General features: G+C 56.4%; 76 protein-coding genes and 5 pseudogenes (2 of these 81 running past the window's edge). 54 read left to right on the top strand and 27 right to left on the bottom strand.

The features are described 5' to 3' along the window. The 5 genes and pseudogenes from HLAC_RS18190 to HLAC_RS19655 all read left to right on the top strand — a co-directional run. A protein-coding gene (locus HLAC_RS18190; protein WP_015911619.1) for an RNA-guided endonuclease InsQ/TnpB family protein crosses the window boundary here: on the top strand, positions 1 to 1,216 show its 3' portion. 89 nt of this gene lie to the left of the window's left edge; the window shows 1,216 of its 1,305 coding nt (coding positions 90-1,305); its start codon lies off the left edge, out of view; it ends in the stop codon at positions 1,214 to 1,216. 348 nt (positions 1,217 to 1,564) lie between these two features. Continuing rightward, entirely contained in the window at positions 1,565 to 2,593 is a 1,029-nt protein-coding gene (locus tag HLAC_RS15855; protein ID WP_015911617.1) for an LLM class flavin-dependent oxidoreductase, read from the top strand. A 93-nt stretch (positions 2,594 to 2,686) separates the two neighbouring features. Next, positions 2,687 to 4,198 (top strand): annotated as a pseudogene (locus HLAC_RS19660) (IS701 family transposase). Positions 4,199 to 4,789: 591 nt separating this feature from the next. Continuing rightward, complete coding sequence (locus HLAC_RS15850) at positions 4,790 to 5,647, top strand: ParA family protein (protein ID WP_015911616.1); 858 nt, start codon at positions 4,790 to 4,792, stop codon at positions 5,645 to 5,647. A 22-nt stretch (positions 5,648 to 5,669) separates the two neighbouring features. After that, a complete protein-coding gene (locus HLAC_RS19655) occupies positions 5,670 to 6,023 on the top strand; it encodes a DUF7970 domain-containing protein (RefSeq protein WP_241211150.1) in 354 nt (117 codons plus the stop codon). A 170-nt stretch (positions 6,024 to 6,193) separates the two neighbouring features. On the opposite strand, the gene HLAC_RS19360 is transcribed toward HLAC_RS19655, so the two are convergent. The 8 genes from HLAC_RS19360 to HLAC_RS15800 all read right to left on the bottom strand — a co-directional run bounded on the left by HLAC_RS19360 (position 6,194) and on the right by HLAC_RS15800 (position 20,022). Further along, complete coding sequence (locus tag HLAC_RS19360) at positions 6,194 to 6,430, bottom strand: hypothetical protein (protein WP_049933872.1); 237 nt, start codon at positions 6,428 to 6,430, stop codon at positions 6,194 to 6,196. A 604-nt stretch (positions 6,431 to 7,034) separates the two neighbouring features. Continuing rightward, positions 7,035 to 8,177, bottom strand: coding sequence for a tyrosine-type recombinase/integrase (locus HLAC_RS15835; protein WP_015911613.1), 1,143 nt, complete (start codon positions 8,175 to 8,177; stop codon positions 7,035 to 7,037). A 287-nt stretch (positions 8,178 to 8,464) separates the two neighbouring features. Then, positions 8,465 to 9,895: a hypothetical protein gene (locus HLAC_RS15830; protein ID WP_015911612.1), complete on the bottom strand. Its 1,431-nt coding sequence runs from the start codon at positions 9,893 to 9,895 to the stop codon at positions 8,465 to 8,467. Positions 9,896 to 10,488: 593 nt separating this feature from the next. Then, positions 10,489 to 13,965, bottom strand: coding sequence for an AAA family ATPase (locus HLAC_RS15820; RefSeq protein ID WP_015911611.1), 3,477 nt, complete (start codon positions 13,963 to 13,965; stop codon positions 10,489 to 10,491). Continuing rightward, positions 13,962 to 15,266, bottom strand: a complete 1,305-nt coding sequence (locus tag HLAC_RS15815) for a metallophosphoesterase family protein (protein WP_015911610.1) — start codon at positions 15,264 to 15,266, stop codon at positions 13,962 to 13,964. The genes HLAC_RS15820 and HLAC_RS15815 overlap by 4 nt, the downstream gene beginning before the upstream one ends. 271 nt (positions 15,267 to 15,537) lie before the next feature. Then, a complete protein-coding gene (locus tag HLAC_RS18170; protein ID WP_015911609.1) occupies positions 15,538 to 15,987 on the bottom strand; it encodes a hypothetical protein in 450 nt (149 codons plus the stop codon). Positions 15,988 to 15,994: 7 nt separating this feature from the next. Then, positions 15,995 to 18,562 carry a DEAD/DEAH box helicase gene (locus HLAC_RS15805; RefSeq protein ID WP_015911608.1) on the bottom strand — a complete coding sequence of 856 codons (2,568 nt, stop codon included), beginning with the start codon at positions 18,560 to 18,562 and terminating at the stop codon, positions 15,995 to 15,997. Between the two features lie 2 nt (positions 18,563 to 18,564). Further along, positions 18,565 to 20,022, bottom strand: a complete 1,458-nt coding sequence (locus HLAC_RS15800) for a ribonuclease H-like domain-containing protein (RefSeq protein WP_015911607.1) — start codon at positions 20,020 to 20,022, stop codon at positions 18,565 to 18,567. Between the two features lie 399 nt (positions 20,023 to 20,421). On the opposite strand from HLAC_RS15800, the gene HLAC_RS15795 reads away from it, so the two are divergent. Further along, positions 20,422 to 20,865 (top strand): hypothetical protein, encoded by a 444-nt coding sequence (locus HLAC_RS15795; protein ID WP_015911606.1) that lies wholly within the window; start codon positions 20,422 to 20,424, stop codon positions 20,863 to 20,865. A gap of 133 nt (positions 20,866 to 20,998) precedes the next feature. Beyond that, positions 20,999 to 21,946, top strand: a complete 948-nt coding sequence (locus HLAC_RS18950) for a hypothetical protein (protein ID WP_015911605.1) — start codon at positions 20,999 to 21,001, stop codon at positions 21,944 to 21,946. Here HLAC_RS18950 and HLAC_RS18945 read toward each other — a convergent pair. Beyond that, positions 21,927 to 24,122: an argonaute/piwi family protein gene (locus tag HLAC_RS18945; RefSeq protein WP_015911604.1), complete on the bottom strand. Its 2,196-nt coding sequence runs from the start codon at positions 24,120 to 24,122 to the stop codon at positions 21,927 to 21,929. The two genes, HLAC_RS18950 and HLAC_RS18945, sit on opposite strands and share 20 nt — an antisense overlap. A 249-nt stretch (positions 24,123 to 24,371) precedes the next feature. On the opposite strand from HLAC_RS18945, the gene HLAC_RS15780 reads away from it, so the two are divergent. Together HLAC_RS15780 and HLAC_RS15775 are read left to right on the top strand one after the other, a co-directional pair. Next, positions 24,372 to 26,960: a PD-(D/E)XK nuclease family protein gene (locus HLAC_RS15780; protein ID WP_015911603.1), complete on the top strand. Its 2,589-nt coding sequence runs from the start codon at positions 24,372 to 24,374 to the stop codon at positions 26,958 to 26,960. After that, a complete protein-coding gene (locus HLAC_RS15775; RefSeq protein ID WP_079892130.1) occupies positions 26,957 to 29,446 on the top strand; it encodes a UvrD-helicase domain-containing protein in 2,490 nt (829 codons plus the stop codon). Before HLAC_RS15780 ends, HLAC_RS15775 begins: the two co-directional genes overlap by 4 nt. Before the next feature lie 33 nt (positions 29,447 to 29,479). Here HLAC_RS15775 and HLAC_RS15770 read toward each other — a convergent pair whose 3' ends face one another. After that, entirely contained in the window at positions 29,480 to 30,739 is a 1,260-nt protein-coding gene (locus HLAC_RS15770; RefSeq protein WP_009486680.1) for an RNA-guided endonuclease TnpB family protein, read from the bottom strand. A 1-nt stretch (position 30,740) separates the two neighbouring features. Further along, positions 30,741 to 31,133: an IS200/IS605-like element ISHla19 family transposase gene (gene tnpA, locus HLAC_RS15765; RefSeq protein WP_009486679.1), complete on the bottom strand. Its 393-nt coding sequence runs from the start codon at positions 31,131 to 31,133 to the stop codon at positions 30,741 to 30,743. A gap of 193 nt (positions 31,134 to 31,326) precedes the next feature. On the opposite strand from tnpA, the gene HLAC_RS15760 reads away from it, so the two are divergent. After that, a complete protein-coding gene (locus HLAC_RS15760) occupies positions 31,327 to 31,647 on the top strand; it encodes a PD-(D/E)XK nuclease family protein (RefSeq protein ID WP_049933864.1) in 321 nt (106 codons plus the stop codon). Between the two features lie 255 nt (positions 31,648 to 31,902). Next, on the top strand, positions 31,903 to 40,182 hold the full coding sequence (locus HLAC_RS18165) for a DUF5797 family protein (protein ID WP_015911602.1): 8,280 nt from the start codon (positions 31,903 to 31,905) through the stop codon (positions 40,180 to 40,182). A gap of 51 nt (positions 40,183 to 40,233) precedes the next feature. On the opposite strand, the gene HLAC_RS18160 is transcribed toward HLAC_RS18165, so the two are convergent. The 5 genes and pseudogenes from HLAC_RS18160 to HLAC_RS15740 form a co-directional block, all read right to left on the bottom strand. Beyond that, positions 40,234 to 40,914: an IS6-like element ISHla13 family transposase gene (locus HLAC_RS18160; RefSeq protein ID WP_015911601.1), complete on the bottom strand. Its 681-nt coding sequence runs from the start codon at positions 40,912 to 40,914 to the stop codon at positions 40,234 to 40,236. A 98-nt stretch (positions 40,915 to 41,012) separates the two neighbouring features. Next, a pseudogene (locus HLAC_RS18155) lies at positions 41,013 to 41,386 on the bottom strand (hypothetical protein); the annotation flags it as partial. Then, entirely contained in the window at positions 41,387 to 43,369 is a 1,983-nt protein-coding gene (locus HLAC_RS15750) for a prenyltransferase/squalene oxidase repeat-containing protein (RefSeq protein ID WP_015911600.1), read from the bottom strand. A gap of 91 nt (positions 43,370 to 43,460) precedes the next feature. After that, on the bottom strand, positions 43,461 to 46,085 hold the full coding sequence (locus HLAC_RS15745) for an efflux RND transporter permease subunit (protein WP_015911599.1): 2,625 nt from the start codon (positions 46,083 to 46,085) through the stop codon (positions 43,461 to 43,463). 452 nt (positions 46,086 to 46,537) lie between these two features. Next, positions 46,538 to 47,017 carry a hypothetical protein gene (locus HLAC_RS15740; RefSeq protein WP_049933861.1) on the bottom strand — a complete coding sequence of 160 codons (480 nt, stop codon included), beginning with the start codon at positions 47,015 to 47,017 and terminating at the stop codon, positions 46,538 to 46,540. 239 nt (positions 47,018 to 47,256) lie between these two features. On the opposite strand from HLAC_RS15740, the gene HLAC_RS15735 reads away from it, so the two are divergent. Both HLAC_RS15735 and HLAC_RS15730 read left to right on the top strand, forming a co-directional pair. Continuing rightward, positions 47,257 to 47,991 carry a hypothetical protein gene (locus HLAC_RS15735; protein WP_015911598.1) on the top strand — a complete coding sequence of 245 codons (735 nt, stop codon included), beginning with the start codon at positions 47,257 to 47,259 and terminating at the stop codon, positions 47,989 to 47,991. A 302-nt stretch (positions 47,992 to 48,293) separates the two neighbouring features. Further along, the gene (locus tag HLAC_RS15730; RefSeq protein ID WP_015911597.1) at positions 48,294 to 52,190 is read left to right on the top strand and encodes an Eco57I restriction-modification methylase domain-containing protein; all 3,897 of its coding nucleotides are present in this window, start codon (positions 48,294 to 48,296) and stop codon (positions 52,188 to 52,190) included. Positions 52,191 to 52,202: 12 nt separating this feature from the next. On the opposite strand, the gene HLAC_RS18940 is transcribed toward HLAC_RS15730, so the two are convergent. Further along, positions 52,203 to 52,532, bottom strand: a complete 330-nt coding sequence (locus tag HLAC_RS18940; protein WP_169304937.1) for a hypothetical protein — start codon at positions 52,530 to 52,532, stop codon at positions 52,203 to 52,205. A gap of 167 nt (positions 52,533 to 52,699) precedes the next feature. Here HLAC_RS18940 and HLAC_RS15720 point away from each other — a divergent pair, with 167 nt between their 5' ends. The 5 genes and pseudogenes from HLAC_RS15720 (at position 52,700) to HLAC_RS15710 (ending at position 58,513) form a co-directional block, all read left to right on the top strand. Beyond that, entirely contained in the window at positions 52,700 to 53,704 is a 1,005-nt protein-coding gene (locus HLAC_RS15720) for a Cdc6/Cdc18 family protein (RefSeq protein ID WP_015911595.1), read from the top strand. A gap of 530 nt (positions 53,705 to 54,234) precedes the next feature. Continuing rightward, positions 54,235 to 55,077 carry a CARDB domain-containing protein gene (locus HLAC_RS18935; RefSeq protein WP_015911593.1) on the top strand — a complete coding sequence of 281 codons (843 nt, stop codon included), beginning with the start codon at positions 54,235 to 54,237 and terminating at the stop codon, positions 55,075 to 55,077. Positions 55,078 to 55,487: 410 nt separating this feature from the next. Next, on the top strand, positions 55,488 to 56,654 hold the full coding sequence (locus tag HLAC_RS15715) for an ISH3-like element ISHla1 family transposase (RefSeq protein WP_009486633.1): 1,167 nt from the start codon (positions 55,488 to 55,490) through the stop codon (positions 56,652 to 56,654). 208 nt (positions 56,655 to 56,862) lie between these two features. Then, positions 56,863 to 57,111, top strand: a pseudogene (locus tag HLAC_RS20040) (N-acetylneuraminate synthase family protein); the annotation flags it as partial. 64 nt (positions 57,112 to 57,175) lie between these two features. Continuing rightward, positions 57,176 to 58,513: an ISH6-like element ISHla10 family transposase gene (locus HLAC_RS15710; protein ID WP_012659191.1), complete on the top strand. Its 1,338-nt coding sequence runs from the start codon at positions 57,176 to 57,178 to the stop codon at positions 58,511 to 58,513. A gap of 563 nt (positions 58,514 to 59,076) precedes the next feature. Here the strand turns inward: HLAC_RS15710 and HLAC_RS15700 are convergent. Beyond that, on the bottom strand, positions 59,077 to 60,243 hold the full coding sequence (locus HLAC_RS15700) for an ISH3-like element ISHla1 family transposase (protein ID WP_009486633.1): 1,167 nt from the start codon (positions 60,241 to 60,243) through the stop codon (positions 59,077 to 59,079). Positions 60,244 to 60,971: 728 nt separating this feature from the next. Between HLAC_RS15700 and HLAC_RS15695 the strand changes: the two genes are divergently transcribed. The 5 genes from HLAC_RS15695 to HLAC_RS18140 all read left to right on the top strand — a co-directional run bounded on the left by HLAC_RS15695 (position 60,972) and on the right by HLAC_RS18140 (position 62,907). Continuing rightward, complete coding sequence (locus tag HLAC_RS15695; protein WP_014053198.1) at positions 60,972 to 61,208, top strand: hypothetical protein; 237 nt, start codon at positions 60,972 to 60,974, stop codon at positions 61,206 to 61,208. 247 nt (positions 61,209 to 61,455) lie between these two features. Next, on the top strand, positions 61,456 to 61,947 hold the full coding sequence (locus HLAC_RS15690) for a hypothetical protein (protein ID WP_014053199.1): 492 nt from the start codon (positions 61,456 to 61,458) through the stop codon (positions 61,945 to 61,947). A gap of 2 nt (positions 61,948 to 61,949) precedes the next feature. Beyond that, complete coding sequence (locus HLAC_RS15685) at positions 61,950 to 62,252, top strand: hypothetical protein (protein WP_241211149.1); 303 nt, start codon at positions 61,950 to 61,952, stop codon at positions 62,250 to 62,252. Between the two features lie 312 nt (positions 62,253 to 62,564). After that, positions 62,565 to 62,729, top strand: coding sequence for a hypothetical protein (locus HLAC_RS19355; RefSeq protein WP_014053201.1), 165 nt, complete (start codon positions 62,565 to 62,567; stop codon positions 62,727 to 62,729). Beyond that, a complete protein-coding gene (locus HLAC_RS18140) occupies positions 62,722 to 62,907 on the top strand; it encodes a hypothetical protein (RefSeq protein ID WP_014053202.1) in 186 nt (61 codons plus the stop codon). The genes HLAC_RS19355 and HLAC_RS18140 overlap by 8 nt, the downstream gene beginning before the upstream one ends. A gap of 140 nt (positions 62,908 to 63,047) precedes the next feature. Here the strand turns inward: HLAC_RS18140 and HLAC_RS15680 are convergent, their stop codons facing one another. Further along, positions 63,048 to 64,214, bottom strand: a complete 1,167-nt coding sequence (locus tag HLAC_RS15680; RefSeq protein WP_009486633.1) for an ISH3-like element ISHla1 family transposase — start codon at positions 64,212 to 64,214, stop codon at positions 63,048 to 63,050. A 79-nt stretch (positions 64,215 to 64,293) separates the two neighbouring features. On the opposite strand from HLAC_RS15680, the gene HLAC_RS15675 reads away from it, so the two are divergent. The 7 genes from HLAC_RS15675 to HLAC_RS15645 all read left to right on the top strand — a co-directional run bounded on the left by HLAC_RS15675 (position 64,294) and on the right by HLAC_RS15645 (position 79,877). After that, positions 64,294 to 65,055, top strand: a complete 762-nt coding sequence (locus HLAC_RS15675) for a hypothetical protein (RefSeq protein ID WP_014053203.1) — start codon at positions 64,294 to 64,296, stop codon at positions 65,053 to 65,055. Positions 65,056 to 65,106: 51 nt separating this feature from the next. Then, a complete protein-coding gene (locus HLAC_RS15670; RefSeq protein WP_014053204.1) occupies positions 65,107 to 67,695 on the top strand; it encodes a PD-(D/E)XK nuclease family protein in 2,589 nt (862 codons plus the stop codon). After that, positions 67,692 to 70,538, top strand: a complete 2,847-nt coding sequence (locus HLAC_RS15665; protein ID WP_014053205.1) for a UvrD-helicase domain-containing protein — start codon at positions 67,692 to 67,694, stop codon at positions 70,536 to 70,538. The genes HLAC_RS15670 and HLAC_RS15665 overlap by 4 nt, the downstream gene beginning before the upstream one ends. Positions 70,539 to 70,922: 384 nt before the next feature. Then, positions 70,923 to 71,762, top strand: coding sequence for a BrxA family protein (locus tag HLAC_RS15660; RefSeq protein WP_014053207.1), 840 nt, complete (start codon positions 70,923 to 70,925; stop codon positions 71,760 to 71,762). After that, positions 71,762 to 75,481 (top strand): hypothetical protein, encoded by a 3,720-nt coding sequence (locus HLAC_RS15655; protein ID WP_015911588.1) that lies wholly within the window; start codon positions 71,762 to 71,764, stop codon positions 75,479 to 75,481. The genes HLAC_RS15660 and HLAC_RS15655 overlap by 1 nt, the downstream gene beginning before the upstream one ends. Further along, a complete protein-coding gene (locus HLAC_RS15650; protein ID WP_015911587.1) occupies positions 75,478 to 76,068 on the top strand; it encodes a BREX protein BrxB domain-containing protein in 591 nt (196 codons plus the stop codon). Before HLAC_RS15655 ends, HLAC_RS15650 begins: the two co-directional genes overlap by 4 nt. After that, a complete protein-coding gene (locus tag HLAC_RS15645) occupies positions 76,065 to 79,877 on the top strand; it encodes a hypothetical protein (RefSeq protein WP_015911586.1) in 3,813 nt (1,270 codons plus the stop codon). Before HLAC_RS15650 ends, HLAC_RS15645 begins: the two co-directional genes overlap by 4 nt. Positions 79,878 to 79,997: 120 nt before the next feature. On the opposite strand, the gene HLAC_RS15640 is transcribed toward HLAC_RS15645, so the two are convergent. Together HLAC_RS15640 and HLAC_RS15635 are read right to left on the bottom strand one after the other, a co-directional pair. Continuing rightward, positions 79,998 to 80,432, bottom strand: a complete 435-nt coding sequence (locus tag HLAC_RS15640) for a PIN domain-containing protein (protein WP_015911585.1) — start codon at positions 80,430 to 80,432, stop codon at positions 79,998 to 80,000. Beyond that, positions 80,433 to 80,684, bottom strand: a complete 252-nt coding sequence (locus HLAC_RS15635; protein ID WP_014053212.1) for an AbrB/MazE/SpoVT family DNA-binding domain-containing protein — start codon at positions 80,682 to 80,684, stop codon at positions 80,433 to 80,435. It lies immediately after the preceding gene. 209 nt (positions 80,685 to 80,893) lie between these two features. Here HLAC_RS15635 and HLAC_RS15630 point away from each other — a divergent pair. Continuing rightward, a pseudogene (locus tag HLAC_RS15630) lies at positions 80,894 to 81,754 on the top strand (BREX-5 system adenine-specific DNA-methyltransferase PglX); the annotation flags it as partial. 9 nt (positions 81,755 to 81,763) lie between these two features. Here HLAC_RS15630 and HLAC_RS15625 read toward each other — a convergent pair. Next, on the bottom strand, positions 81,764 to 82,702 hold the full coding sequence (locus tag HLAC_RS15625) for a transposase (RefSeq protein WP_015911568.1): 939 nt from the start codon (positions 82,700 to 82,702) through the stop codon (positions 81,764 to 81,766). A 40-nt stretch (positions 82,703 to 82,742) separates the two neighbouring features. Between HLAC_RS15625 and pglX the strand changes: the two genes are divergently transcribed. Genes pglX through HLAC_RS15610 form a run of 3 tightly spaced genes read left to right on the top strand, consistent with a single transcriptional unit; the run spans position 82,743 to position 91,309 of the window. Then, a complete protein-coding gene (gene pglX, locus HLAC_RS15620) occupies positions 82,743 to 86,192 on the top strand; it encodes a BREX-5 system adenine-specific DNA-methyltransferase PglX (protein ID WP_154018587.1) in 3,450 nt (1,149 codons plus the stop codon). Positions 86,193 to 86,194: 2 nt separating this feature from the next. After that, the gene (pglZ, locus tag HLAC_RS15615) at positions 86,195 to 88,393 is read left to right on the top strand and encodes a BREX-5 system phosphatase PglZ (protein ID WP_015911583.1); all 2,199 of its coding nucleotides are present in this window, start codon (positions 86,195 to 86,197) and stop codon (positions 88,391 to 88,393) included. A 6-nt stretch (positions 88,394 to 88,399) separates the two neighbouring features. Continuing rightward, positions 88,400 to 91,309: a helicase-related protein gene (locus tag HLAC_RS15610; protein ID WP_015911582.1), complete on the top strand. Its 2,910-nt coding sequence runs from the start codon at positions 88,400 to 88,402 to the stop codon at positions 91,307 to 91,309. A 360-nt stretch (positions 91,310 to 91,669) separates the two neighbouring features. Here the strand turns inward: HLAC_RS15610 and HLAC_RS15605 are convergent, their stop codons facing one another. Next, a complete protein-coding gene (locus HLAC_RS15605) occupies positions 91,670 to 93,028 on the bottom strand; it encodes a DUF790 family protein (protein WP_014053217.1) in 1,359 nt (452 codons plus the stop codon). Then, positions 93,028 to 94,428 carry a DEAD/DEAH box helicase family protein gene (locus HLAC_RS15600; RefSeq protein WP_015911581.1) on the bottom strand — a complete coding sequence of 467 codons (1,401 nt, stop codon included), beginning with the start codon at positions 94,426 to 94,428 and terminating at the stop codon, positions 93,028 to 93,030. The genes HLAC_RS15605 and HLAC_RS15600 overlap by 1 nt, the downstream gene beginning before the upstream one ends. Before the next feature lie 232 nt (positions 94,429 to 94,660). On the opposite strand from HLAC_RS15600, the gene HLAC_RS15595 reads away from it, so the two are divergent. The 18 genes and pseudogenes from HLAC_RS15595 to HLAC_RS15515 all read left to right on the top strand — a co-directional run bounded on the left by HLAC_RS15595 (position 94,661) and on the right by HLAC_RS15515 (position 112,881). Further along, positions 94,661 to 95,224 carry an IS1096 element passenger TnpR family protein gene (locus HLAC_RS15595; RefSeq protein WP_014053219.1) on the top strand — a complete coding sequence of 188 codons (564 nt, stop codon included), beginning with the start codon at positions 94,661 to 94,663 and terminating at the stop codon, positions 95,222 to 95,224. 107 nt (positions 95,225 to 95,331) lie between these two features. Next, positions 95,332 to 95,798: pseudogene (locus HLAC_RS18925) on the top strand (ISH6 family transposase); the annotation flags it as partial. A 53-nt stretch (positions 95,799 to 95,851) separates the two neighbouring features. After that, entirely contained in the window at positions 95,852 to 96,097 is a 246-nt protein-coding gene (locus HLAC_RS19350) for a hypothetical protein (RefSeq protein WP_169304936.1), read from the top strand. A 159-nt stretch (positions 96,098 to 96,256) separates the two neighbouring features. Further along, positions 96,257 to 96,526: a hypothetical protein gene (locus tag HLAC_RS15585; RefSeq protein ID WP_014053222.1), complete on the top strand. Its 270-nt coding sequence runs from the start codon at positions 96,257 to 96,259 to the stop codon at positions 96,524 to 96,526. Positions 96,527 to 96,540: 14 nt separating this feature from the next. Beyond that, positions 96,541 to 97,026, top strand: coding sequence for a pilin (locus tag HLAC_RS15580; RefSeq protein ID WP_014053223.1), 486 nt, complete (start codon positions 96,541 to 96,543; stop codon positions 97,024 to 97,026). Between the two features lie 52 nt (positions 97,027 to 97,078). Beyond that, positions 97,079 to 98,839 carry a DUF8186 domain-containing protein gene (locus HLAC_RS15575; RefSeq protein WP_049933856.1) on the top strand — a complete coding sequence of 587 codons (1,761 nt, stop codon included), beginning with the start codon at positions 97,079 to 97,081 and terminating at the stop codon, positions 98,837 to 98,839. Then, the gene (locus HLAC_RS15570) at positions 98,836 to 99,723 is read left to right on the top strand and encodes a hypothetical protein (protein WP_014053225.1); all 888 of its coding nucleotides are present in this window, start codon (positions 98,836 to 98,838) and stop codon (positions 99,721 to 99,723) included. The genes HLAC_RS15575 and HLAC_RS15570 overlap by 4 nt, the downstream gene beginning before the upstream one ends. Beyond that, positions 99,723 to 100,919 (top strand): TrbL/VirB6 family protein, encoded by a 1,197-nt coding sequence (locus HLAC_RS15565; RefSeq protein WP_014053226.1) that lies wholly within the window; start codon positions 99,723 to 99,725, stop codon positions 100,917 to 100,919. Before HLAC_RS15570 ends, HLAC_RS15565 begins: the two co-directional genes overlap by 1 nt. 6 nt (positions 100,920 to 100,925) lie before the next feature. Continuing rightward, entirely contained in the window at positions 100,926 to 104,183 is a 3,258-nt protein-coding gene (locus HLAC_RS15560; protein ID WP_014053227.1) for a VirB4 family type IV secretion system protein, read from the top strand. Next, on the top strand, positions 104,176 to 105,303 hold the full coding sequence (locus HLAC_RS15555) for a DUF8128 domain-containing protein (RefSeq protein WP_014053228.1): 1,128 nt from the start codon (positions 104,176 to 104,178) through the stop codon (positions 105,301 to 105,303). The genes HLAC_RS15560 and HLAC_RS15555 overlap by 8 nt, the downstream gene beginning before the upstream one ends. After that, positions 105,296 to 108,325 carry a TraM recognition domain-containing protein gene (locus HLAC_RS15550; protein WP_014053229.1) on the top strand — a complete coding sequence of 1,010 codons (3,030 nt, stop codon included), beginning with the start codon at positions 105,296 to 105,298 and terminating at the stop codon, positions 108,323 to 108,325. The genes HLAC_RS15555 and HLAC_RS15550 overlap by 8 nt, the downstream gene beginning before the upstream one ends. Positions 108,326 to 108,682: 357 nt before the next feature. Beyond that, positions 108,683 to 109,936: a phage NrS-1 polymerase family protein gene (locus HLAC_RS15545; RefSeq protein WP_015911577.1), complete on the top strand. Its 1,254-nt coding sequence runs from the start codon at positions 108,683 to 108,685 to the stop codon at positions 109,934 to 109,936. A gap of 74 nt (positions 109,937 to 110,010) precedes the next feature. Beyond that, on the top strand, positions 110,011 to 110,451 hold the full coding sequence (locus HLAC_RS15540) for a DUF8030 family protein (protein ID WP_015911576.1): 441 nt from the start codon (positions 110,011 to 110,013) through the stop codon (positions 110,449 to 110,451). Positions 110,452 to 110,670: 219 nt separating this feature from the next. Then, entirely contained in the window at positions 110,671 to 110,961 is a 291-nt protein-coding gene (locus tag HLAC_RS15535) for a DUF8069 family protein (protein WP_015911575.1), read from the top strand. Beyond that, positions 110,961 to 111,290: a DUF7558 family protein gene (locus tag HLAC_RS15530; RefSeq protein ID WP_014053107.1), complete on the top strand. Its 330-nt coding sequence runs from the start codon at positions 110,961 to 110,963 to the stop codon at positions 111,288 to 111,290. The genes HLAC_RS15535 and HLAC_RS15530 overlap by 1 nt, the downstream gene beginning before the upstream one ends. 230 nt (positions 111,291 to 111,520) lie before the next feature. Beyond that, positions 111,521 to 111,850: a DUF8158 family protein gene (locus HLAC_RS15525; protein ID WP_014053108.1), complete on the top strand. Its 330-nt coding sequence runs from the start codon at positions 111,521 to 111,523 to the stop codon at positions 111,848 to 111,850. Positions 111,851 to 111,946: 96 nt separating this feature from the next. After that, on the top strand, positions 111,947 to 112,315 hold the full coding sequence (locus HLAC_RS15520) for a lipase chaperone (protein ID WP_014053109.1): 369 nt from the start codon (positions 111,947 to 111,949) through the stop codon (positions 112,313 to 112,315). Further along, positions 112,312 to 112,881, top strand: a complete 570-nt coding sequence (locus HLAC_RS15515; protein ID WP_014053110.1) for a hypothetical protein — start codon at positions 112,312 to 112,314, stop codon at positions 112,879 to 112,881. The genes HLAC_RS15520 and HLAC_RS15515 overlap by 4 nt, the downstream gene beginning before the upstream one ends. Before the next feature lie 2 nt (positions 112,882 to 112,883). On the opposite strand, the gene HLAC_RS15510 is transcribed toward HLAC_RS15515, so the two are convergent. Continuing rightward, complete coding sequence (locus HLAC_RS15510; RefSeq protein ID WP_014053111.1) at positions 112,884 to 113,144, bottom strand: PhiH1 repressor; 261 nt, start codon at positions 113,142 to 113,144, stop codon at positions 112,884 to 112,886. 121 nt (positions 113,145 to 113,265) lie between these two features. Here HLAC_RS15510 and HLAC_RS15505 point away from each other — a divergent pair, with 121 nt between their 5' ends. Then, positions 113,266 to 113,526 carry a HalOD1 output domain-containing protein gene (locus tag HLAC_RS15505; protein WP_014053112.1) on the top strand — a complete coding sequence of 87 codons (261 nt, stop codon included), beginning with the start codon at positions 113,266 to 113,268 and terminating at the stop codon, positions 113,524 to 113,526. A 376-nt stretch (positions 113,527 to 113,902) separates the two neighbouring features. Here the strand turns inward: HLAC_RS15505 and HLAC_RS19650 are convergent, their stop codons facing one another. Continuing rightward, positions 113,903 to 114,202 (bottom strand): transcriptional regulator FilR1 domain-containing protein, encoded by a 300-nt coding sequence (locus HLAC_RS19650; RefSeq protein WP_049933854.1) that lies wholly within the window; start codon positions 114,200 to 114,202, stop codon positions 113,903 to 113,905. Positions 114,203 to 114,221: 19 nt separating this feature from the next. Continuing rightward, positions 114,222 to 114,701, bottom strand: a complete 480-nt coding sequence (locus HLAC_RS19645; RefSeq protein ID WP_015911573.1) for a helix-turn-helix domain-containing protein — start codon at positions 114,699 to 114,701, stop codon at positions 114,222 to 114,224. Between the two features lie 173 nt (positions 114,702 to 114,874). Between HLAC_RS19645 and HLAC_RS18130 the strand changes: the two genes are divergently transcribed. After that, positions 114,875 to 115,343 carry the beginning of a hypothetical protein gene (locus tag HLAC_RS18130; RefSeq protein ID WP_014053114.1) on the top strand. Its footprint extends 569 nt past the window's final position, so the window shows 469 of its 1,038 coding nt (coding positions 1-469); it begins with the start codon at positions 114,875 to 114,877; its stop codon lies beyond the right edge, outside the window.

The following is a 115,343-nucleotide window of genomic DNA, read 5'->3' as shown; positions in this document are numbered from 1 at the left end:
CTCGAAACTCTGGAACATCGCACGCTGGACGTGCAACCGTATCTGGAGCGAGACAGGGACAATCCCCGAGGATGGCCCACTCAAGGCATATCTAAAGAACCACGAACGCTACGCCGACCTCAATTCACAGTCGAGTCAGCGAGTCATTGAAGAACTCGCTGAAGCGTTCCACGGGTGGTATGCCAAACGCCGAAACGGGGACGACCGCGCAAACCCACCGAAGTATCGCAAGAACGGCGACAATCATCCACGGTCGACGGTTACGTTCAAAGAAGACGGCTTCAAACACGACAGCAAGAACAACCGGATACGCCTCTCGAAAGGCCGCAACCTCAAAGAACACTGGTCAGATTTCATTCTCTGCGAGATCGAAACCCGGCCAGATGTTGCTGTCGAGAATGTTCGTCAGATAAAAGCAGTCTGGAATGGAGACGAATGGGAACTTCATATCGTCTGTAAACATGAGATCGAGGCTGAGTCTCCCGGCGACGAAACTGCCGGGATCGACCTCGGTATCTCGAACTTCGCCGCCGTCTCGTATTCCACAGGCGACCATGAGTTGTATCCGGGGAACGTTCTCAAGACTGACGAACGGTACTTCGCCAAGGAGATAGCGAAGTGCAACTCCTCCCGGTCAAACAAGGCACTCCGACTCCGGCAGAAGCGTTCCGAGCGTCGGTCGCACTACTTACACGCTGTCACGAAACACATCGTTACAGAGTGTGTTGAACGAGGTATCGGAACAATTGCTGTCGGCAACCTCGGAGGCATACGTAAAGACGACGAGACTGGTGAGCCTCGGAACTGGGGCGACCGTGGAAACAAAGGCTTGCACGGATGGGCGTTCGACCGCTTCACGACTTTACTCACCTACAAGGCGAAAGCCGAAGGGATCGCAGTGGTCGTAGTGAGCGAACGAGACACGTCGAAGACGTGTTCGTGTTGTGGACAGAAACGAGACGCAAACCGTGTAGAGCGCGGCTTGTACGTCTGTCGTGGGTGTGAAGCCGTGATGAACGCCGACTCGAATGGTGCAGAGAACATTCGGCGTCGGTTAGACCAAGCACAAAAGGTAACTCCGAGTCCCCGATCATCCGGGGATAGGTGTAGCGGGCGTGTGGCACGTCCAGTAGTCAACCTGTTCCGTCGTGGAGAACACGACCCCAGCTGTGGACAGGGGACGTTCGCTCAACAGGCGAGCATCTGCAAACGATAAATATCCCAACTGCGGCAGGGAAGCCTCGCCGTTTACGGCGAGGAGGATGTCACCGAGCAGCAAACCTTCCAGTTTACCAATATGATGTCGACGATCCTGTTCATTGTGTTGCTAGTCTTGTCAGTCGAGATTATCAGCCAGCGAACACGGTCGTATCTTCGTGAAGGAGACAATGAGGAACAACTGAGCCTCTATCAGCGAATTGTCGGCTTCCCAAAACGGATGTCCAACTCACTCCTCAAATAACGGTGAATAAGTGCTACTGAGGGAATACTTGAACGGATATCAAAGTGCCTAATCAGATCCGGTCACACAAACTGTAATGGCTTCCATCTATTGAAATGAGATATGGAACTTTCTATTGTAGATCTCTCTCCAGTTCCCGACGGTGGGACTGCGACTGAGGCCTACTCGAACACGGCCACAGCTGCTCAGCAGGCCGAAAGGCTTGGATACTCCCGATTCTGGGTTGCTGAACACCACGGGATGGCACACTCTCTTGCAGGGACGACTCCTGAGGTACTCCTCGGTCACCTCGCTGCTGAAACGGACTCGATTCGACTGGGATCTGGGGCCGTCCTACTCAACCACTACAGTCCATTCAAAGTCGCAGAGCTCTTCGGAACGTTAGATGGACTCGCACCGGGTCGTATCGACGCTGGACTGGGTCGGGCGAACGGATCACCAGCCGTCGACCGTGCTCTGGGAACGGACCGCCGCGTCGAGAATCCAGACAAGGACCACGCCGAAAAGATTACCGCGGTCATTAATCATCTCTATGAGACCTACCCAGATGAACACGCCTACAGCGAGGTGGAAATCCCATGCTCATCTAAGGAGCGACCAAGGCCATGGACCCTTGGGTCGAGTCCATCGAGTGCAGCACTCGCAGCCGAGCTCGGCGTCCCCTACTGTTTTGCGGCGTTCATTCGGCCACAGTTTGCCACTCGTGCATTCGAAGAGTATCACACGCAGTTCCAGCCATCACAACAGGCTGGAAGGATCGCTGAACCACAGGGGATGGTCGCGGTCAACGCAGTGTGTGCAGAAACAGACGAGAAGGCAGCACGGCTCCGCGCCTCTGCCGAGGCATCGTTCAAGCGTATGCAACGGGGGGTCGTTGGGACTGTTCCGTCGGTCGAAGAGAGTATCGAAGAACTTGGATATGTCCCCGAGCCAACGCCAGCAACGCTTGATCCCAACGAATGGCCCAGAGCAATCTCGGGGAGCCCGGAAACGCTCGCTGGTCTACTTGAGCAACTCACAGACCGAGTGGGTGTCGAGGAAGTCATGATCCAGGATGTCATTGCCGACCACGACGACACGCTTCGATCCCACAAACTCTTGGCGGAGGGTGTCGGGCTCACAGATCGCTGAGGAACTCACAATCAAGAATAAAAATAGCCGCTCTTACCACTACTTCTGCGGTTCAGCGGCGGTGCTATCTCTGTTCATGCTCTATAGATCTGTATGAACGGTATCTCGTTCGGTATACGAACTCCAAAAACCGCCATCCGGCGGTTCCTTGCTCCCCTTCGGGGCGCGTTCACGACGCGCCCCGATGGGTCTACCTGGTCGCGTGCAGCTAACACGTGGAACGTTGCTCCAGCCTACGTTGAAGGTCTGATCCGTCCAGGCAGCCACAAAACTTTTCGAGGAATCGGAAAACGGCTTGCAGTTAACGAACACCGCGTAAGGCGGTTCATTAGCGAAAGTCCATGGGGATATGAGGCCGTCCAAAATCATCTCAATCAACAGATCCCAGAGACGATCGCATCGCCTGCGGCGATGCTGATCGTCGACGATGTTGATATGCTCAAACAAGGTCATCATAGTGTGGGTGTCAACCGTCAGTACGCCGGATCAATCGGGAAGATTGCTTCCTGTCAGGTCGGCGTTGATCTTGTAGCGGCAGTTCCGGGCGAGAGTGGTCTGCACCACGTTTGAATACTTGAGTTCTCGTCCATTGAACGATCGGTCTCCGCTGGCCTGTTACTGACGCCAGACCGTTCAAAGGTTACGCCAACCACTCAGGCCCGGAACGCCGACCAGCTCACGTGGCCGCTTGGATTCGAGTTGTATCTTCCCCGCAAGTGGATTGAAGATGATGAATTTGAAGACCGACGACAGCAGTGTGATGTCGCTGAGAACATTGGTTTCCGAACGAAGCCGGAAATTGCAATTGACCTCGTTTCACGAGCCAGGCAAGCGTCGGTCCCCCACGCCTGCGTGGGGGCCGACTCAGGGTATGGAAAGTATCTCTCGTTCCGTACACAACTCAGAGAATGGAACGAACCCTACATCCTTGGCATCAGACCTAAAACACTACCTGTTATTCCAGAATCAACACCAATAGAGGAGCCTGGACGGGGGTCGGATCGTGGCCGACCCCCGTCCGAACCACGATATCCTGAGGACGTGATTTCCCAGTCCGCTGTAGAGATCTGTGCTGACCTTGATGATGAAGATTGGAGGGAAGTAACGTGGGCAGAAGGAACGAAAGAACCGCTTACTGGGCGGTTCTTTCGCACTCGTGTTCGTGTTGTGAAGAGCGTAGCAAAACGGCGAGTTTCAGACGAAACAGTATGGCTTCTGATTGAGGATGCTGAAGATAAGTTGCGAGCGTGGTTGTGCTGGGGAGTTGACGAGTGGAACTTAGGAGAGTTAGTGAGATATGCCCACCTTCGGTGGGCAATCGAGCGTTTTCACGAAGACACCAAACAGGTACTCGGATTGGATCAATTCGAAGGCCGTACGTGGAAAGGATGGCATCACCACGTGACGATTGTCTTACTCACGCATGCATTCATTGCATCCGAGCGGGCCGCGCGAAGCGCGACCGCTCGGCTCCCTTCGTTTCCCGAAGTTGCTCGAGAACTGGTCTATGAGATGGCTACACAGATTGCAGAACACAAAGGACTGAGACGAGAGAAAGCGAGAAACCTCGGTGCAGCCATGGTGAGGGGGTTGACTGACTGGTGATCAACCGCAGAAGTAGTGATAAGAGCGTACAGCTTTAACCAACAAAGAGAATTCATCGCCTTCTTTGTTGGTAAAGTCTTATCGCTCTTATGTAGAGCTGTGGAAACAGGTCGACCCCTGCTGAGAGATATCTGCGTGGAGTGCGGTGTGAAATCCGATATCGACAGAATCCAATTCCCAGAGAAAACATTCCCAGAGGCACTCTACTGCGATTTTCCACGTTTCTACATAAGAGCGAGATTGAAGCGTCTCGCATCCACCCCTTGCCGTGGAGATCAAGATGAGCCATGCTGTGTGACTATGTCTGTAATTAAGCCGAGTCCCATCCGACTAACCAGCGAATAGAACAAATAGAATGGAAAGAAAGGATAGAACGAATAGAAAGAATAGGTTAAATAGGTTAGATAGATTTGAATTTCATCACCACCAGAATGGTTTTGTAGGCCGTCTGTCTCGGGTATAATAAGAGACATCAATGAAAGGGTTTGACCGAAGTAATCGAAAGAATAGAATGGAAAGAAAGGATAGAACGAATAGAAGGGATAGGTTAGATAGGCCAGATAGTCCCAACTCAATCAGCGAGGTCGACCAATGACTGTCGGCGAACCACGAGCGGTCGCCGTCTCGCTGACGAAAGGCGGCGTCGGAAAGACGGCAGTCGCAATCAATCTCGCCGACCGGCTCCAGCAGCGTGGTCGGACACTCCTCGTCGACATTGATCCAGCAGGTAATGCCACCGAGGGAGTGGGTGAGGCCGATGCCTACGACTTGGAGGACCACATCGGCACATACCTCAAAGAAGCCGCCATGGCTGATGACGACGAAACGGTAGACCCGTCGCTCGACGACATTATCATCGAACGTGAGGGCTTCGACCTCATCCCATCTAGTGCCGATCTCGCAACGTCGGAGTCAATCATTGACGCCGAGAACCGCTTTGCCATCCTCGTCATCAAACAGCAGCTCCTCGATATTGTACTCGGAGACCGCTACGATTACGTCGTCTTCGATACACCCGGCGATTCAGATTCGCTGTTTCGAGAGGCCGCAATCTTCGGAGCGGGTAACGTGATCGTCCCGATGACGCCTGCTGAAGAGTCGGTTCGGGGCTTCGAGACCTTATTAAAAACCGAAATCGTCCCGGCCCGTGACCACACTGATGTCGACATCCTCGCTATTGTCCCGAACATGATGCTGTCGGATAACGAGTCTCAGTGGCTCTGCGACGAACTCAACGAATCGTTTGGCGACCTCTTGCCTCCGTTCGGCCACCCGTCGCTGTTCGACGACGACGAGGAAATTGATCCGGGTATCCGACAACGAATTGCGTTCAAACGTGCGTGGCGTGAGGGCGTCCCACTGGCAGAGTACGACCCAGACAGTGATATGATCGATAGGCTTGACGAACTCGCCGATATCGTCGTCCGAGGTGGGATCAATGGGGAGTGACCGGTTTAGCGAGCTTTCGGATATGGAAGCACAGTCTCGCCAGCAAGATGACGACGACGACCTAGAGCCCGAAACAGAATCAAAATCGGAGCCGACCACGTCCGAACCTGAACCAGAGTCACAGCCTGACGCAACCGGCGATATTCACGAGACGGCGTTCAACTACGATGAAGCCAAGCAGTCGCCGATCTATGCGCGCCCGTCGACGTGGGACGAATACGATGATGCCCTGGAACTAGACATCGAACGGTCGCTCAGGAAGCAAGACGTACGGAATGCCTCGAAGCGAGAGCTGCATGATGCAACCCTTCGGCTGGCCGCCGAGAATCCCGAACTGGTCGCCGAAAAGTTGCTCGAAGCGCGTCGACAGGGGTAAAAAAAGTTTACTGCAATCATAAGACATTCTTACTACACGTTTTGAAACATCGAATCGGTCCTTGATTGCGCGGGCTCGCTGTGGTCCGATGTCGTGGATTCGTCTGAGGTAGTCTTCGGTGGCATATTTGATTTCAGTAATGGTATCGTAGCGTTCGGCAACCGCAAAGCTCAGTTCGGTGCCGATGCCGTCGATCCGTTCGACCGCTGTCGGAATCTTCGTCGCTTTGGGGTCTTCGTGGACATCGACGTGGCGAGGATGATCTGGTTGGTCGCATACAGCCACTCGACGTGGTTAGTCGTCCCTTCAGGTGGTTTGGGGTCCAGTCGGTCGCGGATAGTGTCGACCGCGTAGACGACCGCCATAGCGAGGACCACACCGACCGAAAGCAGGTCGACGGCAATCACTCAGGCTCACTACTCCCGTATCGCGTCGGTTCGTGAATCTCGTGGGCGACGAGCTGTGTCGAACCGCGTTGTAGTCGGCCTCGAACTCCGAAGCTACCTTCTTGAGCGAATGGTTCGCACATAGTCGAAGACTGCCTTTCATTCGATCGTTGTATCAGATTCAATACCCAAATACTCAGAATCGGTATGTTGACTAGTCTGATATTTTACGCACGCATGCGCGTGGACTATTGAGAGCACCCCTTGGGGGTCCAGACTGTCGCAAACACTAAGCAGGAGACGTTCGTGTAAGTTCTGTCCCGAATGGTGAAACTCAGGGGCAAAAGAAAATATCAGGAGACAGACTATGAATAGAATACAACATCTGGTGTCGCAGTATCCCGCAGCCACAATCATCGTAATCGGTTTAGTTGGTGTATTTGTGTGGGCAAAGACAGGCGACCGGTTGAAGGGCCAACCGAGAAACGAAGGCGAGTACGGTGAGAATCGGACGACGCGAGTAAAGCGGGCGACCTTCTATATCGGCGTCATGGCGATGATCGGACTCGCAGTGGCGTTCGACCGAGGGATCGTAGCTCTTGGAGGGCTGTTGTCGGGCGTGTTGTCACCGCTCGTCCCTGAAGACCTCACTCACGTTCTCGGCGTTCTCGCTGGTCTCGATGTGTGAGTACATCTCGGAGGTCGTCTTCGGATCGGCGTGTCGGAGCGTCCGTTGAGCGGCTGCGGCCCCACGTTCCCGATACAGTTTCTCGCCCACTCCACGCCGTGCACCGTGTAGTGTGAGATACTTGTCGTCGCCGTCGACGTCGATATCCCCATCCTCGCAGAGTCGCTTCAACACTGATCGAGCGCCGTTTGTCGAGAGTGCTGGCGGCACAACCCCAAGAGTCCGACAGTGGTCTAGTAGGCTCTGCTCGTCGTTATCAGGCCGTTCGAACCCGTCGGGCAACACACCGTACATTGAGGGCGCGTGTAGCGAGACAAACACCGGCCAGTCGTCCGAAGCTGGGTCGACGGCGCGTTTGAGTTGTTGGAGTGGCCGATGGGTCTGTTCGGGCAGTGGTGCGGGCTCGCGCTGTTGGTTCTTGCCGAGGATTGTGATTTGGTTGTCTTCGATGTTAACGTCGGCCCACCGAAGCCCCACTCGGCGGTCGTCGCGAGAGTCTTTCAGGATCTCGCCACCACGCACGCCCGTAAAGGCTAGGACGTATGCCAGTGCTTTGTCTCGAAGCTCGACGACCGCGCCAGTTCCGCGTTCGTCGATAGCCTTGGAGGCTCGCCGGTCGACGTGATCGAGGAGCTGTCGGCGTTCCTCAGTCGACCAGAACTGTTGGGAGCCACTGACCGTCGACGGCCGTTCGGGGAGCTGGTCTTTGGCTATCGCTTTCTGTGCCGGGTTCTCGCTGATCTTGTCCCACTCTAAGCAGTAGTCAAGGAACGCCGAGACATTATCATAGTACGCCCATGCCGTCGAGATCGTGATGCCAGAGTCGCTGTCAGTGGTGGTCGACTGGCGAGCATCGATCCGTCGTTTGAGGTGAGTGGCGTAGTCGGCCATGACCTTCTTGTCGACGTCGTCGAGTGTCTCGATGCCGCTGGCTCCGGGCCAGTTGGTTCGCCACTGTGTCAACACGTGTTCTAAGTTCGATTTGTAGTTGCCAGACTTGGAGCCACGCTGGAGGAACTCGTCGACGGCGTCTTCGATGGGCTGAACCCCCGGAGAAGCGTCCTGTTGATCGGTGTCCATCTTTCTTGCTTCCCGTACAGCGGCGACCCTAGTAAAACCTGTGTGTATTACTGGACTAATGCACAGTGGCCTAAATTCGGTATTGTGGTTTGGTAGAGTTGGAGTAGAAGGCTTTTAGCGTGCAAATACACCGTTTGAGTGGTTTCAGACGTGTAATATAAAGTTTATATCGCTATATAGAATTCTTATGCTGACGATCCAGACCTTCGCAGTATTGGTTTCTACAAATTAGACGCTGAGTGACAGTTCCAGTCTGTCGTCCACTCACCGAGCAGTTGCAGGGAAAATCACAGGGATCGCCTCGCGAGCGTCATACCGTATAGGAAGATTGTGAGAAGTGCCAGGCTCCAGTACTCGCCCTCGAGAGTCTCCAATCTCACCACCAACGGTGCGCTCAAGCAGGCAACCAATATCAGGGCGGAGGTGATCGCGGCCGCTTCACGCTCCAAGAAGTGGTCAAACAGGAACATCACGGGAACAGGCACCAGCAGGAGGGCACCTGAAGGAGAGACGACCGCAACAGCGAGGAGCAGCAGAGCCATTGAGAGAACGAATGTTGTGAAGTCGTCTTCGATACTCCGCTCAGATGGCGTCAAGAAGCCAGCGAGGGGGAGAACTTCGAGCCAGCGGAATCCCTGAACCAGTACAAGGGAGTAGCCCAGAAATAGTACCAGAAGTGCCAAGAACGTCCATATGGAGGGAGCAGACCACACGGCCACGATGACCGGCCCGTACTGCTCTAGTGCCGAAGAGGGGTATTGCGTCAGGATCCATCCGACGGTCGGGAGAAGCAGATTGAGTGGTCGGGGGCGGTGAGGAGCGTTCTTTTGGGTCGCATATTCGAACCGGCTGGCCCGCCAGTGGTCGACCGAGTACGGAGCTCTCTGGAGAAGAGCAAACCAGTAGTAGAAGATGACCACCTGAAACGCCATCCCGAAAATGTAGCTCAGATTCAAGACGAGCGCGCGCGGAGAGAGACTGAACCCGCTGCGCACCAGGATCGGCAGCACGAAGGAGAGAATCACCGAGGTAGTAGACAGCAGCCCTGCGTAGACGATGCCCGCAGTCAGAACGCCGGTTGGCGTCTCGCTCAACCGCATGGTTGCGCGGTACAGGCGTTCCTCAGGGTCAACCTGACTAGCATCGGGGATGCGAGCCTTAGCGAGTAGCCACCGGGCGCCGTAATAGAGCCCGAACAGTCCGAGAAGGATCTGTGGGAGGTAAGAGAATGCGGACAAGACGCCTGCTCCGATCCCCAGGAGAGCGACCGTGTTTGTGTAGTCCAACCCGTCCGCGAGGCTTGACCGCCAGTTTCCACCGGAAGTTATCTGAGCGAAGCCAACCGAGACTGCCAGAGCAACTGAAAGAGCGAGGTACAGGCCGATCAGAGTCCCCCAGAGGCGATAATACAGGACGACACCGAGCGAGAGCAACAGGAGGTAGGCTTGCTCTATATTCGACCGGTCGGGCTTGACATCCGGGATAGCCAGACCCAGCAGGACCACTAGAAGTAGCCCCTTCAGAAGGCTCACCTGAACATTGAACACCGGCACGACACCCGCGGAAGAGATGGCAGAAATGATGGGCAGGAAGTACGATAGGCTGTTGTACACGGTGAGCAGCAGGTCGAACGAAAAGAAGGCTAAGATGAGGCCTTGAATGCTCCGCTGGAGTCCCGCTTCGGAGTAGCTTCCCCTCGAACTCATCGGGAAACCCATCAGTTGTCGTCAAAACATATCAGCGCAGATGCCTAAACTCCTCGCCCGACCAGCTTGAAGACTCCGAGCGAATAGGGAAGGAGACATCACACGGTCACAATCAGAGCTTCTTCTCGGTGACGTCAACTCCCCGTCGGCGTTGAGGACGACGGAGAGCCCGCTGACGCGGTGCAGGTCGTACAGCACCTCCTTATCGGTCAACTGGTCGACCTCGTCGAGGACAGGCCGGAGGTGCTGGTGAGGGTGGTCGACTAGCGACGCGAGCTCGATGAGGGGTTCAAAATCCACGCCACTACCAGAATTAAAATAGCCGGGATAGCGAGCCATGTTGGAATGATACTGAACGTTCCCCACCACGAAATCCCCATCTCTTGTCGTACGCCCGAAAATTCGAGGACCAGTATTGAGACGATGAGGCAAATCACGAATAAAATGATGTTTGTTCTGAAATTACCCATACCAACACGTCCTGTCGAAGACACATTATTATATGGCCATTGAAGTAGGTGTGATCTCATGGATTCTTTCTTTCATTGAAACGGAGTCTCCGAGCCAGTTGCTAGCAAAGCACGCGTGTCGAACTCAGCGAAAAATCAGTTTTTGTTCATGCGCGAAAGCAGGTTCTCAGTCCTATCTTTGGCTTCTTCGGGAGAGACACCTTCATCAACGAAGCGCTCGATGATTCGGGCTCGTATCTGGCCTTGATCCAGCGTATCACGGGGCTCGATGTACCCGTTCTCTTCGAGATACGTCTCCAATTCATTCGCTTTCCCGCTACGGAAGCGGTTCACTTCGCCATTATGCAGGGCTTCAACGATTTTTCTCCCATCCCCGTTGACCGATTCGGCAAGGGCAGTGACCTCGTCGATGAAATTACTACTTACAGCGCCAGAAGCTTCGAGAACCTCCCGATCAACGGGCTCACCACGACCCACCTTCCAGGCGGCGACGAACTCATTCAGCGCTGCAGAATTCTCTTCGGCAACCGTTACCTGGTCGGACTCAACTGAGGAGAGGTCTCCGTTGCCCCACTGGAGCAGGTTATTCATCTGTCCCCAGTGTTCGATCCCGAGCTCCAAGAGTTGATGGAGGGTTTCGACATCGTCGACCACGTACCACAGGTGCGCCGTCCCGACCCCACGGTGCGGATTGAACGAGTCTACCTTGAGCTCGTCCCCATACGAGGAATGGTCGTGACTGTCGGGGCTGGGGGCCTGCGGAGTGTGTGATTCGACAGAGTCTGTATCGGGAATATGGACGGTGTCGTCAACATCACGAACCGTTGCGAGGTCGACGATTTCGTGGTCGACACCGTTTGTACTCTCCAGTGCAGCAGTCCACTTTGCCACTTCGTCGCCCTGTGCAGTGAAATAGAAAACCTGCCGACCGTTTCGAGCGAGTTCGATCATTGACTCGATAATCCTCTTCGCTCTTCGGTCGTCGGTGTTGGCGAGCGTCTCGTCGAGGAGAAGTGGAATCTGAACTCCCTGTTCCTGCTGTTCGACGAAGGCGATTCGTACAGCGAGCAGGACTTGGACCCGAGTGCCGCTCGAAAGCTCGTCAAGTGCGAGCCCCTTCTTTTTGGTTTCGTCGAACACACGGAATTCGGCTTCGGCCTCATCGAAGTCCAATCGATACCGGCCGCGAGTGATCGTCGTCAGGATTTCACGAGCACGCTCGAAAACGTCCGGTCGACTAGTCTCCATCGTCGCCTCCTGAACATGATCCACCAGTACGTCGCCGACCATCGCAGCACAGTCGTCCTCAAGTTGGTCTTTCAGATCATCGAGCGCCCGATCACGCTCCGCAAGCGCATTTTCAACTTGGTCGTCGGATTTTGCCTGCCTGATTTCTGCCTTGATATCGGCAAGCCGTGACTGCAGGTCGTCGAAATCCTCAGCAATTCGTTCCGCCTCACGGAGGTCTTCTCTGAGGTCAGCAATCTCTTGCTTCTTGAGGTCCGGTTCGAAGCCCGGGTAGCTTTCGAGTTCTTCGGCTTCCGTGTTCGCCCGGATGTTGGCTTCTCGTACGTCCTCCGCAGCCGATTCGTATGCTTCGACCTGCTCACAGAGTCCCTCCAACCTATCGTGGTCATCGGAGTCGAGATCCAGATCCGCAAAGATTTCGTCGCGTTCGTCCGCCAGCGCACCTATTTTCTCGGTCGCTTCCTGAATCGTCTCGGTAGCTTGGTCGAGGTCCCGCTGTGCGGCTTCGCGCTGCTGTTCGCGGTTCTCGAGGTTTCGGATTGCTTCGGTCGCCTCACCAGACCTCTCGACATCGTCGTAGCCGTAGGGATCGAGTTTCGCTTGGAGTTCTTCGCGGGCGGTCTTGATTTGGTCGTCGACGGTTTCGATGCTCTCTTGAATCCCCTCAATTTCGTCGTGGGCTTCCTGCCAGTCGAGCACTCGCTTGGAGATCACGGCGAGTTCGACATCAGACGCATCTGGCGCGGCGCCCAACTGGTCTTGGAGTTTGGCACGCGTTTCCTCCAGATCCTGCTCTTTCTGTTCGAGCGTGTCTGAATCCGTCGCTAGGCTATCGCGCCATTCGGACCGTCGCTCGGCCAGTTTGTGCGCTGCGATTGCGTCGTACAGTCCGATCAGACGAGACCGAACCTCGTCTTCGGTCCACCTCGCCGGCGGGTTCAGACCGGTTTTCTCGAACGACTTGCGATGCGAGTCCCGTGAATTACCTCCGTCTTTGGACTGTGAGCGAGCGCGCAGCCCATACCAGAAGATACCAGCAGCGACGAGCAGGATGGAGAATAGCAGTGGATGCACCAGTAGACCCAGCGCGATGCCCGTCGAGGCGAGAGAAACGGCCGAGAACACAGCGATTCGGAATGCCTCTGAACCGTCGTTCGACTCCGTAGAAACGGACGCAGCCAGCCACTCCTCCAGCGACTGACTCGCGCGTTGGAGCGTGGGTAAATCGGACTCAGGGTGCTCACCGTCCTCCAGTAGTCGCTGGACGGCCTCCCGGGTTTCACGCTCGGACTGGAGTTCCTCGGCCTCTCGTGCGAACTTCGAGACGTTCTTCCACGTGACGGGTTCCAAGTCCACGAGGTCCCCGGTGTCGACATCTAGGGGAATGTCATCTCGGGCAGTTTCTCGCTGCCGTTGGGCGTCAGCCAAGTCTCCCTGGAGATCGCGCTTCCTGTCCTCCGCAGAATCAAGGTCATCGCGAAGCTCTTTCAGATGGTCGATACGGCCTGTCGGGAGCCCCTCTTCAGGAAGGTCGGCCTCATCAAGCCGTTCTTGAGCGTCCGTTTCCGTTTCCCCGGCCTCGTCTTTTTTCTCGGTCCACTCGTCGATGTCATCTTCGAGGGATCGAACACGCTCGATTTCGTCTCCGTCGACCTGGTCTAAGATATCGGGGAACTCGTCGAGCCTCGATTCAGCCTGCTCCAGCTGGTTTCTCGCCTGTGCGTAGTCGATCGCCTGCTCGAGCAGTTCGGATCGCTCTTGTGCTTGACGCGCTGCCTCCAGTTCACCACGTAACCGTGAGAGTTCGTTCTGCTCTTGACGTAGTTCGGAAACGTCGGTCCGCGCCTCACGTAACTCCTGAATCGCTCCCTTGGCTTTCTGGACGACATTCCTGTTTGCCCGACTCGGGGAATCCGAATACCCGAGCTCGTCGTATGCTGTAGAAAGATCGTAGCCACCAGCTGATTCTCGCTCGATTATCTCGACGAAAGATTCGTTGTTGTTGTCTCGCTGGAGTAGGTCGTGGAGGGAGAGACGGTAACGGTCGCGTTGATCGGCTGGAGGAAGGCTCGGACCGTTCGCCTCTTGACCGTCACGTTGGTAACTCGTGCGGCCATTGTCGACTTCGACTCGCCAGTCTTCACCGTTCAGTGAGAGCTGCCCCACGAGGGATGCACGCTCGTCGGCGATCTCGGGCCAGCAAAGCCATTCAAGCGACTCAGCGAGCGTCGTCTTTCCTGCCGCGTTCGGTCCATGAACGACATTGATACCGGAGCACAAGTCGTCGACAGAGAAGCCGCCAGTTTCGAACCCAGGAGCTTGGATGATCTGGATTTCCTCGAAGCAGATCGGGTCCCTGATCATGCGTTACCTCCCTTTTGGCTGAGTAGGGTATCGAGCAGTACCCGTGCCTGCTGTTCGAGATGTTCGATAGCGTCATTGTCGTCCGGATCCCTGAGTTCGGTTTCGCGTCGGAGCGGATTGTACGCATTCGCACTATGAGCCTGCCGCACCGCTGCTAACGAGTCATCGACCATGTTGCCGTAGGATTCGCGAGTATCACCGTTCTCGATTTCGAGTAGGAGGTCAGCGAGGTACGCAGCTGCATTGTCTCCTTCTGCAAGGTCTTCAAGATCGATTGCCGGACGGGTGTCGACGTCAATCGATTCGATTCGGACCGAAACCGATCTTTCCCGGAATCCGAGGTCACGCTCCATCGACCGATGCCGATCGACAAGCGCTGAGTGGGCATCCGTCCGACCGGTAAGATGAACCCGAACTAGACTGAGTTCCAACGATCTCGTGTCGAGTTCGGATCGAACGTGTTCCTTGATTTCCTCTGAAATTACGGAGGTTGCTTCTTGCGGGTCTTCTACCCCGGACACGTCGACCGAAACTTGGTCGTAGCGAACGGATGCCAGAAGGATCTGTTCAGCACGTACCTCTCCGTTTTTGGGTATCGTAATCGTCCACGGGCCGTGGGCCTGCTGTTCACCCGGATCGAGCGGTTGTGGCGATCCAGAGTACAAAGCCAGTGGACGCGAGTCGATCTGGATCCCCGGACTGTGAATATGACCGAGTAGCCAGGCATCTGCTGGGGTATCGCGGAGCTCGCTGGACAGAACCGGTGCGTATCGGCTTCCTCGTGAGTCGAGGTCGGCGTGAAGCACTCCGATCTGAGGCGCGTCATCGGTCTCCGGAAGATCGTACTCCTCGAGCGGAGACTCGTAGACGTGTTCGGCCGAAAACGACCAGCCATCGAAATGGGCTACCGGCTCGCCGTCCTGTTCGAGCGTCCAGCGTTCCCACTGACCCTCTCTCCCGAGGAATTGGAGCGTGTCGGAATCGAGGTTATCAACCATTTCAGGAAGGGCATCGAAGTCGTGATTCCCGGCAACCACGACGACTGGAATCCCTGCTTCGTCGAGTTGGGCAATTCCGTCTTCGAACGCTCCGTACGCCTCGAAATAGCGATTCTCCTGATCAACAATATCACCTGCAATCACGACCGTGTCAACATCCTGGTCGATTGCCTCTTGGACCGTCGACAGCCAGACAGCTTTCGGCGACAGCTCGGGACCATCCAGATCATCCGGGATCCGACTCGGGTGACGGCCGAGGTGAAGATCTCCCGTGTAAAGTAGTTCCAGAGCGTCCTCCATCATTGTGACTAACCAGTGAGCTAGAAGCACATATCACTGATAAATAAACTCTGTCAATTCGCATCAAAATGCCATAAAAAAGAGGTCCTAACCTATTCGACAACTGATTGTCTATCCAATATTTTGAAAGTCTATATTTTATCGAATATTTCCGTGTGTGGTGGTGGTTTGCACCCTAATGACGAAGTCACCGAAGATACTGATTCTCAACGAGGTTCTGAGGGATTCCTTGATCGTATTCGTTCCTTGCTGGACTGAAAACACGCTTTATGAATTACCCGGAAGCCAGTTCACGAGCACGTTCAAGTCGGTCAACGAGTTCGTCTTTCGGCGTCCCTCCTAATTCATTCATCGTTTCCACATACCGCTCTAATATGTCGACCTCATCACCAAAGTGGTCGTCCTTCCGATAGACGATTGCCAAGTGCTTGTAGTACCACGGTGCCACAATAGCGTGGCTGTCGAGTGCGTATTCCCGCTGTGCTTGGTTCTCAGTAAAATCGATACACCACAAGAGCAACTCCTCGGCTTCCTCGTGGCGACGTTCGCGTTTCAGCTGTTTTATATCCTCAACAGCACCAGTGTAGTGATCGTACGGGTACTCGTCTGCTCGTTCAAAGTCCGGATGATGGTTCTCACGTGCTCGCTCACTCTTTTGATCTCCAACTCTACGAGCAGAATCCTTCTCATTTCCAAATATCTTCTTGATTAGTGTTCTGAACATGGGATTCTTATGAGATTGAGGCAGGCGGTCGCTGTTCTTCGACAGGGGTCACTTCGCTACCCGTCTCTGGGAGATGTTCGTTGAGGTCATCCTCCTCCTGATCACCGAGCAGATGCTCGATGACGTCTGCAGCTGCAGGAGAGTACAGCGGGCGGTTGTCGTTTCCGCAGCGGTCGTCCATCGTACAGGCGGGACACCCTTCGTCACGGCCACACGAACAATCCACGATGAGGTCGTGGGCACGCCGGGCGACGTCTTCGAAGTGTTCGTAAATCGAGCGTGAGAACCCGAGACCACCCTCGATACCGTCGTAGATGAACCATCCACTCTTGTCGGGATTGCCAGGAAGCCGATTCGTTGCGAGGCCACCGATGTCACCGCCATCGACTTTCAGCTCAAGTGGCGATACGGCGATCATCGCGTGTTCGACGGCGTGAATCCCACCGAGGTACCCGTGAAGCCGCGGTGGGAGGTTGATACATTCTGGATTGTGGTACTCCGAGTGCTTGTTGAGCATCGCCCGTTCGATGTCGTTGGGAGTCTCGGCCCAACACAGCTGGGTTCGCATTTCTAACGGGGGCACACCAGTTTCATTGCCCAACTCAAGCACGTCCCCGCTTCCGATTTCTCGCTTGAGGTACGTGCTATAGTGGATAGATACCGTTCCATACCCCCAGTTGAGGGTGAACGGCCCGACCTCGCGTGAGTCCTCGACGACCGTGTCGTAAATGTTGACTTGGCCTTGGGACTGAGTGTAATAGCTCACATTCGCTTTCTCGAGCGAGATGTACGGCTGTGGGATGTCCTCTCGGAGTTCGACGACCTGATACTGCTCGCCCTGGTGGAGAACAGTTGCTCCTTCGTGGTAGTCTCTGTAGGCCCGGTCACGGCCGATCGGTTGGTGATCAATCGATCCATCGCCAGCTAGTCGAACGTCGAAGGTGTTTCCGCCGGAGGAGTATAGGCTGATCGCATCCTGTGGGCGGTCGCGATGGGCGTACATCACGCCGCTATCGAGGGATCCTTCGAGGTCGCCCTTACGTCGGCCGTACTCCACGGCACGTTCCAGTCGTTCCTCGCCTCCGAAATCCTCTGCATCATCGCGTGTGAGGGGGAGTTCCTGCGCGGCGCAGTTGAGTTGCTGGAGGTACACGGGATTGTTGTCGAGGTCGACTACGGCGCTCTCGTGATCTTCTTCGAGGACATACTCCGGGTGCCGGAGAATGTACTGGTCGAGCGTGGAGTGGCTCGGGACGAACACAGAGAGCGCATCTCGCGTTCCTCTGCCCGATCGACCGATTCGTTGCCAGAACGACTGGCGCGACCCCGGATAGCCCATGAGGACGGTCCCATCGACGCCGCCGATATTGATACCGACTTCCAGGGCACTCGTCGTCGAGACGCCGTCAAGTTGTCCTTCTTTGAGTTGGTACTCCGTCCCTCGACGGGACTGTTTGCCGTGTCCGGCATGGTAGGATGCGAGGTCCGGTCTTCCCTGATATCGGTTCTTTGGGTCGCTGATGAACCGCTTCGCACGGTTGACAGACAACTCGGTGAGCTTCCGCGAGTCACAGAACAGGAGCGACTGGACGTTCTTCTGGCACATATGCGCCCACACTTCCGGGGCTTCGACCGTCGCAGGACGCTTCGAAAGCGCCGGAGAGTCGATGTCGTCAGTGAAACCGTCGTCACCACTCATCGGGGGGTCCCAGAACACGAGGTGACGGATGCCTCGCGGTGATCCGTCTTCGTCGACGACTGCCGCGGGCTCACCAGTGAGTGCGAGAGCGTGTTCTGTGGGATTGCCAATCGTCGCCGTCGTGAGAACGTACTGCGGATCGCCGCCGTAGTAATCGATGATCCGCTGGGCGCGTCGGAGGATCCAGGCGACGTGCATCCCGCCGAGGCCAGTCCACATGTGGGCTTCGTCGATAACCACTAGCGAGCAGTTCGAATGGAAGTCTGCCCACAGGTGGTGACTCTCCAGATACTGATTCAGACCGACGAAGTTCGTGATTACGACGTTGCACTCATCGCGGATGCGAGACTTTTCCTCGCTCTTCGTGTCACCATCGTAGACGCCGACACTGATATCCAGTCCAAGCGTGTTACGAAGGAACTCGTTGAGTTCTTGCTCTTGGTCGCGACTGAGCGCCTTTGTCGGATAGACAATAAGCGACCGCGTCTCCGGATCCTCAAGGTATTGACGAGCGATGTGAAGACCGTAGACCAGCGTCTTCCCCGAGGATGTACTAGTCGCCACACACACGTTGTCACCGCGGTCGAGCACCTGGAGAGCCTCTGCTTGGTGGCTCCACGGGTTGAATTCGAGGTTTTGAGCGATCTTGGGCGGAAGCACGTCCCCTGCTGGAACAGTCTGTTCCTCACGAGCGGGAATCTCGAAGTTTTCGTGAACCTGCCCGAAGTAGCGGTTATTCGGGTAGGTACTCTCGAGATCCTCGCCGGTGAGTTGGAGGATGTCCGTCTCGATATCGATATCACCGTTGTTGCTGTTGTCCTTCGGATTGGTCGTAAGGTCTGTCTGGCTGTGGTCGGTATCGTGGTCGTCGTGCATTGTTAGAAGTCCATGAGTCCGGTCTGCGTGGTGTTTTCATCAGCAGGAACGCTGGCACGCTTGTGGCCGGGCGTCGCCTCAGCAATCGATTCGTAGACTGCAGCCAGCTCACGGACGTCTGCCTCACAGTATGCCCGAGCGGCCTCCCAGTCTAGGTCTCGAGCGCGCTCTGGAGACACGAGAAGCCGTTGGATGGTCTTCGCCAGTGATTTCCCATCCACGGCGGCAGCAGCCGAGTCGCGCCCATGCCCGAGAGCCTCAGCGACATCTTCAACCCGGTTCGTCCGACCGGGGAGGATGGCGTTGTCTTTTCGCACAGCCCAATCGAACAGGTCGTACTCGAATACGGAGTTCGACCAGTAGTCTGCGTACTCCGGTGCGTGTCCTCGGATGAATCGGCTGAGGTGTTTGAAGTCGAAGTTGTGGCCGTTCCACGCGATGAGGGACGTGCGATCGTACTTGCTGGCTAGCCACGCAACAAACTCTCGGGTGGCTTTGCCTGGGTTTTCTCGCGACGGTTCTGTATCGATGAAGTCGACGTACTCGTCTGTTTCAGGGTCATAGACGCCGATGAGCCAGATGATACTCGGATTAAGGCCGTCGGTCTCGATATCGATGAACAGCGGACTATACTCTGCTGCCGGGACAGTTTCGTCCGTGAGACGGATGACGCATCCCTCGGATAATGCGTGGGCGCTCTGGCGGATGCTCTGAGCTTTCGACTCACCGATACCTTGCACCTCACGAAGCTCTTGTTCCGTCGCGGCTGCGACGTCGTCACGCGTCTCGTACCCATTTCGAGCGAGCTTTGGGGCGGTTCCCTTGCCCACACCCGAAAGAGATTGCAGACCGAATTTATCCGCCGGTGTCGTGGACACAGCGATGCGGCCACCCGAATCAAGCGAAATGCAGGCGAGTTCGGGTGCCCCTTGCCGGCGGGTTGGAGCAAGTCCGCGGATGGGGAGGCGAACGCTCTCGTCGTCGACGTCGGCCTTCCATACGAAATCGTAACTGGCCTCCATGGCCCCGGTGAGGAACGTTACTTCTCGGTCGGTTCGATTCTGGAAGCGAGCGAGGTGGTCGAGACCATCGAGTGAGACATCTAATGTGACCGAGTCGGCGCTTGTCTGAATCTCATCACAGATGACGTAGTTGACATCCTCTGGAATCTCTCGCCCGCTGGCGGTGGAGGCCCCACCTATGAAGTCGAGCGAGCTGACAATAGACACGGTGACCCCGTCAACAGTCTCGGTGTGAACCGCGCTACTTCGAGTGTATACTACTGAACAAGAAGCAGTACGCTCGACTGTGCTCACGATTCGCATGTCCAGTTTTTCTTCAATAATATAGATGAGATCTGCTTCGAAGTAGTCGACCAGATCAGTGATGGTAGTCGTCGACGCTTCAGCCAGCGCATCACATCGGAGAGTAAGTAGACGTACACCAAGATCAACAGACATGTATTATTGGCGAATATTTTCTGATATCGGTTGATTATTGACCGAGTTTTTCTCATCCAAAATACTAATCATAGATACACTATTGAATGCAGGTATCTTATACTTTTTAATCAGAATTTTTTCATCATCTATTTAGATTCAGGTGTTTTGAAACAGATATTAAATTGGCAACAATCCAATACCGATGTAAACACGCTCGTAGGTAGTGTGGACTGCACTTCATTGGAATACTGTCTCAGAATCACATTTCAAAATTACACTTAAATTGATATTATTTTGGATTAAATAAAGTGCTAACTGACTACAATCCACCGTTTTAACCGCTGAAAATGGCGTTCAGTAGATGGACGGTGGCTACAGCAAGATATTTGCACTTCGGCCTACAATTTCGTCTTAACGATGAGCATCTGGCGAACGAGGCGGCGGCACGAAGAAAACCGCCGCTTCAATGAGCAGGCTGACGCCGCGCTCTTAGCCATTGGCGTGCTTAGAAACCGTGACGACGGACTCGAAATGTCCTACCAAGACGACACGCTCCGGTCTCAACTGAGTGAGGGTAAGAAACTCCTTTCGAAGCTACGTCGAGGGCTGACATCGCCGGAAGAAGTAGACGATTACACATACGCATTATCACAGCAACTCTGCGACAACTGGCGACAGGTTTCGAACGAAGCTGTGACAAGGTTAGAGGAAGATATTGAATCACTGGAGCAGGCTGAAGAGAATCTTGATGCAGTACAGGGTATTCAACGCGCGGAGACAACTCTCACTGACATCGAAGAACTCGCCGGAAAAGTATCTAAATCTGAGGCAGAGCGACTAAGGAGTAAGCTTGTCGGTTAAGCTCACATATCATCGTCGTGAAAGAATTGAGGGACAAGTTAGTCATCTTGAGAAATATCTTTCAGAACAGAACCTAACTGATGAATATCCGTTTGTCAACTTGGTTGAAAGTGTAAGAAGCGAACTGCAGACAGTGAAGGATCGTGAGGATCTATTGCAGGAAACCGCTAAACAGAACCCCTCAACGGAGCAGTTACGGAGAGTTTATGCCCCTCACCTTAGCAGATTGACAAACACGCGCTCACGGGTAGAAGATCTCCAACAGGCAATACTATATCATACACTATCTATCGAGCAGTCGAATCGGTATCCCACTCTGCTTGAATATGCAGCAAATGTTTGTGACGAGGTTGACAAACGGCTTAAAATCGACGCGACGTACCTACCAGTAGTCTGGGACGCGTTTGCATCCTATGGTGTGATTCATCAAGATTACTATGCAATTCATCTTCCTCGTCAAAATGATGTTTTTTCTGACTCTCCACTACTGGCCCACGAACTGGGTCACGCCGTCGTTGATCACTTATCGACGGAAGCACTACGAGGGTTTAGAAAAGAACTTGAGGGGTTTGTTTCGGAGTTCAGAGAGCGCCAGCGGCCACTTGTACGGGCCACTTGGCAGGAGTGGTTTCCAGAACTACTCTGTGATGCCTGCGGGGCCCTTATTTTTGGTCCAGCCTACCTGTCTGCAGTTGTTAGTAATCTTCAGTCAAAGCAGCCGTACTTTCTCCCTCAGTACTCTGACGAAATTGGGCATCCACCGGACGCGCTACGCTACAGATACGTCACCGCGATTTTGGAGAATCGTCTCAATTCGAACGTACTAGACAATCTTGGCGAAGCTGTAAATAGCTATGAAGCTCATCTATCCATTCTTGAGCGTGACAAAAGTTCGGAGTATGATAGTTGGATCGAACAGAACCTGCTGAACGCGATCGAGGAAATAGCCGAGAGACAGATCGACGTAGACCTTACACGGTTGATGGAGGAAACGTTCGGAAAGACCTCGGTGTCGGAGACCCGTCATCTAAGAGTTGAGGCAAATAGGCTACATCTGGGGCTCAGAACGGAGGGTGATTAAGCTGTGTTCCAGTTGATAAAATGTCATGCATCTCTGCTGGGAGGTAAGTCGTCAAGGGTTGCTTCATTTTCATCATCGGCGATCCCCAATTAAGAAACGAGAGAGACAGGATATCTGTCCCAATTAAATTGATATCTGTTTCTCCTTCTCCATCCGCAATTGTACAGTACAACGGATCAGGGGTAGCCTGATGAATATGCGGAGAACCGAACGTTACAACAGTTACGCTCTTGTCATCGAGTGGCATAACTGATCCAGTCTGTACCATAGATCCAGAATCGTCAGTGTAGAGGCGATGGGATGAACCGTCTGATATCTCTATTGCTTGCCATGTGAGTTCCTCGTTGAGATCACCACTGGACTGTAGTTCCGCGATGCCCTCTCGTATCCCTTCCAACTCTCCATCTCCGAACTGACCGTTACGATGAATGGTGAGTGATCCCACGTAACCGAGCTGATTCCGGTCAATTGCAGCGGAAATCTGTTGCCGGACGATTCGAGCAGCAACGTCTTTTCCAGTAACTGTGCTCGATCCTGTCGCCAAATTAGTCTGTGTCTGACCGATAAGATCACCGTCTTCACCGGACACTAGAACTGCTGTAGCGTTATTCACCTCGTCCCCAGTAACACTCATTCCCAAAAATAAGTCTGCGTTCAGTGGTTGGTCGAGCAGGAAGGGGCGAACACCCATCTTCGTCGCAAGTCCGCATGCGATGTTATACATTGAGTCATCGAATCCAGAGGACCGAAGTGAAGACTCGTAGGTGCCAACAGTGATTCCCTGTGTCGGGTTCCCTTCAAGTTCAGCGACGATATCGAGATAACGGTCAGAGCCATCCTCCTGAAGGACGAGGATTCCATCTGAGTCTTCGGCGTGACGTTCTCTCCACTCTCGGAGTTTCTGATAGTCAGAGTGAGAAACAATTCCTGGTTGATCGCGAACTGTGATCCCGACGAAATTCTCAAGGTATTTCGACAAATTTGCAAATAGTTCTGCAGCCATATCGCTCCGCCCGTCAGGATGAACAACATCGATTTGTGCAGCACCTCTTTGTCGAACTGCAGGTCCATATTCTTCCAAGAAATCCCGGACAAGATATCGCCAGTTTTGTCTATTAACTGTCTGATCCGTATTAAGTGGGTTCTGTTGGCCGAGATTCAGTACTTCTGTTCCTCCAAACTTGAGCGATGGATAATCGTGGACGGATCCCCCTCGCCGAGGTTCGTCTGAGACATTGCATTGCTCATCGAACACCTGAACGTAATCAATTCGCTTAGCGAATCGTTCAGTATCGCGCCATCGTTCGTCTGCTGATCGTGCCGCATATCCTGTCATCTTCGGTTCTATTCCATTGGGAAGTGGATGGAGCAACGATGGGGCGGTGTCAACGGGATCATCACTCCAAGGGAACCGAACTCTTGCCAATGGCTCATCAGGGTCTATGGCATCAAAGGCTTCCTGTGAGTACTTGTCATCTGATTTTATGTAATCAATAACCGACATTTCCTTCCCGCCAAAGTTCATCGTTTTATCGGAGACAGTCAGGTCTTCAGCCAGAGAGACGAGTTCCACAGAAGGGCGTGAGTCTGACATCAGGGTGCAATAACGGTCAAAAAATCGCGTCTTGACGACGTCTCTCCCCAATTCCGAGAGATATTCGTTGATAGATTTACTGGAAATGAATTTAACAGTCGAATCGACAGTGAGGTAATAGCCGTCGTTGTAATCAATTGTTGCTTTGTACCCATGGTATGCATCGTACATACCGACGGTGTTCGATGGGTCCCACTCATAGAACGCTTGGCTGTTCCCACGCTCCCAGAAGTCCAGATGGTTCGTCACGAACCATTCCAACGAATTCCGCAGTGCTTGCTTTACTGCGGATTGATATCTTCCGTTCTCGCCCCCTACAGTTGTCTCGCTGGTGCGAACAAGCCTTGTTCCATCCGGCCCTTGAAGTTCATCTTGGCTATCTGTGGCTGCTATCGATAAAATCGCCCAGTCACCACTGTTTTTGATTCTGTGGGCACTTCCTCGGCAAGTCCGCTCTATGGACTCCTCATATGAATCAAGCGCCCGCCAAGGATCACTCTCAGAAGGTTGAGGATCAATTTTATATATTTCCGCAGGTAGTGTCGGGACCTCGATTTCGAAAGAATTTGCGAAGATACTCATTAAGCGATATTCATTTCACCAAATTATAAAACTACCGACACAACCTGCTTAGCGGTAAACTAAGATTCTGCAGTCCTATAAGTAATTGTGGGTAATAGCAGAGCAGTTATCTGAATTAAAGGTGCAATTAGATTTTTGTAATAGTTATATGTCAAACTGAAAGTGGACCGTCTGTAAACTTCTCTATTCCTCTTATTAAGATTTTTCTAGGGATAAACACTTATCAGATACTATTACTTTATTTTAATTGTGTCTTTCCCCAAAGCCAAAACTCCCGAAAGGCTGTACAATGAGGTCGAAAGCTATGACCTCATTATTACACCCGACGGGCCACTGGCAAGTGCACTCAATCGTCAGCTAGACCAACCGCATCTTGGCCCATTCGCAATCCCACCGCGCCGGCTCGCTGCCGGCCGCCGTGAGAAATCTGAAGATCGACTCGCGTTTCTTGATATAATTGAGCATGATGATATTTCGTGGAAGCAGATTGCCTACGCCATCGGAAATATTCTTCAGTGTTGGGAACACCAAGGCTCCCATAACGCCATCCTTGAATACGATGCGTATGTCGACGACGCAACCGAGCGTGCTGTCAAGCGCATTGCTGACATTGACACAGCATCGATGGAACTCACTATCGGTAACATCGACCCAAATCAGGACGTAGTCATCGTCGGCTTTGACATGCTCACACAGTTGGAGCGCTCATTTCTCCCCGATGAGTACGACACGGTCGACCTGTTCACGGACGATCCCTTCGAGCTGCCGGAGTTCCGTATTTTAGACTCAACCACGGCTATCGTCGACGCCGTCATAAACTCGGTCTCAGTGAAGAATGCAGAGAACGTTGCCATTGTATTGGATCAGAATAGCGAGTACTCACCGCTTGTTGAGTCGGCGCTAGAAGCCGCTGGCATTCCGTTCTTTGGAGGCCCAGGATTCAGTGACCTCGCGGAGCACCGAGCGTTTCTGCAGCTACTTCGGACGGCATTTCGTGGGACTGAGACTCTCATTGAGGAGATACGTCCGTTGCTTGCGACGCTCAATATCGACCTCGACATTGCACACGAGGAAAAACGGTTGTATCAGACAGAGGCCCCCGAACTTGTCTGGTTGACTGACTTCTGTCGTAAGGCTGAGACATACACGTTCGGTGAGGCGCTAACTGCCTTCAAGAAACGAGCGAATTGCGAACTTGAGACATTCCGTGACGAACTCGACACACTCAGCATCGCAAACGAACCCGTCACTGAACACGGAGTCGACCAGCTATCTTTCTACCTTCAATCGTACGAGGTACCGGTTAATCGTGAGAACGAGGGTGTACTCCTTGCAGACGCAAAGTCGGCGGCGTTTGTCGGACGAGATGTCGTCTTCTTCCTCGGCCTTGATGAGGACTGGACTCACTCGCCACCACGGCGACCATGGGTCGATCAGCAAGCACAGTATACGCGCAATATTCAGGGATTTCAGCTCCTCCTCCAGAGTGGCAGCAAGCAGCACTATCTTGTCCAAAACTCCACGGGTGGGTCCCCAGTGACTCCATGTCTCTACTTTGAGGAGCTACTCGAACAAGAGTACGATCGATTTAGTGACCTCCCCTCGACGACCCACTCACAACGGAGCGATCTCGAAACACCAACCGCCTTCGAGAAGACGTCTGCGAGTGTGTCAACAGAGTCCGTTGAGACGATCAGCCAGTCGAGCTTGAGTACTTATGTCAACTCACCTCGTGATTACTATTTCAGTCGGTTGGTTGAGAGTCCGGACAAAGATTACTTCACAGAGGGTAATTTGTTCCACGACTTCGCAGAATTCTACGTCAACCATCCAGAGTTTGTCGACAGTACTGTGATCGAGGAAACCGTTGAGTTCATGCTTGAAGAGGCGCGGCCACTCATGCGCTCGGTAGACGAGGAAACTCGCCGGACGGAGTACCGAATCGGTCTCAAAACGATCATCTTTCATCTTGGTGCAAACCCGCCAACTGACGATAGTTTTCTTACACCCTCAACGGGACGAGGCACTAATATCATCGCTGATTACTTCGACCGAACGGTCGATTCGCCCGTCACTGAACGTCGGTTCGACGCCGAAGATCTCGGGATAAACGGTGTGATCGACTTGGTTCAGTCGCGAATCCAGCTGACCGATTTCAAGAGTGGTTCGAAGAAAAGCGCACGTGATGTGGTGAAACACTCTTCGGTCGACGATCCGACAGATGAGCCGAACTTTCAGGCACTGTTATACCTGACCTACTGGCGCTCAAAGTTCCCGGACGAGCGGCTGAAGTTCACATTCTTCCACTTCCTTGAGACAGTAGACGATGCTATTGTGGGTGAAGTCGATATCGAGGATACGCTGACAACTGTGACGTACTATCCCACGTCACCAGAAGAGTATGTAAACAGAGAAGAATTTTTTGAGTATCTATTGGAGGATGGAGCGAACAAATGTCAAAAGATACTTTCAAAAATAGATTATGAGGCGTACGATGACCTCTTTGAGGTGGAAAAGCCACCGAAGACAACCGATAGCAACGAACTCATCGAATCGGCGTTTGGCCAGCAGATGATTGACCAGTTGGAAGACATTATTGGTGAGTACAAGTACGTGACTACGGGGAGCAAACAGGCTATGCGGGAGATGACCCGTGTCTGGGAGCGTAACTATTTCGAGAGCGATCTCGATGCATTCGAGACATTCATCCAGGACCGTCTTACCGAACTCGACCGTCGACTGGCTGGCGACGAGCGCTTCCCTGTGGAGGGCCTCGCTGGCGAGCCGAACTACAGGTACGTCGACAACCGCGACCTGTTGTTGGAGGGTGAGCGATGAGCGACTTCGATCCCAATGAGAAACAAGGTCGACTCATTGAGAGTACAGACGGACTACATCTCGTCGACGCTGGCGCCGGAACCGGAAAGACATTCACCGTCACTCGTCGGTACGCGACGATTGTCGAGCAGAGTGATGTTGACCCTGCGGATATTCTCTTAGTGACGTTCACAAACAACGCGGCTGCCGAAATGAAGGAGCGGATCGTGAGCCAAAGTGAGTATGGCATGCGGGAGTTGACAGACGCACCCATCCAGACGTTCCACTCGCTGGCAAACGATCTGCTGGAGGAACACGGCCATGCCGTCCCGACGTACCTCGGTATCGATGACCGGATTACAGGGTCAACTCAGATCCTTGAGGATGAGCTAGTTGAGGAGGCACTGTTCGACGAGTTCATCGGGCAGTTTATGGACACTAATCCGGAGTATAACTCGTTTTTCACCGCCATCTCAGATACCACAGAACTGCTTGATTTGATCAAGGAACTTGCCGCGAAGGGCGTGTTCCCCACGGCCAAGGGCTGGTATCGCGACGGCGAGTCGCATCTTGACGGCGATTTCGAGGCGTTCGAGGACCTGTTTGAGGAGATTAACGAACCACGGAACGGTGGGAGCAAACAATCACGCCTTCGTGCGAAGCTCAATAAGTACGGTGAGAACAAGGCTTACCTCCCGGAGGCTCCCGAACGGTGGGAAATTCGTGACGGCGGTAAGCAGGTACCAGACACGGTTGCCCGTCGCGTGTTTGAGGAAGACCGAGAGGAACTCAAGACGTTCATTCACGACATGTATCACGCCTACCTCTCGTTTGCGCTCCGGCGCAATTATCTGAACTTCAGCTTCCTCCAGCTGTTCGCGTTTGTTCTATTGTGCGAAGACCACGAACTCCGGGAGGAGCTGGGCTACGAATATGTGATGGTCGACGAGTTTCAGGACTCCAGTGAGATCCAGTTCAAGCTGACGCTACTGCTGGCGGGGACGAACAATATCTGTGTGGTCGGCGACTGGAAACAGAGTATCTACAGTTTCCAATATGCTGATGTCGACAACATCCGGGAGTTCGAGACGCGACTTGAGCGGTTCACTACGGAGTTGAACAACGACTACGACCGGATCCAGTATCCCACAACACCGGTCACGAAACTTGAATTGGATACCAACTACCGCTCGACGCAGTCGGTGTTGGACTTCACCGAGCATGCGCTCACGACACCAGCGACAAGCTCTGAATCAGTCGATGTCGACGCCGTTCGAGAGAAAATCACGTCGCTCACTGCAGATGCTGACTACGACAACAGCATCATCGAGGCGATACGCAGCGACAAAGAACACGAAGCAATTCTCACGAAAATCGATGAGATCACTGGGAACGAGTCCTATGCGGTTGAGAAAGATGGCGAACTTCGTGCACCTACGTACAGTGATATAGCTGTGGTAACGCGGACTCGAGATTTCGGGCGTGATCTGTTGGATGTGGCTGAGGAATGTGGCCTTCCGATGGCGTACGAGGGTGGTATCGAGGTGTTCCGCACTGACGCTGCCAAGCTCCTCTTAGCATGGTTCCGGATCCTTGAACGGGACGCCGACCGCGGCTGGGCACTCGTCCTGGAGGAAGCAGGCTATACAATCGACGAGTCAAAGGCAGTCCTAAAAAACGAGGCGTATCCGGAGATGATGATCGGGTTCCGGGAGGAGCTACGTAAACTGGAGACGTTCGGTGGCGTTGCCCGTCGCGTATTTGAGCGATATGGTTGTGAGGGTCCGACGGCCGATGTTGTGCTCCATACTGTCCAGTCAGTGTACGAGGCTACGACGCTCACCCGGGGCGATCTGATCCGGTTCATTGAGGATGCAATCGAGTCCGGCAGCACACACGAGGTCCAAGCTGGCGCTGGCACCAACTCAGTGACCGTCCAGACCATCCACGCGACGAAGGGTCTCGAATATCCCATCGTGATCCTCGCGAATATGAATACCAATAAGTTCCCTTCCTCAGGAGGAAGTGGGACTGATATCTCCTACGACGATCCCATCGGCCTCCGTCGACGTAAACTGTACTCGGAAGTGGCTCATGGAGTTCCGTACGTCTACGATAATTGGAAGCTAGACGTCCTCCGACGATGTCTCCCACGCGAGTATGATGAGGAACGAAGATTGCTTTATGTCGCCATCACACGCGCTGAGAACCATGTTGTGTTTACCGCTGGTGAGAATCCCAATACGTTTCTCGAGGAGCTTCCTGTCGACGTCGAGGCTGTCAACCCCGACCTTTCATCGTTCACGCCCGAGCCCGTAGATGAGTCTCCCTTCGAGGTAGAAATCTCGGCGAGTGAGGGGTCTCCACGGTTCTCACCACACACGTTCATTGACGATGCTGTCTTTGACGACGGTACTGGTGGCCGCGGGATGGAGTTTGGCTCACAGGTCCACGACTTCGCTGAGGCATACGTACTCGGCGAGGATGTGACATCCTCCTCGCCGTAAACGGCGAGGCTTCCCACGCAGGGGGAATACCAGTCAGTCGTCGCTGGTAGAGGGTTTCGACTCTTCGTAGGCCGTGAGCGTCATCTGCGCTGGTACGCTCTTCTCACGGTGAGTCGTGGCGGTGTCACAACCGCTCCCATCCCGAGGCGAGTCATCGCGTCCGGCCTTGTCAAGCGGGACGCTCTCTCCCCACGGGTCAACCCGTCGTGCGATATTCGCGGAAGCGTTGATGTCGGCCTGAAACGTCGAAACGTGGCAGTCATCGTTCGGACACCGGAACTCGGCCTGCGAGTCCCGCCGACCGATGCGGTGGCACGAGTGGCACGTCTGCGAGGTGTACGCCGGATTCACGTACTCGACCGGAATACCTGCTTCCGTCGCCTTGTCCTCGATGCGCCCTTGGAGTCGGGCGAACGCCCACGAGTGAAGCCGACGGTTCATGTACTTCCCGTAGTCGAGACGCTCACGGATGTACGTCAAGTCCTCCATCACCAACACCGGATTTTCAAACTGCTTGGCGTACTCGACGGCTTCCCGAGACGCTTTCTCCACGATGTCGGTGAGGGCGTTCTGGTAGTGGTCGAACCGTTCGTCGGTACGCCACTCCGAAGCGTCACGCTCTTGCAGTCGTTTCAGGGTCGTGTGCATCTCTTTTCGGAGATGCTTCGCTCTGCTTCCGCTACACACGAACGGGTCAGTCGGAGAACCGTCCTTGAGGGCACAGCCCGTGATGAGGGCGGTTTCTCCGATGTCTAAGCCGATGTGCGTGGCGTCACCGTCCGCCGCTGGTTCTTCAACCGGGTACTCGACGGTGACGTGTAGTACCCAATTCTTCCGATGCTGTTGAAGCCGTATCTCGCCCGCTTTCGCGTCCTCGGATACGAGGTCGTGCCAGAGGTCTTCCTGTTCGGGATTGATGCGGAGCGGCATCCAGAAATTCGTTCCCCGACCGGGACGAGGAACCCACCACGTAAACTCGTAGTCGCGTTCTTCCGAGTGGTCGAACTTCGCGGCTTGGTTCGTGAGTCGTATCGGGTGTTCGTCGTCCAAATCCTGCGCGTTGTACGTCTTGCGGAGTTTCGGGACGTAGTTGCAGAGCGCGGCTTTGGCCTGATACGGCAAGTCGTAGGGCGTCACGATGTCGCTCACCGAGGACATGGTACTCGCCCCGGCGTCGAACGCTTCTTGCAGACCGTCACGGTAGGTTTCGAGCAGGTCGTTGAGTTTCGACTGCTTGTGCGCGGTGGGGGGTGCGAACGTCGCCTGCAACGTCTTCGTGACGGTCGTGGACACGCTACTGCTCCTCCACGTACTCCATCAGCACGTCGATGCTCACTTGGCCAGTGGTGGTGAGGAAGTATCCCGGTTGCCAGAACGCTTTGTCGAGCGCCTGCCGAACCTCGGGGTTCTCGTCACGGATTTTGCGAGATGTGACGCCCTTGAGTGAGTTGATGAACTTGGTGAGGTCGGTCGTTGGCTTCGCCGTGAAGAGGATGTGAACGTGGTCGCTTCCGCCGTTGACGTTCTGGATGTTTACGCCGAAGTCCTCGGAGATGTCGCTGGCAATCTCACCGACCCGTTCTGCGATTTCGTCGGTGAGTAGGTCTGCGCGGTACTTCGTGACGGTCACGAAGTGATATTGGAGCGCGTAGACCGTGTGCGACCCAGTTTCGAGGTTGTACTTCATTTGGTCGTACTGATTTCTACACACCCAATTCTAATAAAGGTTTGCCGTCGTGGGGTATTCAGACTGCAACCGACGGTGGAACGTGAGGGAGTTGTCGGCTTCACGCCCGCCGTAAACGGCGGGATTCTCGCCTTGAAAAAAGATAGAGCCCGACAGCGAGGATGAAGCCAACGTCAAGGTACTGTTAGACTCGATGGAGGGACAGACCATAGCCGAGGAACAGGCGTTCCTTCCAGTCGATGTCGACGGCGAGCGTGTGACGATCTCTGGGATCATCGATCTCCTCCATATCACTCCTGACCGCATCGAAATTGTCGACCACAAGACTGACTTAGATCAACACGCAGAATCCGAATATCGTAAGCAATTGAGTGTCTACTATCACATTGTGTCTGAACTGTATCCAGACCGAACCGTGACAGCTGAGATCTTTTACACTTTTGACGGCAAGCGTGTAAAGATTGAGCCGCTCGATAAGGGAGAAATCCAGGATCTGGTTCGGCAATATAGATAATATCGTGTTAGGATAAATTACCTGAATTTTGGATAACTAATCACAAGTCAAGTACTCCATTTCCTAATCCTTAGAGATCCCCTAATCTGGACGGTGTCGTGGCCACGAGTTCATAGATAAGATTTTAGACAAGATCGATAGTACAAAATCAACGAATGTAACAAAATAATGAATTAACAACGCTTGCCCCTGTCAACGGAACCTACATACCACGCCAATACTTAGCAAGTGGTAGCTACTCTGCTCGTATATATAATGGGACGAAATATTGACGATCTTGTCGACGATCGGGCACGTGGGATACAATCGATAGGAGAAGAATACCACGATGCGTTCCTTCTCAAACGCCCTAAAACGGAGTGGTCGACCTATATTGATGACACGGCTAAAGATATCTCTTCAGGGATTCAAATTAGTGACCTTACTCTTTCTAAAGATGACTTCGGACGGGAATTAGGAACCTATTATCGGCGAGGATTGAAGAAAACGGCTGGTCGGTATGCCGACCTGCCCAAAGTCCTGGAAGAACAAGTCGACGACGAGAAGCTGGGTTTGCTTGCGTTCCAACTCAACGAATTAAGTCACGAAATCACGACGACTGATTTTGGTATCGACGATGTAGAAAAGGCAACTGAGGCACTCATTGAAAAACTCCTTACCCGACATGTTGGTGACGATCTGAGCGTCTCGTTCAATCTCTCCGGTACCACAGTATCTGATATAACAACGCAGCTATTCGGCAATGAGACTATAGCCTCGAATGTTGATCTGTTGTTGACTAAATTTGAGGACCGTGCCTCACGAGGACTCCTGTCGCTGTTAGACGAACCACAGATGATGACCCCACTGTGGGACCACCAGCGTGATGCACTCCAAAAGTGGTGGAAAAAGGACCGACGTGGCTACGTCGATATGGCAACAGCCACAGGCAAGACCGTTCTCGGTCTTGGTGCTATCGCGCTCCAGTATGGGGAGTTACATCCGGCCGATCAAGCAATCGGTGGTTTGGTATCTGAATCAGAGTCAAATGGAAGCGATGACATTCTTATCGTCGCCCACAGCGACCTCATCCTCGAACAGTGGCGTCGTGCATTCGAAAAACACTTGAATATCCCACAGGAGCGAACGAAGGGCAGTGACGACATCACACTCCAATGGGGGACGATTCATTTCCGGACTCCGCAATCGCTGGTGAACGACCACCAGATAGCATACGATCTAGTCTTACTTGACGAGGCTCATCATTACGCTACTGGCACTGAATGGGGATCGCTCCTCGACGAGTTCGACGGGGATGTACTGGCGATGTCCGGCTCTGTCGACGATGCTGGAAGCGATAGTCAACGCATCAAAGAACGACTCTCGAACAGTATTGGGCCAGAAATCAAGCGATATACGATCTCCGAGGCGAGAACAGACGGTGTCATTCCATCCTTCGACTGGGAAGTACACTATGCGCCATACGATGTCGTTGGGGACGATCTACAGAAAGTCGCAACCCGGGCAGACCAGGCATTTCGTGACTTCCAAACCCGCCTCACGCAAGGAGAACTCACACTCAAAACCGATCGTCGACTCAGAACGTACGATGACCTACGGCGGTTTTCCCACACCAAGGAAGGCAACCAACTGAAGCAGCAAGACGAGGAGTTCCGAGAACTAGTTACGCGATTGTTCTCACGACGGACCAAGAAATGGAATCTTTCGCCAGTCTTGGATGCTGTCATCAACCTCGTCGTTCAACATCACACGACAGAGAAGGTGGTCGTCCTCGCAGATAGCAATGCGCAAGTCGAAGAACTAGAGTCTCGACTTAACGATGTTGTTGCCAATCCAGCATCGATCTATCTCGTCTCTGGATCACAAAGCCGTACAGAGCTGCGTGAGACCATCGATGAATTCGACGAGCCCGAAAGTTCTGGGATTCTTCTTGGAACTGGTGATTTGCTGGGAGAAGGTGTCGATATGCAACACGCGTCGGTGGCGATCAACATGGCTACTGGCGGTGTCAATCAGGCACTCGTCCAACGTATTGGCCGTGTGCTACGGAACCCTGCAGATACTCCGAAACATGCAATGTTCTACAACGTGGTTGGTATCGCACCGACCGATTCGGCAGCTGCTCACCGTGAGGATGGAAAGCAACTCCTAGAGCAAGCAGCGGGCTTCTGCTCGCTTGGCCGACGGTTCGAAACACTCCCCGGATTTGCGATGTCGACGTCGGTAGACGGTGGTGTTTTAGAGAATCTACTCGCAGAAGGGACACACTTTATTGACACACTTGATGCTGATGGTGAGTACGATTGGGATCAAGAGACCATCAAACAAGACGACTTAGAAGCATTGCTCGATGCAGTCCAGTCTACCGATGGGAATGCAGAGTCGATCCTCGGAGAGTGGGAAGAATACGCGTGGCAACAAAGTACAGACAAACTAGAGGCATATGAGGACTCTTCTAGTCCAGATAGTTCCACTAATAAGCTGCCGGACCAATCACAAACTGTGAATGACGGAGCGCCGGTGCCGAACTCACACGGAGAAATCCCGGCAACGAAACAAAAACGCATTGAGGATCTTCTAAATCAGCAGCCAACAGATCTCTCTGCGCTTCAGGTTCAGTGGACGTTTTCGTCCGAACGTGAGGTCGAGGAATATCTGCGGTCGGAACTCAATGCATACTATTTCCGTGATGGAGAGGGCCTCGTTTGGGCAAGCGATAAAGCCGAAACTCTAATCGAAACGATAAAGAAGTCGACCCAAGAACCCTCCTCGGACGACCTTCTCGACGAAATTCGACGGCTGAACAAAGAACTGGGTCAAGTGCCGACGAGAGCCGAGATGACGAACAGAGGGTCGTATACACTTGATCAATACGAGAATACTTTCGATACATGGACACAGGCGGTTCGAAAAGCAGGTCTCACTCCGCGTGGAACATCCAAGCAGAGCTACACACGTGAGGAAGTCCTTCACGTACTCCAAGAGATTGCCGCTGACCTTGGGAAAGTTCCCACTTCGACTGACATCAACGAGCACGGCCCCTTCAGTTCACCGACTATCTACAAACACTTCGACTCGATTTTCGAGGCTCGAAAAGCAGCAGGTGTCGATCAAGTAGACGAAACGACCGGAATTGTCGTCGAAGATGGTGTGCAGGCGAATGCGCTCGCGGAGTACTACGACCTATTCCGTACCTTTGCCTCGTTGCTCGAGGAGCTCATCGAGTCCGACCAAACCTCCTATCGTGTCGACGATGATGACCCGATGAACAGATGGTATACCGAAGTCCAAAACGTCGTCTTCGGGAGTGGACTCACGGATGAGGCTCCAAGCTACGGTCAACAGCAGGGCTCTCGAAACACCCACAAGATGGAAGAATACCGTCGGGCCTACGGTGACGGAAATCAAGTTACCGACTACCAGTGCGTACCAGCTGAACGCCTCGGCGATGTCGACGACTTCGAAGTGTTCATCCGAGAGCATATCACTGAGTCGGGAGAAGAGGTCTATCTTCCAATCGCCCCACAGACCGAGATGGCGCTTCCAATCGTCGTGGATTCTGAAGAGGAACTTGTGGCCGCCGTGAGGCTACTCGAAGAGTTCCCTGCAGAACCAGCACCTGCTACTGACGGACCAGATGAAGCGGGGTCAAATGAAGAAGACGAACCGCAGAACTCTGAGGAGAGTACTGGAGGTGCGGAGACGGCTAGAGACGACGGTGGCGAGGAACCAGATGAACCGGACAGGGGTTCTACATCCGATCCTGAATCAGATCAACCGATATTTTGGGACCGGAACGTCGACTTAATCACCGAATACGACGAGCAAGACTCAGACCAACGTGTTGGAGACTCGCCTTCGACAGGGAGCCCACTGGATAAGAAGATCGATGAATGGAAGTCCCAACTCCTTGATCTGACTCGTCGGAACAAGCTCATCTCGTTCAAGCCTACAAAGACGAAATCTCTCCCATTCGAGGAGACCGACCCAATAGCGATCGCCAGTCAACTCGCAAACGGCGAAGATCTCTATATTCGGAAACAACCGGACAAGGACGAAACGGACGAGGATTCGACTCAGAACCAAGACGAAGGGCCTGAGATAGAGCCAAAAGAGTTGTTATCCAGCCGGACGCCGGATGAATCCGACAACTCACTCCACAATATTAGACTCAATAACAAACAGTATCTCCGTGAGCGGGGTGTCGCGTCACTGTATCTGTCGTTGGGGATGCTTCGATGGTATAGCGTCGACTATAGTGATGAGGCAAACCGATCACCGTTGTTCCTTGCTGCCGTCGAACTTGTAGAGAAGACAAACCCAGACGGGGAACGACACGATTACGTCATCAAACCGAAAGTCGATGGACTCCGCATAAATCCCGCCTTACGCAAAAAGCTCGCAGCCGAACGTGGTATTAGTCTCCCAGCTGACGACGCACTGTCACTCGACGAGATAGACGCTGCCTTCGCATCTGTTTACGAGAGCCTCCGTGGATTCGACCGATGGACGATCCAACAGGACATCGTGCTGGGGATCTTCGACTTCACGAAGTTTAGTCTATACTCAGATCTCGAACGCAATCGATCCCAAATTAAGTCTGATCCAATCATTCAAGCGCTGAACGGTGATATGAAGCCTATCCGGGAGGCGGAAGGTGACATTACGACGCCGACAGCGACAGAACTGGACGATGTTGTCGACCCGATCGATACATACCAAGTATTGGATGCAGATTCGAGTCAACAGGAAGCCATCGAGGCTGCGAAACGAGGCAAAAGCTTCGTCCTACAAGGCCCACCGGGAACCGGAAAGAGCCAGACAATTTCGAATATCATTGCAGAGAAGTTGGCTGCTGGTGAGCGCGTCTTATTCGTCAGCGAAAAGCAAGCCGCACTCGATGTTGTCAAAAATCGACTCGACAATGTCGGTCTCGCCCGGTTCTGTCTCGAAGTCCACGGGGAGAAAGCCACCAATGTGGAGGTCCTCGGGAGTCTCGAACAGGAACTCAAGGCCTCACAAATCAAGCCAGCCAAAGGTCGATCCAAACAGCTTCAGAAGCTCCGAAACCGACGGGATACGATCAACCAATACGGCCAACAGTTGTTCTACTCGCCGGATGGATGGAATCTGACTGCTTACCAAGCGTTTGGAATTGTAAGTGAGCACGCGAAGTCACCACGAATTGATGTTGGAATTACACAGCCGTTGGGCGTGAAACAGGAGACGCTCGATACAGCGGTCGACGAGTTAGAAACCCTCGCTCGGTTCGATACCCAGATCGACGCCTACGAGACGAGTCCGTGGCGGCATACGACCCTCCGGCAGTGGGGTGTGGACACTGGTGATTCCATGCGCCAATCGTTGAACAAGCAGTTGGCTGCAATCGACACCCTCCAAACTGTTAGTGATACCCTTGATGCAGAGCTCGGACTGCAACCACAGTCACTTACAGAGTTCCGGGAAGTCACTCAATTGGTAAGCCTCCTCTCTGATCGCCCAGATATTGCGTGGCAAGAGGCGTTCTTCGATGGCTCCTTTGCCCTAGAGGGAGGCCGGTTTGAAGAACTTGCAGAACTCGAAGGGGAGCGTGATGAACTCATGGGAGACCTCTCGGAGAACTATCATCGTAGCTTCTTCTCTGCGAATGGGTCAGAGCTCAACGACGAACTTGCAGGCTACGGATTCCTGAAGATACTCAAATCGGGGTACCGGTCGCTCAAACGAAAGCTAACGAACCACACCCAAGACGGCTACAGCCCCGATCATGAACAGTTGCTCGAAGATACACGAAAGCTGGCCGAAGTACAGCGAATCGAAGACCGGAGAGAGGAGTATCAAGGAATTATCCAGCGCCTTGGTCCGCTGTATGAGGGTGGGGATACTGATTGGGAGGGACTCGTTGAAGCACAAAGCTGGGTGGCAACACTCGATACGTTTGATACTGTAGATACACAGCCGGTGATTGAGGCACTTCTCGATAACAGTCTCCCTAATGTAGACCCATTGCTAGAACAGACAACCGACGCACTGAGCCAGTACGATGAGGCTGCTGAGTTCTTCGAGGGTGCCATGGCAGTCGAAGAGATGACTGTGAATGGCACAGCACTCAATCAGGCCCTCCTGTCTGAATTATCGGGACTGCTTGGAGAGCTTCGAGAAGATGTTTCGAAGCTCCAACAGCGTGTTCAGTTTGCCTCGCAGTTGGATACCGTTCGTGAGACAATCTGTGAGGAGTATGTCGACCAGTTCCTCCGAGGCGACTACAGTAGTGAGCACCTCGTTTCAGCGTTCGAAAAACGGTTCTATACGAAATGGCTCAACAGCGTCTACGAGCACACGGATCTCGGGTCGTTCAACGCAGACGAGATGGAACGGTACCTAGAGGACTTCCGCAGCTTAGATCAAGAACAGCAAGAACTCGCGAAGATCGAGGTCCAACACTTAATCACTAACCAACGGCCGACGTTGAATCTGCAACACGCAGCCAGCTCGGAACAAGTCCTCCTCCGCCGAGAAGCTGAAAAGCAGCGTCGACATAAACCACTCCGTGAGTTGTTCGACGAAGCGGGGTCGCTCATAACCCAGTTGACTCCGTGCTTTATGATGAGTCCGCTGTCGGTCGCCCAATATCTCAAATCGGATTCGATAGAGTTCGACGCCGTGGTGTTCGACGAGGCATCCCAGATCGTTCCACAAGATGCTATTAGTAGCCTCATCCGTGCAGACCAGGCGATCATCGCAGGCGATACAAAACAACTCCCACCGACCTCGTTCTTCCAGTCTGATGTCGAAACGACTGGAGATGTCCGAGAAGACCTCGATAGTATACTCGAAGAAACGGCGGCTGTACTACCGGAAAAGAATCTTCGCTGGCACTACCGGAGCCGCACTGAGGAACTCATCCAATTCTCGAATCACCACTACTACAACAACAGTCTCCGGACGTTCCCGGAAAACGACCCAGACGTGGAGACCGGTGTCTACTTCGAGTATGTTAAGGACGGTGTGTACGACCGCGGTGGGTCGAGACAGAACGAAATCGAGGCACAGCGAGTGATTGATTTGATCGAAGACCACGCAGAGAATAACAGCGACAAGAGCCTCGGTGTCATCGCCTTCAGTAGTGCACAGGAACAAGCGATCCGAGATGCACTTATAGAGCGACGCGAAGAAAACGCTGTCTTGGATGCCTTCGTGAGCCAAGACGACGTCTTAGATGAGTTCTTCATCAAGAATCTCGAGATGGTGCAGGGTGACGAACGTGATCGGATGATCTTCAGTGTGGGCTACGGTCCTGCCGAAGATGGAACGATATCGACGAACTTCGGTCCACTCAATAAAAGTGGTGGTGAGCGACGTCTCAACGTTGCTGTGACTCGGGCCAAAGAGAAGATCACGGTCGTGTGTTCGATGCAGCCGGGTGATATCGACCTCTCGGGATCGAACAGTACAGGCGCACAGGACTTCAAAAACTACCTCGAATACGCCCAAAAAGGAACGCAGGCACTCCAACGCAACGATCAGGTTACGACCACACTCGATTTCGATTCGCAGTTTGAGGAGGCGGTGTATGAGGCACTCGAAGCGGAAGGACATGATGTTGTCTCACAGGTCCAGAGTTCGAGCTACAGTATCGACTTGGCGATCAAACATCCAGAGCAGCCAGGCAAATTCGTCCTCGGGATTGAGTGCGACGGGGCAGCCTACCACTCCTCGAAGACGGCGAGAGATAGAGATCGGACACGACAGATGGTACTGGAGGATCTGGGGTGGACGATCCACCGAATTTGGTCGCCAGACTGGACATCGAACAGAGAACAGCAGATCAAGCAAATCACCGAGAAAATAGATAGCTTGGTTGCCGGGAAATCGGAGTCGACGACAGAAGACGTCCCCAAACACGAGCCAGAAGCTGTCGCAAGCAAATCGAAGTTTGATCACGAGGGGTTGGCAGAGTACGTCGAACCTAGTCTGGAATGGAGCGACCGATATTCGGTGGACCTACGGGGACAGAATAACGCGAATCTGAATGCTATCGAGGATACGGTGACACAGAACGGACCGATTGAATACAAAACTGCCATGCAGACCTTTCTTGATGTTTGGTCGCAATCGAGGGCCGGAAAGAAAATCCAACGGATCTTCAAGAGTGGCGTCAGTGAACTCAAACGCCAAAACAAGATCTACGAGCGAGACGGGTTCCTGTGGCCAAACCGTCACGACCTTGAGTTTAGGGTGAGAGTAAATACTGAATCAGCCACTAGGACCATTGGTGAGATCCCGACCGAAGAGATCGCGAAAGCTGTGGCGATACTGCTCAAAGAAGGCGGCACAATGACCAGAGATGATCTGGTCCTAGAGACGAGTCGACTTATTGGCTACCAGCGCCGTGGAAAACGCATCGAAGAGCGGGTTCAGGGTGCAATCGAACTGCTCGAAGATAGAGGTGCTGTGAGCCAGACATCAAGTGGGAACCAAACACATCACTCGGATGCGAACATCGATGCAGAATTGCTCTCTCGAATATACTAGCGCTTGGTTTGAACTATCGAACAACAGATAAATAGGGATTTTCGGTACTGTCTAGTTAGCGACCTCCTCAGCTGGCGTTCGATCATCTAGCGATTGATGCGGTCGCTGGCGGTTATAATAATGTGTAAACTGCGAACACCAGCTACGAACGCTCGACCGACTGCCCACCCACGAATTATGGAAGCGGTCGATCCTCATTTTGAGCGTTTGAAACCATTTTTCGATCAGGTTTCGGTCTGTATAATCACGCCGACCGCTGAGTCCTAATCGAGCAAGGGCAGTCTGATAGCCGAAGCCATCGACGAGAAACACGGCCTCGGAGAGGTCGTGTTTCTCAGAGAGTCTATGCAGAAACGCAGCAGCTGGATCGGTACCGTGAGATCCGAACAGATCGACACCTAAAATCAACTTGGTGTCGAGGTCTATTGCAGCATACAACCAAGACCACTCGCCATTAATTTTGACAGCGGTCTCGTCTACAGCGACCCGCTTCGGCTGCGCCTCAGGCGGGTCGGGAACGCTGTCAGCTACTCGATGTACCCACTGAAAGATCGCCTGGTGAGAGCGTTGGACGCCGAATAATCGCAGAATTGCTTGTGTTTCTCTGAGCGAACAACCGGTCGCGTGGAGCCGGACGGCGAACGCCCTGACGGGCGTCGCCGTCCGCTCTCGCTCCCAACATTCAAGATTTGCCGTGTCTAACGACTCTCTGAGCAGTTCTGGGGATAGCATCAACAACTCAAACCACGAACTGCTCACATCTCAAATTGGCTTAACTAGACAGTGCCAGTATATGTCTTCTGTTCTTACTTTGTCTTGATCACCCAGAGTGATCGATCGAGATTATGAATGCCTGATGTATCAATCCCAACAACGCTGGCTGTCGGAAGTAGTGTAACTGAGAGAGTCAATAAGACGCGCCATACGGCCATATCAAGCCGGTTGAATGCCTTACAGACCGTTGATGGCGTAGGAAGTTCGATTAGACCGAGAACACGACGGATACGTGGCATCTCGATTAATTCATCAATTAGGCTACGACAGACTGTATTTTTCAAATTTCGAGACATAGCAGAAAAACGTGCTGCGGGAGTATATACCGGTGTTTGAAGAACTCGGTGTATGTTCGATCGCCGAACCTAATATAAACGTTAGCCAGCAGGACAGCATCAGAGCAGTGGGAAACGCCGATTGTCCGGGTCATCTAGTCGATGGTCGACTCGTACAGACCGAGTGCTCTGAGGACTGCGGCCTGTGTGATCGCTTCGGTGCTGTACCCCGGGCCGCCGAAGGTGTACAGCACGGGATCGACCTCCCACGAGCCGTCGGACTGCTGTGTTTCGAGCAGGTAGTCGACGGCGTCCCAGACCGCCTCCCGATCGGGGCCGATGCCACCATAAAGGAGGGCCTGCAGCGCCCAGCCGGTCTGTATCGGCGTCGACTCGCCCGGTTGATACTCGATGCTTCCCGATTCCGGCTGGCTCGGATCGTAGCGAGTCTGTTCGCCCCAGCCACCGTCGTCGTTCTGTCGGCTGAGTAGTGTTCCGCGGGCAGCGGTCACGAAGTCGTCATCCATGTCGACGTCGACTGCTCGGAGCCCCTCCATCACACGGGCGGTGCCGTAGGTGTAGCCCTGCCCCCGGACGCCGAGCCACAGCCCGTTGTCCGCCCGATTCTCTCGCAGATAGGAGACGGCGTCGTCGATGTGGCGATCGTCGTCGACGGTGTCTCCCTGCATACCGAGTGTCGAAAGGGCGTTTCCAGTGATGTCTGGCGCGGGAATATAGCCGAAGCGGAGCTGATACTGTTCGTCGCCGATCGTCAAGCGGGCCTCGTCGGCGATCTCCGTCGACTGGAAGGGGGCGAAGTCGGTCGTGTACGCCGACCAGCTTCCGTCGCGGTTTTGTACCCGACGGAGGAAGTCGATCTGTTCGTCGAGATCACCATCGGTGAGCGCCGACAGCGAGCCGAGTGCGACCGCAGTGTCGTCCCAGTTAGAGAACGCATGCGGCATGTACCCCCAGCCGTGTCCGTGGTGGCGTCGAAACGGCGCTGGCTCGCGGTCCAACTCACGACCGACCGTCTGTGGCGTCCGCGCCTCGGAGAGCCACTGGGCCGATTCCTGCAGGAACTCGGCGTCCGGCGAACTGCCAGCGGCGAGTAGCGCTTTCTGTACCAATGTCGTATCCCGGACAGGGAGTCGATAGCTCTCGACGCGTCCCTCGTCGGTCAGCCGGTTGTCGGCGATCCAGCGGACGGGCGTTCCAACCTCGCCGTCGAACCATGAATAGCCCCGTTCGACAAGTGCGAACGTCGCAAAGAGCGTCGTCGGAACGGTGTTCCACGCGCCGTTCGTCAGGCGTCGGCTCAGGAGCACGTTCTCGGCGACCTCGACCAGTTGTGTTTCGTCCTCGTCGAGCTCCCGGTCGTAGGCGGTCGCGCCGAGCAGGAAGTACGCTAACTGTCTGGTGATGTAGCTCGGCCGAGCCGTCTGATCCTGCGCGGAAACCGCCTCTCCGTCGAAGGCCGACGTGAGCGCCATCAGATCACCAGCCCGGATCGGTAACTCCCGTGGGAACAGTTCGTCGAAGCTGTGGTCATCGGAGAGCACCGCATACAGCAATCGCATTCGGAACCTATCGGTGAAGCCTGCCTCGTCTTTCGAGGCCATCAGCGACTGGTTTTTCGCATCAATCTCCCGGAAGATATCTTCGACCACCGACTCGTATTCGTGGTCGTCCATCCGGTCGAACAGCAGCAGCATCCCGAAGTTGGTTACCGTGTCGTCCCAGCCGCCGTCGGTCGACCGCCGGTCGAGCAGATACGAGAGACAGTCGTCGCGTTCGTCTTCGTTCCCCCAGATCCGGTCGGTCAACAGCGCGTAGTAGACGGTGGTTCTGAGATCGGCGGCGCCCTCGAACCGAACCGTCGTATCCCAGTGTGTCAGGTCGTCGTCGTACCACGTGTTGTCCTCCGACAACTCCCGGCGAAGATACGTCTCTGTTCGATTAATCGCACGCCAGAGGTCGTCCCAGTCGGGTTCCTCGATATCGTCATCGTCGTCATCATCGCCCAAGATCTCATCTTCATCGTCCCAGATGTCTCCACTCGCGGTCCCGACGGGGAGTGTCGACATCGCCCCCACCGATCCGGCAAGGAACCGCCGTCGCGTTGGATACTCTTTCATACACGGACACCTCCAGTACAGTCGCACGACACAGGGGTTGTTTTCGGCTGGCTGTCCCGGTCGACGGCGACGGATTGACGTTTTGGATGACTCATTGATCTCCCTCCAGGGGTTCGGCGAGACGAACGACGGTCTCCGAACCGAGCACGTAGCGTTCCCAGACCACAAGCAGGCTCGGGTGGACGTAGACCGCCGTCACGAACGAGTAGACGACACCCACCGCGAGGACGAACCCGAAGTGCCGAAGCGAGGGCAACAGTGCGAACGCCAGCACGCCGAAGCCGACGGCCGTCGTGACCGCACTGCTCATCAACGCGCTGCCGGTGCCGGCGATGGTCCGCCGCAGCGCCTCCTCTATGCTCCGTCCGTGCTTTCGTTCGTGCCAGTAGCGCTCGCTGACGTGAATGCTGTAGTCGACGCCGATCCCGACCGTAATACTGCCCACCATCGCGGTGATGATGCTGATCGGGATGTCGAGGAGTGCCATCGTTCCGAACAGCCAGATGGCGCTCAGAAGGACAGGCACGAGCGTCGTCGGACCGAGCGTCGGGCGGCGTTCCTTGAGCCAGAACGCGCCGGTAAGAATCACCAGGACGGCGAGAATCGTCACGACCAGACTTTGGATCAGCGTCGCCGACAGCCGCGTGTTGAGTTGTTCCTCGACGACGAAGCTCCCGGTTCCGACCGCATCGAGTTCGCCGTCAAACGCCGCGACCCCATCGTCGACGGCCGTCGTCGCCGCGCTCCGATCCGCATTGCCGTCGGTGCCGATCTGAATACTCATCGCGGTGTAGTTGCCCTCGTCATTCCGGTCGAGGACGCGGCTCGCCCGATCCTCGTCGGCCCGGTAGAACGCATCGTACACTTCCTCGACATTCCGGTTCGGAATCCCGTCGTTGGTCGTATCCGACCGCTCGAAGGTCTCATTGAACGACTGGTCCGTCCGGGCGACCGCCCGCATCTCCGACAACGGAGTGACGATCGCCGGCTCGTCGGTCGCCGACTCGTAGACCGCATCCGAGTCGTTGATCTCGTCTCTTGCGTCGTCGACCCCGTCGAGCGCCCCCGGCGTGGCGACGTCACCAGTGACCAAAATGAACCCCTGTCTGTACGGCGGCTGGAAGTCAGCGTAGATGTCCGCGCGGTCGGATTTCAGCGAGTACTCGCCGGGTTGGATCGACTCCGGCAGGTTCTCGGTCACCTCGGGTGGGTTGTCACCCATAAACAGCTCCTGATCGGCCGACAGCCCGACGTCGGTCGCGGCGTATGCGGCCCCGCCGGTCAGCAACAGCACCGCAACCAGCAGGGCGACCGGCATCCGCGAGGCGAGCGTCGACCCGCCGTGGAGCAGGCGCTGGGTGGCTCCTCGAGAGCCCGGAAGCGAGGGCGTTCGGTCCCAGCCTAAGCCCGCGAGTACCGATGTGAGTTCGAGCTTAAGCGCGGGGATCAAAATGCCGAAGACGAGCAGCGTCGAGACGATCCCAATCGCGGTGACGACACCGAAATCCCGGAGATCCAACAGCGGGCTCGTGTAGTTCGACAGGAACCCGATCGCCGTGGTCATGGTGATCAGGCCGAGCGCCGGTCCGAGGTCGGTCAGCGCGGTCGACATCGCCTGCCGAACGCCACCCTCCGAGGCCTGTCGCTCCTCGCGGTAGCGCATGGTGACGTGAAGGGCGAAGTCGACCGAGAGGCCGATCAGGATGATCGGGGCGGCGATCATCACCGGGTTGAAGTTGATTCCGAGCCAGCCCATCGCGCCGAGCGTCCAGAGCAGCGTGACCACGACACCGACCAACCCGAGGGCGACGTCGGCGATATCACGGTAGGCCAGCGACAGCGCCACCACCACGAACAGCAACACGAGCGGGCCGAGAATGCTGAAGCTGTCCTGAATGACGAAGCTCTGTTCGTAGTTCACGAGGCCCGTGCCGTAGACATCGTAGTGGTCGGTTTCCTGATCGTAGGCGATCGCGCGTGCATCCCCCTGCGCATTCGAGACCTCGGTCGAGATCTCGGCGGCGGCGCTGATCTGGGTCTCGGTCTCCTGTGTAAGCAGCAGCATCCGGCTGTCGGTCGACAGCGAGCCGGGCGAGTAGTCTTCGGGGAGCAACTGGTAGGCCGCCTGCGTCGCCGCCGAATCGCTGTCGGGATCGAGAACGTCTTCGAGGACGGCCTCGACTTCCCACCGGTCCATCGACTCCAGCTCGTCGATCTGCTCGTCGAGCGTCGGCGTCGACCAGTCATCGGCCGTCGGGCTCGTCTCGACGACGCCCGACTCCTCGTTCCAGCCGGAGATCATCGGCTCGTCGACCGTTCCGCGCCGGTCGGCCGCGATCGAGGCCTGGGCGACGATGTTGGCGATCCCGAACGTCGGCTCGTCGTCGACGAGCGTCGTGTTGATGCTCTCGTTTTCATAGAGGGTCTGCTGATATCTGAGGCTCCGTAACAGCGCTTCCCGTGACAGCAGGTTCTCGTCATCGTTCCGAATGACGATCGCAGTCGAGGTGGTGTTGAGGTCGTTATCGCTGAACCGCTCTTGGATCTCCGCGTTGGCTTCTGCGGCCGCCGTATCCTCCGAGAGGCCGCTGAGAGCCCCCTGCTCCTGAATGTATCCGAGTCCGGGAGCCAGTCCAGCCGTGAGCAACAGCATCACCACGATGATCGCCCGGCTGTTATTGGTGATCGCCTCTCCGAGACGGTCGAACAGATCCATCAGCGGGCCACCGCCTGTTTCCACCGCCTCTTTCGACCGACCTCCCTGTGGCGGGAACTCAGTCGACGGGAAAGCTGTCGTCCGAAGCCACTCACAGTACGAAGATAATTGCCATTTATTATTTGTTTCTCCAATGTCATTACCCGAGGTTAGTGCAATATGATATATAAATATTTCTAAACTCTAAACTAGTTTCTAAAGTAGGAACGAATCGGCGGATCGGTCTCTGTAGATGTCGGCGCGGTGTCGACCCCCGTAAATACGTTTTCTCAGGCGACAGTCAAGCGGGGAGTTGGAGGGACTCGATCAGCGTCACCAGAAGTCATAGACTTCTGGTTGGCACACAAGATCTTTGATCTTGCAAACGTCTCCTGACTCCGTCGACGACAGATCTTTTCAATAAGCGAGCGCTTCGGCCGCCGTCGACGCCACTGACTCACTTTCGCTGGCAATCACCGAGATCCAGCGATACTCGGTGTAGGCTCGTGTAATCTCTCGTGTTGTCGGTGACTCTGCGACAGAATCTTATCTGGTTCTTCGAAGAGAGGAAGAATCTGGGTCGCAAGCCACCGCTGGAGTGGATTGTCAGCCGCAGAAAGCTTCGACACCGAGTCTATTGCTTCCTCCCGTGCCGCGTCGACTGTAGCTCCGTCTTTAGGAAAGAGATCCTCTCCGTCTTCGATCAGTCCCCCGAGTTCGTCACACGCCGACAGTCGAACAAGCGCAAGCATGGTCCGACAGAGCGTGGTCGCAGGATAGGTCGGCTCGTAGCCCTCGACTGCAATGGGATCAAAGCGGATGTTCTCGTAGGTCTGCCCAAGGCCCCGAGAGAGAAGCTCAAGACTGGGGGCGTTCTCAGCGACAGACCGTCTCTCAAAGAACGGCTCAATTCCAGGGTACCTGAATAATCGATCTTCTTCCTCATCGTGCAATACCTGAACCCACTCCTCGATATCGCTTTCAAGAGTATCGAGCCCCGAACGCAGTGCTGCGTCGATCGTCGTTGGTTCGTCGACCGTCTTCAGATACTGAGCCTGAAGATACCCTCCGGCCTCGACCTGTGATTGACAGAAGTTCGGGAGATAGATTTCTACTAACCACCAGATTTCTTATGATATAGAATCTGGACTGCCGGTACAATTTTATTTTAGCTCAGTATTTAATCCGATAAATGGAGGTATTCATCTCCTCTGGAACGCACATCGACGAGGTTAGCGGGCGTGTTAACGCTATCAACCAACATCTTGAATCGCCGGGTGTTGTCTTCGGTGAAGCTGGCGAAGCGACACTGACTGAACAAATACGGGAAATCGCCCACCTGTTTCCACGAGCGCCATTGATCTCACTTGGAGCCGCGTTTCTGGTGCTTGTAGCTTACCCTATTGGTGGGTTAATTCTCTCAATAGTCAGTGGAGGATCGAAAGGGCGTGATAAGGACATCATGCAACGGATTAAAAACGAACATGGGGCAGAGATTCAAGAGATCGACCTAGTACATCCTGCACTCCCTATCTACGAGAACCCGTTGCAGTGGGCATTCCTCAACTGGGGTCCACTCGTTGCAGTCCCACTATTCGCGTCAAGATACTATTCGCTTTTGGGCACGATCTATATTTCCACTCTGGTACTCCTCATGACTACCCTTGTGTTGTTCATAATAATGCTGTATTTTGTGAACACTCGGCGAGAGGACGCAATGGCGGGTACAATACAATCTCATACCGAGGATGTGGACTCTGCTTGTATTGTATTAGGAGAAGGTCATCACTGGGGCGTGGGCGAGCGGTTAGTATCTCATGAAGGAATAGATGTTATCAATCCTACCCCGATGAATCCAGACTGGTCAACCAAACTTGGTAGATATATTTGGAAGCTGTTTGATCAGATTCGAGTGATCCAGAAATAGTCGTTCTAATCCGAATCAGGGAATAATTCTCGCATTTCGGAGCTGGTGTAGTTTGTCAAGCTACGAATGACACGAACCGTTCACGACCTCATTTCGGAGTTTTCTGTGATTAGAATATCCTCCTAGCATCGGATCTGCCCTGCCCCCGGTAGCTTGGTCGACACTGTATCCTACAGACAGCCGAGTCGACCAGCGTAACCACTCACGTATTACGATTTTTCACAGTCTGTGTTAGGTCTATCCAAGAACTTATCAGCAAACGCGGGTTTCCGTAGAGTAGTTACCGAACACTCACCACATATATGCCCCCTCAATCAGCCACCTCAGCCACCGAATTTGTCGAGCAGGCATTCGAGACGACCGTCGACGATCACGCACGGGCGGATCTTCTACAGATCATCGACGACGCCGTGTCGACGCTCCGTAAGAAGATGAAGAAGGACGAGACGGTAGAGCGGATGCTACGGAGCGGCGGTGGCGGCTCTTACGTCTTGAAAAGTAGCATGACCCGTGACGGGTTACAACCGGAACCGTTCACTCAAAGTGCCGTCATCGAGCCGCTGTTGGACAAACTCGGCTACGACTACGACACGGAGGCGGGTGGCCTCTCAGGTGGCCGGACGGAGGTGGCCGACTACACGATCTCGCTACGCGACTACGACGATATCGACTCTACCCGTCTATTGATCGAGGCCGAGCCGATCAACAAAGACCTCGATTCTCGAAAGCACGGTGCGGGACAGGTTCGCAGCTGGCTCAGTCAGCGAGAGTTTGAGTCCGACTTTGGCTTCGCCACGGACGGACTTCGCTGGATGTTCATTCGGTACGACCCGGATTCCTACACCCACAACGTCATTGAGGAGGTCGATCTACAGCCAGTGTTTGTCGCTCTATTTGAGAACCAAGTTGGCCCGCGAGAGCCGCTCGAGGAGGCTGTTTTCGATGCCGATCTTGAACGAGTTGACACGCTGCTACGGACCTTCGAGTTTGCTAACTTCCGGTCGATTGCAGGTGAGGCCCGGCAGGTCATCAAGCAGAAACAGGAGGAGATCACCGACGAGTTTTACGACGACTATATCCGGTACGTCTTCGGGATTGTCAACGAGTCCGAGGAGACGCCCAGATCGCTCACCCACGACGGCGTGATCGCACCGGAGGGAGCAACCGCCGACGACACGCGGCTGTTTTCGGTCGAGATGATGAACCGGCTTATCTTCATCAAATTCCTTGAGGACAAGGGAATTGTCCGTCCGGACCTCCTACAGAGCATCCTTGACACGTATGAGGACGGCCTTTACACGGATTCTCTCTACCAGCAGTTCATTCAGCCGTTGTTCTACGACGTACTCAACAAACGCCCGGACAAACGCTCGCCACAGATACAGGATATCGAGCTGTTCGCTGATATTCCGTACCTGAATGGTGGGTTGTTCCGGCCGTCGATACAACACGACGGCAGTGACGACCGTGAGCAGTTCAAGGAGGCCGATTTTGACGTTCGGAATAGTATTCTCAGGTCGATTCTTGAATTACTTGAAAGCTACAGCTTCTCCACGGATGGATCAGTGACCGACCTCGATCCGAGCGTGCTGGGTAACGTCTTCGAGAAGACGATCAACTACATTACAGCAGACAACGCCGACCAGAACAAGGAACTCGGAGCCTACTACACGCCGAAGGAGATTACCCGGTTCAGTGCAGAGCGAACGGTTCGACCGGCTCTATTCGACCGACTCAAACAGGTGGTAATTGAGGAACGCGGATGGCCTGAAGCCGAGTTGGAGAACTACGATACCGTCTACGAGTTGATCGAATCGCTCCCGGCGTCGATGGACCTGATTACCACATTACTCGGTGAGGTCGACAACTTTCGGGTGGTCGACCCCGCCTGTGGGAGTGGGCACTTTCTAACCTCAGTGTTGGAGGAGATCGTCGGCGTTCGACGAGCGTTGTGGGCACATACCGATTCGTACCCGCACGAACAGGCACTCAAGAAGACGACTGTCCAGCACAACATATACGGCGTCGACATCGTCGGCCCGGCCGTCGAGATCGCCAAGCTCCGGTGTTGGCTGTCGGTGATCGCTGAACTGCAACAAGAGGATCTAGAGTCGATGGATCAAGAGGAGTTGGCCCTACCTAACATCGCGTTCAATCTCCGACAGGGCAACAGCCTGATCGGGTACACGGGGTTCCCAGAGACGACCGAAGACGGCGACGGTTACACGCTCGATAGCTTCAACGAGGATACGGTCAGGACACGCTACGAGAACATCATCGACGAGATCACAGCCTACGAAGAGGCGATTGAGAGCGAGCAGGCCGAACAACACCGAAAAGAGGCCAATCGTCTACTCGAAAATGCAAGAGATGAGCTGGTCGATGATGTGAAAGACGAATTCGTGGCGGCAGGTGTCGACGATATCACGCCCGAAAAGGTCGAAACATTTGATCCATTCCACTGGGTGCTTGAGTACGCAGAAGTCTACTCTGATGGTGGTTTCGACGTGATTGTAGGAAATCCGCCGTGGGATAGATTATCACCACGTCGAGATGACTACTTCTCACGGTTTGATTCGGCGTTCAGAACGCTGATGCCGGATGAAAAACAGGAACGACAAGAAGAATTACTGACTGATCCAGAGATCGCGGAAGGATGGGAGGAATACAAACGAGAAACTGAAATCTTTGCTACTTACTTTAAAAATAGTGACTCCTATGAACTCCAGCAACCGAAGGTAGCAGGAAGAACGGCAGCAACTGAGAGCGATCTTTCTGCACTGTTTTTGGAGCGTGTTTTTCAGATAGCAAGAGACGACGGGTATCTCGCACAAATTCTTCCAGGTGCGATTTTTAATGGCCTGTCGACCAAGGATCTCCGACTACACCTTCTTGATGAAACGAGCATCGATTCGCTAGTCACGTTTGAGAATAATGGAATATTCTCTGATATTGATAATAGATACAATTTTGGAGTGGTGACTTTTGAGAATCAAGGGGAAACAACCGATGTAAGAGGGATCTTCAAACAGACTGATGTAGATATACTTCAGAATTTTGAGGATCAAGCCCTGTCGCTCTCCCGGCGTGTTCTACGCAATTATTCCCCAGAAGCCGCGATATTCCCATATCTTCAGTCCCAGCAAGAAGTTGACGTTCTCGACACAATCCTGCAACACCCACCAATTTCAGAGGAAATTGGGTCATCGTGGTACGTAGAACCTTACAGAGAGTTGGATCGAGGTAACGATGTCGACCGGTTTGTAGAGGATGAGGAGGAAGGCGATTATCCTGTTCTCGGAGGAAGTAATATATTCCAATTTGCATATAGTGACGCCTATTTCGGTGTTGAGTCACCGAAATTCTGGAGTGTAGATGAAGACAAAGATCCTGAACTAAGCGCGAAGAAACGAATACGTGGAAAGAATTTGCGGAAACTGAAACGTGCGGTGTATGATGCCTTCGACGGCACTGGTTCGCAAGTTGGGTTTGTAAACGACCTGCTTGAAAAACGACGAAGCAAAGAACTCTCTGACGAGGACGTTCTTCTTGACTGTACAGAGTACCGTATCGTATACCGAGATATTGCGAGGTCGACGGACGAACGAACCATGATTTCGACTGTCATTCCGAAAGGTGTCGTCTGTCACGACAAAGCCCCACAACTACGTCCTTACAGTATTGAACCGAGCGAGAAGGACCTCTCTGAAGACACGCTACACAGTGCCTACAAACGCATTTATAGCGATGAAGAACTGTTTGTCGCCACTGGATTACTAAACAGTCTTCCGTTCGACTTTCTGATGAGGACTAAAATAGATTCGACTGTTGTATTCTATAAATTGAAGGAGTCACAAGCACCCCGACTCACCAAAGGTGATGAATGGTTTGAGTACATTTGGCGACGATCTGCTCGGCTCAACTGCTATGGAGACGAATTTGCAGAAATGCGAGATCGACTGGACGGGATCGAGCCCGTTGTCGACGTTACCGAGCGTCGACGGGTACAGGCTGAACTCGATGCAGCGGCCTTCCACGCCTATGGCCTCAATCACGAGCAGACGGCCTTCGTACTGGGTGACTTCCACCGAGTACAGAGCCCCCGGCTCATGGATGAAGACTACTTCCAGCTGGTGCTTGAGAAGTACGAGCAGTTGGCCGAGGTAGAGGTCGAACAGGTCCAAGAGTCGACGCAGTAAATTCAGTAGTGTTCAGTTTCCGATTACAGGCACTAACCTACGAAGCACCGGGTCGATGTGTTTCCGATCTATGTTTGTCTCAGCTGGAAGTTCGACTTTCGCATCCTCATTTTCAGACAGACAATGATACAGATCCAAGACAGTGAGCGACATATCTTTCTGTTGAGCTTTTTCGAGGAAGTGTTTGATCACAGACCCCACTCTGAACCCAACATACTCTTCGGCGAATATCTTTTCTGCCAGTTGATCGACTTTGCGAGCAAGATCTGACTCCGAGTGGTGTGAGCCTTTTTCGATCAGTTCGGTGTTAGCGTCGATATTGTAGTTCATCCGTATTCCCACACGGTGTATCTACCAAACTACTGTACTAATATTTTACCTTGGATTAACTGGGTTATTCGGATAACTCACTCCTAATCACCCCACTGCCATGACGATCAAATTCCTGTTTCGGAAGATTCGGAAACAACCCCCTTCCGTTTATTTGTAAAAAGGACGTATCAGAATCCATGATTACGGACGCACGGGTACTACAGCCCGAATTTGTCCCCAACGACGTGAAGCACAGATCGGCGGAGGTGAGCCACCTTTCCGATACCTTGCGCCCGATAGTCGACGGCGAGCGGGCGACCAACTCCCTCCTATATGGGCCATCGGGAGCCGGGAAGACCTGTATCGCCCAGTTCACGATCGAACAACTCCGAGAGAACGTTGTCGACCTCAATTACCAATACGTGAACTGTTGGGAAGACCACACCCGATTCAAGACGCTCTACAGGCTCTTAGACGGGATCGAGAGTACGTTCGATATCCATCGGCAGTCGACGCCAAAGGACGAGCTCTTGGAGCGCCTACGGGCATACGATGGTCCACCCTACGTTGTCATCCTCGACGAAGTCGACCAGCTACAGGACAAGAGCCTGTTGTACGATCTCTATCGGATGCGCGACCTCACGATGATCCTCATTGCCAACCGGGAGGAAGACGTGTTCAGCACGCTTGATGGACGGCTCAACAGTCGACTGGAGTCCTGTGCCCGCATCCGATTCGGACAGTACGACATTCGAGAGTTAGTGACGATTCTTGAAGATCGCGCTCGATGGGGACTTGAACCGGGTGCTGTCGATGAGCAACACCTGGAAACAATCGCGGATTATGCAGCTGGTGATGCACGGATAGCTATCGGGATCTTCCGAAACGCCGCACGAGTAGCACGGCAGAACGGCGACGACGGAATAACTGTCGACGTAATCGAGCGCGTAGTTCCGGAAACGAAATCGGAAATCAGACAGAAGACGACCGACAAACTCACCGAGCATCAGCAGGTCCTCTACGAGACGATAAAGAAGGAAGGCGAGATCGGGGCGGGCGACCTCTACGATGCCTACTGTGAGGCAGTCGACGATCCGAAGACCCGTCGAACAATGCGAAACCATCTCTCGAAACTGGAACAGTACAATCTCGTTTTTGCCAATGGGAAGACAAAGGCTCGGACATACCAGCCTTACTCTTGATAACGATTAGTAAGATGTTCTAAACGGAACTGAACGGTACTATAGGGGAATCTCAATCCACGAAATCTCATCGAAGCTAAGTCAAAGAGATTGAATTAATGAACTCAGAGAACCTCTCGAACTATTCGTTAGCGAGTTTATCGAATAGATCACTGTGTTCGTCGATGAACCGGTCTGCGAACTCCTCGGCCCGAGAGAGCTCATCGTCGGCGTCAGTAGAGGTTTTGGTGTATTCCATGGTTCAGTGATTGCTTATCACGATCAAGACATATTATTGTTTCTGTGATTTCTGACCCCTTAGATACAGTTTGATTTGGTCAATATGTGCCTGAGATCAACCAGATGTACTGGTGCTTACAGAGAGGAGCACATAGACACCACAAAAGAAGGGAATCATTGCAGTGACTGTTTGGGTATGGTGTCATGGGTGACAGTGCTTCACCTAATATCGTTTTCGGGTTCATAACGTGATATCTATATTCTTCTGACCTGTAGACAACTGATTTATATTATCACTGTAAAAAGTGACTATGCAACGACGAACTGTATTGGTCGCAACTGGTGGTATGTTACTAACAGTCGGTTGTATTGGAGATCAAGAGGAACTACCAGAAGAAGAAGAAGAGCAAGAAAATAAAACGGAAGGGGAAGAATCAGACGAAGAGGTAACTACCGAAGAATCGGAACCGGCTAAATTTGAAATAATAGACTTGGTGGTTCAGCCAGAAGAAGTTTCACCCGATGGATCTGTCACGGTGACCGCAACCGTGCAAAATATAGGTGAAACAGAAGGAACGGAGCAAGTTGAATTCGATATTGATGGGAGAACAGTGGATGAACAAAAAGTGGGAGATACAACGTTTGAAGAGGTTACTGAGGCGGAAACAGTGACTAAACAGGTAACAGTTCCACCCGGTGAATCTGCTACTGTCTCAATTTCGATAAAGCGTGAATTGGTTGGAACGTTCGGTGTATCCGTAGCAGATCACTCTGTGAGCTTTGATGTTATCCGCGAATGGAACGAAATTGGTGAAGCATATGAGGGAGCGGGTGGGCTAATTGTAACTCTCGAAAGCTTCGAGGTTAATGAAAAGGAGGGGAGTTATGAATATGCGATTGAATACACATTAGAGAATGATACAGACGGAGGGATTGATGAAGGTGGTTTTCAGTTGTATCCCACTGATCCGGAGAAAGATCCAGTGCAACAGTTTGGTGCCTTTGATGAGTTGTTCCCAGGTGATACTGTCTCAAGGTCGTACAATTTTGAAAAAGAAAAGAACATTGAATTTAGTTCCTTAGCTTATCACCCAGATCAATTCTTTGCGCAAAACCCTCCAAATGGCGCTTTAGTTTGGCCGGTTGAATACTGAGGGTAGAAGCATTCTGAACATCTCCTATGTTAGCCTTAGAGCCAGCCTGTAGTACTCAAAATAAGTGTCACCATCCGATAGATCAGGGGTTAGAGTTATTTCGCTGGCAGTAAGCGATCTGTATTATGGCACTAGAATTAGGTGATCCACCCTCTGTGGACGGAGATCCGATTGTAACACAATCTGATGTTAATAAGTGGAAGCGGAGATCTCTATTCTTAACAGTGGTATCGTTCTTAATAGGACAGATTCTACCCCCACTGCATCTACTTATTTGAGGTTGATTTCCACCGTATCGGCTGTGGCCCACGAATAGAGCAAGTAGACAAGATTACCGAATCCAATCGTAAATATAAGCAGTATCAGTACTTCACAAAGCCGCTTAGTTAGAACGTCTGCTTGCTGAAGGTGTGTCTAAAACCAAACAAGCAGACGGTGAGATCCACGAGGACCAGCTTCTTAACTTTCTCGTCAACCGCCTTGACGAGGAAGTTTCGCTCTCGTTAGCCAATAACGCTGAAATCACTGCTGAAGACATCTATGAGGTCCTCGTCGGCGCTTGCGCCGACGGGACCTCTGTCTCTACGCTCTGTGCGTCGAGCCAGAACTCACCCGCTGGGAACACGGTCCTCTACCATCTTCGGACGAAGTTCGAGCCGGAACGGCTCGAACGAGTCGCTAACACGCTCCTGCGAAAGGATCTCGATGAATTGCTCCCCGAACAGGTGGAGGTCTGCGCAGACCTCCACCTGCGGCCCTACTACGGTGACGAAGACGACACAGACGGCCTCTATCACTCGGTAGCGAAGCGTGGAACCACTGCGTTCCACGCCTATGCCACACTCTACGCGCGTGTGAAGAACAAACGCTACACGCTGGCGGTACGCCGTCTCAAAGACGGCGATACCGCAAGTAGTGTCCTCGCTGAGTTCTTCGGTGTCCTCGACGGCCTTGACGCCGGGGTCAAGGCCGTCTACCTTGATCGCGGATTCTACGACAGTAAGTGTCTCACGCTGCTTCAGGCGCACAATTACGCGTACGTGATCCCGATCATCCGGTGGGGTGAGGCGATTCAGCAAGAGCTCTCGGAAGGATGGAGTCGCGTCATTCAGCATGATCTGACGGGGAAACTCGACGGTCACAGCTGGACCGTCGATTTTCCCGTCTACATCGACTGTACGTACCTAAATGGGAAGTATGACGAGAACGGTGTGGCGCGTCACGGCTACGCCGCTGACGCGCCGTTCATCGACTCACCACGGGACGCTCGATACCACTACTCGAAACGCTTCGGTATCGAGTCAAGCTATCGCTTGTTTGAGCAAGCGATAGCGACAACGACAACACGAGATCCAACGGTACGGCTGCTGTACGTGGTGGTGAGTCTCCTCTTACAGAACGTCTGGCGGTACCTTCACTACGAGTATGTGGCGACGCCCCGCCGAGGCGGGCGTCGCCTCTGGTGGTGGCCGTACAAGGAGTTCGTCAATATGATTCGACGAGCTGCGTGGACGGCCCTCGCGGTGCGTCGGGCCGTCCCCGCGAATCGGCCACCTGACGACCGATTCCACCGCTAACCACCGACCGAGCAAGCCAGCGGAGTGAGTGGCGACGCTGTCGCGTCGGCGGCTGACCGCCGCCGACAGCGACAGCTCTCCGTCGATCCGTCCGTAATTCTCTCGTCGAGACCGTCAGTACAACCGCTTCGACACAGAACTCAGGCCGCAGAAACAGCTAGCCGAGGATGCTTTGTGAGGTACTGAGACTGGAACAACTGGCGAAGGGTCGCAATATGAGATGCTCAAACAATATGAGCTCGATCGTTCAGCCCACGAAAGGCTCATAGCGTACTGTGACCAGCGGGAGATCACGTTTTTGTCGACACCGTTTGATCCTGACAGCGCAGATATGTTGGCAGATCTCGGCGTGCCTGCTATCAAATTAGGATCCGGCGAGCTCGATAACCATCCGCTGCTTGAACACGTCGCTGGACTCGGCTTGCCAATGATTGGGTCGTGTCGCAAAGTCCTCTAGAGTTCAGTAGTAACTGACTCCCGTGAAGGCGGGGTTGCCTCTGGTGTCCAAACCGAGGTACCCCATGCACGCCACAATCGACGTGCGGTTCGAACTGAGTATCGACGACGACAAAACGCTACCGCTCGCCACGCTTGCCGAGGCCGTCACTGACCAGAACCTCGAAGCAGTCCTTCTCGAATCGCTGGTCGAGAGCCTCGACGCCGCCAGCGTCGAGGCGCTCTGTGGTGAGAAACACGCACATGGCAACGGTGACCAGCGCTTCCAACGCGCCGGCACCGACACCCGCACAGCTGTCACAACTGCCGGAGAACACGAGTTCTCTCTCCACTACGTCGAAGATACAGCCGCTTCCCCAGACGAATCCAGCTACTTCCGGCCCGTCGAAGACGTTCTCGACTTCGACGGGCAGAACCGCTATCAGCAGGACATCGCCGCCAAAAGCGTCGATCTCGCTACCTCGCTCAGCTATCGAGACGCTGCCAATCACGGCGACAGCTTCGTCTCGATGCCGTCGCCGACCACCATCAACCGCCGTGCCAAGAAATACGGCCACAAGCTCAAACAGTTCCTTCCAGACTGTGTCGCTGGCACAGACGCTGACGCCGTCATTCCTGACGGGACAAAGTGCCACAGCCAAGACGACGACCGCTCGTCCCACTCCGTCCAAGCAACGCTCGGCGAAGACACCGCCGAAGAGTCACGCTCCCTGCTGGATCTGTCGGTCAACGCTGACTGGGACGAAACTGCCGCCGAACTCGATGATATCGGCGCAGTCACTGACGACGCGACGGTCGTCAGTGACGCTGATAGCGGCATCGTCACAGCCTTTACCGACGAAAACCGTGACCACCAGCTCGATCTCGTCCACGTCGGCCGAACGCTGGGTTACACCCTCTGGGACGATGGCGTCTTCTCCTTGGACCGTCGGAAGGAGATCGTTTCGGAGGTGATCGACGAGGTGTTCCATCTGAAGAACTCTGTGGCGAAGCATCGTCCAGCGGAGGAGTTCGCGGCGATCCGCTCGCGGATCGCGCGAACGAGAGAGCGATTAGAGAAGACAGCGTGGCAACTGGAGCAGTTCGGGTCAGCAAAGGCTGCAGGGTATCTTCGGCGGTGGCTGCCGTCGATTGTGACGTTCGCCGAGCACGCTGTCGAGGGGTTCGAGGTTCCGTGGACCTCGAACCCCGTCGAACGACTGATGGGCGAGGTCAGCAAGCGGTGCAAGAACCAGTGGATGCGCTGGACAGCAGAGGGATTGGAAGCGATACTCCAACTTCGGTTGGTGAAGTACGCCGACCCCGAGTACTACCAAGCGTTCCTCGACGAACTGCTCCAACGTTCGACCAAAACAGCAATCAACTGTGACCTCTCAATTGAGAGTACCAGCGGCAAAGTCTAGACCGCTTTGCAACACGACCAATATTTTGACTCTATATCTGCTTCCCGAAAGTTCACTCACTGGCGTGGAGATCTTTCACCAATCCATCCATCAATAGTTGAGGGCCTCTGGGAAACTTGCGACAGTGAACAAGTTTCTCCTCTCTATGCATATTCTCTCTTAGGAGTTCTCTCCGCAGCTGTCGACCGTGACGGTCAGACGATGCAGTTCCAATTCTCTAGTGAACCTGAATTCAACCCCCGGATTGACTTGTCTGAGCAATGTGCAGAGTGGGGCAAGAATGGAATCTGTGCGATTAGAGATCTTCATCAATCGTTTGAAGCTGAAGAGAAAAAAGACGCATTTCGAGATCTCTGGCAGCTGGCGATAACTGAACATCAGTACCTCACAAAGCATCCTCGGCTAGCTGTTTCTGCGGCCTGAGTTCTGTGTCGAAGCGGTTGTACTGACGGTCTCGACGAGAGAATTACGGACGGATCGACGGAGAGCTGTCGCTGTCGGCGGCGGTCAGCCGCCGACGCGACAGCGTCGCCACTCACTCCGCTGGCTTGCTCGGTCGGTGGTTAGCGGTGGAATCGGTCGTCAGGTGGCCGATTCGCGGGGACGGCCCGACGCACCGCGAGGGCCGTCCACGCAGCTCGTCGAATCATATTGACGAACTCCTTGTACGGCCACCACCAGAGGCGACGCCCGCCTCGGCGGGGCGTCGCCACATACTCGTAGTGAAGGTACCGCCAGACGTTCTGTAAGAGGAGACTCACCACCACGTACAGCAGCCGTACCGTTGGATCTCGTGTTGTCGTTGTCGCTATCGCTTGCTCAAACAAGCGATAGCTTGACTCGATACCGAAGCGTTTCGAGTAGTGGTATCGAGCGTCCCGTGGTGAGTCGATGAACGGCGCGTCAGCGGCGTAGCCGTGACGCGCCACACCGTTCTCGTCATACTTCCCATTTAGGTACGTACAGTCGATGTAGACGGGAAAATCGACGGTCCAGCTGTGACCGTCGAGTTTCCCCGTCAGATCATGCTGAATGACGCGACTCCATCCTTCCGAGAGCTCTTGCTGAATCGCCTCACCCCACCGGATGATCGGGATCACGTACGCGTAATTGTGCGCCTGAAGCAGCGTGAGACACTTACTGTCGTAGAATCCGCGATCAAGGTAGACGGCCTTGACCCCGGCGTCAAGGCCGTCGAGGACACCGAAGAACTCAGCGAGGACACTACTTGCGGTATCGCCGTCTTTGAGACGGCGTACCGCCAGCGTGTAGCGTTTGTTCTTCACACGCGCGTAGAGTGTGGCATAGGCGTGGAACGCAGTGGTTCCACGCTTCGCTACCGAGTGATAGAGGCCGTCTGTGTCGTCTTCGTCACCGTAGTAGGGCCGCAGGTGGAGGTCTGCGCAGACCTCCACCTGTTCGGGGAGCAATTCATCGAGATCCTTTCGCAGGAGCGTGTTAGCGACTCGTTCGAGCCGTTCCGGCTCGAACTTCGTCCGAAGATGGTAGAGGACCGTGTTCCCAGCGGGTGAGTTCTGGCTCGACGCACAGAGCGTAGAGACAGAGGTCCCGTCGGCGCAAGCGCCGACGAGGACCTCATAGATGTCTTCAGCAGTGATTTCAGCGTTATTGGCTAACGAGAGCGAAACTTCCTCGTCAAGGCGGTTGACGAGAAAGTTAAGAAGCTGGTCCTCGTGGATCTCACCGTCTGCTTGTTTGGTTTTAGACACACCTTCAGCAAGCAGACGTTCTAACTAAGCGGCTTTGTGAAGTACTGAGTATGGGTCATCGCGGACAAGTGGAACCAGGTCCAACCGTCGGAGCGATAATTACGGTTTTAATCCTCGGCTTTACCGGCTTGATTGCTCTCCCAGTTCTATCACCTTTTGCAGAACAGTGTCCTGATGACGGTATGTTTGCCAGCAATTGTGCCGAAATCACAGCAGCAACCGGGTTTGCTATATCGAGTTTGATCGGTCCTGGTCCTATTATTGTAGTTATAGTGGGAATTCTCGTTGCAATTGGTTCGGCGGGAAGGTGACGGCGTTTGAGAAGTAAACAGTTAATTCGGAGAATATGAATCAGTAGATGAGTTACTAGGGGCATTAGATGACCGAGAAGTGCAAGAAGCACCAGATGATCATCAACCGTTTAGCTTTGGATGAGATATCTGGCATCGGAGAGTCTACAGAATCAGTGGTGAAGTTCAATAAACACGGAAACTCCGTATAGATCTGAGTCCCCGGAGTCGTGCGAGCAGAAGAGCGCCATCCAAAATATGACCACGAGCGATGGCCCGGACCATTTTGACGTGGTCACATTCCACGGCGGAGCCGCGCACGCTGCCCCGATCTCCCTGGCGATTCTATCTGGAACCATCCGAGTATATATACTGAGCCGGCGTGCGCCAGTTTCAGTTACCCGATCAGACGAGCCAAACCGTCATCGTGGTCACGACATGCCGTCCTTAGAACCCGACCTCGAAGACGTGCCGAACCGTGTGAGCCTCCATACCGACCCCGGCCCGGGCTACGCGAAACGGTATCGGACGCTCCTCGAGGCTCAGGAGGCGCTCGGCGCGACCTCCAAAACGGAGGGCATCCTCGCAGCGTGCCAGCACGCCGATGCTGATCGGAGAATAATAGTACCGCAATCAGAACTTAATTCGCATCTGCTACAGGGGGTTTATATGTGATTTCTTCCTTGTTTTGACCCATCTCTAATCATTCTGGCAAGTCTTCGGGGGTACAACCCTTCATTGGCGCGCGCGTTTCGCGCGCGCTCCGCACGCGCCTGCGCAAAACGCGCCCGCCATTGGAAGGGTATTATAGTCCAAAAACTTTGATAAATACTTTGGTAGTTCGACTGTACTTTGGGTAGAGGTCCTAAAAGTGGGTTTTACGCAGTTATAATCCGGTATGCGGTAAAGTACAAATACAGACATGACCTGCCCACCGAAGCTCGCAGACCTGAATCGTACCGTGATCGAAGCCATCCCGGTCGACCGCTCGAACGGCTGGTGGACCGGGCTCGTGCGTGACCGTTACACCCCGACGGGAGAACTTCGTCTCCGGCTCGAGCGCTACCCGCCGGGCAATCCTAAGAACCGCCCAGAGCACATCTGGCGCATTCGAACGGACTTCTGGGAGACTGAGCGTGAGGCAGTCAAAATCTTTGAGCGCAAGGGAGGGAAGAAGCCGTCCGGTGTATTGCCCATTAGCGACTTCTACACGGTGAAGGAGGAGCTCCCGATTCGAGAGGATGGCTCTCGACGCGTCTCTCTCGTCCGCATCGAGAAGAAGTGGGGACAGGCGAGCGACCGTCTCTATCACTGGGACCCAGAAGATGACTCGGTCAAGCAGAAGTGGACGGTCGGGAAGCAGTGGAACCGCCTGAGCAATCTCGCGACCCGTGAGCTGGAGGGCTTCCAGTAGACGTGAGTACAACCTCTCGTCCCCGCACCCATGTGGATGGATACGCGCTTCGGTTCACCGACTGCGGACGTGAGAGCCTGGACGATCTCGAGCCCGTCGAGGTCGAGCAGGCAACCCGGAAGCTGGAACGCATCTGCTCGTGCGAGTTCCGGAAACCTTGGGAATGGGGATTCGAGCGCATGGACGGGGTGAGCGACGGAAAACTAAGCCTCTCCGACGAGCTCCGTGCGTTTGTTGACATCAACCAGGAGAATCGCACACTCCTCGTCTATCGGGTTTATCGCCGGGAGAACCTCTACGGGTAAAACTCCCGGCCCATCCCTGCTGTCGAGTGCGAGGGTTATACTCTCGTCACTAAGGCCTTAGAACTCTGTTCTCACTCTGAATCACGGTCGCAGGCTCGGGGCAACTTCTCCGGAAAGGCTATCGAAAGAGCGTCTCGAGGTAGATACGCACTTTATTAAGCACGACTGCTGGAACCTATCATTAACTGAGGAGTTCAACAAAGCATGGGAGAGTAAAACCAGTAGAGATTAACTGGCCGTTCAGAATACGGGGGTTATCTGAACACCTACAACACCATTAGAACTAATGTTGCAAAGAACGTTGTTAGAGGTATGCCCGAAACACGGACTACAACAGTCAGTCAGAACTCCGAAGGCCAGTATCAGGTAACGGTCCCTCGTGACCTCGGAGACTTCTTCGAATTGAAAGGGAAGAAGCTCGAGTGGAAGGCCGGCAGTGCGAAGAACAAAATGGAGGTCATCATCCACGATGAGTAAAGCACTCGCGTGGATCCGGAAGTCGAAAGGTGACGACGAGGACATCGGGCTCGAAGAGCAACGTGAACTCGTCCGAGGTCTCGCAGAGGAGGTTGCCGGCGAGGTTGAGGTTCTCGATCTCGGGATCCATACTCAGTACCTCACAAAGCATCCTCGGCTAGCTGTTTCTGCGGCCTGAGTTCTGTGTCGAAGCGGTTGTACTGACGGTCTCGACGAGAGAATTACGGACGGATCGACGGAGAGCTGTCGCTGTCGGCGGCGGTCAGCCGCCGACGCGACAGCGTCGCCACTCACTCCGCTGGCTTGCTCGGTCGGTGGTTAGCGGTGGAATCGGTCGTCAGGTGGCCGATTCGCGGGGACGGCCCGACGCACCGCGAGGGCCGTCCACGCAGCTCGTCGAATCATATTGACGAACTCCTTGTACGGCCACCACCAGAGGCGACGCCCGCCTCGGCGGGGCGTCGCCACATACTCGTAGTGAAGGTACCGCCAGACGTTCTGTAAGAGGAGACTCACCACCACGTACAGCAGCCGTACCGTTGGATCTCGTGTTGTCGTTGTCGCTATCGCTTGCTCAAACAAGCGATAGCTTGACTCGATACCGAAGCGTTTCGAGTAGTGGTATCGAGCGTCCCGTGGTGAGTCGATGAACGGCGCGTCAGCGGCGTAGCCGTGACGCGCCACACCGTTCTCGTCATACTTCCCATTTAGGTACGTACAGTCGATGTAGACGGGAAAATCGACGGTCCAGCTGTGACCGTCGAGTTTCCCCGTCAGATCATGCTGAATGACGCGACTCCATCCTTCCGAGAGCTCTTGCTGAATCGCCTCACCCCACCGGATGATCGGGATCACGTACGCGTAATTGTGCGCCTGAAGCAGCGTGAGACACTTACTGTCGTAGAATCCGCGATCAAGGTAGACGGCCTTGACCCCGGCGTCAAGGCCGTCGAGGACACCGAAGAACTCAGCGAGGACACTACTTGCGGTATCGCCGTCTTTGAGACGGCGTACCGCCAGCGTGTAGCGTTTGTTCTTCACACGCGCGTAGAGTGTGGCATAGGCGTGGAACGCAGTGGTTCCACGCTTCGCTACCGAGTGATAGAGGCCGTCTGTGTCGTCTTCGTCACCGTAGTAGGGCCGCAGGTGGAGGTCTGCGCAGACCTCCACCTGTTCGGGGAGCAATTCATCGAGATCCTTTCGCAGGAGCGTGTTAGCGACTCGTTCGAGCCGTTCCGGCTCGAACTTCGTCCGAAGATGGTAGAGGACCGTGTTCCCAGCGGGTGAGTTCTGGCTCGACGCACAGAGCGTAGAGACAGAGGTCCCGTCGGCGCAAGCGCCGACGAGGACCTCATAGATGTCTTCAGCAGTGATTTCAGCGTTATTGGCTAACGAGAGCGAAACTTCCTCGTCAAGGCGGTTGACGAGAAAGTTAAGAAGCTGGTCCTCGTGGATCTCACCGTCTGCTTGTTTGGTTTTAGACACACCTTCAGCAAGCAGACGTTCTAACTAAGCGGCTTTGTGAAGTACTGAACATTGTCGAGGTACGGAGCGTGGCATTGAGATGCTCCCAGAGGTCGTTGAGGACATTAAATCGAGTTACCAGGACCTCCAGGTATCTGCTGTCGAAGAAAATTTCGAAGCTCTAAGTGATGTACTTGAAGACACGCAGACTTTGATGGCTGGATTGACTGAGAGGCTTTCGTCGGCAGCCAACGAAACTTCTCAAGATATCCAACGATTGACGTTCACACTCCTTGGTGCAATCGTCGCGAACATCTTCTTGGTACTTCGATGGAGCGACCGAGATCTGGTGCCACCGTTTTCGATTTTTGTTCTTATTGTGATTGTTGGGTTTTACCTCCCCCTCATTCAAGGGAGAATTGAGGACCTGAACGACACAATCACTGAGGTGAAGAACGACTATGAATTCTATGAGAAGCACATCCGCCGGTTCAACAAGGATCTATTCCGGTTTGGTGATTTGGAAGACCGGAAATCAGCATACGTTGGGTTAGCTGAAACACAACGCCAGCGGGCACAAATCCAGCTTCGAAGAGTCTTCTACGCTCTACTCATCGTCTGGTGTGGATTGGCCATCTGGTCTGGGTTCGCATATTCGTTCGGACAACCGCAGTCGCTTGCGTTGGCGGTCTCTGGTGTAGTGCTTGCAATCCTTTCTCTTGATCCCACTGATGGGCCGTTCGGTCACGGTGGTTACGACTATTTTAGTAGAGGAGCGGCGATAGTCACTCTTATCATCATCTTCCTTTCGTTCGTTTACCCTCTACTTCTGCTGTATATCGGAATCATCCCGAACTTCTGACTGGACTGTTCCGACGACACATTTTTGAAAGCCACCCGAGTCTGATAGTCCGTGTCAATTACACGAGCGAAGTCTATCGATTCTCTCTACGAGGAATGCAAGGATTTCGACCTTGTGCTCGTGCCGGATGCGCCGATGGCGAGTGCCCTGAACCGGCGTCTTGATCAACCCCACTTCGGTCCGTTCGCGATCACACCACGGCGCCTGGCTGCCCGACGTCGAGAACAGGCCGAGGACCGACTCGCGTTCCTCGAACTCATTCAGACGGCGGATCTCAACTGGAAGGAGGCGTCGCATGCGGTCGGGAACATCCTCCAGTGCTGGGAGTACCAAGGGACGGCTAACGCTGTTCTCGACTACGAGCAGTTCGCGACGACGGCAACGCACACCGCCGTCGACTGTATTGGTGAGATGGATACGACGTCCAAACGCCTCACTGAGTACACTATTGACGCCGATACGTCGGTTGCTGTCGTCGGCTTCAAGCAGCTTACCGAACTCGAACGCTCGATCCTACCCTCAGACTACGAGACGGTCGACCCGTTCACCGAGGAGTCGTTCAATTATCCACCCTTCCGAATTCTCGACTCACCGGCTGCGATCGTCGACGCCGTCCTCCATACGGTCACACCGGAGAACGCCAACGACGTGGCTGTCGTCCTCGATGCAGCCAGTCAGTACTCATCGCTCATCGAGTCGGCGCTGGAAGCTGCAGACATTCCATATTACGGTGGTCCTGGCTTCACCGACAATTCGTCACACCGAGCGTTCCTACAACTTCTCAGACACGCACACGCTGGTCGAGATACTCGTGTGGGTGACGTCAGACCACTACTCGTCCAGCTCGGATTGGTGGTGGATATCGAGCATGACGAGAAACGACTCCGTGATCTCGATGTGCCCGAAATCGAGTGGCTGCTCGAATTCAGCGCAGACATCGAAGCTCATACCCTCGCCTCGGCACTCGACAAGTTCGAGACAGTTACTGGAAGTTCGCTGGACGCCTTCCGCGAGGAACTCGAGCGGCTTGGAATTCAAGACGACATCGTCACCGAGCAGGCGGTCGACCGCCTCGAGTTCTATCTTCAGTCGTACGAGGTCCCCATCGACCGTGAGAACGACGGCGTGCTGCTCGCGGACGCGAAGTCGGCGGCCTACGTCGGCAGACCGGTCGTGTTCTATCTTGGGCTCGATGAAGACTGGACGCACTCTTCGCCGCGCCGCCCCTGGGTCGACCGCGACCAGGAGTACGAGCGAAACATCAGGCAATTCCAGTTATTGCTACAGAACGGCGTCGACCAGTACTACCTTGTTCAAGATACGGCAGGCGGGACGCCTGTCACCCCGTGTCTGTACTTCGAGGAGATCCTCGACGAGGAGTTCGAGCGGTTCAGCGATCTCGACTCGATACAGCACTCTCGAGCTGCCCGAACCACCCACGACGGGTTCGGGAAGGAATCAATCGATGTGGCTGCTGAGAAAGTAACCGCCTTTAGCCAATCGAGTCTCAACACCTACGTCAACTCACCGCGCGACTACTTTTTCAGTCGGCTGCTCGAAACACCGGACAAGGACTACTTCAGAGAAGGAAACCTGTTCCACGACTTCGCTGAGTTCTACGTCACACATCCCGACGTCATCAGGTCTGACGACCTCGACGAAATCGCAGAGGTGATTCTCGACGATGTCGACCCGTTCCTTCGTGGCGTCGACCGTGAGGTCCGACTGACGAAGTACCGAATTGGCCTCCAGACCGTCGTTGAGTTTCTCGATGCCAATCCGCCTGCTGATGGTTCGTTCCTGACGCCAGCGAGTGGCTGGGGGACGAACTTCTTCGCGGAATACTACGACCGACCGGTCGACGCCCCCCACACAGAACGCTGGTTCGAGAACACCGACCTCGGGCTCAAGGGGAAGGTAGACCTCGTATACGGGCCGACCCACCTGCTCGACTACAAGAGCGGGACGAAGAAGTCGGCGACATCGATAGTGAAGCACTCCGCACTCGACCCGCCGAGCGACAAGCCAAACTTCCAGGCGTTGCTATATCTCACACAGCACCGAACGGAGTACCTCGGTGAAGAACTCCAGTTCACCTTCTTCCACTTCCTCGAAACGCTTGACGACGTCGTGACCGGGGATGGGAACCTCGATGACTGCCTGACGACAGTCACGTACCACCCGGTCGCCTTCGAGGAGCACATCGCAAGCCGGAACGTCTTCACCGAACTGCAAGAGGACGCGGCGAGCAACTGCAACAAGACGTTCTCCAAGGCCGAGTATGAGGAGTACCGTGCGGTCCTCGACGCACACGCGTTCCCAGACACGCAGGACAGCGACGAACTCATCGACTCCGGGTTCGGACAGGCGTTGACCGACCGGATGATCGACAGAGTTGGGGACTACAAATACGTCACAAGTGGCTGCAAGCAGGCACTCCGTCATCTCATCCGGATTCGGAATCGGAACTACTTCACCGACGATATCGACGCTTTCGAGGGATTCGTCCAGGAACGCCTCGAAGAGTTGAACGCTCGGCGGGCAGGCGACGAACGCTTCCCGGTCGCAGGACTCACTGAAGAGCCGAACTACCGGTACGTGGACAATCGCGACTGTATCCTCGAGGAGGGAACCCGATGACGACACCGAACGACCAACAGCAAGAGCTCATCGACAGCAAACAGGGCATCCACGTCGTCGACGCCGGGGCGGGGACCGGGAAGACGTTCACCGTTACCCGTCGATACGCAGAAATCGTCGACCAGGACGACGTCGAGCCCGAGGACGTCCTCCTCGTGACGTTCACCAACAACGCGGCGACGGAGATGAGAGAGCGAATCGTCGCCAACTGTGACTACGGGATGCGTGAACTCTCGGACGCGCCGATCCAGACGTTCCACAGCCTCTGTCACGACATCCTCATGGAACACGGCTTCGAGGCCCCGACGCTCCTCGGTATCGACGACCGCATCACTGGATCCACACGCGTCCTCGAAGACGAGAACGTCGAGAAGGCGCAGTTCCGCGAATTCATCCGTCGATTCAGCGACGACCACCCCGAGTACGACGATTTCTTCCGCGCCGTCGCAGAACCAGTCGAACTCCTCGGACTAATCAATCAGCTCGCAGCGAAAGGTGTCTTCCCGACGGCTGATGGCTGGTACCGGAATGGCGAGCGGCATCTGGACGGTGACTTCGAGGCATTTCGCGAGATCTTCGACGAGCTGAACCAGCCCCGAAACGACGGGGACAAGCAGTCCAAGCTTCGCTCGAAACTCGGAGGCTACGGGAACGACAAGTGCTACCTCCCGGACGCGCCCGAGGAAGACGAGATTCGTGGCGGATGGGGTGAGAAGCAAGTTCCCGCTGCCGTCGCACGGCTGGTGTTTGACGAACAGCGAGAGAACCTCAAGAATTTCGTTCACGACGTCTACCACGAGTATCTCGAGTTCGCACTCAGTCGGAACTACCTCAACTTCAGCTTCCTCCAGCTGTTCGCGTTCGTCCTGCTCTGTGACGACCATCGACTCCGCGACGATGTCGCGTTCGAGTACGTGATGATCGACGAGTTTCAGGACTCCAGCGAGATCCAGTTCAAACTCGCACTCCTGCTCGCGGACACAAACAACGTCTGTGTCGTCGGTGACTGGAAACAGAGCATCTACTCCTTCCAGTATGCCGCCGTCGAGAACATCACCGAGTTCGAGTCCCGCCTGGATCGATTCGTCGACGAACTCAACGAGGACCACGAGCGAGTATCGTGGGCGACCCGCTCGATCATCGATATCGAGCTCGATGAGAATTATCGGTCGACACAGGACATTCTCGACTTCTCCGAGCACAGCCTAGTGACGCCCGCGGCGAGCACGGACGACATTGACGAGGCGGCCGTTAGAGATCGAATTGTGTCACTCTCCTCGAACGCATCGCACGAGAACTCTCAGATAGAGGCGATTCAACACGAAGACGAACACGAAGCCGTTCTGACCAAGATTCACGAGATCGTCGGGAACGACGCGTATCAGGTCGAGGAAGACGGGGAACTTCGTCTGCCAGAGCACGGTGACATCGCCGTCCTCACCCGGACTCGTGACTTCGGCCGAGGACTCCTCTCTGTCGCCGAGGAGTACGGCTTGCCGATGGCGTACGAAGGTGGAATCGAGCTATTCCGATCTGACCCGGCGAAGCTTCTCTTGGCGTGGCTGCGAATTCTCGAATCCGACGCAGAGCGAGGATGGGCGGTCGTCCTTGAGGAAGCTGGCTACACGCTCGATGAGGTCAAACACGTCCTCGATAGCGAGGAATATCCCGCCAATATGCAGGCGTTCAAATCAGAGCTTGCGTCACTGGAGACAGTCGGTGGGATTTCACAGCGCGTGTTCTCCCAGTACGATTACGACGGGGCCTACGCCGACGTGTTGTTGACGACGATCCAGTCTGTCCACAGCGCGACGACGTTGACACGAGGTGATCTCATCCGGTTCATCGAACGCGGCATCGAGGACGGAAGCACCCACGAGGTCCACGCGAGCGCCGGTATGAATTCGGTGACGGTCCAGACTATCCACGCAGCCAAGGGACTCGAACATCCCATCGTCGTGCTCGCGAACATGAACTCTCATCGCTTCCCACCGTCAGGCGGGAACAGTAACGCGATCACGTTCGACGATCCGATCGGGCTACGCCAGCGGAAGCTCTACGCCGATGATCACGGGTATCCCCACATCCACGACAACTGGCGGAGTGACGTCCTCCGGAAGTGCCTGCCGCGTGGATACGATGAGGAACGACGCTTGCTCTACGTCGCAATGACGCGGGCTGAGAGCCACCTCGTGTTCGCTGCAGGCGAGTCCCCGAACACGTTCATTGAGGAGCTCCCGGTCGACCTCGAAGAACTAGAGCCCGACGTTCAAGACGACGATATCGACGAGACGACGCAGGCACACTTGCAGATTGCTGTGCCGGCGCCGGATGGTCCAGTCGGTCACTCGCCGCACACGCTCATGCGTGACGATGTGTTCGAGGACGTCGATGACGGGAGAGGGACAGCGTTCGGAACGCGGACTCACGAGTTCGCTGAGCGGTACATCTTGGAAGAGGATGTCGAGCCCTCGAACGACGATGAACGTCACATCAAGTCGTTCATAGACTCGCTCGATGGTGAGTTGCGAGTTGAGGAGGATGCGTATCTGCCACTCACTGTTGACGGTGAGCAGGTCACCATCTCCGGAATCGTTGACCTCGTTCACATCCGTCCCAATACCGTCGGGATCATCGACTTCAAGACCGACCTTAGTCGGCACGCTCAGGGCGAATACCGGAAGCAACTCAGCGTGTACCATCACGTGTTGGATGAGTGGTTCCCTGATAGAGAGGTGACCGCAGAGATCTTCTATACTGCCGAAGGAACCCGCGTTGACGTCGAACCGTTCTCACGAGCAGACCTCGTCGAGATCGTAGCCGAAATCAGTACTAGCGAGTGAACTGAGGCGGTTTGACACTCGTCTGGAGCCATGCGAGCGATTATACGATAGAAGAATCAAGATCAGGTTGATCAATGAGTCTTGACCAAGCGGTTGACGAAGCGCTCGCGACGTACAATATGTCCCGGAGCGAAGAGGCCGAGGAAACGGGCCGAACAGTCGCCACGCTCCAAGATTAACAGAGCCACTCAATCGAGGTTGCGAATCTGTTTCGGTAATTCTGCCTTCGATAGCTCTGGCGTTTCTTTCAGCTCCTGATGGCCTGTGCGTTCGACGGTCTGTTCAACGAGTTCGATCAACCGCGGTAAGATTCGAGTATCGAACTGCGGGGGAAGCGGCATCAATAGACGAAATATAAAGTGTATCGGTTCAGTCTACCAACTTATGACCCTCGTCGCCGACGGAAGTGGTCCTCCCCTCCCGTCGCTATCTCGTCAGCTCTCTCCAGGAGACGTGAATATGGATTTGACCATGTGCGGTCTGCTTGTCGAGCGAGCCGAGGAACTCGCTCGACTCTATGCCGAACACGGGAACTGGAACGATGTCAAAGAGAGATGGTTCGACGAACGACTATCGAACCGAAGCACACGGGGCAGCTCCCAGAAGATCTACCGTGTGCTAACGTCACGTTTCAAAAACGCTCCCACGGACCTCCCGAACCCAAGCGTTCTGCCAACGATATTCGACGAGTGCCAGACAACGCGCGATAAAGCACAGATACTTTACCTCTATCTTGTCGCCGACGACTCGCTTGTTCGGTACGTCGTTCACGAATATATGGCCCGCCTCACAGATGGTAACACAGATTCACTGGACTTCTCGAACGAGACGCTTGTCGATATCCTCACTCACCTCGAGTATTCTGACGGCGGCTCCTTCGACTATGCGGATTCGACGACTGAGCGGTGGTGCGAGGGCTTTCGATCAGTAATGCGTAAAATCGGCGTACTCGACGGGCAGCAATCAGTCGTTGGCACATCTCCGTCAGTGGGTGATACTCCGTTGCTCGTTGCGATGGACTATTCGTACGGAAGCGACGACGAGGACTGGCTCACTTCGCCGCGGGGGCTGCTCTACCTTTTCCAGCCTGCGAACCGCTGGGGGGAACTCTTCGACCGGGTTGCAAGCACCGACGCATGGGAGTACCTCGAACTTCACGGCGACCTCGACGTACGCCCCAGCGATGAGCCGTACTCGTGGGTACACGATGGAGGTGAAAATTAATGGTCGACACGAGCTGGTTCGACGACCTTCCGGAGGATTTCGAGGAGTCCGTCCGTATCGACCGCGACGAGCAAGATCACCGCCAACGGGCGATTCGGTCCTATCATATGACCGCCGACTCCCGCCGATTTATCGAGGACTTCGTCGACCGCATGCTGGGCCAGTCAGACGACATGCGAACGGGATCAAACTACTGGCTCTATGGCTACTACGGAAGTGGGAAGAGCCACCTGCTGACCGTCCTCGATGGGCTGCTGGACACCGACTGGCTCGATGGACAACAGGACGCCGTCTGGTCAGATCTGGTCCAGATCTCCGGGGACAGCGAGTTCGAGCAACTCGGCGACCACTGGCGAACGATTCACGACGAGTACTACGTCATCCCGATCTCGGTCAACCTTCTGAAGTACCAGGGCCAAAAGCAGCGTAGCTTCAGCGAAATTGTTCTCAGACACGCCCATCAGGACGCAGATTTGACCGGCGTCGACGATGGCATCTCCGAAGGGCTGTCATCTCAGCTTGATGTTGCCTACTTCGAGAAGTGGTTTCGGACGACGGATGCATGGTCTGATCGGCAGGCTCGTGCTGAAGCTGCTCTCGATGGCGTGACAACTGAAGCCAGCGACTACGAGTGGCAATCAGACGGCCTCTGGAAAGACATCCAGAAATATGGTGCGTTGGCAGATGTCGTGCTTCCCAAGCTCTTCGAGGAGGTCAACGAGACTCGCGATGGGTATACAGATCTGCAGCCGTCCGACATCGACCCAGAGGAAGTAGTGGGTAGGCTGGAGGAGTTACGAACTGAGCGGGAGGAAGAGCTGGGGAAACCAGTCAAGCTCGTGTTGCTCCTTGATGAGGTGAGTCTCTTCATCGGAACTGACTTCGAGCGACTGACCGAGCTTCAGACACTCGCCGAGAACGTCGACGACATCGGCGATGGCGACATTCAGTTGGTCGCGACTGCACAGGCGAAGATCGAAGACGTTCAACCGAAATTCGCCGCACACGGCGCGGACTTCAGCATCGTCAAGGATCGCTTCCCGCACCGTTACCAGCTTCCGAGTAAGCACGTCGGAGATATCGCCAAGCGGCGACTCTTCGAGAAATCTGAAAAGGGGGATGTAGCCGTTCGAGAGGTACTTGACGAAGCATCGGTGAAGCCGACCGAATCGCTGGTCTACAACGAGATCAAGCAGAACACGAAACCACCGCTCGACAGTATCGACGACGAGGAGCTCGTCGAGTTCTATCCGTTCCTCCCGTACCACGCTCCGCTGTTCCTCGAGATACTGTTCAATCTTCGTCAGGAGGCAAGTGACCCGGCGAAGTCAATTTTCTCGGGCACAGCACGGGCGATTCTCGCGCTCATGCACAACCTCCTCCAGACGTGGGTAGATGAGGGGGAGGCCGACCAGGTCATCACACTCGTGGAGTTCTACGAGTTGGTCAAGCCGGAGCTCCGAGAGATACTCACGCAGGATATGCGAGTCATCGAAGGCTCGGAGGCGAACCGAGGAATCGCAGACGAAGTCGAGGACGGTGATCTTGAGGAGTTCGATCTCGACGTTGCAAAAGCCGTGCTGCTGCTCCAGCACGTCCACGACATCGTCCCGCTCAACGAGGGGAATATTGCGGTTTCAGTGATGTCGGATCTCAACGGACGCTCTTGGATCAGTACGCAGAATCGAGTCGAGGAATCGCTCGGTCGTCTCCAGAAGTTCATCCGACCGATGGCGGACGAGACGGGGGCGCGGTACCGATTTGCGACGCAGGAAGAACGAATTATCTACGACGATACGGAGGCGAACGAAGATGACCCTGATTGGGATGCCGTTCTGCACGCGCTGGACGAGCATCTCTGGGGACGGATTACGCAGGACCTCTCACTCCCGGAGTCGGTTCCGTACGGTGACTCTGGTGACGAGTATCCCGTTATGTATGGGTTCGGCCTCGACGGCACTGGTTTCGAGACCACGGTCGACGTTGAGGGCGGACTCGACGTACCAATCGAAGTGCAAGGTGTTCGTCCCGACCATACTTCAGAGAACAGCGATGAGGAGACGCTCTACTGGTCGATTGACACGGACGGGCTGGATGACCTCCGAAAGCATCTCGTCAAGTGGTGGGCACTCCGTGACGCGATCTCGACACACAACGCACCGACTGCTGTCGAACAAGATCTCGACCGACGAGCCGACGCTGTCCGGAGTAAGCTCGTCAGTGCGATGCAGAGTGGTTCGTACACAGTGAAAGATCGAACAGACATCAGTGGGCTCTCTACGGCCGTCCAGACTGCCGTCGACGTGGGGTATCCCGACGACTTCCACCCGATGATGTTGCAGGTGACCGACGATCGCCTGCAGGAGTTGGTGGAGCTCTCGACAGAGGATCCACTCCCTGCGTGGGCGCACACGATTCAGGTGCCATCGTCTGACCCGTCTGCAAGCCAGGGGAAGAAGTCGATTCAGCGCAACGTGATGTCTCTCACGGGTCGGCAGCTGAAGGACCGTGATGATGGCCTCAACATGAACACAGTTCTCGACGGGATTACCTCGAAGAAGCCGTTCTATGACGAAGCCCGTCCAGCACTCTGTGCGATCATCTGGGGATTCTGTCGGGAGGGCCGGTTAGTCCCAGTCGACGAAGACGGAAACACACTGGAAAACTCGGCTGTCCTCGACCAGGACCACCTCTCGACGACGAGATTGAAACTGCTTCCCCGCGAGCCGATCGGGAAGCTCCTCGAATCGGGGGGTTTCAAGCAGACGACTGAAACCGTCACAGACGGGCTCATCAACCTCCAGGAAGCGAACCAGCAGCTACGGTCCTCGCTTACTGGACTTCAGGAAGACGTCCAGTTGGTTCTGGATACGGACGTTCACTCGGGGGCAGTCTCCGGGCTCCTCGAAGCATTTATCGAGGAACTGACCGACCGAACCTCGACGACCACCGAGCGACTATCCGTTGTGAGATCGCAGGGTAACGGTCTCGCGGATGCAATCGAACAGACGAACGACGTGCAAGAGTGGTTCGATGAAGTGAGTGACGTCTGGAATCGTCGACTCGCGTCACTCTACCGGTTCGACGCGCAACTCACGGCGGGTAACGATCGATTCGAGTGGGTCGACGACGATGCACAATCGGCAGTCACCGCCCAACGCGATGCCCTCAAAAACTTCGATGGGGGGTGGTGGACGACAGATGGCTGGAAGGCGTTAGTCGAAGACACGACCACGGGACTGGGTACAGAGCTTCAGCGCTCCTGGGAGGCGCACCTCGACCAGCAGGAGATCTCCGAGTTCGTCGAGCGGATCGCCGACCACCCGTGGGTGATACCGGCGACGGACCTCCCGACAGGTGTACAGGTGGCGATGGAGCATGAGTATATCACTCCGCTGCGCGAGTTACGGCGGTGGTACGAAACGGTCGATGGAGCGATTGCGTCGCTCTCTTCGGATGACGAAGACGCGCTTCTGTCGGCTGCTGATGACTTCGCTGACGTCGAGCCACTCTCCGAGGCCGTCGACTACGACGTAGAAGAACTGGAGGGGAGACTCGACCGACTCGCCGAAATCGTTGGTGATCGTGGGCCGGACGAGATCGATCAGATCGGCGTGCTTCCTGACGACCGGCAGAACATCGACCGACGGCTGGAACGCCTCGTCGAGAGTAGAGAGTTAGACATCGAAACGACGGACTCGGGGGTGATTATCCGATGACTGACTCGCCGTACCGCGCGTTCAAGGAGAAGCTCTGTACGTTCGCCGACGGCCAGGCCGGCATCCGGAACCCGTTCGTCATCGCTGCTGTCGATCCCGCGGTCGAACACCAAACAGCAGACCGACTCAGTTCCTGGGCGACGGGCGCTGGTGAACTCCCGCCTATCGATGACGGTGTGACTGTCCAGCCGATATGGCTCGACGAACTGCTCCCCCAGACGAAAGTGTACAAGCTCTCGGTCGCGCTCGGCGGTGAGACGAGCCCCGAGCGTATCGAGGGAACGATGCAAGATCGGCTCGCCGAAGAACTCGTCCAGGAGATGATCGAGCAGGAAATCGGCGAGGAAAAGCTGGAGACGCAAAGCCACGTCGTCCTGCTGCTCAATCTCGGCAGCCTCTATCCATTCACGCGTGCCTCGGAACTACTCGATGAACTCGACCGCCGAAACGTCAGGTCGACCATCGGGATTCCGTTCCCTGGCGATGACGTCGGCGGGAAGTTAAGCTTCTTCGACGGAGACTCACGACATTACTACCCGGCGCACCAGATCGACGGTCAGATCCGAGAGGTACATCTCCAACAATGAGTATCCGAAATCTATTCCGTAGCGACCCGACCCGACAGCTCGAAGAAGTCCAGAAGGTCAACGCCCGTGAGCGGGCGGAGACCGACGTTGTCGAGTTCTACGAGACGAAGAGTGCAGAGCGTGTTCTCACCGAACTCGGTGAGGTCACCGAGACGCATCCAGGAGAGGCCGCTCGCTTCCTCTATCTCCACGCGACGTTCGGGTCCGGGAAGACGCACTTGCTGAAGCTCATCGGCCTCGTCGCCGACAGCGAATCCGAGTTCGCCCACTTGGGTACCGAACTCGCCGAGCAGTGGCCTGGGTTCGACAACTTGGCCCAATCGATCGACGCCTCACACGTCGAACGTCTCAAGCCGGTCTTCTTGAACCTCCTTGACCGCGACGCCTCGAAGGAACCGCCGCTTCCGTTCCTCATCTTCGAGGCGATTGGTCGCGAGCTGGGGTATCCGACCGACCCCAACTGGCTGCTCGAGTGGGCCTGGACCGTCGACATGGAGTACGAGGGCGTCTGGGACGCACTCCGAACCACAGCGTACGACGGGCAGTCGTTCGACGACGTCCTCGAAGAGCGAGCCTCGCTGCGCCGGTGGCTCTACGAGGCGCTCCCCGCGCTGGCGGAGACGACGGGAACCGAACTTGACAGCCGCGAGGGCGTGAAAGCGTCTATCGAGCGAGCCGAAGAGGAGGTCGATCCCGGATCGTTCGACCCCGATGAGTTGGTCGAACGCGTCGAGACTGTCACCGAGTCCCTGAATGAGAAAGGACCGAACACCGAACTCCTGCTGGGGCTCGACGAGGTTGCGCTGTTCGTCGGTGACAGTCGGCATCGGTATCGCGAGTTCGAGGAGACGATGGAAGCGCTCCAGCACGGTCCAAACCCAGTCGTCGTGACGACCGGACAGTACTCACTTCCTGCGACGAGAGAGAGCCTTATCGGAAAGCCTTCCGAGGATCACTGGACACACCAGCAGGTGCCGCTCGAAGGCGCTGACACGGAGATTATCGTCCGGAAACGCTGGCTGCAGAAGGATTCTGCGGGTAGTTCACGGGTGTCCTCACTCCTCTCGTCGATGCCCGACCTCTCGCTGGAGACGTATTCACCAGTCGGGAGTGCCGACCCCGACCCGGTCGAGTCATACCCGTTCCGCGAGTACGACTTGACCCTGTTGCGGACGGTGATGCAGGAGCTGATTACCCAGGGTCGGGCGACCGACCGAGATTACATACAGGGACGAGCACTGCTCGTGCTGGTCCGGTCGTTGTTCACTAAATTCGGCTGGGCGTCGGCGGAGGAAGGCGACCTCGTCACGTGGGACGAGCTGTTCGACCTGCTCGTCGAGGAGACGACCTACGTGCCGCTGTGGGTTCAGGAGATGCTCGACAACACGCTGATTCCGACCTTCGACGGCAACGAAGATGCGTGGGAAGTGCGCGTGTCGAAAGCGCTGTACCTGTTGAACCAGACGCCGGCAGTTCCAGCGACGCCCGAGAATCTGGGACGGCTGATGCTCGACGACGTGAACGCGTCGGTCGACGAGGCCGTTGCGGACGTTCAGTCGGCGCTCAACACGCTCGTCGACAAGCGAAAGGTGCTCACGGAGACCAACGACCAGGGCGACGAAGTGTACACGCTGGTCTCTGAAGAGCAAGAGAGCATCCTCACTCGGGCGCAGACGAAAGCCGAGCAGATCTCCCCGCACCAGCTCTCTGCGTGGCTGGAGACGCGGCTCCGCGAGAACGACGACTTCTTCCGGAGCGACAGCAGTCTGCACGAGGCCGACGTGGGCGACGAGCGGCTCGTTCCGCTCCGCTATGAGTACTCGACTCTTGATTCGGTTGACCGAGCACCCACGACCGAGTACGATGCAATCCGAATTCGCGTTCTTGCTGACGACCCGGACACCGTCCCCGACCAGGTGGAGACGTGGCAGGACGTGAACGATGGGCGTGACGGCGGTGAACATATCCTCATCGCGATCGACGTCCCCGAGACGACGCTCGACAGGATCCGCAACGTCATCGGGATGGGACAGGTGCTGGAAGCGGAGACAGAGAGCCACGATGAACTCGAACGGGAACAACGGACGGATAAACGCCGTCTGGAGTCGTCGGTAAGCGACCTCCTCAAGAATGCAGCCGTCCACACGGTCCACGACTACCGCGGTGAGCGACCGAGCGTCCTCGAGGACGTCGTCGAAGACCAGGTCCAGGCCGTCTTCGGTTCGACGCGGAAGGTACTCTCGCGACCGCTCGTCGAAGTCGACGACGCGAAGGGGCTGGCGAAATTCTTCCGGGGAAGTGGTGACTGGCCGCTTGCAGACAGTGACGCAGTGATGCTGGGTGTGGATACGTCGAGCACAGAGATTGCGGACACTGGGTGGTGTCGAGCGTTCATCGACACGTACGAGTCACAGACCGCAGTGGACGTCGAGACGCTGCTCCAGCAGACACGAACGGCAAATGGGGACTACCGAGGCACCCCGCAAGAATCGATCGCGGCGTTGCTCATCACGCTCGCGACGTCCAACGAGAAGGTTGCGCTCAAGCAGGATACCGACTACGTGACCGACCCGACGGCAATCGGTCGGCACGTACGGACGAAGGGAGGCCTCACGTCGCTGCAGGTTCGGTTCGGCGTCGATACAGTCAACCCCAAAGAGATTCGAAAGGTCGTGTCGACGGTCCTTGGCCACGATCCCGACGGTAGCGACCCTGACGCGTGGGTGGCCGAGCTTGCCTCGTGGGTCGAGAACAACAGCGTGCTGGTCAAGCGGACGTTCAAGGGCGTCTCCCGAGAGTTCGACGTCTCCCTGGACGCGCTGGAGGGCGTACTGGAACCGGCGTACAGCGGCGGTGACACCACCACATCGGAGCTGGTGGAGGACAGCGTCCAGTCCGAAGCGGAGACGTTCGCAGATGCACGCAAACTCTTTGCTGTCGACGGGGGAGCGAAGGCGCTCTGGGAACAGTTCACCGATACCCTCGATCTGCTGGAGGAACTCTACCCCAGTGCGACCATTACCTCACGGATGCAGACGACCGCGGAGAGTGGATCCGTACCGACAAAGACGACAGTGAGCTCACGGCTGGCGGATGCGACTGGACACCGCGTCGACGAACTCACGTCGCAGTACCGTCGGGTGACCGGAGAGAGGTGTGACGTCTCTGACCCCGAGGAAATCTGTGTGGTGCTGACCGAATGGATCCGCGAGAACGAGTCGGTGGTACAGGCTCTACTCGACGATGCCACCGCCACGTTCGACGGCATCTCGTTAGATGATCTCGAAGCGGTGTTCGAGATGGCGTGGAACGACGGCGAGATCGGTGAGGGTGAACTCGTTGCCGCCGCCGTGCGTCAGCAGGCCGAAGCGTACGAGAAGGTTCGAGACCTCCTTGGGGGCGAGAAAAACCCGTGGGAGCAGTTGCAGTCGGCATACGACGGTCTCCAGGCAGAGCAACCGGACTCACCGACGACGGAATCAGTTGAGACTGTGCTCGGCTCGTCGCGGCTCCCGTCGATTCAGCGTGTTCGGCAGCTGATCGAGGAAGCGAAGAATCCGAAACTGCCGGGGGCCGACGACGACGCGTGGGCAGAACTACAGCGCGTTGCCGAAGAGCTCAGGCGGGAGCTTCCGAACGCCGACGTTACCGATGACGTGACGGCGGCAGTCGACGCAGACGACCGGCCCACCGACGAGCGAGCGACAGAGCTTCTTGGCGAAGCAGAGAAACTGCTGAGTAGGATTCGTGCAGTCAGAGACGCTCTGGACGACGTTGACGAGGGAAGTATCGTGTTGATCGAGGAGTAGACAACACGAGTGGAGTGTGCTCCTGTGATTTATTGGACGTGTTCCAAGACCTGGCGGTTGACTACAAACTGCGGCTATCTTGAGAGTTCATTTCGACTTCAGACGTGTCGTCTCCAAGCGCTAGTTTGGATCGTAGGGATTCGTCGCTGTGTCGAGCCGATAGACGTCCTTGGCTGCGTCGAAGTCATCGTCGAATGCATACAGATAGCCGAGCCCCTCGGTTTGCATATACGCGATAATGCAGGCATCGACGAAGGAGAGGGGTTCGTGTTGGCGGAATAGGGCTTTCCCCGTCGCGAAGGCGTCGGTGTTGAGTGAGTCGATATGGAAGCGGGCGTTTTCTTCGATTCGATCGAGGAGATCGACGGCTGCGTCGTGGCCGGCGTGGGTCGTGAGGCCGTTGAGCGTTTCGGCGAGTACGTAGTCAAGGACAACTGCCTCCGGAAGCGTGCCATCGTCGATGCCCCGGAGCACCGGGAGTGCAGCGTCGTGCGAACTATCCCGCGTGTATGCGGCTGCAAAGAGGACCGTCGTATCGATGAGCGCACGAGGCATTTACTCGACGTCGACGCCCCAGGCGTCGTGGTCGCTCGTCACATCGGTCGTCTCCTCACCGGCGTAGCCGTCGAAGTCGGCGAACGTGCCCGTTTGCTGTTGGATAACGTGAACTCGGATGCTCCCGTCGTCTTCGAGATGCCAGCGGAGCTGATCACCGTCGTCGATATCAAGCTCCCGCCGTATTCGGGCGGGGATGTTTGCTTGATTCCCAGATACCTTGCTTTCGGCGTCAATCCTGTCGCTGCTCATATCTCCCGGTACGTGACCGACCGTGAAAAACCTAGTGTGCCGCCACACTACGCTGTGCTGTACGAAAGACTCGCACAATCCGTATCAGAAGCTGGGGGATAGTCGCCTCGGTATCGGAGTACGGCCCAGTCCTCCGACAGAATTTCCAACGCTTCGGCAACATTAAAGGCGCTCCTGTCAGTAGGTGTTAGCATACTGGGTTACGTTCTATGACTGACGATTCACTCTCTCAACGGAAGGCGCAACTGGACAAAGCCGAACGCGAACATCTCGAGGACGTCGTCGAAGAGCTCCGCGAGCGCGTCGAGGACAACGTCCGATATCAACTCACGCAGAAAGGCCTTGACGACGAGCCGGAGGGTCCGGATACGCTGGACGAGGACATCGAGCAGCTTGTCGAAGCAATCGAACTCGAAGGCGTCGACGGCCACACGTGGGACGAGGCGTTCGAGCAGTACGTCACCGGCGTCGGCTACACCATCGTCAACCGCCTCGCCGCACTGCGCTGTATGGAGGTGCGTGACTTCATCGACGAAGAGGTTACGGTCTTCAAGGAGAACGGCCTGACGCCGGCCGCTGAGACGCTCGTTCACGAGGAGTTCCTCTTAGAGGACGAGGCGATTCTGGAAGCCTACCACAACGCCTGTGATGAGTTGGCCGAGGAGATCGAGATCCTCTTCGACCGGTCATCGTCGTACAGTCTGGTGGACCCGGACGACGACACGTTCGAGGCACTCTGCGGGATGCTCGATGACGTTCCAGACGAAGTGTGGCGAGCGGACGACGTGCTCGGGTGGGTCTATGAATACTACAACCGCCCTGTCGTCGAGGCGCTTGACGCGAAGAACACGCTCGAACCTGACGACGTCGGCCCGGCAAATCAGTTCTACACGCCCCACTGGGTTGTGCGGATGCTCGCTGACAACAGTCTGGGGAAGCTCTATCTCGAAGCGACCGAACAAGAGTCGTCAGTTCCCGCGGCTGAAGAACTCTCCATTGAGGAAAGAAAAGAGCGCCTCGTCACGCCCGAAGACGCACCAGGCGTTCCCGAACTCTGTGAGGGTGTCATAGAATAGTTCTCATAGCGTGATGACGGTGCTTCCTGGATTGTCTCCGCGTTCGTCGTTGGTGATCGCAATAACGAGACGAAGGCACAGCGCGAGGAACACTTGTGCTCGTGCGTGGACGCGGCCTCGGGCGCGAACGTGCCCGAGGCCGCAGTCCTTGACGGCGTCGTTGGTTCGTTCGACTCCACTCCGGCGGTTGTACGTCTCGTCTAGCGTCGATTGCTTCAGCTGAACGTCCTCGCTGTGTTCGTCGATGCGGGCTTCGACCCTGTACTCGATGTCTTTCGGATCGTCGGTGTTTCGTGCGTTGTACGGAGCGACTGGCACGACCCCTGCGGCCAGCAGGTGGTCGTGCCAGCCGAGCGTGTCGTAGGCGCTGTCTCCAAGCATCCAGATCGGTTTCTCGACGGCGAGCGCGTCACACGTGACGCGCATCGCCGTCTCCTCTGGCGCTTGCTTGCTCTCGGTGAACTCCGCGGCAATCGGGATCTTTTGCCCGGTCGAGACGATCGTACAGCCGTAGCCGTGGTAGTACTCTTCGGCGGTTGGATCGTAGCCTTTCGACGCGTCTTGGTCGGCGGGCATCGTCCTCACGTCGGTGGAATCGATGGAGTAGGTCAAGTCGAGCAGGCCGCGGCAGGCGGCCTGCTCGACGAGGCGGTCGAAGACCTCGTCGACGACGTGTTCGAGGTCGGTGAGGAAGCGATCGACCGCGTCTCTCGACGGCGGTCGATCGAAGCCACAGCTGAGCCAGACGACCGTGTTCTGGAGTTCTCGCGTGACTGGACGGATGCCGTAGACGTTCTTGTAGTAGCAGTGCAGGAACGCTCGGAAGAGTGCTGGTGGGTGATGATCTCGTGTTCGCCCCCGGCGAGCGGGGGCGAACACATCGAATTCTTCGAGAAAGTCGAACTCAAGATGCTCGAACAACGCGAGCGTCTCGGTCGCCATTACATTGAAGAACTCGTCGATAGAAGTCTCCTCTTGCAGGATGCTGGCGCTCGTAGACACAGTTCCAACATCCTGCGTCTTCGTGTGTGACGCTTTCTATGACACCCTCGAACTCTGTACCTATCTCATCCCCGACGAGGACGACCAAGACGCCTCCTCGTTCGACCATCCCTCGGAACTCCGCGTCATCGACCCTGCCTGTGGGAGTGGACACTTCCTGCTCTACGCTTTCGACATCCTCGAGCGAATCTGGTGGGCCGAGACTGACCTCGACCGCAGCGAGATTCCCGCGAAAATTCTCGAGCACAACCTCTACGGCGTCGACATCGACTTACGCTCCTGCCAGCTCTCCGCGTTCAATCTCTACCTGAAAGCCCGGACCCGTGCAGAAGAAGAGAACGGGAACTTCGAGATGCCCAACGTTGGTATCGTCTGTGCCGACGCTCGCGTCGCCGAGGTCGAGGAGGCCGTCGATGTCCTTGACCAGATTACAGGCGAAGGAACGGACGTTCGCGAGGCGCTCGACGAAATCATCGAAGAGTTCCAGACGACCGAGGCGCTGGGGAGCCTGCTAGACGTTCAGAGCACGCTTTCAGAGGAGTTCATGGAGGAGCAGACGGACATTATGGATTGGGGCGGTGAGGGGCCGCATACGTTGAACGGGTTCCTGAGACAGCTACGGGAGGCCGTTGACGAGCGTACATCCGATTCCTTCGGCGAACAGAATCTCCGGAGTTTCCTGAATCTGCTAGTGGTGCTGACGCAGGACTACGATGTCTCCCTGATGAATCCACCGTACGGGTCGGGCGGTCGAATGCCGAATCCTGTCCAGGATTACGTGGAAGACCACTACGAGTACACGACCGAATACTACATCAACTTCTTCGAAGCGTGTGATCGGCTGGTGAAACCTGACGGGCGTATCGGGATGCTCGTTCCGTGGTCGTTCATGTTCAACAAGTCCTTCCAGGACTTCCGCGAAGACTTCGTCGGCGGGCGTGGATCGTTTGATTTCTTCTCGGAATTCGGCTATGACATCCTCGACAACGCGACTGTTGGGACTGTTGGGACTGTCGTCCGATCTGAGACTGAGAGCGCCGTCCGATCTCCCTCCGAGAGCGAACAAACTGGGACATTTATCCGTCTTCCAGATGTGTCGAAAGCTGAAAAAGAGCAGAAGTTCCTCGAATCGTCTTTCGTAGAGTCCGAATCGGAGGTCCAACGACTGTATCAGCGTAACCTCTCCGAGTTCGACATGGTTCCAGGAACTCCACTCTCGTATTGGGTTCCCGTTGAGTTGCGTGAGCTATACGAGTCAGAAACCGTGCTTGACGCAGATAACGCAGGTCTAAAAGAACGAGAGACACTAGGAGATATCAAACAAGGGATTGCAACAGCTGACGATTCTCGGTTTGTCCATCAGTTCTGGGAGAACACAGACACACCTGCTTGGGCACCATTTGCAAAGGGAGGCGCAGACTCTTGGATTCTTCCGCGAGTTAAGCGGACAGTTTGGTGGGGGAACCAGGGTGCGGAAATAAAACGGTATTACGGCTCGCGTCCACAAAATACGGAATATTACTTTAACGAATCACTCACGTATACCGTAGCTAAGCGAAGTGGAAGGCGATTTGGGTACTTGCATGAATCATCTATCTTCGGCCATAAGGGATCCGTACTAGTTCCTGACCGCGCCATCTGGAACGCTCTTTCATACACGAACAGCCACCTGTTCACCTATCTGATGCTCACTCAAACCTCTGAACGGATGTGGGAGGTTGGATTCGTTTCAAAGGTCCCGTGGCGAGAGGAACTCGAAGCTATTGACGAACTCGAGGCACTCTCACAAGAAGCGGTCGGGCATCTCATCTCAAAGCGTCAGTACGACTTCGTCTCACCCCATTACGACGGGCCGATTCTCTTGGATGTACTCGGCGTAGATGACCCACTCCCGCAGTACGATCACCCCCACCGTGAACTACGCGAGAGGCTCATTGTCAACGAACCAGAAAGCACTGCCTCGGCAAATTCCTCGCTCACCGATATTGGTACCGCAGCGGCAAAACACCTCGAACGGATAGAGGCAGATCTCCAATCCTGTGCAGACGCAATCGATGAGGCAGTCTTCGACTGCTTTGATATCACCGATTACCAGCGTGAGACCGTACTCCAAGAGATCGCCCTCCGGACTATCGAGGATCCGCGTGAGCGCGAGGAATACGATCCGGAGTCCATAACGGAACCCGGTGACGACTTCCCTGAGATGGTGAAGGATCTCCTTCTCCACCTCGCAATCCGTACCGTTCACGAGGACGATGATGGCATCGTCCCACTTTCCGATGTGGACGGTGAAGATGGTCTCCTCTCCCGGATTGAAGACGAGTTCGATCGGCTCTTTAGCGAGCACGCTTCGGCACGCCTCGCCGAGGTCGACCAGATTCTCGGGAGTCGGACCGCCGACGAAGAAGCGTACCCGAACCTTCGCGAATGGCTCGAAGACGACCTGTTCGACTACCACGTCTCCACGTTCGACCGGACACCGATTCTGTGGCGACTAACGACCGAACGGCTCGTCTCCGACCCAGAGGGTGAAGGCTTCGCCTGTCTTGTGGACTACCATCAGCTTGATGCTGGTGTCTTCGACCGTCTTCAGAACCGGTACCTCGAACCGCGGAAAGCCCTCCTCCGGGAACGGCGTAGCGCAGCGAACCGCCGACGTGGCGACGACTCGCTGTCCGCGTCGGAGAAAGCAGCCGCTGCAGAGGAGTATGCACGATCCGAGAGCGGCCTCGAACAGATTGACGTATTCGAGGAACGACTGTCCGAGTTGGCACAGTCGTCGCCGCGTGAGTGGCCCGAAGCGAACCAGCAGACTGCTGAAGAGGCGGTAGAGACGGTAGCTGACTTCCGCGAAGAGACGGCATCTCGTCTGGAAACACTCGAAGAGTTGGCTGCAATCGACGACGTCGATATGGGCGATCTCTTCAGCCCGTCGTTCTACGAAACGGTTCAGAAAAACCAGGACGAGTGGTTGGATGCGCTTGACGACCTCGAGTCTGCTTTCGAGGCGTATGCGGCCGATGGTTCCGAGCCAGTCGAAGCCCATCTCTACGATCTTTTCGAGTATTACGACGATCTCGTCGGGTCCACGCACTACGCGAGCAATGGCATCCTGTTCATGACGTATTACTTCGGGAAGTTCGAAGACGCCGGACAGTCCCAGATCGGGGACACAGGGGTGTCGGAGCGCCAGCGTCTCCTCTCAGAGTTAGCCACTGGCCTCGATTCGTACGAGAAGCTCGCGAACGAGGTCTCCGAAACCTGTGATACCCTCGCGAGTGACGTTTCTTCCGACTGGGAGGATCGAGCGCTCTCCGAGATAACGACTTCGGGGTACCGACCGAATCGAAAGCACGGTGTCGAGATCAACATTCGGCCGCTCGCCGAAGCGAAAATCGTCCCGAAGACGGTGGAAGACGACGTTCTCTGACTATGCCTGCAACCAAGACCCTCCCCCAGTGCGCTCACGACACCATCGAGAGTGCCATCGACGAGGCGGCCGACGACGACCCAGTCATCCTCTGGTGGGACGACGGTGGCTACCTCCGAGATATCGTCGAACACGCGAGCACACAACTCCGCTGTGAGTTCCGAGCAGCCGAGCAGACACCCTTAGAACTCCGTGCAGACGCGCCACGCGACCGAACCGTCTGGTACGTTCCCCAGCCCAGTAGCGACGACGTAGACTGGTTCAAGGACGTCGAGCACACCGGAGGAGTTGTCGAGCAGCACATCGGCAAACTCGCCGCCCGCTGCTTCGAAAACGACCGCCTCCAGGCCGCGACGATTCGCACAGCCTACGAGGACGCCGCGGAGCAGAGCTCCGCGAGTCCCCACTCGCACGCTCGCGGGGACGCCGACGCCCGCGAGAAGGTCGCCCAGACGCTCTACGAGGAACTCGATGGCGAGGGCGGCCTGCCGTCGCTCCAGGGCCTCCAGACGAAGATCGTGCTGAACGGCCACGACGACCCCGTGCAGTTCGTCCTCGAACATGGAACACGAAACCTCCCCGATGGCGAGGGCCTGCTGAAGATCCGTGACCTGCTCGTCGACGATGGCGTCACGGCCGTCGAGGGTGAGTCCGACGCTCGGACCATCGTCGAACGAACACGCCGCTGGGCGGTCGCTGAGTGGTTCGTCGACGAAGGACTGGACAAGGCCCTGCTCCCGCAGGAGTACCAGCCAGAACCGAGCACAGGGTTCGGTGTCTCCAGGCCCGAACTCCGGTCGATGCTGAGCAAGACCGAACGAAAAGGCGAGCTGGCGAACGTCTATCTCGACCCCGACCAGCGGTTCTGGCACGACGTCCTCCGCAGCTACGACGACCCATGGGAACTCGTCGACTGTCCCGTCGACGCCTCGCTTGAACACCGCCTCTGGGACGAGTGGACCCAGTCGTTCAACGCCGGCGAGTACGAGACGTGCGCGTCGCAGGCGACACAGCGACACGACCGCCTCGACGCGACGTATGGCGACGTTCCCTGGACACAGGTCTGGGAACAGGCAATCGACGTCGCGACGCTCGCAGCCGAGCTGGAGACCTGGGAGGAGCGCGGCGACACTAGCGACGTCGTCGATCTCTACGGCGACGTCGAGGACGGTACTTGGCAGATTGACAACGCCGTCTTCAACCTCATCATCTCCGGCGAGCCGGAGGCCGGGCTTCCTGAGGAGCACCCAGCTACGGCGACACTCGATAGGCTCCGTTCCTCGTTGACCGAATCGCGATATCTCGAGTACCTCACTGACCTCGGCGACCTCGTCGTCGACCAGATCGAAGCGGGCTCGCCCTTCGTCGGCGAGAAACACGCCCACCAGTTCTTCGCCGAGGAACAGGAACACCTCCAGAGCGGCCAGAGTGTTGCGCTGTTCATCGTCGACGCGCTGCGCTTCGACCTCGCTCACGAACTCGCCGACTCGATCCGTCGCGAGCTTCCCCAGCTCGAAGTCGACGAGAGCACGTGGGTCGGGACCCTTCCCTCCGATACCGAATTCGGAAAGGCCGCGCTCACGCCCGGTAGCAAGTTCAGCTTCAATATCGAACTCCAGGACGGGGAGCTCGTCCCCGAGCGCAGCGACCGCAAAATCACGAACCACCGTCGCCAGACACTCCTCGAGAACGACGGCTGGAGCTACATCATGCAGGACGCCGAGGACGAGGTAGGCTGGAGCAACACCCGCGTCGCCTACTACTGGAACGACATCGACGAAACCGGAGAGAAGGAGCTGACGGACTTCGAGGAGTTGTTCAGTGACCGCATCGAAGCGATCTCACGCATTATCTGCGAGAAGTTACGGAAAGGCGAGTGGGACCGAGCGTACATCCTCTCGGACCACGGCTTCGTCTCGCTTCCCAAGCACGTCGACATCGACGACCTCCATCCGCCGGATAACGCCGAACAGGTGACCCGACGGTGGGTTGCCGGAACAGGTCTCGATGACGACGCACCAGGCGTGTTGCTCGACGAGGATACCCACCTGGGCTACCTCGACGATGATGCGAGGGTCAGTATCCTCGCCGATCCAATCCAGCGGTTCCGGAACCAGGGACTCCCGGATGCCCGGTTCTACCACGGTGGCATTCTCCCGCAGGAGTTCGTGCTGAACTTCGTCACCATCACGCAGGAATAACTACCCATGCAGGACCTCGCACCCGGAGACACGATTCTTCTCAACGACAACCCTGCAGAGGTCATCAAGACGTACTCCGTCGGCAACCTCGACTACCTCAGGGCCTACGTCGAGGACGTCGGCGTCAAGACCGTCTGTATCGCCGACGTCGACATCGAGCCCCAACGCGAGCAACTCGGTGCCCTCGAACCCATGACGGCCGACCAGCTCCATCCCGACCACGACGCAGTGTCCGCCGAATGGTTCGACCTCCGCTCACAGGCGCTCCAGCTCCAGATCGCCCACGAACAGGGGCAACTCCTGAGTATCTCGAACTCGCTCGTCCGCCTCGAACCGTACCAACTCGCCTGCGTGAACTGGGTGATGCAGAAACTCCGCCAGCGAGCGCTCATTGCGGACGACGTCGGGCTGGGGAAAACCATCGAGGCGGGACTCATCCTCAAAGAGCTCACCGCACGCAACCGCGCCGACCGCGTCCTGTTCGTCGTCCCAGCCCACCTCCAGAAGAAGTGGATTCGCGATATGGACCGCTTCTTCGACATCAGCCCTACACCAGCTGATCGGCAGTGGGTCGAGGGCGAACGCCGCCGCCTCGGCGAGGAGACGAACATCTGGGACCAGGACCACCAACAGATGGTCACGAGCATGGCGTTCCTCCGCCAGGAAGAATTCCGCGAGGAACTCGACGACGCGTTCTGGGACGTCGTGGTCGTCGACGAGGCACACAAGGCAGCCAAGCGCGGCGAGTCCCCGAGCAAAACGTCGAAGATGGTCGAACGAGTGGCTGACAACTCCGATTCGTTGCTCCTGCTCAGCGCGACGCCACACGACGGCAAGGGCGAAGCGTTCCGGTCGCTCATCGAGTACATCGACCCGTTCCTCGTCGCCGAAGACCAGGACCTCTCGAAGGAAGCAGTCGACCGCGTGATGATGCGCCGCGGCAAGCAGACTATCTATGACGACGACGGCGAGCGCATCTTCCCGAACCGTGATGTCGGAACCATCCCGGTCGAGATGACCCACGAGGAGCGCCAGTTCTACCGAGCGGTCACCGACTACGTCAAGAATGTTTACAACCGCTCTGAACAGCTCAACGAGCCCGCTGTCGGCTTCGCGATGGCGCTGATGCAGAAACGCCTCGTCAGCAGTATCGGGGCGATCAAGGCGACGCTCAGTCGTCGGCTCGCGAACCTCGTCGACCAGCAATCCACCACAACCAATCTGTCCGAAGAAGCGTCGGCCTATCTCGAAGGTGAAGACCTCGACGAACAGGATCAGCAGAAGGCCGAAGAAGAGCTCTCCGGGCTCACTATCACAGAGAGTGACGCACAACTTGAAGAGGAAATCGAGACGCTCAGGGACCTCGTCTCACTCGCTGAGGGAATCCCGGTCGACTCGAAGGCCCAGAAAGTACGTCGATACATCCAGCAACTGCTCGAAGAACAGCCCAACGAGAAGATACTGCTGTTCACGGAATACCGGGATACGCTCGACTATATCCTCGATCTCGTGAAGGACGAGCCGTGGGCCGACGAGATCCTCGTCATCCACGGTGGTGTCGACAAGGAAGACCGCACTCGCATCGAGGACGAGTTCAATCACGGCCAGTCCCGATTGCTCTTCGCGACCGACGCAGCCAGCGAGGGGATCGACCTCCAGCACAGCTGCCACATCATGGTCAACTACGAATTGCCGTGGAACCCGAACCGTCTCGAACAGCGCATCGGTCGCCTCCACCGCTACGGCCAGGAGAAAGAGGTCACGGTGTGGAACTTCTCGTTCGAGGATACTCGTGAGAGTAAGGTCTTCGAGATGCTCCAAGACAAGGTCGAGAGCATCCGTGGGCAGCTGGGGAACACAGCCGACGTCTTGGGGATGCTCGACGACATCAACGTCGACTCGCTCATCATGGAATCCATCCGGAACGACGAACCGGCGAGTGCGACGAAAGAAGAGCTGGAAGAACTCATCGACGAACGCCAGCGGACGCTCGCGGAGTGGTACGAGCGGAGTCTGATCGATACAACGACGTTCGATGAGGAGAGCCGGCGCAAGATTCAGGACGTGATGGACCAGTCCGAGGATGTCTACGGCAGCGAAGCAGATCTCCGGGAGTTCTTTGAGCGGGGTATCTCGGCACTCGGTGGCGACGTCGAGAAGGCAGGGAACAACCTCTTCCGAGCTGAGTTGCCCGAGTCGCTCCGCCGCTCGCGGGACGGTGACCCCTACGGCCCCTTCACCTTCAATCGGGAGTTCGCGATGGACCACGAGGGAATCGAGTACATCTCCCCAGATGCGGAACTGGTCCAAGAGCTTATGCAGCAAGTGCTGGACAGCGAGCAGGGTACTGTTGGGATCAAACTGCTCCCGTTCGTTGATGACCCCGGTATCACCTACAACTATCGAGTCAGGTTCGAGGACGGGACGGGCGAGGTGATTCGCGAGGAGATCCTTCCGGTGTTCGTCGACGCGGCACACCGAGACCCCCAACAACGACTCGGCCAGCGAGTCATCGGGGGAGACAGCATCATAGGCTCGCCCGAGGAGGGTCGCGTCCGGCCGCTCCTCGAGCACGAGCGAGAGATACGAACCTCCGCTGATCGATATATTAGCCAGCGCGTTGAGTCACTCAGAGACGAACTCCAGCAGCGACGGCGCGAGGAGACGCAGCAGGAACTGGATGACCTCGAAGCCTACGCGGAAGCCGAACGCGAGCGTATCGAGACGTTCATTGCCGACTACGAACGCAAGGCTGAGGCCGGTACTGACATGGACATCGCCATTCGAAGACAGCGGGATCGGCTCTCGAAGCTGGAAGAGCGAATCGAGAAACGCCGTCGTGAACTACGACGGAAGGCGCAGGTCATCTCCTTGGCACCAGAAGTCGAGAATGTTTGTCTCACGCTCCCGATATAGACGCTTTTCGCCGGGAACCAATCAGTCACGCTCTTGCGTAGAGTTGCGAAACGACCGTATTAACCAACATAATCGCCGATCGCTCCCATTTGTTGGTTACTGACACACCACAATTTCCAGTGAATACTCTGAAGATGGCATAGAATGATTCTCATGGTCGGTCGAGAGGAGCGATTACCTGTTTGAGTGCCGAAAATTGGGTCAAAAACTGGCACTACTCTTAACCAAAACCGCCGTACGACGGGTATGTGAACTATTCTATGGCCCCCTCGTGAATACCCTCGTTATGAGTGAACTCGCCACCGACCCCGCAGCAAGTTCAACGATACGATGTAGACATCGGTCGTCCAGCCAGAAACCCTACTCGGAAGCAGACGCTGTCTCGGACGGGATAGCAACTGTGTCGGCCAGTTCGACTACGTCGTAGACGTGAATCCCGGTTTTGAACCACAATACTCGATCAGCGACCCCTCCGAACTCCTCACTCGCACAATCCAATTGCTCTGAGACAGCCAACACGAAATTGTCAGCCTCCACCTGCCGGATCTTCGATATCTTTGACTCCAGATACTCGGGCGTCCAGAAGCCGACGATTTCGAGGATTGCCCGCCGACCGTCTGGATGTTCGATCGCGAAGTCGGGGATCATCACTTGGGCACCCAGGTCAAAGATGTCGTCCTCGCGCACGAGTTCCCAGTCCGTGTTCGAGCGCTCCCATTTCTGCGCGAGCGTCCGCTCGATGTCGCTATCGAAGTGCTCGCCAGCACTGTAGTGCGAATCAAGGTTTTCGGTGTGGTCGTGCGTGAATTGCCGCGTCTCGCCGGTCGTTTCGTCGATCAGAATCGTGGCAGCCATCTCCCACCGGTCACAGAGCGGTAACGCTGGGAGGAAGTTCGCCATCCGGATCCCATACTTCTGCGATTGGGAGAACAGCGATGCTGGGCCGTCCAGCACGGCTTCGTAGCCGGCAGCCTGATCCGTACTTCCAACGCGCTCGCCGTCGGCGTCGATCGGGTAGATACGGTGCATCAGCCCGAACAGCTTCACGTAGCTGAACACCGTCCCAAAGTGGTCCCAGACGCGAATCCGCATCTCCGTCGCGTCGTAGAGGACTGCTTGGGCAAGTGCGAGATTGTACCGGGTCAGGAGCCAGTCCACGGTGAGGTCCGTGTGTTCGTATTCTCCGGCACTACTGCCGGTCAGCGTCGTCGTCGCCGTCGATGAATCGCCGTCACTGGCGTATTGCTCGGCGGTCCGCGTCCCGATTCGGACAAGTCGCTTGTTGGCCTCCAGGTCGGCGTACATTCCCCGATAGCAGTCTTCGAGTGAGATCCCCAACTCATCTGCAACCCAGCTGTATACTTCCAGTTTCTGTGTGTCCTCGCCAAGCGTCGGTTGGCGGACGATCGGATACCGCTTGTTGGCTTTCTCGAACAGGCGCTGGCGGATCTCACGCGGTTCGACCGAGGCGATGACCTCGAACTCGCACTCGTCTTTCAGGAGTTTCGCGAGTCCCTGGACGATTTTGTAGTCGGTATCTGCGACGGTCAACTCGTCAATTGAGTCCTCGAGGTCGCCTTTCGGCTCGCCGAGATGATCATCGAACAGTTGGATGAGCTCCCGTGCCGTCTCACGATAGCGTCCATCAGTCGGATCGATGAACAACGGTTTGACTTCTTCGTCGGTCGTGCGTGACCGGGCGAGGTTCGCGGTCAGCACTACGCACTCACCCCCTCACGGCGGCGCTGGGAAACATAGGTCTCCATCGTCTCGTCCGTGATGATTTCGTAGAGGCGTGCCGGTTGGCGATCATCCGTGGGCCGCAATATCCGGCCGAGCCGCTGGGCGTACTGGCGTTTCGAGGCACTCCCCGAGAGGATGATCCCGACGTTCGCCGCAGGCACGTCGATCCCCTCGTCAAGCACCTGCGAAGTCACCAGCATCGAGTACTCCCCCGTCCGGAACCGTTCCAGAATCTCGGTGCGTTCGTCAGTCTTGGTCTGGTGGGTGATGCAGGGGACGATGAATTCTTGAGAGATGTCGTAGGCGAAGTCGTTGTTCGCGGTGAAGATGATGGCGCGGTCATCGTGATGCCGTTTGATGAGATTGTCGAGCGTGTCGAGTTTCTTTTCGGCGGTTCGGGCGATTCGCTCGGCACGTTGCTTGGCGATGAGCGCCCGCCGCCCTTGCGGGTCGTAGGACGTGCGTTTGAGGAACTCCGCATAGCCGTCCTCCTTCCAGAGGTCGAACTCGTGGCTGTCAACGTAATCGCGGTAGAGCTGGTACTCCTCGTCGTACGTCTCGCCCTCGTCGGCCGTGAGGTCGACCGACATGTGGATCGTCTCGTACTCGCTGAGATACTCCCCGGCGAGTTCGTCGACGTTTTCGCGGTAGACAACTGGCCCGAGGAGCTCTTCGAGCAGTTCGTGTTTCCCGTCGGGGCGCTCGTAGGTCGCGGTCAGTCCCAACCTATAGGGCGCGATGGTCATCTCAGGGATTTGACGGTAGGTCGGCGCTGGCAGGTGGTGTTCCTCATCGACGACGAGTAGCCCGAACTGGTCGCCATACTCGTTGATGTACCGATAGGCGCTGTCGTAGGTGGTGACGGTGATCGCGGTGACGTTGTGGCTGCCACCGCCGAGGACGCCGACCGGCTCCGGGAGCTGCTCACCAAAGGCGTTGGTGAGCGTGGCGTGCCACTGATTCATCAGATCGATCGTCGGCGTGACGACGAGCGCGCTGACGCCGGCGTCAGCGATGGCTTGGAGGCCGAGGAACGTCTTCCCGCTGCCCGTGGGGAGGACGACGCTGCCCCGGCGGTCGTGGTCGATCCAGGCGTCGAGGGCGGCCTGCTGGTAGTCTCGTGGTTCGATGTGGAGCGCTGGCGTGAGGTCGAGATCGGGGTAGGCCCGAGCGGCGTCTTCGAGCGCGGGAGCGAAGCCGTCGTGCAGCGTTGCTTGTTCGTCTCCGTCCGACCATGCACCGGCCCATTCGAGGAGCGCTCGATATCGATACGCTTGGGTGCGGTACTCGTCGACGCGGTCGTCCCACTCCGCGTAAGGGACGTTATCCGGTGCATCGCGGAGCAGGAGGGTTCCGTCGTCGAACTCGATTCGCATTCAGTATGGAGACGGATGTTCCCGGACGGATTCAATATGTGGGTTCTCCGCGTTCCGGTGAGTGGCGTCTCTGTCGCTGAACAGTCTTAACCAACGTATGTACGCCAAAGGCGTTCACTGTTGGTTAATCCGCTGGACGGTTGTGTGGTGATTGGGCGAACTCGGGTTGCAGAGGTATGACGAGCAGCGTCGTGGAGGAACGCCTACAAGCCCTGCTCTGGAAGTGCTACCTATGACGATCTACGTGTTTCGCGTCTGGCTCCAGCCGAATCCGCTGCTGGGCTTTGAGCCTGACGAGGAGGTCTGGCGAGATATCGAAATCAACGGCTCGCACACGTTAGCGGCGTTCCACGAGGCTATTTTCGACGCGTTCAAGCGGTGGGACTCCCACGCCTACGAGTTCATCACACGCGACAAGGAGGGTATCGCACTCCGGAGTTACGTCCACCCACACCTCTACGACGGCGGAGTGAGCTGGCCACCGATGGACGACGGGGAAATCGGCCGCTTCATCGACCGGGCTGTGCCGGACGATGCCGCGGCCGAGGCCAAAGAGCGATTCAGAGACCTTCAGAGGAACCCCCCGACGGAAGGCAACGCCGCGGACACGACGGTCGAGGAACTCGACCCCGAACAACTGGGCGCGCTCTCCTACACGTTCGATATGGGGGACGGTTGGGAACACTCCATCGACCTTCAGGAAGCCCGTGAGGGATCGCTGGATGGTGGCCCCGCTGTCGTCAACGAACAGGGAGAAGCACCGCCTCAGTACCGCGATCTGGACGACGACCAGTAAGCCATGCCCCGCGACATTTTGGTCGTGTTGCAAAGTCCTCTAGAGTCCAGTAGAAACTGGCTCCCGTGAGGACGAGGTCACCTACTGGTATCCATCTAAGAGGTACCATGCACGCCACAATCGACGTGCGGTTCGAACTGAGTATCGACGACGACAAAACGATACCACTCGCCACGCTTGCCGAGTTTGTCACCGACCAGAATATCGAATCGGTCCTCCTCGAAGAACTGGTCGAGAGCCTCGACGCGGCTCCCGTCGAGAGCCTCGACGCGGCTCCCGTCGAGGCGCTCTGTGGCCAGAAACACGCTCACGGCAACGGTGACCAGCGCTTCCAACGCGCTAGCACCGATACCCGCACAGCCGTCACAACCGCTGGTGAACACGAGTTTACCTCCACTACGTCGAAGACACAGCCGCTTAACAGGACGAATACAGTTACTTCCGGCCCGTCGAAGATGTCCTCGACTTTGACGGCCAGAACCGCTATCAACGGGACATCTCAGCCAAAAACGTCAATCTCATTATTTCGCTCAGCTATCGTGATGCCGCTGATCACGGCGAGGGCTTCGTCTCAGGGACGGATCGGGATGATTCACAATCAGAGTTCGCCTGTCCGTGTTATGCGTATTGATTAAGTACTACCCACTCGTTGCAGTGTGGACATTTGTGCTTGGTTACGATGAGGCCTTTCGAGGGCAGATGTTCGAAACAGTTCTTGCAGGTGTAGTTGCCGCAGTTGTCGCAGCGATAGCCATCGAGTACGCCACCACCACAGTCACCGCAGTTATCCATCGGATGACATATTTCTCTGGTGGCTTCTTACCAGCACTGTATAGAAGGGCTGTAGATGAGTTGAAGCCCAATATTTCATAGTGCAGTGTGCCAGTTTCGACAGTACAGCGGTGTCACAGTAAATGATTATTATATAAGAACACCTATATTAATGCGCTAGTTCTCGGGCCTCACAAAAGACATATATGACAGCACGCAATACTACAGGATGGCGTTTAATCGTACATACTCAACACACGAATGGCACGGAACACTGTCAACACCACTGTGTCGATCGAACCTCCTGATGCGTTGTTCCTCAGCTGGGCGAGCGGCATCAATGCATCCGGACTCTTCCGCGAAGCACTGGCCGAGCAGATGGCCTATCGAGACATCGACCGCGACGAGCTCTCGATCCTCATCGAGGAGGCGCTCACCGACACCAACCGCGACCTCGACGACCTCCTCGACCAAACCTCCAGCATCGAGGACCTGAACGCCCTGCTCGAATCAGACCCCTCCAACGACTAGCAGCCAAACACCGCATGAACGATCCACCTTCCGATTCGGCGAGCGATGCACCGGCAACTGAACCGACCGCCACTGACAGCCAGCCCTCCGAATTCCTGTTCAGCCGTCGTCTCAAAGCGACGCTCACTCGTGCACCCCCACGAGTGATCTCGCTTTCGATGGGGATTGCGTTCCTCGTGGTAGCTGTCGGCCCGGCCGCGGCACAGAACCAGGTCGGCGATGTCTACTGCAACACAGGCGTCGCGACCGGCATCGACCTGGTGTTCGGCGCGATTGCTGGCCTCGGGCTTCCTGCAACTGCCTTTTACATCGGGACGGCTGGCCTCTCGTACATGCGGGCTGGCGGCAATCCCGAGAAGAAGAACGATGCCAAGGAGAAACTCGTTATGTCCGGCATCGGCTTCGGCATCGTCGTCCTTGCACTCGTCTCACCCGAACTCATCGATAAGGTCGGCAGCCAGATGGGATTCGGCTTCTCAGACTGTGTCAAACCATTTTAGGCCCATATAGCATCGTCAACGAACCGTCCCTGAAACCCCCGCTCGATAGATCATGTCTGCCCGCCGCTCCATGGCCACGGTGCTTGCCCTTCTCCTCGTGAGTGGTACCGCCGGGATTGTCGCTGCAGAAGGTCTTAGTGCCGTCACCCCACCGGACTCAGGTGACGCTGTGCCTGCCGATGGGCCCGCCTACGGTGTGAACAACAGCACCTTCCAGCGACTCTGGTCGGACGACGTCGACAACGGTAACCTCTCGGTCGACGATTTCGACGACGCCAACGTCTCATCGCGCGCCGAATTCGCGCATCGACTCGCCCGCTCGACAGATGTCCCGTTCGCTCGCCCACCACAGGCTACGTCGAACTGGAATAGCGGCGATTTCGGCGATTACAGTCCTGGTGGTCGTAGGGAGTCAGTCCACCCGACCGGTGCGTCCCTCGAAGACGGCGTGTACATCAAAGATGCGTACGTCAGCATCTTCGCCACACAGCCCTCGACGATACTTCACCACGCGAACGGAACGACCCAGTACGTTGCGCCGGACGGTCAGGTCCGCACGATCAGTGATTACCGGATTGCCGTTCCCCAGGACGATCGAAATGGGTCGCAGCGTGAACGCTGGTCAATCGACCAAACACAGATCGAGTCGGTCGACCTTTCTGCAGACGGCCGACTGCTCGACAGCGCAAGCGGGCATCAGGCCACGCTCCAGTACACCGGTCTTTCGGGTTCGCCGCAGCTGACCGTCGACGCCACGATCACGGTGACGCTGCGTCACGTCACGCTGGACTGCCCCGACTGGAATTCGTCGACAGCCGGCTGTGATGGCGACTGGAATCGTGACGTCGAAACACCGGAAGCATCGAGAACGGTATCGACGTCACAGCGCGTCGTCGTCAACCGGCTCTCGGATATCGCAGGCAAGCGCGTCCAGTTCGAAGCCACCGAGGATCGTGTCGGCGCGGTTGTCCACCCGAACACCGAGTGGTCGACGATCTCGGTCGACGGCGACGTTCGAGCCCGGAGCAACTGGTGGTTCTACACAGCGAGTCGAGCCGGCTGGCAGACGATGGTCACGAACACCGCGACCAACACGTCGCGGGCGATATCGTCGGTGCGCCCCGTCCAGACTCACGCGTTCCCGAGTCGGCAAGCGCCGTACGTCCCCACCGACCTGACTGACGATGGTGAGCGCCCACTCGCTATCGAGGAAACGTGGGGGACGGAGCAGACCGGCCCATCACTGCCACTGAACATCGACCTGGAGTCTGCTAGCCCCTACGTGAATGCCGACTCGATTGCGGTGACGTCCACAACCCTCGATGAGAGCGCCTTCCGCGAGGTCACCGTACACGGAATCGTTCGCGGACAATCGCGGACGGTCAGCCTATCCGACCAGCAGACCGTCCGCGAGACGAACCTCACTCTCACGGCCACCAACGCCAACGCGACGCACGCGGTCGTCCGCGCAACGGTCACGGAGACGGCGACCGGCGCGGCTGTCACCAGCGGTCGTGTTACGGCCGGCAACCAGACTGCGGCGCTGAACAGCAGCGGGATAGCCACCCTCACGCTCTCGAATCCAGGGGCGCTCGTACGAGGGGAGTACCAGCCATCCGAGTGGTGGCGGACAGATCGTCCCTACGCAACGGCAACGGATGTCGCAAAGACGCCGGGGAACTATCCCGATTTCCAGACGCTCATCCAGGTCGTCGTCGTGACGATTCTCTGGTTCATCCCGCTCGCAGTCCTGGTCTTCGGATTCGACTATATGTCCGATGGCGCACTACTCGGTCTCTCAAATCGAACATGAACGACACGACAGACGCATCCAGCCACGACAGGCGTATTGGCCGTCGAACAGTTCTCAGTGGGCTCACCGGGACCCTCGTCGCACTCGCTGGCTGTTCTTCATCGCCATCCGAGACAAAGAGCCCGAGCTCCGAGACATCGCCACCGCCTGGAAGTGAGAGCGACGCTTTCGAGCGAGTTGCGATGACCGAGACTGCTCTCGTCGTCGAACTCGCCAGCGATACTGATGCTGATTCGGTCAATCTCATCAACCCGAACGGCGAGATGAACTCACTCCAGCGGGTCCAAGAAGGAGCGACACAGGTAACATTTCAGCTACTCGGGGAAACCGAAGACGGGTACACCCCCGGAGAGTACCATGTCGTCGCCGTCGCTGGCGACAAAACTATCGGTGAAACGACGATCTCCTTGGAGCCCCAGGTCACGATCACGGATGTCATCTGGGCACAGAATAACCCGGACATGGACTGGGAGAAGAGCGGTTCAGCTTGGCAACAATTCGCCGCTCTCACTGTCAAGAATACGGGCAATGCACCAACGTATCTCACGGCAGTAGAGTGGCGCAATTCACCGCAGGCAAAGGTATCTGCGTCGGAGACAGTGACGACCAACCTGAACCGGCTTCTGTCACCCGGAGAGACGACCATCTACACGACGACGCCTGTCTATCAGACAGAAGACCCGACCGGTGTTTACGGAGCTATTGAGTGCAGTGAGTTGGAGACGGATACGCTCACCGTCACGGGAACCCTCCAAGCTGGAGCGAATCCGTCGTACTCACAGACGATCGAGTATGGTGGAGAGAAATACGCATGTGATCTAACCATCATCGACGGCGGCCCAACTGATTCGGCTCAAACGGCGTCGAACGGGAGTGATTCCTGATGGGATGGTTCGGAAAGCAGGTCGAGGACGCCATCAGGAACATCCTCACGGACATCAAAGAGGCGCTCCTCGGGTTCGCGAACGACATTTTCGAGGCGCTTCTCAACCCAATTGTCGGCGTCCCTGCACCGGAATCCAACTCCCGATACATCGTCGTCGGCACTCCCGAGAATGCACCATGGCAGAGCCTCTACGCGGATTTCTATCTCCAGTATATCCTGCCGTTGACGATAATGTTACTCATCGTCGGGTTCGCGTACATCGGTCTCCGGTCCGGTTCGATCAGTCCCTATCGGCGAAAGCGGCTCCTCAGGCGCATCGGGCTCGTGTTCATGGGTTCGTTCGTCTGGTTCCCACTCGTATCGATCCCGCTCCAGTTCGTCGATGCGATCGGACTCACACTTGCTCCAATCAACGATATGTCGGCGGGGTTCGGGAGTCTCATCGAGTCTGGTGTCGGTGGCCTCTTCGTCGTTCTCGCCATGGCTCTCGTTTCGAACTTCCTACTTATCGTCGCTGCCCTCGTCTACGGTCTCCGCTGGCTGGGCATCCTCGTGCTAACGCCATTGATGCCGTTACTCGGCGTCTTCTGGGCACTCGACGTGTGGCCACTCAGTCCGGCCTCGGAGATCGCACGCCGCGCAGCCGGCATCTATCCAGGACTCGTGCTTGCGGGACTTCCTGCTGCAGTCCTTTTCAGAATCGGCTGGCAGATGAATCTCACAGCGAGTGCAGATGGCCTCTTCTCCCTGTTCCTTGGACTCGTGCTCATCCCAGCGGCGTGTCTCGCCTCGATTATGACCGTCTACTGGTCTGCCCCTGCGGTTCAGACAATTGCTCGGCAGGGAGCGCGCAAAACGAATCCGGTGGCTGCCGCCTCAGCAGCGAAATCAGGCACGGGAAAATCTGTTCGTGGTGCCCGGAACGTGCATCGGGGATACGCCCAGAACAAAGCTGGCCCGGTGACGAAAAGCGGACAGTCCCAACTTGGGAGTGGCGACTCGAACGCATACACACTTGGGTCCTCTGCCCAGTCCGCGAAAGGCCACGCAGGTCGCTACAACAACCTGCGGCAGTCCAAAACAGGCCGAATGCGCGACAAGGCGAAAGAAGATGCTCGTCGGACGTCACAGGCGGCGAAAGCTCGGTCGAAACAGGCGTTCAAGAACACAAAAGAGACGGTCTCACGGTGGTGACTATTCATGAGTACAAACACTGACGACCAGGAGTACAGCGCCCGACGCATCCATCAGTCACTCGGCGGCACGACCGCCTTCTTCCAGGGGTACACGATTGGCGAGATCATGCTGTTCGTCGGCGTGGCGTTCGTCACGCTCATCGGCGCAGCACTGGTTCCAGCCACCTTCACGATTCCTGTCCTCGGGTTCGGCCTCATGCTCGGGCTCGTCCTCGGCGTCCTCCACAAGGTCAAACCGTCCTACCTATGGCTTACCGAGTGGTTGGCTGCACGGCTCGGCTGGGCAGTCAAGAACAAGGAGTACACCCACGGCGAAGACAACAGCGAGGTCCGCTACCTAACCCGTGTTGGTCAGGTCTTCCCGCACGCCATCGAGCGGTCAGACGGCGCGCTTGTTGGGGCGATGAAAGTCGAGCCAGCGAACATGGCCCTCGAAGACGACGACGCGTGGGCGAAAGCCGTGGATTCACTCTCCGAGTTCGTCAACGCGACCATCGATTTCCCGGTGAAGTTCTACATCACCAGCCGCGAGGTCGACCAGGACGACGTTGTCCGCGACCACCAGCGGCGTCTCGGCGACGCCGACGTCAGATCACGGCCCGTCCTCAAGCGCCTGCTCGACGAGTACATTACGACCAACACGGATCAGAACGGCGACATCGACTCCGAGGCTACGACCATCCGCGAATACTACATCATCACCGCCGTTCGTGACGCTGACGTCGAGCAACTCAACGAAACCGGCGATAGCGTCCTGGCCTACCTCGCCGACATCCCTGTCCTGGGTCGTGTGTTTGGGCGGTTCCAATCAGACGGCCTCTCGGACGCCGAACGCGACCGCCTCAAAGAAGACAAGCTGGAATCACGGCTGGGACAGCTCCGCCGCGGTGGGTCGTCGCTCTATCGCTGCTCGATGAGCCCAGTCGACGCTTACGACCTCACCCGCGTGACGAAGGAATACTGGACGGGACACACCGAAGAGTACGGCGAGATCACTGACGCAATCGGCACGTTCCCGGTCGTCGCCCACGGCATCAGCGACGACGTACCGACAACCCCCGACCCGGACGACGTCGTCGACGCGATGGACGACAGCGGTGAAGAGACAGGTTCAGACGACACGGCCGATGTGTCCGCTGCAGATCGGCTCGACGATACGTCGACGCTCCACCAGTCGGTGATCGCACCGTCGACGGTCGATTGGGAGGCGACCCATGCCGTCATCAACGACGACACGTACGTCCGGACGTTCTGGATCGAGCAGTTCCCCGAAGAGCCAGCTGACGGGATATTCGAGCGCCTCCTGCTAGAGACCGACCTAAACACGGACATCAGCATCCATCTCGACCCCTTCGACAGTCAATCGGCCGAAGACATGATGGCCGACTGGATTTCGGATCTGAAGGTCAATCAGCACGACTCGAACAGCCTGAAAGCCGAGGACCTCCAGAAAGATATCGACCGTGGGAAGTTCATGCGGTCGCTCGTCCGCGCGAACAAGGCGTCGTTCTACCGTGGCGGCGTCTTCATCCGCCTCTCTGCCGAGAGCAAGCAGGAACTCGATACCCAGACGACGCGTCTCCGCTCCATCGTCAAGGACGCCCCAGCGAACTGCACACTGAAGGTCGCAAATCGCTGGCAGGAGAAGGGGTTGGCGACTGTCTCACCGCTCGGCGCGAACGAACTCGGTCGCGACCGAATGTCGACGCTGACGAATCAAGCGGTGGGTGCGATGTTCCCCTTCAGTTCGAACTACATGATGATGGACGAGGGCGTCGAATACGGCTACCATGGCCACAACGGCTCACCCGTCCAGATCAACCCGTGGGACCTCGAAACCGGCCACAGCGAACTCGTCGTCGGGATGCCCGGCGCCGGGAAGACGTTCGGCGACATCATGCGCCACCTCCGGATGATGAAACGCCAGCAGGACACGATGCTCGTGATGATCGATCCGGTCGGCGGATTCAAAGGCATCGCCGACGCGCTGAACGCGAAGACGATCTCCGTGGGTGGCGACACACAGCTGAATCCGCTGGAGATCCGTGAAACGCCGCAGGAAGTCCTCGACGCCGATGATGGCATCTCGCCGCTGTCGGCGAAGAAAGACGAAGTGTACGCCGTTCTGGAGAATTTCCTGACCGCTCGCGACATCGACCTCGGGACCGAAACGGGCGTTCTTTCCTACGTTATCGACGAGACGTACCGCCAGGCAGGCGTCGTCGAGGACGACGTCACGACGCACACCCCAGAAAACTCGCCGACGATGACCGACATCCATCGGATTCTCGCCGATATCGCGGAGAACCCCGACGAGCACAACATCGCCGCGTCCGAATCCGCTCGCGAACGCGCCGCAGCGTACGCCGATGAACTCGCAATTGCGTTCCAGCCGTTCCGTGAGGGTGGGTCGTACGACAACCTCGCGGAGCGCTCGGAGGTCGACATCCTCGAGGGCGATAACAAAGTCGTCTACATCGACCTCGGACAGATCGAAGGCAGTGCGTCAGGGATCGACCGCCAGACGTTCCTGATGCAACTGCTCCTCTCGACGGTCTACCAGCAGGCGAAGAAGACCGACCGGAACGTCGAACTCGCCATCGACGAGGCGCACTATCTCTTCGAGGACCAGGCGAATCTCGATTTCCTCGAAACGGCGTTTCGCCACCAGCGCCACGCTGGCCTCCGGATGGTCTTGCTCTCCCAGACGGCCCAAGAGTTCTACGAGACCGACCAGGCTGAGAAGATTCTCGGGATGTGCCCGATCAAGGTCTTCCACAAACTGCCGGACCTGGACGACGAGACGGCCGACAAGATCGGACTGACGCGCGAGCAGCGACAGTACGTCCGTGGTGCCGACGCTGGGAAGGAGGACCTCGGCTACAGTCAGGCACTCGTCCGTGTCGAAGAACACGGGACCTACCCACTGCACATCGTTGCGGATCCGTTCGAGAAGCGCGTCATTGACTACGAACCAGCAGATCAGGAGTTCATCCAGCAGGCCATCAGCGAGCAGTCTGAGGAATTGGTCGACTTCGACGCGTTCGTGGAGAACGAAGCGCAGATGAACGCGCTGACCAGCCGCTACGACCTCTGCGAGCAAGAAGCCACGCGACTGCTTGACGGAGAACTCTCCGAGGCGGAGATCGTCGACGCAGTTGTTGCGAACGCACAGCGAAACGGCACGGCGGAGTCGTCTGCGCTCGCTGACAGCGGCGAGGACGCACGCCAGTCCGACGACGAGGTGAGCGACGATGCTTGATGGGTTATTGGGTGGCGACCCGCAGTACGACGCCACACAGCTCCCGATCGACGAGCCACTCGTCCAGCCTCCTGAGAGCGCGCCGGGGATTCTGCTTCGGATTCGGCCGTTCAAGGAGAATCAGGGCGTCGTCGACGGCGCCGGCCTGCTCCAGTCAGTCCACGACGTGACGACGAACTTCCGAGGGAAGAACACGAGCGACCACCACTCCTTCGAGGTCTGGTTCGACGAGGGGAAGGTCAAATTCTTCATGCACGCCGCGACCGAGGCGGCCGCCGACAAGTTCCGCCGCCGCGTCGGCAACAACTACGCCAACAGCGAAGTGTTCCCCGTCGACGGTGGAGCTGCCTTCCCCGTTATCGACCCCGACGAGTACGTCGCTGGTGCGTGGCTGGAGATGGAGAAGCTCCCGTACTACCCGATTCGTCACCACAACAGCGACGAATGGGCGACGGACCCCTACGGCGAAATCACGAGCGAGATGCTCTCACTCGACGACAGCACGGTCGTCACGCAAGTCGTCTTCCGGCCCGCAAAACAGTCCTGGACGGACGGCGACCGGTTCAAGCACAACAGCGTCGACGACCTCGCCCACGCACTCCGGCAAGGAACATCAGTTGGATGGCTCGATCCCCAAACGCGGCCAGCGAGCCAGAAGGACAAGCAGGCCGCCAAAACCATCGAACAGCAGCGTGGCCAGCAAGCGTTCCACGTCAACATCCGCGTCCTCGCAGCCTCCACGGACAAGAACGAAGCCGAAGCGCGTGCCCGTGGGGTCGCCGGGATGTTCAGAAAGTACTACAACGCCATGACCGAACAGGGCCTCGACGATACACCAGTGTGGCATCGGAAAGAGAGCAAGCGTGCGAGCCAACTCCGCCAGCACGTCGCCCGGATGGCCGACCGCGAGTGGACCGACCGCCGGATGATCATGACCGTCGACGAACTCGCCGGCGTCGCCCACATCCCGAACAACGAGATCGAGACGCCGAACATCGACTGGCGCTACACCCAGCGTGGCGATCGGGTTCCTGCTGATACGGATCAGTACGACGACACAGCAGCCAGACACCGTTCTGGCGATCGATCGGCTAGACAAGGAGGGAAGGATCGTGTTTGATCGCTTCTTCGGTCGCGACGACGACCAAGACGCTGCGTCGAATGCAGACGCTGCCTCGGACGAGTCAGCAGAGAGTGACGCAGGCCCGATGGCTGAGACCAGTCCGGGCCCGCAGTCACTGCTTGGCGAAACGTACGACATCACCGAACAGAACACGGACTACGTCGGGAGCAAGCCCGTCATCACCGAGACGCAAAATGAGGGCACTGTCGCCGGCTCATACATCCGCGAGATGCTCGAATCGGGCGTCGATACAGCACCATCGCCGCTGTGGATCGGCTACGACGAGGACGCCCAACGAGGGTTCCGTGAAGCACCGCTCCAGTTTGAGTCGCTCTTCCGGCACATCTGGATCACCGGCACCACCGGCTACGGGAAAACGACGGAACTATTGAACATGATGGTCCAGTGGGCGTATTCAGGGTACGGATTCGTCTACTTCGACCCGAAGGGCCGTGACTCTCGGGAACTCCTGCGGATGCTCCCTGAAGACCGGCTCGACGATGTTGTCTGGATCGAACCCGGCTCATCCGAACACGACAAGACGGTCGGGCTGAACTTCCTCGAAGTTCCCGACTGCGAAACCGAAGAAGAGCGTGAAAACGAGATCGAGAATCGCATCGAGAACCTCAAAGCGATCTTCGATACGGACGAGTACTGGGGGATCAACATGGAGTCGATCACCGAGTCGATGGGCCGGGCAATGATGCAGTCCGACCAGCCGTTCTCGGTGATCGATATGTACTTCACGCTGTTGCACGCTGAGCGCCGCGAAGAGTTCGCCCTCGACGTCGACGATCCCTACGTTAGGGAGTTCTGTCTCGAAATCGCGCGGATGGACGACGAAACCGTCCGGCCGCTGCTCAAACGCATCAAGTCGTGGGTCGAAAACTCGGTCATCCGGCGGATCATTGCCCACCGCGAGAGTACCATCGACTTCCGTGATATCATCGACAACGACCGGATCGTCATCGTCCGTACGCCCGTCGAGAACACGGACATCAAGAAGATGGTCACACTCGGCGTGATGCGAAACCTCTGGAGCGCCATCCAACAACGGTCGTACGAACGCGATACCGATCCAGATCCGTACTTCGTGCTCTGTGACGAGTTCGACGACATCGCGAGCGACAACCTCGACATCGAGTCGATGCTCGCTCGTGCCCGGTCGATGCGCCTCTCCGTGACGTTGTCGTCGCAGTATCCCTCACAGTTCGGTGAGGACACGCGCAAGGCGATGCAGAACAACTGCGACAACCTCATCGCCTTCTCCGTGAACGACGTCGACGACGCCCAGCTCTTGATGAAGCGCTTTCGCGACTACACGGCCGAAGACCTCATCTCGACCGACCAGTACCAGGCCTGGACGAAACTCCCACTGGAGGGTGGTCGGTACTCCGAGCCAGTGCTCCTCCGAACGTTCCCGCCGTATCCACCACTGCGGTCGGCCGATTCGGTCGACGACATCATCGAGGCGAGTTTAGACCGGTATGGAACCGACCCGCTTACCGACGCGGAGATCATGCAGAACCTCATCTACAGCGACGCCAACGAGGCAGCGAATCCGACACAGATTCTGGACAAGACGATGGCCGAGGCGATTCGTGCCGTTCAAATCCGAGAGAACGCCCGCGAGGCAAACGGCTGGGTGGACATCGTCGCCATCGACGAGGAACTCTCGACACGCCTCGAGAATAGTCAGGCTGAGATCGACTACGAGTACGAGGACTTACCGGACGTGCGTGACGCGTCGCGGTTAATCGATGTCGAGTTACAGGACGGCGAGATTGTGGCGCGGCTCTCCGACGACGGGGAAACGGAGGTGCAGCCCGAAACGGGGACTGCTAGATCGGCAGGAGGAATGAGCCACGATGCTGTACTCATGGATACTGAGACGGCGCTCACCGAGCGTGGGTTCAGTGTTGATATTCTCGAACAGGACGGGAGCGAGCAACCCGACGCCACCGCGACGCACCCAGACCACGACGTGGTGTTCAACATCGAGGCCGAGACGACGACGCCTGACCGACCCGCGAAAGTCTTGCAGAACCTCAAACGAGCGCACGACGCAGATCGCGTCCCGCTCTTCGTCGTCCGCCCTGGCGATCCTGAGACCGAGTGGGCGACGCGACTCGAGAATATTCTCTCGCCGCCGCTGCGAGAGCGGGCGGACGGCACCGAGCAGTTCTACAACTGCGATGAGATCGTGACCTTCGGCGGTGGGGCGACCGCCCACGGTGGGGTAACCGCCGTTCGGCCCCGGACGGCCGACACAAATCGGACAGTCTGGACGCGCGACGATGGTGAGCGTGTGCTGTCAGACGGCGAGACGGAATTCGCCCGCGTTCCAGATGAGGGGGCGCTCTCGAAAGACGGCGTCCCGGCCTACTACAGTTACGACCACGAAACCGGGCAGTACACCGTCCATAAACCCGGAGAGACCCGCGTCTTTGACTCGAAAGACGAGTTCAAGGCCGAGTGGACGCCGATCAAGCGACCGTTCATTCCCGATGTCGAACTCCCAGATGCGGACTATTCGCGTGACAGCTACGTCGTGTTGCTGCTTCCGGAGGACGGTGCTCCTACGGTATTCCAACAGGGAGAATCGTATACACTCTCCGAGAGCCCAGACGAGGAGGACTTGTGGCCGGACGCCCCCACCAGTGAGCACGCACAGGCCACAATATCGATGGATTCCGGTGAGGAGACTCCATCGACGGAGTCTACCGCACCTTCAGATGGGTCGGTGGAGATCGATCCGAGTGGTGACGGCATCGAGGCGTTCGCAGCGATGTACATCAGAGAAGCTGAGGGAGCCCAGGTGCCAAAGGAAACGCTGTTTCAGGCGTACTCGGCCTGGACTGACCAGCACGATATTGAGGGGACAAATGCGAGTTGGTTCGGTCGAAAGCTCGCGAACGTCGTCGAGTATGAGAATGATCGGGTCAGAGACGGCGACGATCTGGTGACTGTCTACACCGGTGTCGACCTGACGCCAGCGGGATCACAGTTCCTTGAATAATGAGAACTATCAGAATTATGGGTAAAATTCAATGGGGTGGCACACAGATCAACTCTGAACAATCACCGATATCCCAATCACCCCGCTATAACCACCCTAACCCCCGATTCCGGGATTGTAGCATGATTTGTTCAGGGCAAAGTAAGCGTTCAGGTCAAAGAATTGATGAATGTTCAGGGGAAAATCGCAAGACTGGAGTAGTGTTCAGGGCAAACCACGGGTCAAAACCAACTAGTATACAACGGGTAGCACCCGTTGGACAGAGTACTGGACAGCCCACCGGTCGCGAGGACTTCTATCAGGATAGTGATGTAGAGAGTGAGGTGACTCACTGGGTGCTCATTGGGAGGGAAGAGGATGGAATATGAGCCACCACTTGCTGTCTCGGAGTGCCCGGAGACGTTACGCGAACGCGAGCAGTGGGTGTGCTGGCGGGAAGAAACACGCGACGGTAAACCGACGAAAGTACCGGTGACGCCAGGGACAGGAGGATTCGCGTCGTCGACAGACCCCGAGACGTGGGATGCCTTCGAGACAGCACTCGAATACACCGAGACGGAGCACGCTGATGGTGTCGGGTTCGTATTCACTGACGACGATCCCATCGTCGGCGTTGACCTGGACGACTGCCGCGATCCCGAAACGGGCGACGTCGACGACGCCGCACAAGACATCATCAAGCGACTCGACTCCTATACGGAGGTATCGCCGTCCGGTACCGGCTATCACGTCCTGATCACCGGCGAACTTCCCGAAGGACGGAACCGTCGCGGGAGCGTCGAACTGTACGACACGGCACGTTTTTTCACCGTCACTGGCGACCACGTCGATGAGACTCTCGGTCGCGTTGCACGTCGACAGGACGCGCTCACAGCGATTCACCGCGAGTACGTCCAGGACACCGAGCGTGACACAGCATCCGAGTCCGAGCCGGGGAATGGCACTGACGACCAGTCAACGGCGACCGGGACAGCCGACGTCGACGTTGATCTCGAGGATGAGGACCTCCTCGAGAAAGCGCGAAACGCGTCGAACGGCGAGAAGTTCGAGCGGCTCTGGAACGGGAATACGGTCGGCTACGACAGTCAGTCCGAGGCCGATATGGCCCTGTGTTGTCTGCTGGCGTTCTGGACCGGTGGCGACCGGACGCAGATGAAGCAGCTGTTCCGGCAGTCGGGATTGCTTCGGGAGAAGTGGGACGAGGTCCACTACGCTGACGGGTCGACGTACGGGGAGAAGACCATCGAGCGAGCGATTGCGACCACGTCGGAGTTCTACGACCCGGACGCCGGCGACGATACCGCGGACGACACCCCCGGCGGATCGTCTCCAGACGTCGGCGCTGCTGACTCGGAACGGAGTCGCGCGTATCTAGCCGAGAAGAATCGGCTATTGAGCGAGCGCGTCGACGAACTCGAGGCGACACTCACGGAGAAAACCGAGCGCATCGACGCTCTCGAAGCGGAGATCGAGCGACTCACTGACGAACTCGCTACCCGTGGCCGGGAAGAAGAGTCCCAGGGCGAGCACGTCTCTACTGCGAATGAGAACGGTGCTGAGTCAGAGTCATCCTCTATGTTGAGTCGATTATTCGGCGGTCGGTTCGAGTAGCGACGCGACCGCAACGGCACGTCTGTCGCCCCCGCCAGGGGGTGGCGGGGCGCATCACGTGCCCCCGATAAACGATGGCTTCGGAACGTACGACCCAGACGCAGACGGTACAGCAAGCAGCAACCAACTCCGACGGGGAGGCTCCGTGGGCGGACCTCGAGGTGGCGATCCCGAGCGACCGGAATCACGCGTCGCTCGTCGCGCTCGTGGAGTGTGTCCTCGTCGAACTGACTCACGAACAGGTGGGGGCCGTCGTCGTCGCCCAGCAGGTGTGGGGGACGAAACGTACGCAGTACGTCGCCGTCGACGACGTCGGCGAGCAGTTTCAGAAGCGGCACTTCGACAGCCGGCTTGGCTGGCACGAGACTACCGTTCCTCGAGAGACCGTTCGCGACGAGCTCATCACCAAAGTCACTCGGTCGGCAGTCTCACCGCCGGAGCGCACACGAGAAGCAGCAGCCAGCGAGCCAAACACGTTCACCGTGAAGCCAGTTCGGGAACTCCAGACTCCATAACCGACACCCTTAACCAACATTCAGGGCCAGTCCTGGCGCAGTGTTGGTTAACGACGTTCCAGAATTCATGTCCTCAACCCCCGCCCACCGCCCTGTTCCTCCACGACGTTACCGTTATCGGCTATCGCGATCCGCGACCGGACTGACACTGCCGGCTGTAGCTGTTTATCAGCGCCGCAAGCCGTGCAGCGCGCGACCATGAGTGCTGCGTGACCCATCATGGCTGGTCCCGACCCTCACGACGACACGAGTGCCGACTACGAACTGTTCGAGAAAGCACTGCTCGCCCAGGACCGTGACGCCGCGAGCGTCGCGACCGCGGACGTCGACGACGCGACAGCCCGCAGCCTGGTTGACGACCTCATCGACGCGGACGTCGTCACACCCGTTCCCGAGGATCGCGTCCTCGTTCACGAGCCGAGTGGCACTAGCTTCGACTCGGCGAGGCAGTTGGCCGTCTTCCACCGTGGCTGGACAGCCGGTCGCGACGCCGACGTGGAGGGCGAGTGATGCAGCAGACGCTCACAGGGTGTGCGTTCTGTGACGCCCCGCCCGGTACCGAGAGTGGCGAGGCGCATACCTGGGGCGAAGACGAGCGGGTCACTCACCCCATCTGTGTCGACTGTGCGATCCAGACGGAACTGGATCCCGACGAACGCAATCACTACGCCTGCGACGGCTGTGGGCTCGTCGTCGACGCCCTCGCGGCGCTGACGCGCTTCCGCGTCGAACTCGGTCATCTCGAAGGCCCATTGCAGCTGTGCGAGCGGTGTAGCCCTGGTGGCCTCGCGACGTACTGGACGCGCGACCTCGAGGAACATCTCGTTGCCGACTGTTGAGGCACTGTTTTAGCGTAGCACTACCTGTGATCGCGTCCTACACTCTCGGATGTAACGGACTTACGCAGTCCCAGTACGTTGAACACCGGGGACGACATCCAGAATGATATGGACTTCCCCGCTGCAGGTCCTCGATTACGCTCGAAGATTCCCTTGCTGGGATTCGCCAGCAGCGACGACTGGAGCCATCGACGACTGACACTGGGGCGGACACCCCAGGGTGAGTGCTGATGTCTGATTCCAAGGGCCTCTACGACGTTCGTGAACGAACCGGGAATCCCGAGCACGCATCCGTCGACGATGTGGTCGAACTCGTATTCGAGCGCGCGCAGCATCCCCGTACGGATCACCACGACGGGCATCTCGACGAACAGATGGCGACTGTCGTCGACAGGTACGGTACCGCCCCTGTCCGGACCGTCATTCACCGCGTCCTTGTCGACGGCACGCCCTTCCGGACCGCCACTCAGGACCTCGAGGTACGCAACGTCGACGGTGTTCGTATCGGGACGACCGCTGGCCAGTTCCTCGACGAACTGAACGCACAGGACGACGGCTGAGCGGCGTAAACCCTTCCTGTTCCATGGGCGTTACTGTGCAAGCTCTGTGCATACGCCGAAACCGTTATCCGGCTGTGTGCAAAACTTGCACATACAATGAGCGCAAGCGACGATCCCCGACGGGTTCACTTCCAGTCGCCGGAGTATCTCGTCGACCGGCTCGATGCCATCGCCGATCTCTTCGACAAAGACCGGACGGACCTCCTCGTCGATGCTATCCGGGAGTACATCGAAGACACTGCCGACAGCGAGACGTTCCAGGAATTAGTTGCGACGAAGTACTATGACGACCAACTCGAGTTCGAGACGGTGAAACAACTGGTGGGCGCCGAGACCGCCCAGCGACTCCGCCTCCTCAAAGCAGATCTCGAGGACGAACCACTCGATCTCGCTACCCCCAATGACGTCGACGTCTACGATGGGGATGTGACGACGGTCGACACCGCGGTCGACGACGATCGATGAGCGGTCCACGACTGCGAACAGTCGTCGCCGACACGAGTGCGCTCGTCAGTCTCGCGGTGCCCCGTGCGGATGCAGCCATCGGTACCGATGTTCCCGACCCGTTCCAATACCTGCTCACCTCCTGTGACGTGGTCGTCCCTCCGGAAGTAGTCGCAGAACTCCGCGACATCACGCAGTATCAGGACATCCACGCCGCAGCCGCGAGTAACGTCCTCGCGGCCCGTGGCCACTACACGGTCGAAGATCCATATGCGCGCGACGACACCCCGGACGCGCGACCGACGTTCGGCCTCGATGACGGCGAAACTGATGGCATCGTCCTCTCGAACGCGCTCGACGTCGACGGCTTTCTCACCGACGAGTTTGGTGGAACGAACTTCCCGCTCATCCACGCCGTGCTACAGGGCCCGCGGATCGTCCCGACACCGCGGCTCATCTGCGACTACGCCCGGAACGGCCATATGACCCACGAGGAGGCGCGAACGCTACTGAGCGTGATCAGCCCCCACCGGAGCTGGGACAACAGCCCATACGTCGCCCAGTTGGTAGCACTTCTAGAGGAGTAGGTTCATTCGCCCTCGAGGTCACGAGCGTCGAGTTCGCCGGCGAGATACTGTTTCCCTTTCTGAGTGATATCATAGACACCGTTTCCGAGATGAACGAGGAGACCGTAGGTGACGAGTGTTTTACAGCGGGCGTTGATGTGCTGTCGAGAGAACCGGACGCGGTCACTGTCAGCCATTTCCTTCGGGGTATCGGGGCCCTCTTCAGCAAGATGCTCCAGAATGCGATCATCGGCGCGTGACATCCAGTCGGCGTCAAAGCGCATAATCGCCTGTGGTTGCGCCGACGCTATCCCAAATGCGCTAAGTCAAGTAGCAAAGCGTTACGCTTCTGTGGTTGACCCCCAACGTTTTAAACGTCTGTCATCCAAAGCCCCGAGTGTTCAGATGCATTCTCCTCCAACGGACAGTTCGGGCGGACCGAATGACCTCGTCGTCGAAATCATCGAGACACTGGAGACATGTGGGCTCGAAGACGACGCCTATCAGCTCCACGATTACGTGGATGTCGATGCGCTCGAACAGTTGGTTTCCTCATCCGATGGGGACATCACCGTCCAGTTTACCGTCGAAGGAATTCCGCTCGAGGTCTCACTGGACGGTGTCGACGTCATCGTCGAGGACGAGTCCGAGTGCGTCGACGAATAACGACGTTCGTTGCGGAGACAGGGAATGTTCTCGAAAGCCCTCGACCGCTCGACGTCCCGCGACCGCGCGAGACTGCGTCTCGCTGGCCCTCGTTCGCTTCGCTCACGAGAACGCCGCTGCGCGCCTCGTGCCTGCGGTGCTTGCGGGGTCGGGGGACGGCCGAGGCGGCCTCGCCCTTTCTGAGTCCACCAGGACTGTCGATTCCCCATCGAGCGACGTGGTCGGCTGGACAGGTGTGTACGTACCGGCCCGCCCCGCTCGCCGCTGCCGCCCTCCGCGTCGCTCGCAGTTACACCTTTTCAGTACGTGGTGTAGAAAACGCTATCTTCTGATCACAATGGCTGGTCAGATATCGTCGTTTGACTGAGTACTGCTGTCACTTGTGTAAGACGGGGTTTCGACCGCCCCGAAATATAATCGGTTCGGCAGTGTCTTTCACCGACTCTAACTGCTCAACCCCCCAGCCGACAGCGGTCTCAGTATCGTTCAGTATACAGCCCTGAATTCCTTTTTCGGTGTAGACGACGATACCCACTGCCGTGTCATCGACGATCCACAGTCCATACACGTATGGGATTGCCCCACGAAGCAGCATGACGTCTGGATCCTCGACAGCTTCTCTCGTTTCTTGAGGCTGGAGTTCGTACAACCGGTCAAATACGTCCCCATCGAGCACTAATTCCAGTTCGTATCCATCACCTAACGGCAGCGTCGTAGAAGTCCATCGCTGAGCCGATAAGGGCCTTAGGCGCGAATCCTCGAACGAGGGAGGCCTCACGGACTGACTGAAGCATTGGGTCAAGAACTGCATCCGGGACGTTCTCCTCCGCAATATGCGCCGTTGATCCCTCGAGAAACGCGTCGTCGATAGACGTTTCGGTGGGCAGCGCAGCGAGAATTGGCGCTGCGTCGGCGAGATCACTGAGAAACGATGCGTACTCGTCGTGTTTGCGATATGCACACACCCCGGCCGCGGTTGCGTGCCATTCCCCGTCTCGATACTCAACGAGGTATGCGTCAGCGAGCGAGCGCAGTACTCGATCAATCGTCGAGCGCGAACAGTCCAACAGTTCGGTAAGCTCACGTTTTGAACGTGGGGCTGCGGTGAGGAGACGCAGAAATCCCGACCGGTCTGCGATTAGCGCTTCCAACTCGGCAGGATCGGGTTGGTCCATTAGCGAGTACTAGTAGGGTGAGCGTATTCAGTTCTGTGGAGGTCCGGGTGAGAGCTACTGTTACAGATTGAGGGGGGTACTCACTGCATGAGGGAGGTACTCTTGTCTTACCAAGGGTAATCATCAATTAACGTGAATACAAGCCGCGAGCGAATGGTAAGTGGTGTGTTACCATGGTGGAACCAGACCCCGCCCCCGACTTTGACGAGGAACAGTATCAGAATGAACTCAACGACGCTGTTGACGATGGTGGCGGTTGCGCAGAAACGTGGGAGACGCTCTCGGAGGCACGTGACAAGTTTACGCCCGATAGACGGTCTGTTCTCAAGGGAGTCGGTGCGTTAGGAGCCTCTGCGGTTGGTGTCAGCAGTCTCGGGGTTGCTACTGCGAAAGAGAAGCCGGGCAATGAAGAGATTGAAGTAGCACTAAACTCAGATGCGGTACAAGCTCTGCTTGAAGAGCTTCATTATCCAGATGTCCGTAAGAATGCGGCTAAAAAAATCAAACCGAAGATTCAAAATGCTGATGAGGACGAAGAATTAGATACGGACGAGCTCCTTTCAATTCTTAAACTCCCTACGAAAATCGGCGACATTATTTATCCACTTATTGATCAAGAGGAAGGTTCACCAGTCATCTTCA

Origin of the sequence: Halorubrum lacusprofundi ATCC 49239 (assembly GCF_000022205.1) — an archaeon.
Classification (GTDB): domain Archaea; phylum Halobacteriota; class Halobacteria; order Halobacteriales; family Haloferacaceae; genus Halorubrum; species Halorubrum lacusprofundi.
Note: the sequence above shows the minus strand (reverse complement) of the source record. Positions and strands in the feature narration are given on the sequence as shown.

Coding starts and splice junctions, on each gene's coding strand:
- HLAC_RS15855 (WP_015911617.1), top strand. CDS start 1,565: ATGGAACTTTCTATTGTAGATCTCTCTCCAGTTCCCGACGGTGGGACT.
- HLAC_RS15850 (WP_015911616.1), top strand. CDS start 4,790: ATGACTGTCGGCGAACCACGAGCGGTCGCCGTCTCGCTGACGAAAGGC.
- HLAC_RS19655 (WP_241211150.1), top strand. CDS start 5,670: ATGGAAGCACAGTCTCGCCAGCAAGATGACGACGACGACCTAGAGCCC.
- HLAC_RS15835 (WP_015911613.1), bottom strand. CDS start 8,177: ATGGACACCGATCAACAGGACGCTTCTCCGGGGGTTCAGCCCATCGAA.
- HLAC_RS15830 (WP_015911612.1), bottom strand. CDS start 9,895: ATGGGTTTCCCGATGAGTTCGAGGGGAAGCTACTCCGAAGCGGGACTC.
- HLAC_RS15820 (WP_015911611.1), bottom strand. CDS start 13,965: ATGATCAGGGACCCGATCTGCTTCGAGGAAATCCAGATCATCCAAGCT.
- HLAC_RS15815 (WP_015911610.1), bottom strand. CDS start 15,266: ATGATGGAGGACGCTCTGGAACTACTTTACACGGGAGATCTTCACCTC.
- HLAC_RS18170 (WP_015911609.1), bottom strand. CDS start 15,987: ATGTTCAGAACACTAATCAAGAAGATATTTGGAAATGAGAAGGATTCT.
- HLAC_RS15805 (WP_015911608.1), bottom strand. CDS start 18,562: ATGCACGACGACCACGATACCGACCACAGCCAGACAGACCTTACGACC.
- HLAC_RS15800 (WP_015911607.1), bottom strand. CDS start 20,022: ATGTCTGTTGATCTTGGTGTACGTCTACTTACTCTCCGATGTGATGCG.
- HLAC_RS15795 (WP_015911606.1), top strand. CDS start 20,422: ATGAGCATCTGGCGAACGAGGCGGCGGCACGAAGAAAACCGCCGCTTC.
- HLAC_RS18945 (WP_015911604.1), bottom strand. CDS start 24,122: ATGAGTATCTTCGCAAATTCTTTCGAAATCGAGGTCCCGACACTACCT.
- HLAC_RS15775 (WP_079892130.1), top strand. CDS start 26,957: ATGAGCGACTTCGATCCCAATGAGAAACAAGGTCGACTCATTGAGAGT.
- tnpA (WP_009486679.1), bottom strand. CDS start 31,133: ATGAAGTACAACCTCGAAACTGGGTCGCACACGGTCTACGCGCTCCAA.
- HLAC_RS15760 (WP_049933864.1), top strand. CDS start 31,327: ATGGAGGGACAGACCATAGCCGAGGAACAGGCGTTCCTTCCAGTCGAT.
- HLAC_RS18165 (WP_015911602.1), top strand. CDS start 31,903: ATGGGACGAAATATTGACGATCTTGTCGACGATCGGGCACGTGGGATA.
- HLAC_RS18160 (WP_015911601.1), bottom strand. CDS start 40,914: ATGCTATCCCCAGAACTGCTCAGAGAGTCGTTAGACACGGCAAATCTT.
- HLAC_RS15750 (WP_015911600.1), bottom strand. CDS start 43,369: ATGAAAGAGTATCCAACGCGACGGCGGTTCCTTGCCGGATCGGTGGGG.
- HLAC_RS15745 (WP_015911599.1), bottom strand. CDS start 46,085: ATGGATCTGTTCGACCGTCTCGGAGAGGCGATCACCAATAACAGCCGG.
- HLAC_RS15735 (WP_015911598.1), top strand. CDS start 47,257: ATGGAGGTATTCATCTCCTCTGGAACGCACATCGACGAGGTTAGCGGG.
- HLAC_RS15730 (WP_015911597.1), top strand. CDS start 48,294: ATGCCCCCTCAATCAGCCACCTCAGCCACCGAATTTGTCGAGCAGGCA.
- HLAC_RS15720 (WP_015911595.1), top strand. CDS start 52,700: ATGATTACGGACGCACGGGTACTACAGCCCGAATTTGTCCCCAACGAC.
- HLAC_RS18935 (WP_015911593.1), top strand. CDS start 54,235: ATGCAACGACGAACTGTATTGGTCGCAACTGGTGGTATGTTACTAACA.
- HLAC_RS15710 (WP_012659191.1), top strand. CDS start 57,176: ATGCACGCCACAATCGACGTGCGGTTCGAACTGAGTATCGACGACGAC.
- HLAC_RS15695 (WP_014053198.1), top strand. CDS start 60,972: ATGCCGTCCTTAGAACCCGACCTCGAAGACGTGCCGAACCGTGTGAGC.
- HLAC_RS15690 (WP_014053199.1), top strand. CDS start 61,456: ATGACCTGCCCACCGAAGCTCGCAGACCTGAATCGTACCGTGATCGAA.
- HLAC_RS19355 (WP_014053201.1), top strand. CDS start 62,565: ATGCCCGAAACACGGACTACAACAGTCAGTCAGAACTCCGAAGGCCAG.
- HLAC_RS18140 (WP_014053202.1), top strand. CDS start 62,722: ATGAGTAAAGCACTCGCGTGGATCCGGAAGTCGAAAGGTGACGACGAG.
- HLAC_RS15675 (WP_014053203.1), top strand. CDS start 64,294: ATGCTCCCAGAGGTCGTTGAGGACATTAAATCGAGTTACCAGGACCTC.
- HLAC_RS15665 (WP_014053205.1), top strand. CDS start 67,692: ATGACGACACCGAACGACCAACAGCAAGAGCTCATCGACAGCAAACAG.
- HLAC_RS15660 (WP_014053207.1), top strand. CDS start 70,923: ATGACCCTCGTCGCCGACGGAAGTGGTCCTCCCCTCCCGTCGCTATCT.
- HLAC_RS15655 (WP_015911588.1), top strand. CDS start 71,762: ATGGTCGACACGAGCTGGTTCGACGACCTTCCGGAGGATTTCGAGGAG.
- HLAC_RS15650 (WP_015911587.1), top strand. CDS start 75,478: ATGACTGACTCGCCGTACCGCGCGTTCAAGGAGAAGCTCTGTACGTTC.
- HLAC_RS15645 (WP_015911586.1), top strand. CDS start 76,065: ATGAGTATCCGAAATCTATTCCGTAGCGACCCGACCCGACAGCTCGAA.
- HLAC_RS15640 (WP_015911585.1), bottom strand. CDS start 80,432: ATGCCTCGTGCGCTCATCGATACGACGGTCCTCTTTGCAGCCGCATAC.
- HLAC_RS15635 (WP_014053212.1), bottom strand. CDS start 80,684: ATGAGCAGCGACAGGATTGACGCCGAAAGCAAGGTATCTGGGAATCAA.
- HLAC_RS15625 (WP_015911568.1), bottom strand. CDS start 82,702: ATGGCGACCGAGACGCTCGCGTTGTTCGAGCATCTTGAGTTCGACTTT.
- pglX (WP_154018587.1), top strand. CDS start 82,743: ATGCTGGCGCTCGTAGACACAGTTCCAACATCCTGCGTCTTCGTGTGT.
- pglZ (WP_015911583.1), top strand. CDS start 86,195: ATGCCTGCAACCAAGACCCTCCCCCAGTGCGCTCACGACACCATCGAG.
- HLAC_RS15610 (WP_015911582.1), top strand. CDS start 88,400: ATGCAGGACCTCGCACCCGGAGACACGATTCTTCTCAACGACAACCCT.
- HLAC_RS15600 (WP_015911581.1), bottom strand. CDS start 94,428: ATGCGAATCGAGTTCGACGACGGAACCCTCCTGCTCCGCGATGCACCG.
- HLAC_RS15595 (WP_014053219.1), top strand. CDS start 94,661: ATGACGATCTACGTGTTTCGCGTCTGGCTCCAGCCGAATCCGCTGCTG.
- HLAC_RS15585 (WP_014053222.1), top strand. CDS start 96,257: ATGGCACGGAACACTGTCAACACCACTGTGTCGATCGAACCTCCTGAT.
- HLAC_RS15580 (WP_014053223.1), top strand. CDS start 96,541: ATGAACGATCCACCTTCCGATTCGGCGAGCGATGCACCGGCAACTGAA.
- HLAC_RS15575 (WP_049933856.1), top strand. CDS start 97,079: ATGTCTGCCCGCCGCTCCATGGCCACGGTGCTTGCCCTTCTCCTCGTG.
- HLAC_RS15570 (WP_014053225.1), top strand. CDS start 98,836: ATGAACGACACGACAGACGCATCCAGCCACGACAGGCGTATTGGCCGT.
- HLAC_RS15565 (WP_014053226.1), top strand. CDS start 99,723: ATGGGATGGTTCGGAAAGCAGGTCGAGGACGCCATCAGGAACATCCTC.
- HLAC_RS15560 (WP_014053227.1), top strand. CDS start 100,926: ATGAGTACAAACACTGACGACCAGGAGTACAGCGCCCGACGCATCCAT.
- HLAC_RS15555 (WP_014053228.1), top strand. CDS start 104,176: ATGCTTGATGGGTTATTGGGTGGCGACCCGCAGTACGACGCCACACAG.
- HLAC_RS15545 (WP_015911577.1), top strand. CDS start 108,683: ATGGAATATGAGCCACCACTTGCTGTCTCGGAGTGCCCGGAGACGTTA.
- HLAC_RS15540 (WP_015911576.1), top strand. CDS start 110,011: ATGGCTTCGGAACGTACGACCCAGACGCAGACGGTACAGCAAGCAGCA.
- HLAC_RS15535 (WP_015911575.1), top strand. CDS start 110,671: ATGGCTGGTCCCGACCCTCACGACGACACGAGTGCCGACTACGAACTG.
- HLAC_RS15530 (WP_014053107.1), top strand. CDS start 110,961: ATGCAGCAGACGCTCACAGGGTGTGCGTTCTGTGACGCCCCGCCCGGT.
- HLAC_RS15525 (WP_014053108.1), top strand. CDS start 111,521: ATGTCTGATTCCAAGGGCCTCTACGACGTTCGTGAACGAACCGGGAAT.
- HLAC_RS15520 (WP_014053109.1), top strand. CDS start 111,947: ATGAGCGCAAGCGACGATCCCCGACGGGTTCACTTCCAGTCGCCGGAG.
- HLAC_RS15515 (WP_014053110.1), top strand. CDS start 112,312: ATGAGCGGTCCACGACTGCGAACAGTCGTCGCCGACACGAGTGCGCTC.
- HLAC_RS15510 (WP_014053111.1), bottom strand. CDS start 113,144: ATGCGCTTTGACGCCGACTGGATGTCACGCGCCGATGATCGCATTCTG.
- HLAC_RS15505 (WP_014053112.1), top strand. CDS start 113,266: ATGCATTCTCCTCCAACGGACAGTTCGGGCGGACCGAATGACCTCGTC.
- HLAC_RS19645 (WP_015911573.1), bottom strand. CDS start 114,701: ATGGACCAACCCGATCCTGCCGAGTTGGAAGCGCTAATCGCAGACCGG.